This is a genomic window from Azotobacter salinestris (genome assembly GCF_009363155.1).
Taxonomy (GTDB): Bacteria; Pseudomonadota; Gammaproteobacteria; order Pseudomonadales; family Pseudomonadaceae; genus Azotobacter; species Azotobacter salinestris.
Map to the genome: position 1 here is coordinate 1 of NZ_CP045303.1, position 105784 is coordinate 105784.

General features: G+C 62.1%; 119 protein-coding genes and 21 pseudogenes (1 of these 140 cut by a window edge). 73 read left to right on the forward strand and 67 right to left on the reverse strand.

Going from position 1 to position 105784, the window contains the following annotated elements:
• Position 1: 1 nt before the first annotated feature.
• Together GCU53_RS26815 and GCU53_RS23535 are read left to right on the forward strand one after the other, a co-directional pair.
• Positions 2 to 390, forward strand: a pseudogene (locus tag GCU53_RS26815) (RNA-guided endonuclease InsQ/TnpB family protein); the annotation flags it as partial.
• Positions 391 to 415: 25 nt separating this feature from the next.
• Positions 416 to 1162, forward strand: a pseudogene (locus GCU53_RS23535) (ATP-binding protein); the annotation flags it as partial.
• Between the two features lie 8 nt (positions 1163 to 1170).
• Here the strand turns inward: GCU53_RS23535 and GCU53_RS23540 are convergent.
• Positions 1171 to 2589 carry an IS4 family transposase gene (locus GCU53_RS23540; RefSeq protein WP_152387531.1) on the reverse strand — a complete coding sequence of 473 codons (1419 nt, stop codon included), beginning with the start codon at positions 2587 to 2589 and terminating at the stop codon, positions 1171 to 1173.
• Between the two features lie 93 nt (positions 2590 to 2682).
• On the opposite strand from GCU53_RS23540, the pseudogene GCU53_RS23545 reads away from it, so the two are divergent.
• Positions 2683 to 3498, forward strand: a pseudogene (locus GCU53_RS23545) (PD-(D/E)XK nuclease domain-containing protein); the annotation flags it as partial.
• A gap of 271 nt (positions 3499 to 3769) precedes the next feature.
• On the opposite strand, the gene GCU53_RS25605 reads toward GCU53_RS23545, so the two are convergent.
• Positions 3770 to 3931 (reverse strand): hypothetical protein, encoded by a 162-nt coding sequence (locus tag GCU53_RS25605; protein ID WP_167520120.1) that lies wholly within the window; start codon positions 3929 to 3931, stop codon positions 3770 to 3772.
• A gap of 422 nt (positions 3932 to 4353) precedes the next feature.
• Here GCU53_RS25605 and GCU53_RS23550 point away from each other — a divergent pair, with 422 nt between their 5' ends.
• From GCU53_RS23550 to GCU53_RS26865, 10 genes and pseudogenes are all read left to right on the forward strand, one after another.
• The gene (locus GCU53_RS23550; RefSeq protein ID WP_152390040.1) at positions 4354 to 4689 is read left to right on the forward strand and encodes a hypothetical protein; all 336 of its coding nucleotides are present in this window, start codon (positions 4354 to 4356) and stop codon (positions 4687 to 4689) included.
• A 315-nt stretch (positions 4690 to 5004) separates the two neighbouring features.
• Entirely contained in the window at positions 5005 to 5244 is a 240-nt protein-coding gene (locus GCU53_RS23555; protein WP_152390275.1) for a hypothetical protein, read from the forward strand.
• A 49-nt stretch (positions 5245 to 5293) separates the two neighbouring features.
• Entirely contained in the window at positions 5294 to 5590 is a 297-nt protein-coding gene (locus GCU53_RS23560; RefSeq protein WP_152390041.1) for an HU family DNA-binding protein, read from the forward strand.
• Positions 5591 to 5958: 368 nt separating this feature from the next.
• A pseudogene (locus GCU53_RS23565) lies at positions 5959 to 6994 on the forward strand (IS630 family transposase).
• A 63-nt stretch (positions 6995 to 7057) separates the two neighbouring features.
• Positions 7058 to 7396, forward strand: a pseudogene (locus tag GCU53_RS26695) (AAA family ATPase); the annotation flags it as partial.
• A gap of 163 nt (positions 7397 to 7559) precedes the next feature.
• Positions 7560 to 8276 carry an ATP-binding protein gene (locus GCU53_RS26700; RefSeq protein WP_341873607.1) on the forward strand — a complete coding sequence of 239 codons (717 nt, stop codon included), beginning with the start codon at positions 7560 to 7562 and terminating at the stop codon, positions 8274 to 8276.
• Between the two features lie 186 nt (positions 8277 to 8462).
• Positions 8463 to 8690 carry a type II toxin-antitoxin system RelB family antitoxin gene (gene relB / locus GCU53_RS23575; protein WP_152390042.1) on the forward strand — a complete coding sequence of 76 codons (228 nt, stop codon included), beginning with the start codon at positions 8463 to 8465 and terminating at the stop codon, positions 8688 to 8690.
• A complete protein-coding gene (locus GCU53_RS23580; RefSeq protein WP_152390043.1) occupies positions 8674 to 8940 on the forward strand; it encodes a type II toxin-antitoxin system RelE family toxin in 267 nt (88 codons plus the stop codon). Before relB ends, GCU53_RS23580 begins: the two co-directional genes overlap by 17 nt.
• Positions 8941 to 9756: 816 nt before the next feature.
• Complete coding sequence (locus tag GCU53_RS23585) at positions 9757 to 10047, forward strand: nucleotidyltransferase family protein (protein WP_152390044.1); 291 nt, start codon at positions 9757 to 9759, stop codon at positions 10045 to 10047.
• A pseudogene (locus GCU53_RS26865) lies at positions 10044 to 10130 on the forward strand (HepT-like ribonuclease domain-containing protein); the annotation flags it as partial. The gene GCU53_RS23585 and the pseudogene GCU53_RS26865, both read left to right, overlap by 4 nt.
• A 509-nt stretch (positions 10131 to 10639) precedes the next feature.
• Here GCU53_RS26865 and GCU53_RS23590 read toward each other — a convergent pair.
• The 6 genes and pseudogenes from GCU53_RS23590 to GCU53_RS23615 all read right to left on the reverse strand — a co-directional run.
• Positions 10640 to 11236, reverse strand: a complete 597-nt coding sequence (locus GCU53_RS23590; RefSeq protein WP_152390045.1) for a putative adenosine monophosphate-protein transferase Fic — start codon at positions 11234 to 11236, stop codon at positions 10640 to 10642.
• Positions 11237 to 11238: 2 nt separating this feature from the next.
• Complete coding sequence (locus tag GCU53_RS23595) at positions 11239 to 11406, reverse strand: YhfG family protein (protein ID WP_089170224.1); 168 nt, start codon at positions 11404 to 11406, stop codon at positions 11239 to 11241.
• 197 nt (positions 11407 to 11603) lie between these two features.
• Positions 11604 to 12560, reverse strand: a complete 957-nt coding sequence (locus GCU53_RS23600) for a quinone oxidoreductase family protein (RefSeq protein WP_152390046.1) — start codon at positions 12558 to 12560, stop codon at positions 11604 to 11606.
• Positions 12561 to 12659: 99 nt separating this feature from the next.
• Positions 12660 to 13375 (reverse strand): annotated as a pseudogene (locus tag GCU53_RS23605) (pirin family protein).
• A 48-nt stretch (positions 13376 to 13423) separates the two neighbouring features.
• Positions 13424 to 13846 (reverse strand): DoxX family protein, encoded by a 423-nt coding sequence (locus GCU53_RS23610; protein ID WP_152390047.1) that lies wholly within the window; start codon positions 13844 to 13846, stop codon positions 13424 to 13426.
• 267 nt (positions 13847 to 14113) lie between these two features.
• A pseudogene (locus GCU53_RS23615) lies at positions 14114 to 14365 on the reverse strand (tyrosine-type recombinase/integrase); the annotation flags it as partial.
• A gap of 139 nt (positions 14366 to 14504) precedes the next feature.
• Between GCU53_RS23615 and GCU53_RS23620 the strand changes: the two are divergent.
• Together GCU53_RS23620 and GCU53_RS23625 are read left to right on the forward strand one after the other, a co-directional pair.
• Positions 14505 to 14753: a DUF4160 domain-containing protein gene (locus GCU53_RS23620; protein WP_152390048.1), complete on the forward strand. Its 249-nt coding sequence runs from the start codon at positions 14505 to 14507 to the stop codon at positions 14751 to 14753.
• On the forward strand, positions 14740 to 15159 hold the full coding sequence (locus tag GCU53_RS23625; RefSeq protein WP_152390049.1) for a DUF2442 domain-containing protein: 420 nt from the start codon (positions 14740 to 14742) through the stop codon (positions 15157 to 15159). Before GCU53_RS23620 ends, GCU53_RS23625 begins: the two co-directional genes overlap by 14 nt.
• 8 nt (positions 15160 to 15167) lie before the next feature.
• Here the strand turns inward: GCU53_RS23625 and GCU53_RS23630 are convergent.
• Positions 15168 to 15438 (reverse strand): annotated as a pseudogene (locus tag GCU53_RS23630) (tyrosine-type recombinase/integrase); the annotation flags it as partial.
• A gap of 147 nt (positions 15439 to 15585) precedes the next feature.
• Here GCU53_RS23630 and GCU53_RS23640 point away from each other — a divergent pair.
• Positions 15586 to 16131 carry a hypothetical protein gene (locus GCU53_RS23640; RefSeq protein WP_152390050.1) on the forward strand — a complete coding sequence of 182 codons (546 nt, stop codon included), beginning with the start codon at positions 15586 to 15588 and terminating at the stop codon, positions 16129 to 16131.
• A complete protein-coding gene (locus GCU53_RS23645) occupies positions 16124 to 18493 on the forward strand; it encodes a TOTE conflict system archaeo-eukaryotic primase domain-containing protein (RefSeq protein WP_152390051.1) in 2370 nt (789 codons plus the stop codon). Before GCU53_RS23640 ends, GCU53_RS23645 begins: the two co-directional genes overlap by 8 nt.
• 290 nt (positions 18494 to 18783) lie before the next feature.
• Here the strand turns inward: GCU53_RS23645 and GCU53_RS23655 are convergent, their stop codons facing one another.
• From GCU53_RS23655 to GCU53_RS26640, 4 genes are all read right to left on the reverse strand, one after another.
• On the reverse strand, positions 18784 to 19761 hold the full coding sequence (locus GCU53_RS23655) for a tyrosine-type recombinase/integrase (RefSeq protein ID WP_152390052.1): 978 nt from the start codon (positions 19759 to 19761) through the stop codon (positions 18784 to 18786).
• Positions 19754 to 20011 carry a hypothetical protein gene (locus tag GCU53_RS23660; RefSeq protein WP_152390053.1) on the reverse strand — a complete coding sequence of 86 codons (258 nt, stop codon included), beginning with the start codon at positions 20009 to 20011 and terminating at the stop codon, positions 19754 to 19756. The genes GCU53_RS23655 and GCU53_RS23660 overlap by 8 nt, the downstream gene beginning before the upstream one ends.
• A 132-nt stretch (positions 20012 to 20143) precedes the next feature.
• A complete protein-coding gene (locus GCU53_RS23665; RefSeq protein ID WP_425278158.1) occupies positions 20144 to 21172 on the reverse strand; it encodes an IS5 family transposase in 1029 nt (342 codons plus the stop codon).
• A 36-nt stretch (positions 21173 to 21208) separates the two neighbouring features.
• Positions 21209 to 21334 (reverse strand): hypothetical protein, encoded by a 126-nt coding sequence (locus tag GCU53_RS26640; RefSeq protein ID WP_280115889.1) that lies wholly within the window; start codon positions 21332 to 21334, stop codon positions 21209 to 21211.
• 2 nt (positions 21335 to 21336) lie between these two features.
• Between GCU53_RS26640 and GCU53_RS23670 the strand changes: the two are divergent.
• The 3 genes and pseudogenes from GCU53_RS23670 to GCU53_RS23680 form a co-directional block, all read left to right on the forward strand.
• Positions 21337 to 21453, forward strand: a pseudogene (locus GCU53_RS23670) (IS5/IS1182 family transposase); the annotation flags it as partial.
• A gap of 171 nt (positions 21454 to 21624) precedes the next feature.
• Positions 21625 to 22038, forward strand: a complete 414-nt coding sequence (locus GCU53_RS23675; protein ID WP_152390054.1) for a hypothetical protein — start codon at positions 21625 to 21627, stop codon at positions 22036 to 22038.
• Positions 22039 to 22045: 7 nt separating this feature from the next.
• A pseudogene (locus GCU53_RS23680) lies at positions 22046 to 22912 on the forward strand (IS4 family transposase); the annotation flags it as partial.
• A gap of 38 nt (positions 22913 to 22950) precedes the next feature.
• Here GCU53_RS23680 and GCU53_RS23685 read toward each other — a convergent pair.
• The gene (locus GCU53_RS23685; RefSeq protein WP_152390055.1) at positions 22951 to 23259 is read right to left on the reverse strand and encodes a hypothetical protein; all 309 of its coding nucleotides are present in this window, start codon (positions 23257 to 23259) and stop codon (positions 22951 to 22953) included.
• Between the two features lie 218 nt (positions 23260 to 23477).
• Here GCU53_RS23685 and GCU53_RS23690 point away from each other — a divergent pair, with 218 nt between their 5' ends.
• The 4 genes from GCU53_RS23690 to GCU53_RS23705 all read left to right on the forward strand — a co-directional run bounded on the left by GCU53_RS23690 (position 23478) and on the right by GCU53_RS23705 (position 26668).
• Positions 23478 to 24236 carry an IS5 family transposase gene (locus GCU53_RS23690; RefSeq protein WP_152390056.1) on the forward strand — a complete coding sequence of 253 codons (759 nt, stop codon included), beginning with the start codon at positions 23478 to 23480 and terminating at the stop codon, positions 24234 to 24236.
• A 70-nt stretch (positions 24237 to 24306) separates the two neighbouring features.
• Complete coding sequence (locus GCU53_RS23695) at positions 24307 to 24729, forward strand: DoxX family protein (protein ID WP_152390057.1); 423 nt, start codon at positions 24307 to 24309, stop codon at positions 24727 to 24729.
• Positions 24730 to 24777: 48 nt separating this feature from the next.
• Positions 24778 to 25506: a pirin family protein gene (locus tag GCU53_RS23700; RefSeq protein ID WP_152390058.1), complete on the forward strand. Its 729-nt coding sequence runs from the start codon at positions 24778 to 24780 to the stop codon at positions 25504 to 25506.
• 326 nt (positions 25507 to 25832) lie between these two features.
• Positions 25833 to 26668 (forward strand): IS5 family transposase gene (locus GCU53_RS23705; RefSeq protein ID WP_152390059.1). Its coding sequence is split into 2 segments (ribosomal slippage): positions 25833 to 26205 and positions 26205 to 26668, totalling 837 coding nucleotides; the frame shifts between segments, so codons are not numbered across the junction.
• Between the two features lie 44 nt (positions 26669 to 26712).
• Here GCU53_RS23705 and GCU53_RS23710 read toward each other — a convergent pair.
• Positions 26713 to 28017: an ATP-binding protein gene (locus tag GCU53_RS23710; protein ID WP_152390060.1), complete on the reverse strand. Its 1305-nt coding sequence runs from the start codon at positions 28015 to 28017 to the stop codon at positions 26713 to 26715.
• Positions 28014 to 28748: an osmolarity response regulator transcription factor OmpR gene (gene ompR / locus GCU53_RS23715; RefSeq protein WP_152390061.1), complete on the reverse strand. Its 735-nt coding sequence runs from the start codon at positions 28746 to 28748 to the stop codon at positions 28014 to 28016. The genes GCU53_RS23710 and ompR overlap by 4 nt, the downstream gene beginning before the upstream one ends.
• Positions 28749 to 28953: 205 nt before the next feature.
• Between ompR and GCU53_RS25610 the strand changes: the two genes are divergently transcribed.
• From GCU53_RS25610 to GCU53_RS23725, 3 genes are read left to right on the forward strand one after another with little or no spacing between them, the layout of a single operon-like run.
• Entirely contained in the window at positions 28954 to 29100 is a 147-nt protein-coding gene (locus tag GCU53_RS25610; RefSeq protein WP_167520121.1) for a hypothetical protein, read from the forward strand.
• A 33-nt stretch (positions 29101 to 29133) separates the two neighbouring features.
• Positions 29134 to 29427: an EF-hand domain-containing protein gene (locus tag GCU53_RS23720; RefSeq protein ID WP_244307275.1), complete on the forward strand. Its 294-nt coding sequence runs from the start codon at positions 29134 to 29136 to the stop codon at positions 29425 to 29427.
• 12 nt (positions 29428 to 29439) lie between these two features.
• Entirely contained in the window at positions 29440 to 30288 is an 849-nt protein-coding gene (locus tag GCU53_RS23725) for a sterol desaturase family protein (protein WP_152390062.1), read from the forward strand.
• A gap of 349 nt (positions 30289 to 30637) precedes the next feature.
• Here the strand turns inward: GCU53_RS23725 and GCU53_RS23730 are convergent.
• The 7 genes and pseudogenes from GCU53_RS23730 to GCU53_RS23760 all read right to left on the reverse strand — a co-directional run.
• A pseudogene (locus tag GCU53_RS23730) lies at positions 30638 to 31456 on the reverse strand (RNA-guided endonuclease InsQ/TnpB family protein); the annotation flags it as partial.
• Entirely contained in the window at positions 31456 to 31725 is a 270-nt protein-coding gene (locus GCU53_RS23735; protein ID WP_152390063.1) for a type II toxin-antitoxin system YafQ family toxin, read from the reverse strand. The pseudogene GCU53_RS23730 and the gene GCU53_RS23735, both read right to left, overlap by 1 nt.
• Positions 31712 to 31972, reverse strand: coding sequence for a type II toxin-antitoxin system RelB/DinJ family antitoxin (locus GCU53_RS23740; protein WP_152390064.1), 261 nt, complete (start codon positions 31970 to 31972; stop codon positions 31712 to 31714). Before GCU53_RS23740 ends, GCU53_RS23735 begins: the two co-directional genes overlap by 14 nt.
• Positions 31973 to 31986: 14 nt before the next feature.
• Entirely contained in the window at positions 31987 to 32259 is a 273-nt protein-coding gene (locus tag GCU53_RS23745) for a hypothetical protein (RefSeq protein ID WP_152390065.1), read from the reverse strand.
• A gap of 14 nt (positions 32260 to 32273) precedes the next feature.
• On the reverse strand, positions 32274 to 32621 hold the full coding sequence (locus GCU53_RS23750) for a type II toxin-antitoxin system ChpB family toxin (RefSeq protein ID WP_131300956.1): 348 nt from the start codon (positions 32619 to 32621) through the stop codon (positions 32274 to 32276).
• Complete coding sequence (locus tag GCU53_RS23755; protein ID WP_131300954.1) at positions 32618 to 32872, reverse strand: AbrB/MazE/SpoVT family DNA-binding domain-containing protein; 255 nt, start codon at positions 32870 to 32872, stop codon at positions 32618 to 32620. The genes GCU53_RS23750 and GCU53_RS23755 overlap by 4 nt, the downstream gene beginning before the upstream one ends.
• Before the next feature lie 73 nt (positions 32873 to 32945).
• Positions 32946 to 33416: a site-specific integrase gene (locus tag GCU53_RS23760; RefSeq protein WP_244307276.1), complete on the reverse strand. Its 471-nt coding sequence runs from the start codon at positions 33414 to 33416 to the stop codon at positions 32946 to 32948.
• Positions 33417 to 33488: 72 nt separating this feature from the next.
• Between GCU53_RS23760 and GCU53_RS23765 the strand changes: the two genes are divergently transcribed.
• Entirely contained in the window at positions 33489 to 34550 is a 1062-nt protein-coding gene (locus GCU53_RS23765) for an RNA-guided endonuclease InsQ/TnpB family protein (RefSeq protein WP_152390066.1), read from the forward strand.
• Here GCU53_RS23765 and GCU53_RS26320 read toward each other — a convergent pair.
• The 3 genes from GCU53_RS26320 to GCU53_RS23780 form a co-directional block, all read right to left on the reverse strand.
• Entirely contained in the window at positions 34547 to 34789 is a 243-nt protein-coding gene (locus GCU53_RS26320) for a site-specific integrase (protein ID WP_244307277.1), read from the reverse strand. The genes GCU53_RS23765 and GCU53_RS26320 overlap by 4 nt on opposite strands.
• A 175-nt stretch (positions 34790 to 34964) precedes the next feature.
• Entirely contained in the window at positions 34965 to 35402 is a 438-nt protein-coding gene (locus tag GCU53_RS23775) for an RES family NAD+ phosphorylase (protein WP_152390067.1), read from the reverse strand.
• Positions 35399 to 35848, reverse strand: coding sequence for an antitoxin Xre/MbcA/ParS toxin-binding domain-containing protein (locus tag GCU53_RS23780; RefSeq protein WP_152390068.1), 450 nt, complete (start codon positions 35846 to 35848; stop codon positions 35399 to 35401). The genes GCU53_RS23775 and GCU53_RS23780 overlap by 4 nt, the downstream gene beginning before the upstream one ends.
• A 216-nt stretch (positions 35849 to 36064) precedes the next feature.
• Here GCU53_RS23780 and GCU53_RS23785 point away from each other — a divergent pair, with 216 nt between their 5' ends.
• Positions 36065 to 36553, forward strand: a complete 489-nt coding sequence (locus GCU53_RS23785) for a hypothetical protein (protein ID WP_152390069.1) — start codon at positions 36065 to 36067, stop codon at positions 36551 to 36553.
• Between the two features lie 205 nt (positions 36554 to 36758).
• On the opposite strand, the gene GCU53_RS23790 is transcribed toward GCU53_RS23785, so the two are convergent.
• The 6 genes and pseudogenes from GCU53_RS23790 to GCU53_RS23815 form a co-directional block, all read right to left on the reverse strand.
• Positions 36759 to 38372 carry an ABC-F family ATP-binding cassette domain-containing protein gene (locus GCU53_RS23790; protein WP_152390070.1) on the reverse strand — a complete coding sequence of 538 codons (1614 nt, stop codon included), beginning with the start codon at positions 38370 to 38372 and terminating at the stop codon, positions 36759 to 36761.
• Between the two features lie 628 nt (positions 38373 to 39000).
• Positions 39001 to 39360 carry a helix-turn-helix domain-containing protein gene (locus GCU53_RS23795; RefSeq protein ID WP_136888326.1) on the reverse strand — a complete coding sequence of 120 codons (360 nt, stop codon included), beginning with the start codon at positions 39358 to 39360 and terminating at the stop codon, positions 39001 to 39003.
• A complete protein-coding gene (locus GCU53_RS23800; protein WP_136888327.1) occupies positions 39360 to 39662 on the reverse strand; it encodes a type II toxin-antitoxin system HigB family toxin in 303 nt (100 codons plus the stop codon). The genes GCU53_RS23795 and GCU53_RS23800 overlap by 1 nt, the downstream gene beginning before the upstream one ends.
• Positions 39663 to 40317: 655 nt before the next feature.
• Positions 40318 to 41336: pseudogene (locus tag GCU53_RS23805) on the reverse strand (RNA-guided endonuclease InsQ/TnpB family protein); the annotation flags it as partial.
• 26 nt (positions 41337 to 41362) lie between these two features.
• Positions 41363 to 42400 (reverse strand): IS630 family transposase, encoded by a 1038-nt coding sequence (locus GCU53_RS23810; protein WP_152386499.1) that lies wholly within the window; start codon positions 42398 to 42400, stop codon positions 41363 to 41365.
• Positions 42401 to 42440: 40 nt separating this feature from the next.
• A pseudogene (locus GCU53_RS23815) lies at positions 42441 to 42569 on the reverse strand (helix-turn-helix domain-containing protein); the annotation flags it as partial.
• A 132-nt stretch (positions 42570 to 42701) separates the two neighbouring features.
• On the opposite strand from GCU53_RS23815, the gene GCU53_RS25615 reads away from it, so the two are divergent.
• The 3 genes from GCU53_RS25615 (at position 42702) to GCU53_RS23825 (ending at position 44288) form a co-directional block, all read left to right on the forward strand.
• On the forward strand, positions 42702 to 42974 hold the full coding sequence (locus GCU53_RS25615; protein WP_167520118.1) for a hypothetical protein: 273 nt from the start codon (positions 42702 to 42704) through the stop codon (positions 42972 to 42974).
• Positions 42975 to 43170: 196 nt separating this feature from the next.
• A complete protein-coding gene (locus GCU53_RS23820; protein WP_152390278.1) occupies positions 43171 to 43887 on the forward strand; it encodes an AraC family transcriptional regulator in 717 nt (238 codons plus the stop codon).
• A 137-nt stretch (positions 43888 to 44024) separates the two neighbouring features.
• Positions 44025 to 44288 (forward strand): EamA family transporter, encoded by a 264-nt coding sequence (locus tag GCU53_RS23825; RefSeq protein ID WP_244307278.1) that lies wholly within the window; start codon positions 44025 to 44027, stop codon positions 44286 to 44288.
• A 149-nt stretch (positions 44289 to 44437) separates the two neighbouring features.
• Here the strand turns inward: GCU53_RS23825 and GCU53_RS23830 are convergent, their stop codons facing one another.
• Entirely contained in the window at positions 44438 to 45808 is a 1371-nt protein-coding gene (locus tag GCU53_RS23830) for a transposase (RefSeq protein WP_152388410.1), read from the reverse strand.
• Between GCU53_RS23830 and GCU53_RS23835 the strand changes: the two genes are divergently transcribed.
• Complete coding sequence (locus GCU53_RS23835; protein ID WP_244307279.1) at positions 45807 to 46574, forward strand: DMT family transporter; 768 nt, start codon at positions 45807 to 45809, stop codon at positions 46572 to 46574. The genes GCU53_RS23830 and GCU53_RS23835 overlap by 2 nt on opposite strands.
• 51 nt (positions 46575 to 46625) lie before the next feature.
• On the opposite strand, the pseudogene GCU53_RS23840 reads toward GCU53_RS23835, so the two are convergent.
• A pseudogene (locus GCU53_RS23840) lies at positions 46626 to 47654 on the reverse strand (IS630 family transposase).
• Positions 47655 to 47833: 179 nt separating this feature from the next.
• Here GCU53_RS23840 and GCU53_RS23845 point away from each other — a divergent pair.
• Positions 47834 to 48034, forward strand: a pseudogene (locus tag GCU53_RS23845) (zinc ribbon domain-containing protein); the annotation flags it as partial.
• Between the two features lie 19 nt (positions 48035 to 48053).
• Here the strand turns inward: GCU53_RS23845 and GCU53_RS23850 are convergent.
• Positions 48054 to 49994, reverse strand: a complete 1941-nt coding sequence (locus GCU53_RS23850; protein ID WP_136888407.1) for an aconitate hydratase — start codon at positions 49992 to 49994, stop codon at positions 48054 to 48056.
• A gap of 244 nt (positions 49995 to 50238) precedes the next feature.
• Between GCU53_RS23850 and GCU53_RS23855 the strand changes: the two genes are divergently transcribed.
• The gene (locus GCU53_RS23855; protein ID WP_152390071.1) at positions 50239 to 51330 is read left to right on the forward strand and encodes an MBL fold metallo-hydrolase; all 1092 of its coding nucleotides are present in this window, start codon (positions 50239 to 50241) and stop codon (positions 51328 to 51330) included.
• 112 nt (positions 51331 to 51442) lie between these two features.
• Positions 51443 to 52486 carry a UvrD-helicase domain-containing protein gene (locus GCU53_RS23860; RefSeq protein ID WP_152390072.1) on the forward strand — a complete coding sequence of 348 codons (1044 nt, stop codon included), beginning with the start codon at positions 51443 to 51445 and terminating at the stop codon, positions 52484 to 52486.
• Here GCU53_RS23860 and tnpC read toward each other — a convergent pair.
• The 4 genes from tnpC to GCU53_RS23880 all read right to left on the reverse strand — a co-directional run bounded on the left by tnpC (position 52440) and on the right by GCU53_RS23880 (position 55693).
• Positions 52440 to 53972 carry an IS66 family transposase gene (tnpC, locus tag GCU53_RS23865; protein WP_152390073.1) on the reverse strand — a complete coding sequence of 511 codons (1533 nt, stop codon included), beginning with the start codon at positions 53970 to 53972 and terminating at the stop codon, positions 52440 to 52442. The two genes, GCU53_RS23860 and tnpC, sit on opposite strands and share 47 nt — an antisense overlap.
• Before the next feature lie 81 nt (positions 53973 to 54053).
• Positions 54054 to 54389 carry an IS66 family insertion sequence element accessory protein TnpB gene (tnpB, locus tag GCU53_RS23870; RefSeq protein ID WP_152386917.1) on the reverse strand — a complete coding sequence of 112 codons (336 nt, stop codon included), beginning with the start codon at positions 54387 to 54389 and terminating at the stop codon, positions 54054 to 54056.
• Positions 54386 to 54709 (reverse strand): IS66-like element accessory protein TnpA, encoded by a 324-nt coding sequence (gene tnpA, locus GCU53_RS23875; RefSeq protein ID WP_152390074.1) that lies wholly within the window; start codon positions 54707 to 54709, stop codon positions 54386 to 54388. The genes tnpB (GCU53_RS23870) and tnpA (GCU53_RS23875) overlap by 4 nt, the downstream gene beginning before the upstream one ends.
• Before the next feature lie 72 nt (positions 54710 to 54781).
• Complete coding sequence (locus tag GCU53_RS23880; RefSeq protein ID WP_152390075.1) at positions 54782 to 55693, reverse strand: LysR substrate-binding domain-containing protein; 912 nt, start codon at positions 55691 to 55693, stop codon at positions 54782 to 54784.
• 108 nt (positions 55694 to 55801) lie between these two features.
• Here GCU53_RS23880 and GCU53_RS23885 point away from each other — a divergent pair, with 108 nt between their 5' ends.
• A complete protein-coding gene (locus tag GCU53_RS23885; RefSeq protein WP_152390076.1) occupies positions 55802 to 56548 on the forward strand; it encodes an SDR family oxidoreductase in 747 nt (248 codons plus the stop codon).
• Between the two features lie 90 nt (positions 56549 to 56638).
• Here the strand turns inward: GCU53_RS23885 and GCU53_RS23890 are convergent, their stop codons facing one another.
• Positions 56639 to 56860, reverse strand: a complete 222-nt coding sequence (locus GCU53_RS23890) for a hypothetical protein (RefSeq protein ID WP_152390077.1) — start codon at positions 56858 to 56860, stop codon at positions 56639 to 56641.
• A gap of 89 nt (positions 56861 to 56949) precedes the next feature.
• Positions 56950 to 57990 carry an IS630 family transposase gene (locus GCU53_RS23895; protein ID WP_152385914.1) on the reverse strand — a complete coding sequence of 347 codons (1041 nt, stop codon included), beginning with the start codon at positions 57988 to 57990 and terminating at the stop codon, positions 56950 to 56952.
• A gap of 306 nt (positions 57991 to 58296) precedes the next feature.
• Here GCU53_RS23895 and GCU53_RS23900 point away from each other — a divergent pair, with 306 nt between their 5' ends.
• From GCU53_RS23900 to GCU53_RS23915, 4 genes are all read left to right on the forward strand, one after another.
• Positions 58297 to 58770 (forward strand): hypothetical protein, encoded by a 474-nt coding sequence (locus GCU53_RS23900; RefSeq protein ID WP_152390078.1) that lies wholly within the window; start codon positions 58297 to 58299, stop codon positions 58768 to 58770.
• Positions 58771 to 59114: 344 nt separating this feature from the next.
• On the forward strand, positions 59115 to 61304 hold the full coding sequence (locus GCU53_RS23905) for a hypothetical protein (protein WP_244307280.1): 2190 nt from the start codon (positions 59115 to 59117) through the stop codon (positions 61302 to 61304).
• A 16-nt stretch (positions 61305 to 61320) separates the two neighbouring features.
• Positions 61321 to 62421, forward strand: a complete 1101-nt coding sequence (gene tssA / locus GCU53_RS23910) for a type VI secretion system protein TssA (protein ID WP_152390079.1) — start codon at positions 61321 to 61323, stop codon at positions 62419 to 62421.
• Between the two features lie 60 nt (positions 62422 to 62481).
• Positions 62482 to 62763 carry a sunset domain-containing protein gene (locus tag GCU53_RS23915; protein ID WP_152390080.1) on the forward strand — a complete coding sequence of 94 codons (282 nt, stop codon included), beginning with the start codon at positions 62482 to 62484 and terminating at the stop codon, positions 62761 to 62763.
• Positions 62764 to 62779: 16 nt separating this feature from the next.
• On the opposite strand, the gene GCU53_RS23920 is transcribed toward GCU53_RS23915, so the two are convergent.
• The 3 genes from GCU53_RS23920 to GCU53_RS23930 form a co-directional block, all read right to left on the reverse strand.
• Positions 62780 to 63298 carry a GNAT family N-acetyltransferase gene (locus GCU53_RS23920; protein ID WP_152390081.1) on the reverse strand — a complete coding sequence of 173 codons (519 nt, stop codon included), beginning with the start codon at positions 63296 to 63298 and terminating at the stop codon, positions 62780 to 62782.
• Entirely contained in the window at positions 63298 to 63573 is a 276-nt protein-coding gene (locus GCU53_RS23925; RefSeq protein WP_152390082.1) for a type II toxin-antitoxin system TacA family antitoxin, read from the reverse strand. The genes GCU53_RS23920 and GCU53_RS23925 overlap by 1 nt, the downstream gene beginning before the upstream one ends.
• A gap of 282 nt (positions 63574 to 63855) precedes the next feature.
• Entirely contained in the window at positions 63856 to 64749 is an 894-nt protein-coding gene (locus GCU53_RS23930; protein WP_152390083.1) for a LysR family transcriptional regulator, read from the reverse strand.
• A 112-nt stretch (positions 64750 to 64861) separates the two neighbouring features.
• Between GCU53_RS23930 and GCU53_RS23935 the strand changes: the two genes are divergently transcribed.
• The 4 genes and pseudogenes from GCU53_RS23935 to GCU53_RS26325 form a co-directional block, all read left to right on the forward strand.
• A complete protein-coding gene (locus tag GCU53_RS23935) occupies positions 64862 to 66043 on the forward strand; it encodes a serine hydrolase domain-containing protein (protein WP_152390084.1) in 1182 nt (393 codons plus the stop codon).
• 83 nt (positions 66044 to 66126) lie between these two features.
• Entirely contained in the window at positions 66127 to 67311 is a 1185-nt protein-coding gene (locus GCU53_RS23940) for an MFS transporter (protein WP_152390085.1), read from the forward strand.
• A 341-nt stretch (positions 67312 to 67652) separates the two neighbouring features.
• Positions 67653 to 68627 (forward strand): helix-turn-helix domain-containing protein, encoded by a 975-nt coding sequence (locus GCU53_RS23945; protein ID WP_152390086.1) that lies wholly within the window; start codon positions 67653 to 67655, stop codon positions 68625 to 68627.
• A gap of 353 nt (positions 68628 to 68980) precedes the next feature.
• Positions 68981 to 69187: pseudogene (locus GCU53_RS26325) on the forward strand (helix-turn-helix domain-containing protein); the annotation flags it as partial.
• 65 nt (positions 69188 to 69252) lie between these two features.
• Here GCU53_RS26325 and GCU53_RS23960 read toward each other — a convergent pair.
• The 3 genes and pseudogenes from GCU53_RS23960 to GCU53_RS23970 form a co-directional block, all read right to left on the reverse strand.
• Positions 69253 to 69855 (reverse strand): annotated as a pseudogene (locus tag GCU53_RS23960) (SDR family NAD(P)-dependent oxidoreductase); the annotation flags it as partial.
• Positions 69856 to 69875: 20 nt separating this feature from the next.
• Positions 69876 to 70880, reverse strand: a complete 1005-nt coding sequence (locus tag GCU53_RS23965; protein ID WP_152390279.1) for a zinc-binding dehydrogenase — start codon at positions 70878 to 70880, stop codon at positions 69876 to 69878.
• Positions 70881 to 70899: 19 nt separating this feature from the next.
• Complete coding sequence (locus GCU53_RS23970) at positions 70900 to 71787, reverse strand: cyclase family protein (RefSeq protein ID WP_244307283.1); 888 nt, start codon at positions 71785 to 71787, stop codon at positions 70900 to 70902.
• Positions 71788 to 72084: 297 nt separating this feature from the next.
• Between GCU53_RS23970 and GCU53_RS26645 the strand changes: the two genes are divergently transcribed.
• From GCU53_RS26645 to GCU53_RS23995, 6 genes are all read left to right on the forward strand, one after another.
• Positions 72085 to 72213, forward strand: a complete 129-nt coding sequence (locus tag GCU53_RS26645) for a hypothetical protein (RefSeq protein ID WP_280115888.1) — start codon at positions 72085 to 72087, stop codon at positions 72211 to 72213.
• A 141-nt stretch (positions 72214 to 72354) separates the two neighbouring features.
• Positions 72355 to 72804 (forward strand): antitoxin Xre/MbcA/ParS toxin-binding domain-containing protein, encoded by a 450-nt coding sequence (locus GCU53_RS23975; RefSeq protein ID WP_152390068.1) that lies wholly within the window; start codon positions 72355 to 72357, stop codon positions 72802 to 72804.
• Positions 72801 to 73238, forward strand: a complete 438-nt coding sequence (locus GCU53_RS23980; protein WP_152390067.1) for an RES family NAD+ phosphorylase — start codon at positions 72801 to 72803, stop codon at positions 73236 to 73238. The genes GCU53_RS23975 and GCU53_RS23980 overlap by 4 nt, the downstream gene beginning before the upstream one ends.
• Positions 73239 to 73426: 188 nt before the next feature.
• Positions 73427 to 73657, forward strand: coding sequence for a type II toxin-antitoxin system VapB family antitoxin (gene vapB, locus GCU53_RS23985; protein WP_152390089.1), 231 nt, complete (start codon positions 73427 to 73429; stop codon positions 73655 to 73657).
• Entirely contained in the window at positions 73654 to 74064 is a 411-nt protein-coding gene (locus tag GCU53_RS23990) for a type II toxin-antitoxin system VapC family toxin (protein WP_152390090.1), read from the forward strand. Before vapB ends, GCU53_RS23990 begins: the two co-directional genes overlap by 4 nt.
• A 30-nt stretch (positions 74065 to 74094) precedes the next feature.
• Positions 74095 to 74956, forward strand: a protein-coding gene (locus tag GCU53_RS23995; RefSeq protein ID WP_425278178.1) for an IS5 family transposase whose coding sequence is annotated in 2 segments (ribosomal slippage) — positions 74095 to 74502 and positions 74504 to 74956 — 861 coding nt in all. Because the reading frame shifts where the segments join, the coding sequence is not laid out codon by codon here.
• Here GCU53_RS23995 and GCU53_RS24000 read toward each other — a convergent pair.
• The 7 genes from GCU53_RS24000 to GCU53_RS24025 form a co-directional block, all read right to left on the reverse strand.
• Entirely contained in the window at positions 74943 to 76199 is a 1257-nt protein-coding gene (locus GCU53_RS24000) for an IS701 family transposase (protein ID WP_152390092.1), read from the reverse strand. The two genes, GCU53_RS23995 and GCU53_RS24000, sit on opposite strands and share 14 nt — an antisense overlap.
• Positions 76200 to 76285: 86 nt before the next feature.
• Positions 76286 to 76717, reverse strand: a complete 432-nt coding sequence (tnpA, locus tag GCU53_RS24005) for an IS200/IS605 family transposase (protein ID WP_152390093.1) — start codon at positions 76715 to 76717, stop codon at positions 76286 to 76288.
• Between the two features lie 106 nt (positions 76718 to 76823).
• Entirely contained in the window at positions 76824 to 77156 is a 333-nt protein-coding gene (locus tag GCU53_RS24010) for a DUF2790 domain-containing protein (RefSeq protein WP_152390094.1), read from the reverse strand.
• A gap of 498 nt (positions 77157 to 77654) precedes the next feature.
• Complete coding sequence (locus tag GCU53_RS25810; protein WP_208845542.1) at positions 77655 to 77993, reverse strand: hypothetical protein; 339 nt, start codon at positions 77991 to 77993, stop codon at positions 77655 to 77657.
• Positions 77993 to 78316 carry a hypothetical protein gene (locus GCU53_RS25815; protein WP_208845543.1) on the reverse strand — a complete coding sequence of 108 codons (324 nt, stop codon included), beginning with the start codon at positions 78314 to 78316 and terminating at the stop codon, positions 77993 to 77995. Before GCU53_RS25815 ends, GCU53_RS25810 begins: the two co-directional genes overlap by 1 nt.
• Complete coding sequence (locus tag GCU53_RS24020) at positions 78313 to 78735, reverse strand: type II toxin-antitoxin system VapC family toxin (protein WP_152390095.1); 423 nt, start codon at positions 78733 to 78735, stop codon at positions 78313 to 78315. Before GCU53_RS24020 ends, GCU53_RS25815 begins: the two co-directional genes overlap by 4 nt.
• Positions 78735 to 78986 (reverse strand): type II toxin-antitoxin system Phd/YefM family antitoxin, encoded by a 252-nt coding sequence (locus GCU53_RS24025; protein WP_152390096.1) that lies wholly within the window; start codon positions 78984 to 78986, stop codon positions 78735 to 78737. Before GCU53_RS24025 ends, GCU53_RS24020 begins: the two co-directional genes overlap by 1 nt.
• 684 nt (positions 78987 to 79670) lie before the next feature.
• Here GCU53_RS24025 and GCU53_RS24035 point away from each other — a divergent pair.
• Positions 79671 to 79970, forward strand: a complete 300-nt coding sequence (locus tag GCU53_RS24035; RefSeq protein WP_152390097.1) for a hypothetical protein — start codon at positions 79671 to 79673, stop codon at positions 79968 to 79970.
• Here GCU53_RS24035 and GCU53_RS24040 read toward each other — a convergent pair.
• Positions 79918 to 80199: an integrase core domain-containing protein gene (locus tag GCU53_RS24040; protein WP_425278179.1), complete on the reverse strand. Its 282-nt coding sequence runs from the start codon at positions 80197 to 80199 to the stop codon at positions 79918 to 79920. The genes GCU53_RS24035 and GCU53_RS24040 overlap by 53 nt on opposite strands.
• On the opposite strand from GCU53_RS24040, the gene GCU53_RS26820 reads away from it, so the two are divergent.
• The 3 genes from GCU53_RS26820 to GCU53_RS24050 all read left to right on the forward strand — a co-directional run bounded on the left by GCU53_RS26820 (position 80113) and on the right by GCU53_RS24050 (position 81676).
• On the forward strand, positions 80113 to 80313 hold the full coding sequence (locus GCU53_RS26820; RefSeq protein WP_425278181.1) for a hypothetical protein: 201 nt from the start codon (positions 80113 to 80115) through the stop codon (positions 80311 to 80313). The genes GCU53_RS24040 and GCU53_RS26820 overlap by 87 nt on opposite strands.
• 415 nt (positions 80314 to 80728) lie before the next feature.
• Positions 80729 to 80992: a hypothetical protein gene (locus GCU53_RS24045; RefSeq protein WP_152390099.1), complete on the forward strand. Its 264-nt coding sequence runs from the start codon at positions 80729 to 80731 to the stop codon at positions 80990 to 80992.
• Positions 80993 to 81070: 78 nt separating this feature from the next.
• Entirely contained in the window at positions 81071 to 81676 is a 606-nt protein-coding gene (locus GCU53_RS24050) for a 3'-5' exonuclease (RefSeq protein WP_152390100.1), read from the forward strand.
• Between the two features lie 548 nt (positions 81677 to 82224).
• Here the strand turns inward: GCU53_RS24050 and GCU53_RS26330 are convergent.
• Positions 82225 to 82413: pseudogene (locus GCU53_RS26330) on the reverse strand (HU family DNA-binding protein); the annotation flags it as partial.
• On the opposite strand from GCU53_RS26330, the pseudogene GCU53_RS24060 reads away from it, so the two are divergent.
• Positions 82406 to 82969 (forward strand): annotated as a pseudogene (locus tag GCU53_RS24060) (RNA-guided endonuclease TnpB family protein); the annotation flags it as partial. The pseudogenes GCU53_RS26330 and GCU53_RS24060 sit on opposite strands and share 8 nt — an antisense overlap.
• A 36-nt stretch (positions 82970 to 83005) precedes the next feature.
• Here the strand turns inward: GCU53_RS24060 and GCU53_RS24065 are convergent.
• Both GCU53_RS24065 and GCU53_RS24070 read right to left on the reverse strand, forming a co-directional pair.
• Positions 83006 to 83407: a helix-turn-helix domain-containing protein gene (locus GCU53_RS24065; RefSeq protein WP_152390102.1), complete on the reverse strand. Its 402-nt coding sequence runs from the start codon at positions 83405 to 83407 to the stop codon at positions 83006 to 83008.
• Positions 83408 to 83409: 2 nt separating this feature from the next.
• Positions 83410 to 83700 (reverse strand): type II toxin-antitoxin system HigB family toxin, encoded by a 291-nt coding sequence (locus GCU53_RS24070; RefSeq protein ID WP_152390103.1) that lies wholly within the window; start codon positions 83698 to 83700, stop codon positions 83410 to 83412.
• A gap of 385 nt (positions 83701 to 84085) precedes the next feature.
• On the opposite strand from GCU53_RS24070, the gene GCU53_RS24075 reads away from it, so the two are divergent.
• Both GCU53_RS24075 and GCU53_RS24080 read left to right on the forward strand, forming a co-directional pair.
• Positions 84086 to 85036, forward strand: coding sequence for a DNA replication terminus site-binding protein (locus GCU53_RS24075; RefSeq protein WP_152390104.1), 951 nt, complete (start codon positions 84086 to 84088; stop codon positions 85034 to 85036).
• 127 nt (positions 85037 to 85163) lie between these two features.
• A pseudogene (locus GCU53_RS24080) lies at positions 85164 to 86029 on the forward strand (RNA-guided endonuclease InsQ/TnpB family protein).
• 33 nt (positions 86030 to 86062) lie between these two features.
• Here GCU53_RS24080 and GCU53_RS24085 read toward each other — a convergent pair.
• Complete coding sequence (locus GCU53_RS24085; RefSeq protein ID WP_208845544.1) at positions 86063 to 87037, reverse strand: ParB/RepB/Spo0J family partition protein; 975 nt, start codon at positions 87035 to 87037, stop codon at positions 86063 to 86065.
• 134 nt (positions 87038 to 87171) lie between these two features.
• Positions 87172 to 88296, reverse strand: a complete 1125-nt coding sequence (locus GCU53_RS24090; protein ID WP_152390105.1) for an AAA family ATPase — start codon at positions 88294 to 88296, stop codon at positions 87172 to 87174.
• Positions 88297 to 89366: 1070 nt separating this feature from the next.
• Here GCU53_RS24090 and GCU53_RS24095 point away from each other — a divergent pair.
• The gene (locus GCU53_RS24095; protein WP_152390106.1) at positions 89367 to 90260 is read left to right on the forward strand and encodes a RepB family plasmid replication initiator protein; all 894 of its coding nucleotides are present in this window, start codon (positions 89367 to 89369) and stop codon (positions 90258 to 90260) included.
• A gap of 23 nt (positions 90261 to 90283) precedes the next feature.
• Here the strand turns inward: GCU53_RS24095 and GCU53_RS26825 are convergent, their stop codons facing one another.
• The 4 genes from GCU53_RS26825 to GCU53_RS24115 all read right to left on the reverse strand — a co-directional run bounded on the left by GCU53_RS26825 (position 90284) and on the right by GCU53_RS24115 (position 92910).
• Complete coding sequence (locus tag GCU53_RS26825) at positions 90284 to 90460, reverse strand: DUF4113 domain-containing protein (protein ID WP_152390107.1); 177 nt, start codon at positions 90458 to 90460, stop codon at positions 90284 to 90286.
• Positions 90427 to 91280 (reverse strand): IS5 family transposase gene (locus tag GCU53_RS26335; RefSeq protein WP_152386036.1). Its coding sequence is split into 2 segments (ribosomal slippage): positions 90427 to 90926 and positions 90926 to 91280, totalling 855 coding nucleotides; the frame shifts between segments, so codons are not numbered across the junction. Before GCU53_RS26335 ends, GCU53_RS26825 begins: the two co-directional genes overlap by 34 nt.
• A 47-nt stretch (positions 91281 to 91327) precedes the next feature.
• A complete protein-coding gene (locus GCU53_RS24110) occupies positions 91328 to 92464 on the reverse strand; it encodes a Y-family DNA polymerase (RefSeq protein WP_152390108.1) in 1137 nt (378 codons plus the stop codon).
• A gap of 5 nt (positions 92465 to 92469) precedes the next feature.
• The gene (locus GCU53_RS24115) at positions 92470 to 92910 is read right to left on the reverse strand and encodes a LexA family protein (protein WP_152390109.1); all 441 of its coding nucleotides are present in this window, start codon (positions 92908 to 92910) and stop codon (positions 92470 to 92472) included.
• 140 nt (positions 92911 to 93050) lie between these two features.
• Here GCU53_RS24115 and GCU53_RS24120 point away from each other — a divergent pair, with 140 nt between their 5' ends.
• From GCU53_RS24120 to GCU53_RS24130, 3 genes are all read left to right on the forward strand, one after another.
• The gene (locus GCU53_RS24120) at positions 93051 to 93305 is read left to right on the forward strand and encodes a hypothetical protein (RefSeq protein WP_208845545.1); all 255 of its coding nucleotides are present in this window, start codon (positions 93051 to 93053) and stop codon (positions 93303 to 93305) included.
• Positions 93306 to 93422: 117 nt separating this feature from the next.
• Entirely contained in the window at positions 93423 to 93629 is a 207-nt protein-coding gene (locus GCU53_RS24125) for a hypothetical protein (protein WP_152390110.1), read from the forward strand.
• Between the two features lie 220 nt (positions 93630 to 93849).
• On the forward strand, positions 93850 to 94710 hold the full coding sequence (locus GCU53_RS24130; protein WP_152390111.1) for a hypothetical protein: 861 nt from the start codon (positions 93850 to 93852) through the stop codon (positions 94708 to 94710).
• A 244-nt stretch (positions 94711 to 94954) separates the two neighbouring features.
• Here the strand turns inward: GCU53_RS24130 and GCU53_RS24135 are convergent, their stop codons facing one another.
• Entirely contained in the window at positions 94955 to 95209 is a 255-nt protein-coding gene (locus GCU53_RS24135; protein ID WP_152390112.1) for a hypothetical protein, read from the reverse strand.
• A gap of 36 nt (positions 95210 to 95245) precedes the next feature.
• Here GCU53_RS24135 and GCU53_RS24140 point away from each other — a divergent pair, with 36 nt between their 5' ends.
• The 5 genes from GCU53_RS24140 to GCU53_RS24160 all read left to right on the forward strand — a co-directional run bounded on the left by GCU53_RS24140 (position 95246) and on the right by GCU53_RS24160 (position 97105).
• Positions 95246 to 95725, forward strand: a complete 480-nt coding sequence (locus GCU53_RS24140; RefSeq protein WP_152390113.1) for a hypothetical protein — start codon at positions 95246 to 95248, stop codon at positions 95723 to 95725.
• A 173-nt stretch (positions 95726 to 95898) separates the two neighbouring features.
• Positions 95899 to 96168: a hypothetical protein gene (locus GCU53_RS24145; protein WP_152390114.1), complete on the forward strand. Its 270-nt coding sequence runs from the start codon at positions 95899 to 95901 to the stop codon at positions 96166 to 96168.
• Between the two features lie 16 nt (positions 96169 to 96184).
• Positions 96185 to 96487, forward strand: coding sequence for a hypothetical protein (locus tag GCU53_RS24150; protein WP_152390115.1), 303 nt, complete (start codon positions 96185 to 96187; stop codon positions 96485 to 96487).
• On the forward strand, positions 96451 to 96915 hold the full coding sequence (locus tag GCU53_RS24155; RefSeq protein WP_167520124.1) for an IS5 family transposase: 465 nt from the start codon (positions 96451 to 96453) through the stop codon (positions 96913 to 96915). Before GCU53_RS24150 ends, GCU53_RS24155 begins: the two co-directional genes overlap by 37 nt.
• Positions 96851 to 97105, forward strand: coding sequence for a transposase (locus tag GCU53_RS24160; RefSeq protein WP_167520125.1), 255 nt, complete (start codon positions 96851 to 96853; stop codon positions 97103 to 97105). Before GCU53_RS24155 ends, GCU53_RS24160 begins: the two co-directional genes overlap by 65 nt.
• A 648-nt stretch (positions 97106 to 97753) precedes the next feature.
• Here the strand turns inward: GCU53_RS24160 and GCU53_RS24170 are convergent.
• A complete protein-coding gene (locus GCU53_RS24170; protein WP_152385832.1) occupies positions 97754 to 98734 on the reverse strand; it encodes an IS5 family transposase in 981 nt (326 codons plus the stop codon).
• Between the two features lie 234 nt (positions 98735 to 98968).
• Here GCU53_RS24170 and GCU53_RS24175 point away from each other — a divergent pair, with 234 nt between their 5' ends.
• The 6 genes from GCU53_RS24175 (at position 98969) to GCU53_RS24200 (ending at position 105731) form a co-directional block, all read left to right on the forward strand.
• On the forward strand, positions 98969 to 100144 hold the full coding sequence (locus GCU53_RS24175; protein ID WP_152390119.1) for an RNA-guided endonuclease InsQ/TnpB family protein: 1176 nt from the start codon (positions 98969 to 98971) through the stop codon (positions 100142 to 100144).
• Positions 100145 to 100194: 50 nt separating this feature from the next.
• On the forward strand, positions 100195 to 101085 hold the full coding sequence (locus GCU53_RS24180; protein ID WP_152390120.1) for a ParB/RepB/Spo0J family partition protein: 891 nt from the start codon (positions 100195 to 100197) through the stop codon (positions 101083 to 101085).
• Between the two features lie 303 nt (positions 101086 to 101388).
• The gene (locus tag GCU53_RS24185; RefSeq protein WP_152390121.1) at positions 101389 to 101790 is read left to right on the forward strand and encodes a histone-like nucleoid-structuring protein, MvaT/MvaU family; all 402 of its coding nucleotides are present in this window, start codon (positions 101389 to 101391) and stop codon (positions 101788 to 101790) included.
• Positions 101791 to 101809: 19 nt separating this feature from the next.
• Positions 101810 to 102541, forward strand: coding sequence for a hypothetical protein (locus GCU53_RS24190; RefSeq protein WP_152390122.1), 732 nt, complete (start codon positions 101810 to 101812; stop codon positions 102539 to 102541).
• An 87-nt stretch (positions 102542 to 102628) separates the two neighbouring features.
• A complete protein-coding gene (locus GCU53_RS24195; protein ID WP_152390123.1) occupies positions 102629 to 104125 on the forward strand; it encodes a DEAD/DEAH box helicase in 1497 nt (498 codons plus the stop codon).
• 121 nt (positions 104126 to 104246) lie between these two features.
• Entirely contained in the window at positions 104247 to 105731 is a 1485-nt protein-coding gene (locus GCU53_RS24200; RefSeq protein WP_152390124.1) for a 3'-5' exonuclease, read from the forward strand.
• On the opposite strand, the gene tnpB (GCU53_RS24205) is transcribed toward GCU53_RS24200, so the two are convergent.
• On the reverse strand, positions 105683 to 105784 hold the final stretch of the coding sequence (gene tnpB / locus GCU53_RS24205) for an IS66 family insertion sequence element accessory protein TnpB (protein WP_244307281.1). It continues 180 nt past the right edge of the window; the window shows 102 of its 282 coding nt (coding positions 181-282); its start codon lies beyond the right edge, outside the window — the gene reads right to left on this strand; it ends in the stop codon at positions 105683 to 105685. The two genes, GCU53_RS24200 and tnpB (GCU53_RS24205), sit on opposite strands and share 49 nt — an antisense overlap.

The following is a 105784-nucleotide window of genomic DNA, read 5'->3' on the forward strand; positions in this document are numbered from 1 at the left end:
GTGCATTGAGGACTTGCAGGTGGGGAATATGTCCTGGTCAGCCAAGGGCAGCGCCGAGCAGCCGGGAAAGCAGGTCAGGGCCAAACCTGGCCTGAACAAGGCCATTCTCGACCAAGGCTGGTTCGAGTTCCGCCGCCAGTTGGACTACAAGCTGACATGGAACGGCGGCTGACTCATCGTCGTGCCGCCGCAGAACACGAGCCGGACCTGTCCAGCCTGCAAGCATGTGTCGCGGACAGCCGGCAGACGCAAGCCAGGTCTGCGTGTGTGGAATGTGGTTTCGAGGAAAACGCCGATCTGGTCGGCGCGATCAATGTGCTAAGGGCGGGATACGCCCGGCTCGCCTGTGAAGCGAACGGAGTTTCGCCCGCTCCCATAGGCTACAATCGCCGCATTCTCCTCAAAGTTTCCCACCATGTCTCGCAAGAAGCTGCCCATCGGTATTCAGACCTTTCGCGAGATCCGCGAGGATGGCTGCTACTACGTCGACAAGACCGCATTTGCGCTGCAGTTGATCGAGGAAGGCAAGTACTACTTCCTGTCGCGGCCGCGACGTTTTGGCAAGAGCCTATTCATCGACACCCTGGCCGAGCTGTTCGCCGGCAATGAGACGCTGTTTCGCGGGTTGGCGGCGCATGGTCAGTGGGACTGGAGCCGGCGTTATCCGGTGATTCGCATCAGCTTTGCTGATGGAGTGCTGGATGACCGCCAGGCACTGGATGAGCGCATTGGTGAAATCCTGGCCGACAACGAGCGGGTACTGGATGTCCGTGGTGAGCACACGAGCATCGCCGGACGCTTTGGCGAATTGATTCGGCTGGCGGCAGAGAAGCATGGCGAGCGGGTGGTAGCACTGATCGACGAGTACGACAAGCCGATTCTCGACAGCCTAACCCGACCTGACGTGGCCCGCGAAGTACGCGACGGGCTGCGCAACCTCTACTCGGTGATCAAGGGACATGATGCTCACATCCGCTTCGCCATGCTCACTGGAGTGTCGAAGTTCAGCAAGGTCAGTTTGTTCTCCGGGCTCAACAACCTCAACGACATCACTCTGGACGGCCGCTACTCGGCGATCTGCGGCTATACCGACGAGGACGTCGCTACGGTGTTCGCACCAGAGCTGCCCGGGCTGGATCGTAATGAGATTCGCCAGTGGTACACTTTCAATTACCCATAGCGGGAAGCGACGAGTAGTGCTCCCAGCTTGATGTCCATGAGACGGCACCAGCCTCGCCAGAGAACGACATTGCCGGGTGGCGGATCCGAGGCACGGGCGAGATAGCCGCCAAGCCTCGCAATGTGAATCAGGTAGTCGGAAAGTGTCCTCGATGGAGGAGGTTGGCCGGTGGCGTCGATCATCCGGTCAAGCAGGCCAATTTCGTCCCGGGTCAAGGCAATGCGGGGAGAGGCCTCGGGCTCGGTGCGGTTGAGCATGGTCATCCAGAACAGACGCCAGGCAATGATGCAGAACAAGGCTATGAGATTGACCAGACGCTCGGCCGTCCTGAGCCTGGCTTCCTCCGCACGGCAGCCGGATTTCAGGATCTTGTGGAACGACTCGATCTTCCAGCGCAGGGCATACCAGTCAAGCTTCTCGATCGCCTCCTGCGGCGAGGTGACCGGCAAGTCGGTGATGAGTTGCCAGTCGATGGCCGGCCTGCCGCTCGGCTCCCCACGCTCCCGCGCCTGGATCACGGTCAGGTCGATGGCCGAATAACGTTTCTGCTTGCCGATCGGCGGTAGCACGTGGATACGACGATAACGAAGCTCGACGATGGCTCGGGTGGTTTTCCTGCCCTCTTCGACCAGGACGTCATGAAGTCCCTGGACGGCAACCTCGCTCATCTGGTCGGCAATCGTCTGTTTGCCGCTGCCGGCCAGGCGGTCGACACAGGTCCTGACAAGGAAATGGGTACCGGCAGAGCGTGCCGCACAGAAGAACTCATAGATATCGTTTTCCCGGTCCCCGACATGGACCAGCCGTGCCGGATCGCCGAGCAGCGCGGTAGCATCGCGCAGGTTTTCCAGCCAGCGGACGCTCTCCTTGTGCTCGATCGGCACGCGGGTCGGATTGATCCGGCGCTTGAGAGCCGTCACTCCCCTGAACTTCGAGCGTGTCCAGAAGCGGATTGCGGCCAGTCCCAGGGGGAGCCCCTCCGGCGTGACGACCAGGCTGGAATGCATCAGCAGGCCACAGAGCGTATGCATGGGCCTGCGGCCATCGGTTTTCCGGCCGGGGATGGTGGTAAGCGTGCCGATCTGCTCGGGGTGCGCCCGCTTGTACGAAAACTCGGTCGTATCCTGAAGGACCAGCAGGGGACCGTCGACGGCAGCAGCGCGAATACGCGTCGACTGGAAATGCCCGGCCAGAATCCGCGCCTCGTCTACTGCCGTGTTGGAAAGGAAGCGGTAGGCCGCCTTGGTATTCGCCCAGTCCTGGCAGGCCAGCGGGATGGGTTCTCCCACGGCATTCGCCATTTGCAGCAGCAGCTTGCGCAGCCGCCGGCCAAGGCGTTCGTCCCGGAACGTCGAGCCGGCGAGTTCCTGTTCAATCCAGGAGGCGTCAGCCAAAACAGAGCGGTCCATGGGACACCTCGGCTATGCGTTTCGGTGCCTCCAATGAATCATGTGGCGGCCTCTTGTCACAAGCTCATATGGACCGGTCGCAGATATGGGTAATTGAAAGAGTGGTACAACGGTTACAACTGGGCGGGCACGTCCGTGTACAACCCGTTCGATCTGCTATTGCTATTCCAGAAGCGCGAGTTTCGTCCGTACTGGTTCGAGACGGGCACGCCGCCCTTCCTAATCGATCTGCTTACCCGGCGCCAGGCTTGGTTGCCGGAGCTGGGGCAACTGGAAACCGATGCCGAGCTGTTGTCGACCTTCGAAGTGGACAACATCGCTACCGAGGCGCTGATGTTCCAGGCGGGGTATCTGACCATCGACGAAGAGATCAACCTCGATGGCAACTGGTTCTACCGCCTACGCTATCCGAATCGCGAGGTGTTCCAGAGTTTGCACGCCAGCCTGCTGAACGCCTGGACACCGCAGGGGCAGCCGGTCACTCGCCAACGCATGTCGCTCTACCGTCTGCTGCTGGCCAATGACTTCAGCGGATTGCAGGCGCTGTTCACCGCCTTCTTCGCTGGCATCCCTCACGACTGGTACCGCAATAATCCCATTGCCCAATACGAGGGCTACTACGCCAGCGTGTTCTACAGCCATTTCGCTGCGCTGGGGCTGGATGTGCGTTTGGAAGATGCAACCAGCCACGGGCGCATCGATATGGCCGTGCTGTTCAACGGTCAGGTCTACTTGTTCGAGTTCAAGGTGGTGGAGCTGGTGCCCGAAGGCAAGGCACTGCAGCAGATCCGCGAGCGCGGTTATGCCGAGAAGTATCGTGCGCGCGGCGAACCGATCCACCTGATCGGCGTGGAGTTCAGTCGTGAACGTCGGAGTGTGGTGGGGTTCGAGGTAGAGCGGGGCTACTGACCAGGATATTTCCTGGTCAGCGAGCGTTTTGATTGACCCCTTTCTGAAAATGAACAGAAGTCCCTGCGGAGAGACTTCTCCCCGTTGGACAGCCGGGGCTACTTCAAAACGCAGGGCAACTTCCCGTAAATAGCGTTTCCGGCATGACGGCTTCAATAAGGCCGTTCATGCCGGGACCGTCAAACGGAGAGAAATATATTTTCCGGATTATCAGTTCCCGGCCGGTGTTCGTTCGAAGCAGAGCGCGCGCTGCTGGCTAGCCGAGACCCGCTCAGTTCACAAACCAGCGCCCGAAGCGATACACGGCATAAACCGACAGGATATTTCCTGCGAGCAGGACCTCGGAACTTTCCAGCCAGACGGAAAGTTTGAGTACGATGCCGAACAGCAACGCGAACAGGATCAGCGTCAGCGGAATGCTCAGCAGTTTCATGAAGAGACTGCCGCGCAGCGGACTGGGCTCCTCCAGTTCGTCCCAGCATTCGGACAGACAGAACGGACAACAATTGGAGATGGGTTTTCCGCCGCCGATTCTCCATCCATTAACGCCTGGGAGACCACGGCTATAAATGACGCGTGGCACCATCCAGCGATTACAACGCCTGCACAATACAGAACTGCCTGCCATATCTTTTCTCCTGACGGGTCTTTCTGGGGAGTGGACGCCCCACTCCTCATTGAGGCTCTCATCCCTTGGGCAAAACCCAAGCCGGGGCCTTGGCGCTTTGCACAGGCTCGCACCGACGCCGGCTTCCGTTCTCGGGAGGCCACGGCGCAGAAACCTATGCCGGCGGACTTGGGTTTCCGGGCAGCGGTGTTACCCAGGAGGAGCATCTCAACCCAAGGAGGCTGTTCATGAATCCATTACCCCTGCGCGCCGAGGCGATCGGCCTGATCCTGTTCGCGTTTCTCCCTCTGGTCATGCTGCTGGTGGGCGGATACGCCGTCTGGGAGTGGTGGTACCTCGACCGCTTGCCGGCCGGAGAGGCCGCCGTCTATGGCATGGCCGAACGCCTGACGCCCGGTGTGCTGGCCGTCGTGGTGTTTGCCCTGTGGATGGGAGGGCTCCTGGCTTCCGTCGGCTGGGCCCTGGCCCTCCGGGTCATTGCCCGCTACCGCTGGCCGTTCGGCGCTTCCTGCGCCCTGCTGCTCGGTATTCTGTGGGTGACCCGCCAGACGCTGGCCCTGTGAGGACAAGGGGGCCGCCCCGATGCGGTGGCTCCCTTCGACAGCCCCTCGCCCCTGGCTGGCCACCGACGGCTTTCTCCCGGGCGACTGTTCCGCCGCGGGGGCTTGCGGTCGCCCAGAGTTACCGCGGGGGAGACCGGGCCGTCCGATCCCACGCTGGCGGCTCTGGAGGAGAAACGGCCTGGCGAAAGCGAATCGACCCAGGCTGTCTAGACTGCCTCTTGGCGCCCGGAGGTGGACTCCGGGATAATGCGTGGCTTCAAGACACGCTGTAACGGATACGCCCGCTTGGATACGAAACAGCTTCTCGAAGCCGAAATACGCGAAGCCCTGGGATTGGCACCGGCAAAACCCGCGCCCACCAAACCTAAACAGCGCCCCTCCTACATCCAGGTGGAACTGAGTGTTCGCAAGCCCAGCGGCGGCCCCGCCTTTCGCTTCGAGCACCAGTCCCGCTCGCTCAGCACGCTGGAGGCCCAGCTCGAGGCCGAAAAGATCGTGCGCCAGAAGGGCTGGGAAGTCTGGGCCGTGCTGGACGTACGTCAGGTCTCCGAATAATCCCACGGCCTGGGCTTCAGGCCTTCACCTCCCCGCCATGGAACATGCCATGAACAAAGCCGAGCTCATCGACGCCATCTCGACCGCCACCGACCTGCCCAAAGCCACGGCTGCCCGCGCGCTGGACGCTTTCACCGCCAGCGTTACCACGGCCCTGCAACAGGGGGACGACGTGTCCCTGGTGGGCTTCGGCACCTTCACCGTGAAGGCGCGTGCCGCTCGCGAAGGGCGCAATCCGCAGACCGGGGCCGCGCTCCAGATTGCGGCTGCCAAGCTGCCAGGCTTCAAGCCGGGCAAGGGCCTGAAAGATGCCGTGAATCAGGAAGGGTCCGGGACGGCCGTCTGAGACCTGCGGCACGCTGCCGGAGGAACAAGGTGTGGTGCCGGAAAACGCAAGGCCGAGCAAAACCGGGGTCCGGACGGTAGGCAGACCCCGATCCAGTGCAGGAAGGCATATTGCCCAGCGAGCAGCGGCTCGAGGAGAAGATCGTCAGCGCGCCGCGTTGACGGTCGGATGAAGGGCTGCCGAGTGGTCGCCAGGAAAACACCGGCACTTGCTCGAGCGCTAACTGCGAAGCTTTTTGAGATCGTCTGCTCTGCCACGGGCGGATCCGCAATGGCATTGATCTCGCTGCCTAGCGTCAAACCGGGCTGGCGATAGCAGCCATTACTAAGTTTCTCGAAAGTATTGTCATATTGAGAGACAATACGCCCATGAAATGCAAACGAAACTCCGACGGTCGGGCAATCGACCACCATTCCCTCCAGGTCATGCGTCAGCAGGCGATCAAGGCGGTCCGCGAGGGGCAGACCGTCCAAAGCGTGGCGGCCGCCTTCGGCGTCAATATCCGCAGCGTCTTCCGCTGGCTGGCCGACTTCGCCAATGGCGGACAGAACGCCCTGCTCGCCAAGCCGGTTCCCGGACGTCCCCCCAGGATCAGTGCCGAGGAAATGCGCTGGCTGGCACAGGCCGTTCGGGACCACTCGCCGCTGCAATACCGCTTCGAATTCGGCCTGTGGACCCTGTCGCTGATCGCCGAACTGATCCGCCGCCAGTTCGGCAAGACGCTGTCGCTGTCCGCCGTGAGCCGAGTCATGAAGCTGCTCGGCTTCAACCGCGCAAAAGCCCTTGTATCGCGCCTGGCAGCAGGATGCGGCGCTGGTGCGCCAGTGGGAAAGCGAGACCTACCCGGCGATCCGCGCCGAGGCCCGCGCGGCGGGGGCAAGGATCTACTTCGCGGACGAGTCGGGCCTGCGCTCCGACTACCATGCCGGCACGACCTGGGCACCGCAGGGGGAAACGCCGGTGGTCGAGGTGACCGGCCGACGCTTCTCGGTGAACAGGCTGTCGGCAGTCGGGACGCGCGGCGAGTTCCGCTTCATGCTGCACGACGGGACGGTGACGGCCAGCGTGTTCCGCGAGTTTCTCAAGCGCCTGCTGATCGGTGCCGAGCAGCCGGTCTTCGTGATCGTCGATGGCCATCCGGTGCACAAGGCCCGGCTGGTCAGGGCGTTCGTCGAAGAACAGGCGGGGCGCCTGAAGCTCTTCTATCTGCCCCCGTACTCGCCACAGCTGAACCCGGACGAACAGGTCTGGGGGCACGTCAAGCGCAGTGTGTCCAGGCGTCTTGTGCAGAACCGGGAAGAAATGAAGAAGCTGGCCCTGGGCGCACTGCGCAGAGTCCAGAAGTTGCCGGAGCTGGTGAAATCGTTTTTCCGCCACCCAGACTGCCAATATACAGCGGCATGACATTACTTTTAAAAAGATTAGTAAATGGTGTAATTTCAACCATCAAGTGGATGAAATTACACCATGTATCTGCGCAGCATCCGCCCATTCCTTCTCGAAGCGCTCGAGGAGGCTCCCGTCGTGCTGGTCAATGGCGCCCGCCAGACCGGCAAGAGCACGCTGATCCAGGATCTTGGCCGGGAGGCCGCGTACTACACCTTTGACGATCCGGCGGTCCTGGCGGCCGTGCAGGCCGACCCCTTCGGCTTCATCAATGCGTTGAAGGGGCCGGTCTGCCTCGATGAAGTGCAACGCGCCCCCGGGGTTTTCCTGGCGATCAAGGCGGCCGTGGACCGTGAGCGCACGCCTGGACGTTTCCTGCTGACGGGGTCGGCCAATGTGCTGCTGCTGCCGCAGATCGCCGATTCCCTGGCCGGGCGCATGGAGGTGCTGAACCTCTGGCCGCTGGCCCAGAGCGAGATCGCCGGCCAGCCGACCCGGCTGATCGAGGGCCTGTTCAGCGGAGAGCTGCCGTTTCGAGCGCAACGACTTCATCCAGCGCCTGAACCGCGGTGGCTATCCGGAGGTGCTGACACGCTCCAGCGAGCGGCGCCGGGAGGCCTGGTTCGAAAGCTATCTGCACACGATCTTGCTGCGCGATGTGCGCGACTTGGCCCAGATCGATGGGCTGACCGAGCTGCCGCGGCTGATGCAGGTCCTGGCCGCCCGCAGTGGTGGGCTGCTGAATGCCGCCGAGCTGTCACGCTCGACCGGCATTCCCCAGACCACCCTCAAGCGCTATCTCACCCTGCTGGAGACCCTGTTCCTGGTCCGCCTGGTGCCGGCGTGGTCCTCCCATCTTGGCAAGCGACTCCAGAAGTCGCCCAAGCTGTTTGTCACGGACTATGGCCTGATGGCCCACCTGCAGGGCCTGAGCCAGGCGGGCATGGAGGCGGCGCTGGGACTGCCGGGCGATCTGGTGGAGGCCTTCGTGCATGCCGAGCTGGTCAAGCACCAGGGCTGGTCGGACATGCGCACCCAGCTGATGCACTACCGCACCTCCACCGGCGTCGAGGTGGACTTCGTGCTGGAAAACCGGCGGGGTGAGCTGCTCGGTATCGAGGTGAAGGCGGCCGCCACTATCAGCGGCAAGGACTTCAACGGTCTGCGCCACTTGCGCGAAACCACCCCCCAGCAGTTCAGGCTCGGGATCGTGCTCTACACCGGCGAGCGGACGGTGCGCTTCGACGAGCAACTGGTGGCGGTTCCCCTGGCGGTGTTCTGGAGCCGTCTCTCACGCTGAAAGCGGTATGGCACTGAGTACCCAACAACGTGACAGTGCCTGTCCGTGAATCTCGACTTCTTCATCTGTAGAACGCCCTCAACGAGAAAATTCTACTTCTGATCCCTCCGGATTTTCGGGGGGATTACCTCGGTATTTCTGCTTGATATGATACATTGAATACATGCATTCAAAAGAGGCCGATCCATGCCAACTTCAATCCGATTGGCTCCCGAAATCGAGCAGCGCCTAGACTTCCTGGCCGCCAACACCGGGCGCACCAAAGCGTACTACCTGCGCGAAATCATCGAGCGTGGTCTGGACGAGATGGAGGACTACTACCTCGCAGCCGAAGTGCTGGAGCGTGTCCGCAAGGGACAGGAGCAGGTGCATTCGTCGGCGGACGTAAGGAAAGACCTTGGCCTGGACGATTGACTACACCCAGACGGCTCTCAACCAGCTACGCAAGCTCGACAAGCAATCCGCCCGGCTCATCCTCGACTTCATGGATGAGCAGGTCGCCCTGCGCGAAGATCCACGCAGTACCGGGAAGGCGCTCACCGGCCCATTGGGTGGGCTGTGGCGCTACCGGGTGGGCGACTTCCGGGTGATTTGCGAGATCCAGGATGGCGCGCTGCGTGTCCTCGTGCTGGAGCTTGGCAATCGGCGCGAGGTGTATCGCTAGGTCTGGCCCGGCTTCTCCCTGTAAGCCATCGCCTACAGCAGATCGGGCGTTCACCCAATAGGCGCACAACGGCCAGCGGCGTAGAGTGACTTCCACCAAGGCGTCGAAGGAACGACGCAGGCCGACCATGGATGGCGGCCAATGGGACCGTCGCAGGATGCGGCGACCTCCTCAGGATGAGGAACCCAGGGATGTGGTGTTTACATGAAACGGCGAGGCTAACCCCTCGCCGTTTTTGTTTGGCGCCGAAGAAAGTGGCTCATCCCCTCCCTCCAGATTCGTCATTCGAACCGCCCATCCTTCAGGCGCGACCGCTCGGCCGGTGTGCGGTAAACGAAGCGGCGAAAGGGTGTTAAGGTCCCCGCCGCTGTAACTGGCAGGACGCCAGTTGCTGCTGCCGTTGTGTGCCCCCGCTGCCGCTGCCTGTCGGCCGGGGGCTTTTTATCGCCTCCCGAGCGTTGCTGCTGTGAGGCGCATGTGATCCGGAAGGGACAGTTCAAGGCGGCTGGTGCGAGAGGTGAGGACATCGATGGGATCGGCCCCGCCTTCCTGCATGCAGGGGCGCTGGGCATTGAAGCGATCAGCGTTCCGTTCCTATGCAGCCTCTCTGTCTTCCTGGATGAACCGTTTCATCAGCTTCCCTCTCTGCCCTGACTGTTGCGGTGTGGCATGCTGGCTGCTCCCCTGTTTGGAGATAGTTCATGGATGGACTACAAATGCTCTCTTTTATCGGAATGGCTATCTCAGGCGTCGTCCTGGTGATCGCTCTCACTCGGCCTTAGCCTTTCAACGCGTTTCGCTAACGGAAAGATGTCCATGCGCCCCTCGCTCGTGTTCGAGCTCAAGCGAAGTGCCGTCCGCGAAGCGGCGAGCCGCTTCCGGGTGACCAATCCGCGCGTCTTCGGTTCGGTGCTGCATGGTACCGACCGGGACGGCAGCGACCTCGACCTGCTGGTCGATGCCTTGCCCGGCGCGACGCTGTTCGACCTGGGCGGCCTGCAGGACGAGCTGGAATCGCTGCTCAGCGTTCACGTCGATCTGCTCACTCCCGCCGACCTGCCACCGAAGTTCCGGGCCAGGGTACTGGCGGAAGCTCGGCCGGTATGAGTCAGAACCGTTTGCCCGACTACCTTGACCACATGCAGCAGGCCGCAACTGATGCCTGCTGTTTCGTGGAGGGGTTGGCCAAGAGCCTGGGCGTATCCGTTCCTACGCTGTACCGCTGGATACCGGCTTCTGCACACGCTTAGCGTGCTTTGAATTCCGTTTTCCAGGATACTGGTCGCGGTGGTTCCTGCCCCGTGGGCCACACGGTGTGCTCAATAGCGGACCTTGAAGGTGGGCGAATCCTCTGCCCGCAGGTGTCTGCGGTCGTAGAGGGGGACGTCTCAGAAAACGGATCGCAAAGTACGCTAAGCCGGTTGCAGCGGCCATAGCGGCCTGAGCTTAACCAACGCCGATCTTGGCGCGGCGATGGATCGATTCAGAAAGCGGAAAAATCGCACGTTAAGCCGTTGGCAGGCGGCCTTGCTCGTAAACGACGGTTTGCGGCAAGCCCGCCAGGGCCTTCCCTCCGGCGCGGCATGGAAAATCAAGACATTGCCATTCGCCGCACCAAACCCATTCGTCCCGGCTCCACCCGGAAGCCTGCGAGGCCGGATAAGTGCTTAAACCTATGTCCACAAGCGCTGTGGCAAGATCATTCACCGATGGGCTGGCCGATACACCTGTCGAAGACCCGCTCCAGTTTGGTGTAGTCACAGAAGACGGCAGCGATGTTGGCCTTGATCCACTCCGACTCCTCCACGGCCCACCAACTGATCTCGAAGCCCGCGTTGACGATCAGGTGCTCGAACAGGATGCGTTGGGCGCGACCATTGCCTTCTCGAAAGGGATGGAGCATGTTGATGTCGCCAAAGCACTCGGCAACCGCAGGAATCAGCCGCGAGCGTTCCCAGCCCTCGAACCAGTTGGCCTCTGCCATTTTCCGGAAGATCTTGCCTGCTTCAGGTTCGATGCGCTTGACGTTGCAGAAGTGCGTGTCGCCCTTGGCGATATCCACGCTACGAAGCTCCCCCGCCCAGTCGTAAATATCGCCAAACAGGGCTCGGTGGATATGCTTCAGGTAGTCCAGCCCGTAGGGAGGAGGCTCAAAATCGAGCTGGCTGGCAGCCAGCTCGGAAAGCTCGCGCACGGCACGCGATAGCTGCCCTTCATCCTGGAGGTCGAGACGATTGCGCAGGATATCTGTACCGGGATAGCAGTAAGGGTCCTGCCCTGTACCGTACTTGTCCAGGGTCAGGACTGCTTGCGGTAAGCGTTCAGGATGGCTTCGCGGGTAGGCAGTTCGCGCTGGGATTCCGCCAAGGTGACCTCATAGCCTTCCAGACGCAGGCTGGCGACATAATTGGCACGACGGGTCTTGGCGCAGTAGGCCTTCTTGGCTTGCAGACTGAGGGCGCTCACGGTTCCAACCTCATCTCGTTGCAGAGTGTTCATTGTAACGAAGTCTCTTTCAGTCAACGAGCCAAAACGTGCCTCGCCCAAGCGGGATCCCGGGCCCGCCCCATTCACTTGGGCCTGCCATGCTCATGATCCTGCCGCCTGCGCCGAGTCCGCGAAGCGCCTCGCAGGCCCGGCGGCGAGCGCCAAGCGGTCCTGGTTCAGGGAATCAGGATCACCTTCTCGCTGCGCCCTTCGTCGACGTCGGCATAACGCGTAGGGCCCTCGGCGAGGGGGGACTCGAGCAATCCCTCCGGAGCGGGCAGGGTGCCGTCGTCGAAATGCCGGCCAAAGCGCTCCAGCATCCGTGCGCATTCGGCGCAGCCGTAGAGCAGCGAGTTGATGCCCACCACCGAGCCGCCACGGCGATACAGGTCCAGCGCGGGCAACTGCACCTGGCCGTCGACCGGCGCCGCGATAATGGCGATGCGGCCAAAGGTCGCCAGCGCCGGGACTGCGGCGGCGAGCCAAAAGCCGGTGGTATCGAAGATCACCTGCGCGCCGCCCTCGAACACCTGTTCGACCTGGCTGGGCAGGGCTTCCGGAGTAGTCAGCGGCAGCGCTTCAAACCCCTGGGCCTGCAGAGCCAGCCGCTGTTCCTCACGGCGCGCCGCACCCAGCACGTGCGCACCACGCACCCTGGCCAGTGCCAGGGCCGCACGGCCCACCGCGCCGGCGCCGATCACCAGTAGCCGCGTGCCACGGCCCACGCCGCTACGCTCCAGGGCATCCCAGGCGGTGGTATAGGGCACGCCGAGGCTGGCGGCCTGGCTGAAACTCAGGGACGCAGGCTTCAGCGCCACGCCGTCGGCGGGCAGCTTCACGTAGGCGGCGTGGGCGCCGTCGTTATAGAAGCCCAGCTCCTTGCCCGTCCCCCACACCGCTTTGCCCAGCAGATTCTGCGGACCTTGCACCACGATGCCGGCAAAGTCCCGTCCGGGAATCCGCGGCAGGGTGGTGTAGGGGAAACGTCCGAGCACGTTCTTCACGTCGCTCGGATTCAGTCCGCTGGCTCTGACCTCCACCAGCACCTCGCCGGCAGCAGGGATCGGCGTCGGCAGGTCGAGATAACGCAGCGCAGACAGGTCGCCGGTTTGGGAAAATTGCAGTGCTTTCATGAGAACTCCTTCAAGAGCGCCAGTGAGCGATGGGTTGCGGTTCTGGTTTTCGCCGGGCGTATACCCAGCGCTGCCCGCAGGGGCCACCGTGGGTACCGTTCAGGGCATTCGCGGCCGTTCGTTGGGGCGCAGATCGAAGACCAGCACCTCGGCCTGCTCGCCGTCGGCGAACTCCAGGCGCTCGGCATGCCGTCGCCCGCCTCCAGGCGCTGGCCGTTGACGCTCAGCGCACCGCGCGCCAAGTGCACGTAGGCGTGGCGCTGCCCACCGAACTCCAGAGTGGCCCGTTCCGCGCCGTCGAACAGCCCGGCGTAGACCCGGGCGTCCTGGTGGAGGCGCAGCGAACCCCGCTCGCCGTCCGGCGAGAGGATCAGCTGCAGCCGGCCACGCTTGTCCTCGTCGGCGAAATGTTGCTGCTGGTAGCCCGGCGTCACACCCTTTTCGGCCGGGACGATCCAGATCTGCAGGAAGTGCACCGGCTCGCGGGGCGAGGCGTTGTACTCGCTGTGCGCGATGCCGGTGCCGGCGCTCATCAGCTGGATGTCGCCCGGGCGGATCACCGAGCCATTGCCCAGGCTGTCCTGGTGCTGCAGGGCGCCGTCGAGCACGTAGGAGAGGATCTCCATGTCCCGGTGCGGGTGGCGGCCGAAGCCCTGGCCGGGGGCGACGCGGTCGTCGTTGATCACCAGGAGGTCGGAGAAGCCCACCTGCTCGGGGTCGTGATAATCGGCGAAGGAAAAGCTGTGTCGGGATTGCAGCCAGCCGTGGTCGGCCTGGCCGCGCTCGCTGGAGCGGCGCAGTTCGTGGGTGTTCATCTCGGATTCCTCGATCGGGACGGCCCGGCCGAAGCCGGGCGGGAAGTCTCAGGCGTGGGCGCTGCGGCGGCTGCGGTAGGCATCCAGGCTGAGGGCGCCGGCGCCGAAGGCGGCCACCTGCAGCAGCCCCCCGGCGATCGCCAGGTTTTTCAAAAAGTGGATGAACTGGTTCTGGTCGCCCAGCTGGTTGTGGAACGCCAGGGCCGTCGCCACGGTGAAGCCGGCCATCACAGTGGCGACCAGGCGGGTGCGATAGCCGACCAGCAGCGCTGCGGCGAAGCCCAGCTCGATCAGCAGCGCGACCGCCAGGGCCAGCGTGGGGAAGGGCAGGCCGGTGCTGCCGATGTAGCCGAGGGTGGCGGCCGGGGCGGCGGCCTTGCCAAGGCCGCTGACGATGAACAGCGAACTCAGCAGGGCGCGGCCGGCGAAGGCGCTGGCGGTGTGGGTGGCGGTCGAGGTCGAAAGGGTCATGTCCGTGTCTCCGGGTAGGTAGGGGTGCCTTGTTCAGCACCATGAGCACAGACTAGTGTCTCCTTCCGATTCGATTAAGATGCCGAAAAGTGCAATATCGTCCACTCAGGAGTGACAATGAACCAGCTCGAGGACCTGCGCCGGTTCGTCGCCGGAGTGGACGGCAGGAGCTTCACCGCAGCGGCCGAGGCGCGGGTCCGTTGTCGTGCGGGTCTCACGCCTGACGACCGATCGTGGTGGATTCCGACCCGGGGCCACGCGGTGCTGTCAGTAGCGCACCTTGAAGGTGGGCGAAGCCTCCGCCCGCAGGTGCCGGCGGTCGTAGAGCTGGGTGGTGCTGATATTGGCATGGTCCAGCCACTGCTGGACCTTGGCGATGTCGGCCTCGTGCTCGAGGGCGTTGGTGGCGGCGGTGGCGCGCAGGCCGTGGACGCCGAGGCCCTCGACCCTAATGCCGGCCGCCTTGGCGTAGGCCCCGACCAGGGCATGGATGCCCTCGGCGGAGATCCCGGTGCCGGTCCTGTGCGCTTCGACGAGCAACTGGTGGCGGTTCCCCTGGCGGTGTTCTGGAGCAGTCTCTCAAGCTGAAAGCGGTACGCTGCCTCGATCGGCTTTCGGGAAAAACCCAAACGGTTAGGTTTTGTGCTATCTTGCGAACATGCCGACAGTCTTACGCTTCAACGGCCTGCGTGCCGTGATTTATCCGAACGATCACCGGCCGGCACACCTCCATGTCATCGGCAATGGTTGCGAGGCCGTATTCAACCTGCATTGCCCACAGGGTCCGCCTGAACTGCGTGAGAACTACGGTTTTTCGCAGAAGGATCTGGCGGGCATTCAAGCCAAGCTGGCGGAAGCGCTGCTTGTCGCCTGCAACGAGTGGGGGGCTATCCATGGTCAGCCATGACGAGTTTGAACAAGCCAATGCTCGGGCCGAAAAACGCAAGACGCAGGAGCCTTCTGCCGTCTTTGCGCGCTATGACAAGCGCATTCATCGCCTGGTTATCGGGCTGAGCAGCGGCATCGAGGTTGCCTTTCCGCCCCATTCGGCCGAAGGACTGGAAAGGGCGAAACCTGCCGATCTGGATCTTATCGAAATCAGCCCTTCAGGCCTTGGCCTGCACTTTCCGAAGCTGGATGCCGACCTCTATCTGCCAGCTCTTCTGGAGGGTTTCCTGGGAAGCCGGCAGTGGATGGCGGCGAAGCTCGGTAAGCACGGTGGGAGTGTAAAGAGTGCCGCCAAGACTGTGGCGGCCCAAAAGAATGGTCGTCTTGGCGGGCGACCGCGCAAGCCAGCGATTGCCGGCAACTGACCCCATCCTTTAATAGCGCACCTTGAATTCGGCCGGGTGTTGCGGCGGTCGTAGAGGCGGGTGGTGCTGATATTGGCACCACCCATGCCACTGCTGGAGCTTGGCGATGTCGGCCTCGTGCTCGAGGGCATTGGCGGCGTCGGTGGCGCGCAGGCCGTGAACGCCGAGGCCTTCGACGGTGATGCCGGCGGCCCTGGCGTAGGCGCCGGCAAAGATCCCGGCGCCGGTCCTTTTCCCGCGCAGCGGCAGGAACAGCGTCGCTTTGGGGTCCACGAGATGCGAGCAAGGTATCCGCCGAGATCATGCCGAGAGCGAGTTCGAAAAGTACCGCATCGTGCAGGAGCGCTTGTGCGAGAGCGACTTCGACCGGGCGATCAAACAGATTGAGGGTGGGAGCCCAGCCCGCGACGAGGGGGAATAACATCCATGGCCACCAAGAAAACCGCCCCGAGTTGGAGCGACGTTAAAGCCAAGCTGGCCGACTTCGACCGCGCCGGACTGATCGGGCTTATACAAGACCTGTACGCCGCCAACAAGGACAACCAGGCGTTCTTGCACGCGCGCTTCGCACTCGGCGGCGATGTGCTCAAGCCCTACAAAACGACTATAGCCCGCTGGCTGTGGCCTGATGTATTCAAGAACCAGGACACCTCGGTGGCCAAGGCCAAGAAAGCCATTTCGGACTACAAGAAGGCCATCGGCCCATCAGAGGGCTTGGCGGAGCTGATGGTGTTCTATTGCGAGCAAGCGGTCGGTTTCAGTAGCGACGTGGGCCTGCAGGACGAGGGCTATTTCAATGCGCTGGTGCTGATGTTTGAGCAAGCGCTGACGACCATCGCGACTTTGCCCGATGGGCAGCGACCAGCCCTTTGGGGGCGGCTGGATGAGGTGAGGCACACCAGTCACGATTTTGGTTATGGCGTCGGCGATGACATGGACGAATTGCTGACCGAGCACGGAGTCGATGGCTGAACAGGAGACGCTCGCAGCGGTGCAGGCCGAGAACGCTCGCCTGATCGCGCTGCTTGAATCACACGGCATCGAGTGGCGCCTTTCGCCGTCCCAGCCGGCTCCAGGGGTAGCAGCGCCGGAGCCGTCCAGGCTGTCCACTACTGAAAAGGTGACCCTGTTCCGGCGGCTGTTTCGCGGGCGCACGGATGTGTATCCGGTTCGCTGGGAAGGCAAAACCTCGGGCAAGTCAGGCTATGCGCCAGCCTGCGCCAACGAGTGGCGTGCCGGTGTGTGCGAGAAGCCCCGTATCAAGTGTGGTGACTGCGACAAGCGACTGCTGATCCCGCTGTCCGACGCGGTGATCTATGACCATCTGGCCGGTGCGCACACGGTCGGCGTCTATCCGCTGCTGGAGGACGACACCTGCTACTTTCTGGCGGTCGATTTCGATGAGGCCGACTGGAGAGATGACGCGCGTGCTTTCATGCAGTCCTGCGAGGAGCTGGGCGTGCCGGCTGCGCTGGAAATTTCCCGCTCCGGGCAAGGCGCGCACGCATGGGTATTCTTCGCCAGCCGCGTTTCTGCCCGCGATTCCCGGCGACTGGGTACGGCCATTATCAGTCACACCTGCACGCGCACCCGGCAACTGAAGCTGGAGTCCTACGACCGACTGTTCCCCAACCAGGACACGATGCCCAAAGGCGGCTTCGGCAACCTGATCGCACTGCCGCTGCAAAAGTGGCCCAGGGAGAGCGGCTTCAGTGTGTTCGTTGATGCCGATCTGCGCCCGCATCCTGACCAGTGGGCTTTCCTGGCGGCGATCCGGCCGATGCCTGCTCACGACATCGAGCCGACCATCCTGCGTGCCACCGGTGGCGTCCATCCCTTGGATGTCACCTTCATCGACGATGAGGACCTGGCTACGCCGTGGAAGCGCGAGAGCGCATCGCCCAAGAAACTATCCGGTGCGATGCCGCCATCGCTCACCGTGACGTTGGCGAACCTGATCTATTTCGAGAAGGCGCAACTCCCCCAAGCGCTGGCCAATCGCCTGATCCGGCTGGCCGCCTTCCAAAACCCCGAGTTCTACAAGGCCCAGGCCATGCGCATGTCGGTGTGGGACAAGCCGCGTGTCATTGGCAATGCTGAAAACTTCCCCCAACACATCGCTCTGCCTCGCGGCTGTCTTGATGCGGCAATGGACTTGCTGCGCGACAACAGCATCGCCTGCGATCTGCATGACGAGCGATTTGGCGGCGAGATCATCGATGTGGCCTTCGCTGGCACCTTGCGCCTTGACCAGGAAACTGCCGTTTCGGCCATGCTGCATCACGACACCGGGGTCCTGTGCGCGCCAACAGCATTCGGCAAGACCGTTACCGCCGCCGCGCTGATCGCTCGCCGGGGCGTGAACACCCTGGTGCTGGTGCACCGCACCGAGTTGTTGAAACAATGGCAAGAGCGCCTGCAAGTCTTTCTCGGCGTAGGCAAGGGCGTAGTCGGCACCATTGGTGGTGGCAAGGCCAAACCCACCGGGAAGATCGATATCGCTGTGATGCAGTCGGTATCCCGGCAGGGCGAGGTCAATCCGCTGGTTGAGCACTACGGGCAGGTGATCGTGGACGAGTGCCATCACGTTGGCGCCGTGTCATTCGATGCCATCCTGAAGCGAACCAAGGCGAGGTTCGTGCTCGGCCTTACGGCAACCCCGATTCGCCGCGATGGTCAACAACCGATCATCTTCATGCAGTGCGGGCCGATCCGGTACACAGCGGCTAAGCCGGCAGGTGCACCCCATGACTTGGAGGTGCTGCCGCGAACACGTTTCTCACGGATCGACTTGCCGCACGAGGCGGGCATCCAGGATGTGTTCCGGCATCTGGCCGATGACCAGGCCAGGACCGAAGCTATTGCCGCCGAAGTCCGTGACGCGTTTCAGCAGGGTCGCAAAGTGCTGGTGCTGACCGAGCGTACCGAACACCTCGACGCTATTCGGATTGCACTGGAAGAACAAATACCGGAGCTGTTTATGCTGCACGGCCGGATGTCCAAGAAACAGCGTGCAGCGCTGATCACGGCACTGGACGCCTTAGCGCCCGACGCGCCGCGCGTACTGCTGGCCACAGGCAAACTGGTCGGCGAAGGCTTTGACCATCCGCCCCTCGACACACTGGTGCTGGCGATGCCCGTCTCCTGGAAAGGCACGCTGCAGCAATACGCCGGTCGTCTGCATCGAGAGCACGCCTGCAAGACCGATGTGCGCATCATCGATTTCGTCGATACTGGGCATCCGGCACTGCTGCGGATGTGGGAGAAACGTCAGAGCGGGTACCGGGCGATGGGGTACCGCATGGGGATGGGAACCGACCAGTTGGACAGTTGACGAGTGCTTTCACCACATTGGTCGGCATGCTGTTGACACACTTGCCAACAGTCTGGAACAGACGCCCGGGCCGATCCTTGCGCCTGACCGTGCTGCATGTGCAAGCCCCTACGCCAGAACAAGTCGCTCGCATCGCTCAGTCAATCTACGGACGCATGCGTGCCGAGATACGGCACTGAACTGTCCGTGTGCCTGGGGGCAGTATTTCCAGTCCCCGATCTGTCGCAAGGCAAGGCCACGTGCATGCTGCGCTCCGGCGTCGGGCGCGAGCCTTTCCGTTGCCGGGTGGCTCAGTAGCGGACCTTGAACGTGGGCGAATCCTCCGCCCGCATGTGCCGGCGGTCGTAGAGCCGGGTGGTGCTGATGTTGGCGTGGCCCAGCCACTGCTGGACCTTGGCGATGTCTGCCTCGTGCTCGAGGGCGTTGGTGGCGGCAGTAGCGCGCAGGCCGTGGACGCCGAGACCCTCGACCGTGATGCCGGCGGCCCTGGCGTAGGCGCCGACCAGGGCATAGATGCCCTCGGCGGAGATCCCGGCGCCGGTCCTTTTCCCGCGCAGCGGCAGGAACAGCGGCGCTTTGGGGTCCACAAGGTGATGCCCCGAGGCCTCCAGGTAGCCATGGATCCGCTCGGCGGCGACCGGGTGCAGCGGCAGGTAACGCAGCTTGCCGCCCTTGCCGTGGACGCGCAGATGCTTGAGGCCGCGGCGGTCCTGGAGGTCGTGGACCGCCAGGCGGGCGGCCTCCTCGCGGCGCAGGCCGTGATAGAGCAGCACGGCGAGCAGCGCCCGGTCGCGGCGGCCCTTCAGGGTGGCGGGATCGGGGGCTTCGAGCAGGGCCCGCGCCTGGTGGTCGCCGAGAGCCGGGGTTTTGCCTTCGTTGCTTTCAATCCTGGGCCGTTTGACGCCATGCACCGGATTGCCGCCGGCGACGGCGTTGCACTCGAGCAGGTGGTCGAACAGGCTGGTGAGGGCGGCGAGCTTGCGGCGGAGGGTGGCGGCGGAGAGACCACGCTGCTCCAGGTGCTTGCGCCAGGCCAGCACGTGGGCGCGGGTGACGGCGCGAAACTGCTCCGGCGCCTGCAGGCCGATGAAGGCGCAGAAGTCGGCGAGGTCGCCCTGGTAGGCGCGGCGGGTGCGCGGGTTGTCGAGGTTGGCGAACCACTCGGCGGCGGCCGGCACCCGGGCCAGGTCCTGGAACTCGGCGGCGGTGAGGCGGCGTTCGGCCGGCGTGACGGGCGACAGGCCGGTTTCGGGGAGCGGCTTATACATGGCGGGGCGCCTGCGGCGCGGGCGGTTCCCCGAGGGGCAGCGCCTCGACCAGCGCCATGGCGGCATCGAAGGGCTCGCGGTCCAGTTCGCCGTCCGCGGGCCGGCCCTGGAGCCGGGCTTCCCGTTCCCGGTAGACGCCATCGCCGGGTAGCGGGCGGAGCCTCCGCGGCTCGAGCCGGGTAAAGACAGTGCCGGGCAGCCGATCCTGCAGGGTTTCGACATCGCGGCGGAGGCGTGCGGCGTTGTCCATCGGGGCACCTCTAAAAACACCCACCTGAGCTAGGTCGAGCAGTGACGAACCCAGCGCTTGGCATCCGTTGACCGGGTTGATGTCTCGCAGAAGATCCTGCTGCCGGTCGCGGTATGCAACCGGCGACCTGACTCAGGCCATTTCCAGCAGTCTCGACATCCGCTTGAGGTTGTAGACCGCCGATTTGACCACCAAACCGAACTCCGCCCGGACCAAGCCAATGCTCCGGACCCTCTTGCCGCCCATCTGGGCGAGGCTGGCAAATACATGCTCGACCCTGGCCCGGGGGCTGGCAATGCGTTTGTTCCGGGCCTTGCCCGGCTCTCCGATAGGCTTGCCGGCCTGGCCCTTGCGCTGGATATGCGGTCGCCAGCCGATCAGCTTGAGCCAGCGCTCTCTGGGCTTGTCGTGATAACCGCGATCCGCCCAGAAGTCACGGCTGCTGTTGTTTCGGTCGAGCACATCCACCAGGTGCAGGGTATCGGCCTCGCTGGCATCGCTCACCCGCACGCCGCGGATCAGCTTGTGCCGACGATCCACGCTGACCGACAGCTTGTAGCCGAAGTACGATTTGCCGTGCTTCTTCGTCCAGCGCGCCTCGACATCCTTTTGTCGGCGCTGGGCGGGTGACCACTCCACCGGCACAGCCTGCTCCTTCACCACGGCCTGCTCATCGGCTGTGTTGTGCTGGATGGGCGCGCGAACGATGCTGGCATCGATGATCTGCCCTTTGCGAGCCCGGAATCCGTGTGCCTGCAACTGACGCTGCACCTCGGCAAAGATCTGGTGCTCGACATTGGCCTTGACCAGGCGCTCGCGAAAGAGCCAGATCGTGTTGCGATCCGGCACTCGGCCGGCGTGCTTGAGACCGGCAAAACGCTGGAAGCTCATGCGGTCGAGCAACTGGAACTCCATCTGCTCGTCGGACAGGTTGAACAGTTGCTGGAGTACCAGCAGTCGCGTCATCTGCTCCGTTGGATAAGGCGGCCGGCCGCCCTTGGCCCTACTGGGCCTGGGAGCCCAGCGGTCGATTTCGGCGGCCAAGGATGCAAAGTCCACATGCTTGTTCAGTAGGGCCAGTGGGTCGCCCAAGCTGTCCAGCTTGGCTTCACGCTCCTGGTCGGCAAAAAGACTGAACATCAGCAGGCTCCGGGTGATCAACAGGCGGATGATCTTACCCGGCGGCCGGGCTGGTTTTTAGAGGTGCCCCTCGGTGACCATCGTCACCAGAGAGGCTTTTTCGAGGCTGCCGTTGCAGTAGTCGGCAGGCTGATCTTCGAGCCAGCGCAGCCGCTCGCGCAGGAGTTGCTGATGGGAGTTCATGACTACGCTTCCGTGGCCTGGCGAAGAAAGCAGCGCAAATGGTCACCTTGTTCGACCTGTCGAACCTGTGGATGGCGCGCCGGCATTTACTGGGCAGTGCAGGAGAGGTGCGCCTGTAATGCGGGAAATAGCTGCTGCGGGGAACTCGCGGCGGCTGAAAACGTAAGGAAAAGCGGATGATCTGAGCGTTTTGGGCTGATTTTCCGCCTTCAAAAATTGGCAAAGATTGAAGTCAGCCAGAATATGTGGCTATTTCAGAGCCCCCTAACTTATTCGGAGTTTCCATAATTATGAGCAGAATGTTTGCGGTTTTAATGATGATATTGTTTTCAGGTTGTGTATTTGCCTTTGATAATGAGAAGGACAAATCTATACGATTCGAGGAAACGCCGCTTAAAAATGCAGATATTCATTGCGATAATGATGATGACTTGCTTCCCGAGCGGAATGATTTCGAGTTAATTGATTATTCGGTTATGAGTAACGAGCAAGGCGAGCGTTTTGCGTTGGTAACGATTAAGAATAAATCGTCCGGTCAGCGTTTTTTTGTCAATAATGACCTGGTGGCCTTGCTTGGTAATTGTTCGAGGGTTCTGGCGCATGAGTTCGAGCCATATAGACTGAATGGTGGCGAGCAGATTACCAAACAGATTTATTTTGGTTTTCAAAGATATCCAATAGTTAAGCTTTTAATGGATAGGTAACTCGTAGCTGCGCGCCGCGATGCCGCTGGCCGGGCGCTCGTTGCCGGTCTGCGAAGTCGTCCACCCGCGCGAAGGCTGCCCGCGTTGCCAGCGGCGCCTGCTCGAGGCCCTGGCGGCGATGCTGCCGGCCGACTGCACGCCTATCCTGGTCACCGATGCGGGCTTCCGGCGGCCCTGGTTCCAGGCCGTCGAGGCGCAGGGCTGGCATTACGTCGGCCGCGTGCGCAACCGCGACCTGTGCCGGCTCGGCGAGCAGTCGTGGCAGCCGGTGAAAAGCCTGTATGCCCTGGCCTCGGCGTCGCCGAAACGGCTCGGTCGTCTCGAGATGACGCGCTCGGCGCCCTGGTCCACCCAGCTCTGCGCGGTGAAGCATCCATCGCGGGGGCGCAAGCACCGGCGCGTCACCGGACGCCTGGCCCGGGACAAACGCAGCCGGCAGAACGCCCGGCGCGAAAGCGAGCCCTGGCTGCTGGCCAGCAACCTGCCCGAGGCGCAGTGGAGTGCTGCGCAGATCGTGGCGATCTACAGGCGGCGCATGCAGGTCGAGGAAGGCTTCCGCGACCTGAAGAGCCATCGGCTGGGGATCGGTCTGGGGCTGCATCGCAGCCGCTGCCCGCGGCGCATCGAGATCCTGCTGCTGATCGCCGTGCTGGCCAACTACGCGCTGTGCCTACTGGGCCTGCAGGCGCGGGAGGCGGGGCACGAACGGTATTTCCAGAGCAACAGCCTCAAGGACCGGCACGTGTTGTCGCTGTGGCGGCTGGGGCTGGAGTATGCACGCCGTTACGCGGGAGACCTTTCCCGGGAGAAGCTACGGAATCTGGAGCAGGCCCTGCGGCGGGAGGTCCACCGGCAAGCGCTGGAGCTGGGGTGATTTTGTGGGGATCACTCAGTGTCCGAGCGCAGTGAAGGTCATTTGTTGGAAGCCACTGCCAACCAATCGGAGCGCTCGTAAGCAACACTGTTGGCCAAGTCGATAACCTTGATTGTCGATCTATCTACGCCGGTATAAATAACGAAGTAAAACGTATCGGAGAAAGCCATCGCGATTTCCCGGACCTCTTCGACGACGAGAAAATCTCCCCGGAGCAGCGGGTCGACGAGCTGAACCTGCTCTATGTGGCGGCCACCCGGGCCAAGCAGCACCTGGTCGTCAATGGCATCGTTCAGGCTATTGTCCGGCTGGTGTATTCCAAAGCAAAGAAGGCAGGGATGCCACAAGGTGGCGTCATGAGTGAAGCGCCTGCGTGAAGCAAGGCTGAGCGATGGCCGGCAGCCTGCCGGGGGAGATGCAGGAGACGCCCGAGGCCACTGGTCATCGAGCGGGCTAATTGTCTCTTCTGAGTGGACGATATTGCGCTTTTCAGCCTCTTAATCAAATCGTGAGGAGACACTAGGTTCTGTTGACGCAAGCCCAGTGCTAAAACTGGGCTTTTGCCATGACTGACAGAAGCCGTCTGAGCGATACCGACTGGTCCCGTATCCAAAGTCTGCTGAGCGCCACGAAGGGGATCCGGCTGACCCGTACTCTCGGCTGTCGCCGCTTTGTCGAGGCGGTGCTCTGGATACTACGCAGCGGCGCTCAATGGCGGATGCTGCCTCGTTGCCTCGGCTCATGGAACAGCGTTTTCAAACGCTTCACCCGCTGGTGCCGGCTCGGCGTCTGGGACCGGCTTCACTCGGTACTGGCTCGGGACGCTGACCTTCAGCACGTCTGCATCGACAGCTCCGTCGTGCGTGCCCATGCCTGTGCAGCCGGGGCGGCCAGCAGTACTGCGGCCCAGGAGGCACTGGGGCGTTCGCGAGGAGGCTTCAGCAGCAAGATCCATGTGTTGACCGATGCGCTGGGGTTACCGATTCGCTTCATCCTGACGGAAGGCCAAGCGGCCGATATCAGCCAGGCGATCCCACTCATGGCGGGGATCGTCACGTCGGCACTGCTGGCCGACAAGGGCTATGACGCCAACCAGCTTCTGGCCTGGCTGAAGGAGCGCCAGATCCAGGCCGTCATTCCCGCCAGACGGAACCGCATCGAGCAACGCTCCTGCGACTGGCATCTCTACAAGGAGCGGCACGTGATCGAGTGCCTGTTCGGCAAGCTGAAGCACTACCGGCGGATCACCACTCGCTATGAGAAGAGGGCCAGCCATTTCAAGGGAATGCTGGCTTTTGCGGCTGTTTTGCTATGGCTGCGCTGATACGTCAACAGAACCTAGTCTGTGCTCATGGTGCTGAACAAGGCACCCCCACCGACCCGGAGACACGGACATGACCCTTTCGACCCACACCGCCACCCACACCGCCACCGCCTTCGCCGGCCGCGCCCTGCTGAGCTCGCTGTTCATCGTCAGCGGCCTGGGCAAGGCCGCCGCCCCGGCCGCCACCCTCGGCTACATCGGCAGCACCGGTATGCCCTTCCCCACCCTGGCTCTGGCGGCCGCGCTGCTGATCGAGCTGGGCTTCGCCGCGGCGCTGCTGGTCGGCTACCGCACCCGCCTGGTCGCCACCGTAATGGCCGGCTTCACCGTGGCGACGGCCCTGGCCTTCCACAACCAGTTCGGCGACCAAAACCAGTTCATCCACTTCCTGAAGAACCTGGCGATCGCCGGGGGCCTGCTGCAGGTGGCCGCCTTCGGTGCCGGCGCCCTGAGCCTGGATGCCTACCGCAGCCGTCGCCTCGCCCACGCCTGAAGCTTCCCGCCCGGCTCCGGCCGGGCCGTCCCTACCGAGGAATCCGCCATGCACACCCACGAACTGCGCCGCTCCAGCGAGCGCGGCCAGGCCGACCACGGCTGGCTGCAATCCCGCCACAGCTTTTCCTTCGCCGCCTACCACGATCCCGAGCAGATCGGCTTCTCCGACCTGCTGGTGATCAACGACGACCGCGTTGCTGCCGGGCAGGGCTTCGGCCGGCATCCACACCGGGACATGGAAATCCTCTCCTACGTGCTCGACGGCGCCCTGGAACACCAGGACAGCCTGGGCAACGGCTCGCTGATCCGCCCGGGCGACATCCAGCTGATGAGCGCCGGCACCGGCATCGCCCACAGCGAGTACAACGCCTCGCCCCGCGAGCCGGTGCACTTCCTGCAGATCTGGATCGTCCCGGCCGTCCGGGGCGTGACGCCGGGCTATCAACAACAGCGCTTCGCCGCCGAGGACAAGCGCGGCCGGCTGCAGCTGATCCTCTCGCCGGACGGCGAGCGGGGCTCGCTGCGCCTCCACCAGGACGCCAGGGTCTACGCCGGGCTGTTCGACGGCGCGGAGCGGGCCAGCCTGGAACTCGGCGGGCAGCGCCACGCCTACGTGCATCTGGCACGCGGCGTGCTGAGCGTCAACGGCCAGCGCCTGGAGGCCGGCGACGGCCTGCGCGTCCGCCACGCCGAGCGGCTGGAGTTCGCCGATGGCGAACGGGCCGAGGTGCTGGTCTTCGACCTGCGCCCCAACGAACGGCCGCGAATGGCGTGAACGGTGAGCTTGAGCTCTTTACTTCGTCTTTCAGGCCACCTTCCTTTCAGTTCAATTCACCAGGGATATTCCAGGCTATTGCCGGCCGGCCACTTGTCGCGGCAGCGGGGCCGCTGGTAGCGGTGAGACTTCTGGAATCTCGCCGCCGCGTCCACGACGCCCAACTCGGCCGGCAGGCCGCAGGCAGGCTGCCCATCCGCGCGCACGATATGTGCGCGTGGGCCGTTTTAGAAAGTGCTGCTGCCGCACCACTTAGAGCCTATCCCGATAGGGGCTAACCTGGTTGTATAGCGATCAGGCATTGCAATTGAAAAGGAGGGGCAATCATGGGCCTGGTTACCAAAGACGACGGTTGGCGAATACCGGATGAGCTATGGGCACAGATACAACCCATGCTTCCTGTTCACAAAACCAACCACCCGCTGGGCTGCCATCGCCGACGCACCGATGACCGGGTGGCAATGAACGCCATTTTGTTCGTCCTGCGTACCGGCTGCCAATGGAATGCCCTCAACGCGACCGGCATCTGTTCAAGCAGCGCCACCCATCGTCGTTTTCTGGAGTGGGTGGAGGCCGGTGTATTCGAGCAGTTCTGGAAAGGCGCCTTGCGTGACTATGACGCCACCCGTCAAATCGACTGGTCATGGCTGTCGATGGATGGCGCCATGACCAAGGCACCGCTGGCTGGCTCAAAAAAACGGGTGCCAACCCGACGGATCGCGGCAAACAAGGTGTCAAGCGCAGCCTTTTGACCGATGCCCGGGGCATTCCCCTGGCCGTAACCATCGACGGGGCCAACCGTCATGACATGAAGCTGGTACGTCCGACGCTCGAATCCCTTGCGGCCAGACGGCCCCCGCCCACGAAAAGCGCCCCTCAGGGAATGTGCCTGGACAAAGGCTATGACTACGACGAGGTTCTAGCATTGGTCGAGGCGTTTGGCTTTACGGCGCACATCCGCGGTCGTGGCGAAGAAGCCAGAGCGATCAGGCAGGAGGCTGGTTTCAAGGCTCGACGCTGGGTAGTGGAGCGTACCCATAGCTGGCTGAACCGATTTCGTCGGATTCTGGTTCGCTGGGAAAAGCGTGACGACACCTATTGGGCGATGCTGCATTTCGCCTTGGGGATCATCACGTGGCGTGCTACCCACCTATCGGGATAGGCTCTTAGTCATGGTTTCCATGCTTTTTCAGGCCCCAGCCCGGATCAGCCGTTTCGCAGGGGCAGACTGATCCTTGCCCGTAGCCCCGGACCAGGCTGGTCGGAGAGTTCCAGGCTACCGCCGTGCTCGCGGGCGATGCGTTCAACGATGGCCAGACCCAGGCCGGCGCCCGCCGTCCCGCCGCGGGCGCTCTCGCCACGGCGGAAGGCCTGCTTCAGCTCGTCGCCGGACACGCCGCCAAGGCCTGCACCGCTGTCGATCACCTCGAGCCAGGCGCTGTCGCCGTCCGTGCCGCTGCGCAGGCGTACCGGTGGGCGGCCGTGGCGCCAGGCGTTCTCCAGCAGGTTGGTCAGCGCCCGGCGCAGCGCCGCCGGGCGCTGCCGGAGCGGCAGCGGCGCGCCCAGCTCCAGGTGCAGCGGCTGGCCGTGGTCGGCGTAGGCGTCCGCCGCCTCTCGGGCCAGTGCGTCGAGTTCGCCCACGACCGACGGCTCGTCGCGGCTGTCGCGGGCGAAATCCAGGAATTGTCCGATGATGGTGTCCATCTCCGCGATGCTGCGCCGCAGGCTGGCGGTCACTTCGGGCTCGTCGCGACCACCGAGGATCTCCACGCCCAGGCTCAGCTTGGCCAGCGGCGTGCGCAGGTCGTGGGAGAGGCCCGCCAGCATCAGGGTGCGCTCGCGCTCGTTGCGCGCCAGGCTGTCGCGCAGGCGGTTGAAGCTGCGGCTGAGGCTGGCGGTTTCCTCCGGCCCATCCTCCGTCAGAGGTTCCGGTTCGCCGCCCCGGCCAAGGCATTCGGCGGCCTGCACCACGCGCGCCAGGGGGCGGTTCAGCCGGCGCTGGATCACCAGGGCACCGGCCAGCGCCAGCAGCCCGGCACACAGCGAGGCCAGCAGCCAGGTACCGGTGAACAGGCGCTCCGGCAGGATGCCGGGCAGCGCCAGCCAGAGCGCCTCGCCTTCCCGGCGCAGGCCCAGTACGGGGCCGCCGCCCTCGCGCAGCCAGCGCAGCTCAAGGCCATCGCCGGCCAGGCGCGCGGCCAGGCGGCGGGCGAAGTCGCGCTCCAGTGGCAGCAGCGGAGCAGGCAGCGCGATGTCGTCGGCGACGTCCCGTCCGCCCAGCACCTGGCGGTTGAACTGCGCGACGAAGGCCTCGCGCTGCGCCGGCGGCAGGCTCGACAGGCTGGCGCGAAGAGCCGTGGCATTGCGCACCGCACCGGTGGCGATCAGTTCCAGGCGCGGCTCGACGATCAGCCGGCGGACCAGCAGGGCGCTGCCCAGTTGGCCGAGCAGGATCAGCAGGGCAATCAGCAGCAGGCTGCGGCCGAACAGGCTGTGCGGCAGCAGCCTCATGGCTGGCGCTCCGCTCGGCCGTCGGGCACGAACACGTAGCCCAGTCCCCAGACCGTCTGGATATAGCGCGGCTGTGCCGGGTCCTCCTCGATCGCCCGGCGCAGGCGCATGACCTGCACGTCGATGCTGCGGTCGCTGGCCTCGTGGTCGCGGCCATGGCTCAGCTCGATCAGCCGGTCGCGGCCGAGGGGGCGTTTGGGGTGCCGGGCCAGGCCCTGCAGCAGAGCGAACTCGCCGCTGGTCAGGGGGATGTCCTGGCCGTCGCGCTCCAGGCGGCGTTCGCCAAGGTGCAGGCTGAAGGGGCCGAAGTCGATCCGCCCGTCGCCCGGCAGCGGGCCCGTGTGGGCGCCGAGCATGCGCTGGCGGCGGATCAGCGCCTCGATGCGCGCCTGCAGCTCGCGCGGGTTGAAGGGCTTGGGCAGGTAGTCGTCGGCGCCCATCTCCAGGCCGATGATGCGATCCAGCGGATCGCCGCGGGCGGTGAGCATGACGATCGGAATGGTCTCGCCCTGCGCGCGCAGGCGCCGGCAGAGGGACAGGCCGTCCTCGCCGGGCATCATCACATCGAGTACCAGCACGTCGAAGCGCTCGCGGCCGAGCAGGCGCTCCAACTGCTGCCCACCGTCCAGGGCACGGACTGCATAGCCCTGGTCGCTGAGATAGCGCTGCAGCAAAGCGCGCAGGTCGTGTTCGTCGTCGACCACCAGAATTCTCGCCAGGGGCTCGCCCATTTCCTCTCTCCCGTCGGTTCCGCCATGAGGGTGACGCAGGAGCCGCCCACGGCGTGGCGGGAATCCATGACAAAGGGTTACAGAAGCGCCTGCCGCTCACCGATTGTCATGCATTGCCCGGCGCCGGCAATGGTTCGCTCATGGCTCCCGCCGATAGTGACTTCCGCCGCCAGACGACGGCATCCAGCCAAGAGGAGTCCATCCCATGAAATCCCTGTCACCCATCTTCGCCGCCCTGCTTGCCCTGTCCGCCGACCTGGCGTTCGCCGACGCCCAGGCCGGGGAGCGCCACGTGGTCCGCACGAACGGCCAGGACGCCAGCGGCACCAGCATCGCCTGCCCCTCGCGCTGACTTCCTTCCAGAGCCTTTCACAGGAGAAACGCCATGCGCACCCCTTTCACCCCCTTCATTCTCGTCTGCACCCTGCTCGCCACGGCCGGCACCGCTCTCGCCGAGCCGGCCCGCGGCGAACGCCTACAGGCTGAACTGCAGCAACGCTTCGCCCGCGCCGACAGCAATGGCGACGGCCGGCTGACTGCCGAAGAGGCCAAGGCCGGCATGCCCTTCGTCGCCCGCCACTTCGCGGCGATCGACGCCGAAGGGCAGGGCTCGGTCGGCCTGGAGCAGGTCAGGGCCTTTGCCCAGGCGCAGATAGCCGGGCGCCAGGGCGCCCAGTAGGGAGGAACCGCCATGTCCACCGAAACGATACGTGACGCCTTCGGGCTCCATGCCCTGCCCTGGCTCGGGGTGGTGCTCCTGGCCTTGGTCGGCATCGCCTGCGTCGAAGGCCTGGTCCGTTCCCTGTGGCGGCCGGGCTCCTACGACTGGCGGGCCAGCGCCGCCTCTATGGCCGACGCGCTGATCCGCCGCGGCGTGGATGCCCTGGGCCTGTCGCTGGCGGCGCCGGCGTACCTCTGGGCCTACCAGCACCGCCTGCAGACTCTGGAGCTGTCCACCCCGGCGGCCTTCGTCCTGCTGTTCCTCGGCCAGGAGTTCCTCTACTACTGGTACCACCGCGCGGCGCACCGGGTGCGCTGGTTCTGGGCCAGCCATTCGGTGCACCACTCGCCCAACCAGCTGAACCTGGCCGCCGCCCTGCGCCTGGGCTGGACCGGCAAGCTGACCGGCAGCGGACTGTTCTTCGTCCCCCTGGTCTGGCTGGGCTTTCCACCCCTGGCGGTGACGGCCGCGGTGGCGCTCAACCTGATCTACCAGTTCTGGGTGCATGCGCCTTGGATGCCCCGGCTCGGCCCGCTGGAATGGGTGCTCAACACGCCCACCCACCACAAGGTGCACCACGCCAGCAACCGGGAATATCTGGACTGCAACTACGGCGGCGTGCTGATCGTCTTCGATCGGCTGTTCGGCACCTTCGTCGAACACCGTCCGGAGATCCCCATCCGCTACGGCCTCACCAGGCCGCTGCACAGCTACAACCCGCTGCGCATCGCCCTGCACGGCTGGCTGGAGCTGGGCCGCGACCTGCTGCGGGCGCGGGGTCCGCGCGCTCGCCTGAAGGTGCTGGTGGGGCGGCCCTGAGGCGGACTGCCAGGCACTGGGCCGGCAATGCCACAGGCCTCACCCGGCAGGGCGAGGCCTGGTTCGACCGAGGGCGCCGTTATGGGCGCTGCCCGGATACCACCTCTTGCCGCGCTTCCCCGGCCGTCCGCTCATCGAAGCGGTCGTCATCCAACAATCCCCTTCCCCCGCCAATGACGCAGTGCTCCGAGTCGATCACGGGTCAGCGCCCGCGCTCTTTGCGCGCCTGGAAGAAATTGATCACGTTCTCTGGGAGCGGCTTGGCAGCGCGCGGTTTGCGTGGCTTGCTGGGTGTCCGCGACTTCGCTTCCGTCTCCGGATAGGGGGCCAGCTTACCGTTCTGTCAGACCTATCCAAAGCTACCCATAGGTAGCTTTTTGCTAACTTCCTGCTTCGACGGGGCCGGTTTCACCCTGGCGTTGCCGCCAGGGCCAGCGCCTTCCCCTCCACAGGCTGACACCGTGGAACTCACGGCGTAATGCTTCAGATTGATTGCCGCGTTGCCGTCCCGGTCGTGCCGGGTCTGGCAGTCTGGGCACACCCAGGTACGCACCGCCAACGGCAGGCTCTCCCGCACCTGCCCGCAGCACGAGCAGGTCTTGCTGCTGGCGAACCAGCGATCCGCCACCACCACCTCGCCGCCGCGCATCTCGCTCTTGTAGTCGAGCTGGCGGCGGAACTCGAAGAACCCCATGTCCGCGATGGAGCGTGCCAGACGGCGGTTCTTCATCATCCCGGCCACGTTCAAGTCCTCGATCCCGATCACCGGGAATCGACGGGTCAGGCCCGTGGTGAGCTGGTGCAAAGCATCCTGGCGGATGTTGGCGATCCGGGCGTGCAGCCTTGCCAGTCGGGCGCGGGCCTTCTTGCTGTTGGCCGAGCCTTTCTGCTTGCGGCTCAGGCTGCGGGACAGCCGGCGCAGGCGCTTGAGCAGGGCGGCATGCGCCTTCGGCCCGGTGATCACCTCGCCCGTCGAGAGCGTGGCCAGGGCGGACACCCCCAGATCCACACCAACCGCGCCTTGGTTTTCGGCGTTGGGCAGGTGGGTCAGGTCTTGGGTATCCACGGTGATGCTGGCGAACCAGCGGTCGGCCACGCGGGAAATCGTGGCCGAGAGGATCTTGCCGGAGAAGCGCAACGCCTCCCGCATCCGCACCCAGCCGAGGCTCAGAGCCCCAGCTCGCTGTGCGAGCCGAGGCGAACCAGTTGCAGGGTTTCGTCGCCCGGCTTCCGGTACAGCAGCACCAGGTCCGGCTTGATGTGGCAATCGCGATGGTCCGCCCAGTTGCCGGACAGGGCATGGTCGCGGTGCTTCGGCTCCAGCGGTCGGTCCTTCGCCAGGACCTCGATGACCGGCAGCAGATCCTGCTCCAGCGGGCCTTTCACTTCGCGCTTCAGGTCGCGCTTGAACTGCCCAGTTTGCTTAATCGTCCGCACGAATCGCCGCCCGCAGCTCGTCCAGGGTCACGGTTTCGAGATTCCCCTCGCGTGCTTCGCGAGCGGCCGCAATGGTTTCAAGCGACGGCTCCAGCGGCGCGAACGGCAAACGCCCTTCTTCGGCGACACGCACCAGCATCAACTTGATGGCGTCCGACATGGTTAGGCCCATGGATTCGAGCACAATGGTAGCTTCATGTTTGATGCGCTCATCGACGCGAGCGCGGACAGTCGTTTCGGTGGCCATAGCGATTTCCTTGATCAATCCAGATAACGGCGAGCAATCATTGCAACTACCACATAGACAGGCATCCACGAGAATGCGCCTGCTACACGGCTTACGGCTTCCTGTGTAGCCACAGGAAGCACAACCGAGCTGTCACCTCTTAAACCGATCAACCCCAGAGCATCAAGTGGGGAGACGTTAATGATGCCTGCAAGGTAGAGAAACGGCGGCAGTGCCAATATGCACAACATCACCGTAAGGAAGCGCGGCTTACTTTTTGGTGCGATGTCTTCTAAGTTTTGATCCATGATTGTTTTCCTCGTTACTCAAATAGCGCCTGGACTCGGGCCAGCGCATCCTCAATAACCACTTCGGGCACCGACTCCACCCGCTTGGCCCCGCGAGCCTCAAGATCAACAGAACGAATCTGGTTGGTCAGGATCACACCCTGCGTCTCTGTCCCTGCTCCGCTCAGCGTGACCGCGAACCCTGCATATCGCGCATGGTCGCCGCCTTGTGTGATCGGCGCGATCACGGCCAAGCCGGTTGCGTTGTACGCCGCTGGCGTGAGGATCAAGGCCGGACGAAAATCGCCCTGCTGCTCACGACCCGCCGTTGGGTTCAGGTTCAGGCGGACAATATCGCCTCGACCGTACTTGGCTCGCCTCACGCTTCACGCCCCACTGGCTGCATCGAGTTCCAGGCTGCCAGTTCTGCCGGTTCCGGCGCGTTCAGGTCGCATTGCGCCATCAGGTCAGCCAGCTTGTAGCGCGGCTTGGCCCTCGCCGGCTTCAAGGTGATCGCCTCGCCAGTCACATCGAGGCTGAGCACGTCGCCACTGGCGAGGCTCATTTGCTTGAGGACCGTCGCCGGCAAGCGAATCGCCGCACTATTACCCCATTGCTGAATCTTGACTTCCATAAGCCACCTCCAAACGTTGATACATTGTATATACTTACACAGAGAACGCAAACAAAATGTAGAAACTACGTATCTACAATGCCAGCTCAAAGGCCTGGCGTACAGTCTCAGGATCAACGGTCAGATATGGCTTGCTGTGATCAAGGCATTGGCGCCCCAAGATGGTCTGCACAGTCTCTACGTCGCCGGTCGCAGCAAGCACCCTGGCAGCCAGCGAGCGCCGGCCGCTGTGCGAGCTGCCCTGCTTGATACCGGCCTGCCGGTAGAGCCTGCTGATCGTCTGCTGGAGGGCGTCGCAAGCCCGGTAGACCTCGGGGCCGCTCTCCAGCTCGCGGTGCTTGAATGCCAGCTCGAACGACTGGCCCTTGTGGGTCAGCACCAGCTTGGAGTCGGGGCGCAGACCTCGATACTCCGCCCCGCCGCAGACACCCCAGCTCCTCTCCAGGCGAACGGCAATCCACGCCTCGATGGCCACGAGGCACTTCGCATGGGTTAGGTACACGTTGCGCGGCCGGCAGCCCTTCGTGATCAAGAAGCGCGGCATACCCCGTACTTTTAGTGCGGGGAAGGATAGCGCGGACGGCGTAGCCGTCCCTTCTTGGGGTAAAATGCCGGCATGAAGCAGACCAAGACCCTGCAAGTTCGCGTTCGAGACAAGCATGCTCCGCTGCTGCGCCAGATGGCCCGCAGCGTCAACTTCGTCTGGAATTACCTGAACGAACTGAGCCAGCGCTCGATTCGCGAGCGCGGGGTCTTTCTGTCCGCCTATGACATGCACCCCTACACCAAGGGTGCCGGCAAGGATCTCGGTCTGCACAGCCACACTTTGCAATGCGTGGCTGCCGAGTACGTCACCCGGCGCAGGCAGTTCAAGAAGGTCCGGCTGAATTGGCGAAAGTCTGGCGGTGCCCGTCGCTCCCTCGGCTGGATTCCGGTCAACACCGGAGCGGCAAGCTGGAAGAACGGGCAGGTCTACCACAACGGGCACTACTTCAAGGTCTGGGACAGCTACGGCTTGGGCCGGTACAGGTTCCGCTCGGGCAGCTTCAGCGAGGATGCGCGGGGCCGCTGGTACTTCAACGTCGCCGTGGAGATAGAGGCTGAGCTTTCGCCAGGGCAAGGGGCGGTCGGCATCGACCTGGGCCTCAAGGACGTGGCGACCTGCAGCGATGGCATGAAGTTGGAGAACGGCCGCTTCTACCGCGACCTGGAGGCGAAGCTGGCAATTGCCCAACGCGCCGGCAAGAAGGTCCGCACCAGGGCGATCCATGCCAAGATCGCCAACCGCCGCAAGGACGCCTTGCATAAATTCAGCCGGCAACTGGTGAACCGGTACGGCGAAATCCACGTGGGGGATGTGTCGTCCACGAAACTCGTGAAGACCCGGATGGCCAAGTCGGTGCTCGACGCCGGCTGGGGCCAGTTGAAGACGATGCTGGAATACAAGTGCGCACACGCAGGCATCGTCTTCAAGGTGGTCGACGAGCGCTACACCACCCAAACCTGTTCGAGTTGCGGCGCTCTGCCCGATTCGCGGCCGAAAGGTATCGCAGGACTTGGAATGAGGGAATGGACCTGCAGTGAGTGCGGTGTCGCTCACGACCGCGACGTGAACGCGGCCAGGAATATTCTCGCGGCCGGGCATGGCCGTCCAGCAGTGGGAATCCCCGCCCTTTAGGGCGGGGAGGATGTCAACTCTGCCCGCAGGTAGACCTCTGGCCGGATCATCCCGCTCGGGTAGAGCACATCGGCCACTTCGAGCAATGCCAGCTCGGTCACTCGGATGCCAGTTGTGTGGGTGATCCAGAGCAGCATCACGTCGCGCTCGGGCATGCGCCCGGTGACGGAGGCGACACGGACGAGATGGCGAAACTGACCAGGGCGAAGGGATGCAGCGCGGCGGGTGGCGGTGGCCATGTAGGACTCTCTGTCAGAATTGGACGGGGATCGAGGTCGATCCTGAGAGAGTCGGCGGCGGGCCTCCTGAACATCATACAGCTAGGCCCGGCGCGATGTTCACGGAAACTCCCGCCGGCGCCTCGCCTTCGCCAAGGCCCTGCCAGGAGGGCGTGTACGCGAGGCTCAGCAGCGCCTAGATGAGGCGGGAATCGAGGGGGAATTTCTCTACCTGAATGCTCGCCCCGCTGGCCTCGGGATGCACCGGGTTGAACAGGTAGTTGGTCGTGCAGGGGATAATGGCGCTCGGCACCGGAAGCAGCAGAGCGCTTCGCCCATCCAGGAAGCGATCCCCCATGGCGCGCGTGACTTCTGGGGCAGACTTCCAGTGCTCCGGAAGCGGCGGAAGCTCGGCCCGCGAAACCGGGTCCGGAAGCTCGATGCGGATCAATTGGAGCGTTGTGGGGAAGTCCTCGGGGTCGATTTCCAGGTGGACAAGCACCTCCAGCATTGCCCCGGCCGGGCTGTCCGCCGCATAGACGACCGGCCTGCCAAGGTGGTGCCACCGGCCACTGGCGCGCAGGCCGCCGACTCCGCTGAGATCGGCGTAGGCGCTGATCCGCCACAGAATCACAGGGCCAGACCTTCGGCGATTTGCAGCAGCATTTCCTCCACCTGGCTGGTGCCCTGCTGGGTGGTGAGCATCTGCATGGGCGTCAGGCCGGAAAACCGCTCCTTGGGCTTGGAGAGCCAGCGTTTGGCCTTCTCGCGGTCACCGAAAACAGCCTCGGCCATTGCCGTGATATGGGCAGCGCGAAAAAACCGGTCGCTTTCCTCCACGGTCAGCGGCTGGTCTCGCTCGATGCGGCTCTTGAGGGTGCGCAGGGGGATGATCTGGTCGCGCTCCAGCGGCGTGACCACCCCGGCCTCGGTCAGCTGCACCAGGCGGGTCGCAGGAAAGCCCTTGGTGATCCGGGTGTGGATCTCGAAGTCGGTTGCCGACTCCGGGATGTCCAGCAGGCTTTGAAGGCGCGCCCGGTAGGCGGTGTAGCCATGGTCACGCAGGACTTCAGCAAGCATGGGGGGAGCCTCCTATTCGGTGTTTACCGGATTGTATCCGGCATTTACCGAAAGAAACAACAGCCCCATCTGCCATACCATCCCGAGGCGATTTTGCCTGCTGGGAATGAGCGCCAGCAGAGCTCTTGCCGACGGCACAACCGACATGCTCTCGAGCACTGAGCGGCTTGGGTTGCTGCGCCTGGGGCGTAATCTGGGCACAAACACGGAGGCCCTATGCCCATTACCCTCGACCAACTCACCCAAGCCGTAGCCAGCGAAAGCCTTGAAGCTGCCTGTTGGCGCCAGCCGCGCGTCATCGCCCATATCCTGCGCTCTTGCGCCGAGGGCCATCCTTTCCGCGACTTCGCCCACGGCACGCTCGATGCCGTGCTCGAACTTCCCGAGGGAAAATTCTCGCTGCGGATTCGCTGGGAGGCCGAAGGACAATCGCAGGCCGAGCACGGCTGGATATGCCGCGAGGCCCTGCACATGAACGGCGGCGGCATCTTCTCCGACGTACCCATTCTCGACGAGGGCGGAGCCCCGCTGGCCGCCGATGCGGACGAGCTGGCGGGCCTCGCCTACGAGTTCTTCTCCTACCAGGACATCGAGTCAGCCATTACGCCGGTACTGCCGGTGCGCCCGGAGCCAAAGTCTGCACCGGGCCCGGATGCCGATCTATTCAGGCCTTGGCATGGCCGGCGCAAAAGGTACGGGCGATGAGCAGACCACCCACGCCCTACCTGCTGCGACGGCACAGGGCCGCCTGAACCCAGCCAGGGTGGCAAGGGTCTCCAGCAGGTCTTTACTGCTCGGGTGGGTGGGGCAAAGAAAGGAGGTCGGGAAGCATGCCGTCTAGCGACTCCTGGGCCGGCACTTGCTGCAGAGGGTCACCTCCGCAGCGACACGCCGGATATTGCTCGGTAATTCACCACAACTCCAGCCGCCAGCCCTCCAAAGTCGCCACCAGTCGATCTGTCAGAGAAAGATTGTTCAGAAAGGTGTCATCGTGCGAAACCACTAATATCGCGCCTTGATAGCCGCGCAGCATGGATTCCAGGGCTTGAACCGAAGGCAGATCAAGATGATTACTGGGTTCGTCCAGCAACAAGAGTTGAGCTGGTGGATCGGCGTAGAGCACGCAGGCCAAGGCCGCTTTCAGGCGCTCACCGCCGCTGAGCGAGCCGCTCGGAGCGGTTATCTTTTGCGCATCCAGGCCCAATTGCGCCAGTCGTGTCCGCAACACGTCCTCTCCTGCGGTGCTGTTGGCTGCCAGTATCTGTTCAATGGTTGACCGCTGCGGCACCAAGTCGGCCAGTTGCTGGTCGAGATAGGCACTTTTGACATACACGTTGCAGCGGCCAGACACCGGTGGAAACTGACCGGCCAGCAGTTTGAGCAAGGTGGATTTGCCGCAGCCGTTCGGGCCGACGACGCCTATACGCTGCTGGCCGCTCAATGTCAGGCTGATCTTTCGCAGGGCGGGCGGTACGAAGGGGAGTTCTACTTCATCCAGTGCCGCCACTCGGCGTTGCGGTGCCTGGGTGACAGGAAGCGTATGCAGCGTGATCTGGGCATCATCTTCCACCTGCTGTGCGGCATCGCGCACGCGCTGGGACAGTTGCTCCCGCAAGGCCGTTTGCTGCTGTCGCAACTTGCCTGCCGAGCCTTCGCTGCGCTCCTTCTGGCGATCAAGCAGGATCTTCGCCTGGTTGGCCTCGCGTCCGTGCCGGTTGCCACGCGCCTGTCGGCGTTCCTGCCGTTCACACTGTTCGCGCAGAGACTGTTCTTCGCGCTTGCGTTCGAGCTTGCGCTGTTCGAGCTGCTGAATGGCGCTCTCACGCTCCAGGGCTTTGCATTGCGCATAGAACGAGTAGCCGCCACCGTAGTTGCGCAGCCCTAGCGGCGACAACTCCACGATGCGGGCCATCACCTCCAGCAGTTGCCGGTCATGGCTGACCACCAGCAGGCCATTCGGCCAGCGCTGCAATTGCTCGATCAGTGCCTGGCGGTTCGGACGGTCGAGATGGTTGCTGGGCTCGTCGAGAATCAGAAAATCGGCGTCCGAGAGAACGGCTCCAATCAAGGCGACACGCATGGCCTCGCCGCCGCTGAGGGTGCTCGCCGGAGTCTGGGGATTCAGATGCCCTAATCCATTTCGCACCAACTCATGCTGCAGGCGCTGACGAACATCCCAACAATCACCCACGGCATCAAAATCAACCTGCGCCGTGCTACCGGCCTCGATGCGCTCCAGCGCATTCAATGTGGCCTGTACACCCGCTAGGCTGGCGACGGAGACATGATTCAGGCGGGAAACCTGCTGGGACAGGTAATGCACTGTGCCAGAGCGCAAACAGCGTCCAGTGGAGGGTTCCAGCTCCCCGGCCAAGATGCGCGCCAGCACGGTTTTGCCGATGCCATTGCGCCCAACCAAGCCAGTGGGCTGTTGGTCGAATTGCTCGGTGAGATTGGAGAAAAGCGTTCTGCCATCGGACAGAACGTAGGAAAGGCTGTCCAGCGCCAGATAAGGATTCATCATGCGTCATTCCAAGGATGCCAAGATCTCCCCCTGCTTGTAGGGGTAGGTAGAGACAGGCCGTCATACAGACGGTGGCATCAAAGGCGCATTGGATGAATACCTCGTGAGTTTTGGCGATTGGCGTCGAGTATAGAAAATCGTTTGAGACAGATGCAAACAGAGCATGCGAGGCCGTGCCAACGTTGGAATGCTATCGACCGATGGCTCTATTCAGATGGCGGCAAAAGACCGCTCTTGGTCGACTCTGTTGAAAAACGGATTTGCGGTAGGCATGTTGCGGCGAACCGGTTGGGGACTCGGCACCACGCCTGTGCGCACGCCCTCCACATCGATTCAGGATGAAACTCAATTTTCATCCCACAACTGATCGCTGCGGATCTTCTTCCCTTCCAGGGCAGCGATGGCCATTGCCTCGAAGAAGGCAGGCGCCCCGGTGCGGTGGGTGCGGCCGGAAAGGCGAAGTCAGGCCACGCACTGCCCGCACGCAGCCTCAATGCCAGCGGAAAAATTCGCTCTCACCCGCTGCCGGCCGTTCAGATGCAGGGGGCACGAACTCGCGCGATTGCGATGGATGATCCTCCCCTGATGCATTCCATGCAGATTTTTCGGGTATTAGGGAAAAGTGCTGTCAGGCAGCACCAGCCAGCAGGCTTTCATAGGGAATGCGCAGCCCATCATGAAGGCGCTTTATCATTGCCAGGCTCAATTTGCGCTTTCGGTTCAATACTTCGGAAACCCTACCGCTAGAACCGATATACGGCTCTAGGTCGCTAGGGGTCAGCCCCTGCTGATCCATGCGGAATTTGATGGCCTCGATGGGGTCAGACGGCGGGATCGGATAATGCTCGTCCTCATATTTCTCGATCAGTACCGCCAGCACCTCCAGTTCATCGCCCTCCGGGGTACCGATTTCGGCACCCCACAGTTGCTCCATGCGTGCAAAGGCGGCGGCCAAGTCTTCCTCGGAACGAATCGGCTTGATATTCATCACACTGTCTCCGCGTTGATCTGGTCGTACTGGGCATGAGTGCCTACGAATCTCACGAACCCAAGCTGTCGTTCGTAGTCGATTGCCAAGATCACCCGATATTTGTTACCTGCAATATTAAAAACCACACGGCCGCCTTTCAGGATGCTTGCTGTACGTAGCTCTGCCTTGACCTCCTGCGGCGTGTGGTAAGTGGCTTTCTCCATGTGCCGATACCACTCCACCAGAGGTGTCATGGCGTCTGCATAAGCCGGGCTGCTTTCCCAGAAAGCGCGCAATGTACCTCGCGCAATAATTCTCACCGCCATGCACCTCCCAATTTGGGAGAAAGTCTAGCCAGCCAGCTTGGCAGTGGCAACAACAGGATTTCCCGAATACCCGATTTTTCCTGCTGGGGATATTACTGCGCGGCTGGATTGGGCAGGGAAGGGGGTCGGGAAACATACCGTCTAGTGATCCTTGAACTGAGGGCTTGCCGCGCTTCTCCTGCGGGCAGTAGGTGAGCTGGCTGGGGCATGGGGAAGCGGCGTCCAGCGGGGGAGCCTAGCTCATAGCGTGAGCTAGGGGTAGCTCAGCAGGTGAGCTTTCCAAATAAAAAAATCCTTCAAAATCAACGAACTGAATTTCGTCTCTTCTCATGATCTTGGCCCGTCTTCAGGTCTGCGATGGTGGGCACTCCGCCAAAGTCGCCTGCCGGCGGCGGCCAGCCGGAATCGATCGACAGACTGCGGCTGCGCCTCCGCTAGCCAATCGCTCCCGACCGGCTCCATCAACAGCATTCCATGGCCGCCTCAAGCCCAGCGGATCTTTTCTCCCCGGCTTGCATGGCTCATCTGGCCTTATGGCTTGGGATTCCCCGGATGCCCCGTAGCTTGAAGCTATAAGCCTCACCGAGAGGCCGGCAAAGCACGGAGCCCCTTTGACTGCTCCCCTCCCTGAAGGAAGGGGATTCCCAATTCACTGAGAACAGGACACGGATACTTGACCCATGCCGCTTACATTCTCTCCAAGGGCTAACACCGCCAGCCCGGCGGCTTTCACGTTGATCGCGGCGTTCACGTCGCGGTCATGCTCGGTTCCGCATTCCGGGCAACTCCAGCGGCGAACATCCAGCGGCAGGCGCTCAAGGATATGCCCGCAGCAGGCACAGCGTTTCGAGCTGGGGTACCAGCGGTCGATCTGGACGATCTGCCGACCGCCCATTCGCCCTTGTATTCCAGCTGGCGAACGAATTCACCCCAGCCTGCATCGACAATGGCTTTGCTCAGTTTCGGATGGCGGATCATGTTCTTCACAGCAAGGGTTTCGGCGCAGACCACTTGGTTCTCGTTAATCAGTCTGCGGGACAGCTTGTGCAAGCCGTCCGCTCGGCAATCGGAAATTTTCGCGTGAATACGGGCCACTTTCCGTCGAGCCTTGGCGCGGTTCTTCGAGCCGAGCTGCTTCTTGCTCAGCCGGCGTTGGGCCAGGGCCAGACGGGCGGCGTATTTCGCGGTGTGGCGGGGATTGCCGAATCGTTCACCCTCGCTGGTGACGAACAGGTCTTTCAGCCCCAGGTCGATGCCGAGCGTTTTCGGCACAACCGGAAGGGTTTCGGCCTCGAACTCGCACAGGCAGGACACGAAGTACCGGCCTGCGGAGTCTTTGGAAATCGTGACCGTGGAGGGCTCGCCCGGAAGCGGACGACTCCAACGGATGTCCAGCGGCGCATCGCACTTGGCCAGGAACAGCTTGCCGTCGCGGTAGCGGAAGGCCGAGCTGGTGAACTCGGCGGACTGCCGGTGCCGTTTCTTCTTGAAGACCGGGTACTTCGCTCGACCCTCGAAAAAGTTCTTGAACGCAGCCTGCTGGTGGCGAAGGCACTGCTGCAATGGCACCGAACTGACTTCATTGAGAAAAGCCAGCTCCGGTTGCTTCTTGAGCGCGGTCAGGCGACTGCTGGCCGCCGTATAGCCGATCTTCTTCTGCTCCTGGTATTAATCCGGCAATCCAATACCCCAAATCATGCCGCATAGGCTATTTTGGGGTGCCTGAAGTACGAGCGAATTCGCTCGGGCTTTGATTGCAGGCGGCGCATGACCGAACGAACACGTCCTTCCAGAGCCTCCCGGCTTCTCGCGCTCGGCCCGCTGCGCACCTGCTGCTTGAGGTCGCCATTGAGGTACTCGTCCGGGTTGAGCTCCGGGGCGTACGCAGGCAGAAAGAACACCTCGATCCGCTCTCGTCGCTCGCCCAGCCAGGCTTTCACTGTCTTGCAGTGATGCACGCGCAGGTTGTCCAGGATCAGGAACACCTTGCGCCCTTGGGTGTCCCGGATCAGCCGCCCCAGGAAGCGGATCAACACAGTCGCCGTCATGGTTTCCCGGTACAGCATGAAGCGCAGCTTGCCCCGGTTGGTCACCGTCGAAATCATGTTCGTGGCAAAGCGGCTTCCACTGACCTCGCGTACCGGCGTTCGCCCTGTCGGGGCGTAGCTGCGCCCCGCGTGGCTATCGCTGCGCAAGCCGGTTTCATCGCCCCAGTGAATCTCGCCGCTCTCGGCCTTGGCACGCTGTTCGATCTTCGGGTACTCGGTCTTCAACCAGCGCTGTATCGCCTCGGGCTGCTGCTGATAGGCGCGCTTCAACGGCCGCTGCGGGGTATAGCCCCAACGCTTGAGGTATTCGCCGACCGTCCGGATCGGCATCTGAAAACCACAGTGCAGGGCGATCAGGGCCTGTACCGCCTCCCGAGTCCAGAGCGCGAAAGCGAGCTTCAGCTGGTCTGGCATGGTATCGAGCAGCAACGTGCGAATCAGCGCCTCCTGCTCCGGGCTGAGGCTGCGGCGCTCTCCTGGCAGTGACCCGCGCTGGCCACCCTCGATGGCAGCCGCCTTGCCCTGGCGCTGCGCCACCTCAACCCAGTGCGCCACGGTGCGCAGATGAACGCCAACGGCTTCGCCGATGGCTCGGTAGGTATACCCCTGCTCGCGCATGCGAAGGGCGATGGCGCGTTTTTCGCGCTGTTCCAGGGGGCTGAGGCTTCGGGCGTCACGGGTCATCGGGAAAATGCTGATTATGCCCTATTTTATTGCCGGATTAATAGAAGGCATCGGTACGCCAGCGCAGGATGCGATTGTAGACGGAACGCACGCAACCGAACGTCCTGGCAAGCAGTTCTGCTTGTTCTGGAGTCGGGTAGAAGCGGTACTTGTAGGCGCGTTTCGTCATGCATCACAAAATAACCAAATTAATGTAAAGATAGCAACCACTTGAGAAGGAGGCAGCGAGAACAGGGGCGCCCTGCGGGCGCCGCGCTATCCCTCCCCGCACTAGAAGTACGGGGTTTCTCGCGAAAATCGGATGAAACACCACAAATCCGCCCAGCAAGCCCATCCGCACATCGAAACTGTTCGCCGCCTTCACGCGCTGCGCAACATGGTCCGCTGTACCGGCACGAAAGGTTTCAGGGCCCGCATCGAGTTTGTGCAGCTGGCCTACCGCTACGGCTTGGTCGAAGAAATAACCAGCTACGCCTGTGGGATCTCGGCCATGAGGACCTGGGCGAGCGTACTTTCGATACCTGTTTCGAGATGGGCGATTCCGTTCCCAGCTTCGAGCAGTGTTCGTCAGTGAACATCAATCGGGACAATTGCAAACCTGCAGGGTTGTCGGTATGGGAACCTCAATTCTGCGGGTTTACTCTTCTTCATCAACGCCTCTCGTTCGAAACGTCAACAGGCCCTTAAACGACCGCAATACGTGGATTTCCGTTTTGGCAAAAAGTGTAGATAGGCGCGACTACGAAAGTGCAGATCGCCCCATCGTGGTCATGGCGAAGGACTATCCAGCGGGACATGTCGTGCCGCGGCACACCCATGCTTGTGGGCAGCTCATCTACGCAGTTTCCGGGATCATGGAAGTTCGCACGGACAGCGGCCTGTGGCTGGTGCCGCCGCAACGCGCCTTGTGGATGCCCGCAGGGATCGCCCACGCCATGCGCACACGAAGCAGCCCGGTGGCATTGCGCACGGCATATGTTCGAGTGAATCGGTGTCCCGCCGATGCACCTGAACAACCCAGCGCGGTACAGGTTTCGAGCTTGCTGCGGGAACTCATCCTGCGAGCAGCCGCGATTGCCCTTGACTACCCCGAGGACAGCCGGGATAGCCGCATCCTGGGTCTGATCCTGGAGGAAATCACCTGGTCGCCGGAACAGAGGCTGCATTTGCCCACGGGCCGGGATAGGCGGTTGGTAGCGATCTGCGAAGCAATCCTGGCCCACCCGCAGGACAACCGCACCTTGGACGACTGGGCCAGTCAACATGGCGCAACGGCGCGCACCCTGTCGCGCCTGTTTACGGCTGAACTTGGCGTGCCGTTTCGGATATGGCGGCAGCAGGCGCGCGTCATGGCAGCGCTACCGCGCCTGGCCGCCGGCGAACCCGTGACGGTCGTGGCGCTGGAGATGGGCTACGACACGCCAGGCGCTTTTTCCTCCATGTTCAAGCGGCTGCTGGGGGAGTCGCCCAGCCGCTACTTCCCATAGGCAGGCTGGTAACGCCTTTGTCCTGTTCGGCGTAATTATTGTCTTTCCGAGCGAAGCTCGATGAGCTGCAGGGAAACACACTATCTGGTGATTCGGCGGCATACCGCCTACCACCATTCCCGATAGGACCTGACTTCATGGATCCGCGTGTAGCGCAACGCCGCTATCTCCTGCTGATACTCTGCTCCACCTTTCTGCAAGGCTCGTCCTTTGTCGCCAGCAAGGTCGTCCTGACCGAGCTACCGCCCGTGTGGTTGGCCACGCTGCGGTTTTTCGTAGCCGCCCTATCGCTGCTGCCTTGGCTGTGGTTGCGTCACCGCAACCGTGTAGCTGGCGGCATGGCGGTTCCGATCACCGCCATGCCCTGGCTGCGGCTGGCCGTCATCGGCCGATTCTGTTGAAAAAGTAGGTTCAGCGGCAGCCAGCCGTTCAGGTGTGCCTGCTGTCGAAGTGGCTGCAAGTCACTTCAAGTTGCCTTTCGGTATTTCACTGAGCGTCCTTGCTCTGGTTTGAGGGTTAATCCGAGGGTTTCTGCTCGCAGCAGACGTACCTATCCCCTAAGCGGTGGCCCTTGAGGCAAAAGCTTGGCCATGCGGCGCAAGTTCTGCACCATCGCCGCCAAGGTGAATTCGTCAGTGGCACCTGTCAGTCCACGCAGTCGTAAGCGATCGAGTTTCATGATCCGTTTGAGGTGGGCGAAAAGCATCTCCACCTTCTTTCGCTCGCAGCGAGAGACGAGGTATTCCGGTGTTTTGGCGATGCGTCGGGCCACGTCGCGGGCAGCCTCATGGATGCTGCGGACGATCTTCCGATTCGGCGTGTTGGGGCAGCACTTCGCTTTTAACGGACAGGTAGCGCAATCGGTTTGGCTGGAGCGGTAGATGATGGTGTTGGCCTTGGTCACCCGCGATCTTTTCCGGGTGAAGGCGCGCCATTCACTGCGTAGCGGTTTGCCGGCTGGGCAGCGGTATTCATTGGCCTCCTGATTCCAGTAGAAGTCGTTACTGGAGAGGCTGTCGTCCTTGCGCTCGGTCTTGTCCCACACTGGCACGTGCGGCTCGATGTCCTTCTCTTCGACCATCCAGGCCAGCATCGGGGCAGTGCCATAAGCGGTATCGCCAATGAGGCGTTCTGGCGTGAGGTCGAACTGCGCTTCGACGCGCTCCACCATCGTTTGGGTCGAATCGACTTCGGCGGTGCGATGCGCTGGGGTAGCTTCCACATCCAGGATCACGCCGTGCTGAGTGTCGATCAGGTAGTTGGTGGAATAGGCAAAGTACGCCGGGCCACCTGGCGCTGCGGTCCAGCGAGCCAGCGGATCGGTGAGCGAAATCTTCTTGGGGAGGGCTTCGGCCAGCGCTTCTTCATCGAGAGCCTCAAGGTACTCGCGCACGGCGCGGCTGCTGAGCGCTGGATCGCGCCAATCGACCTCATCTCCCGCTACCCCACGTTGCCGGCTGGCATCCGCCTTGATGATGCTGGCGTCGACAGCGAAACCTTCACCCTTGACCAGGCCGGCCGCCATGCAGCGCCGCAGCACCTCATTGAACAACCAGCGGAACAGATCACTGTCACGGAAACGGCCGTGGCGATTCTTCGAGAAGGTTGAGTGATTGGGTACTGTGTCTTCCAGACCCAGCCGGCAGAACCAGCGATAGGCCAGGTTTAGATGTACCTCTTCGCACAATCGCCGCTCGGAACGGATGCCATAGCAGTAGCCGACGACCAGCATGCGAACCATCAATTCCGGGTCAATCGAGGGACGCCCGATGGGGCTATAGAAATCCGCCAGGTAGGCGCGCAGGTCACTGAGATCCAGGCACTGGTCGATGCTGCGCAGGAGGTGTTGGGCCGGGACGTGATCTTCCAGATTAAACGAGTAGAACAGGCGCTGCTGTCCTCCCGGTAACTGTCCCATCATGCTGTTCGCCCCCATGCTCGCTGACAGAGCAATTCTGCCGACGGCATGGGGAAGCAGCTACTTTTTCAACAGAATCGGCCTCTTGCAGACGGCAGGCGTCATGGCGTTCTTGACGATGGGCCTGACGCAGACCACTGCCTCCAAAGCGGCGATCCTGATGGCCAGTAATCCACTGCTGGTGGCGTTGCTGGCCGGCATTCTGCTCAAGGAGCGGGTACGCCCCCAAACCTGGCTGGGCCTGCTGCTGGCCTTTGCGGGCGTGGTGGTCTGCATCGGCGTGCAATCGGTGATGAGCGGCGCCATCGGCCACGGGGAAGCGCTGGTCATGGCGGGTTCGGCCTGCTGGGCGTTCGCCACGTTGGCCAGCAAGCGCTTTCGCTTGGCCATCGACACCTGGACGCTGACGTTCTGGCAAATGCTCATCGGTGCGGCCGCGCTTACTCTACTGGCAGCTTGGCGTGGCGAGCCGTTCGTCTTGCCAACTGATACGGCGGCCGCCTTCCTGTGGCTGGCCATTCCCGCCTCGACGGGCGCCATGGGGTTGTGGTTCGCTGCGTTGCATGCGGGTGGTGCTGTCCGCACCAGTGGCTTCCTGTTCCTGTGTCCCTTCTTTGCTGCACTCATCGCCTTTGCCACCGGGGGCGAAATGCTCTCCACCCACGAATTGCTGGGTGGTGTGATGATCGCCGTGGGCATTGTCCTACTGTCCCGGGCACCAGCCGCGAAGCCGGCTCATCAAGCGGCTTCCCTGGAGAACATGCCATGACGGGTTCTGTCGCAATAGCGCGGCCAGGTACTAATCTTTTAAAAAGTAATGTCATGCTGCTGTATATCGGCAGTCCGGGTGAAACAATCTCACCAACTCCGGCAACTTCTGGATTCTGCGCAGCGCGCCCAGGGCCAACTTCTTCATTTCCTCCCGGCTCTGCACAAGACGCCTGGAGACACTGCGCTTGACGTGCCCCAAGACCTGCTCGTCCGGGTTCAACTGCGGCGAGTACGGCGGCAGATAGAAGAGTTTCAGGCGCCCCGCCTATTCTTCGACGAACGCCCTGACCAGCCGGGCCTTGTGCACCGGATGGCCATCGACGATCACGAAGACCGGCTGCTCGGCACCGATCAGCAGGCGCTTGAGAAACTCGCGGAACACGCTGGCCGTCACCGTCCCGTCGTGCAGCATGAAGCGGAACTCGCCGCGCGTCCCGACCGCCGACAGCAGGTTCACCGAGAAGCGTCGGCCGGTCACCTCGACCACCGGCGTTTCCCCCTGCGGTGCCCAGGTCGTGCCGGCATGGTAGTCGGAGCGCAGGCCCGACTCGTCCGCGAAGTAGATCCTTGCCCCCGCTGCACGGGCCTCGGCCCGAATCGCCGGCCAGGTCTCGTTTTCCCACTGGCGCACCAGCGCCGCATCCTGCTGCCAGGCGCGATGCAAGGGTTTCTGCGCGGTGAAGCCGAGCAGCTTCATGATCCGGCTCACGGCGGACAGCGACAGCGTCTTGCCGAACTGGCGGCGGATCAATTCGGCGATCAGCGACAAGGTCCACAGGCCGAACTCGAAACGGTATTGCAGCGGCGAGTGGTCCCGAACGGCCTGTGCCAGCCAGCGCATTTCCTCGGCACTGATCCTGGGGGGACGTCCGGGAACCGGCTTGGCGAGCAGGGCGTTCTGTCCGCCATTGGCGAAGTCGGACAGCCAGCGAAAGACGCTGCGGATATTGACGCCGAAGGCGGCCGCCACGCTTTGGACTGTCTGCCCTTCGCGAACGGCCTTGATCGCCTGTTGGCGCATGACCTGGAGGGAGTGGTGGTCGATTGCCCGACCATCGGAGTTTCGTTTGCATTTCATGGGGGTATTGTCTCTCAATATGACAATACTTTCGATAGGTTTAGTAAGCTGAACGCTCGAAACGAAACCGACCGAGGCGCCGATGACCCTGCTCAGCCCAGCGACGGCTCGCGCCCATGTCTCCACCGACCGCCTCATCAAGGCCTCGAAAGGCAAAAGACCTTGAAAGGGGGGCCTCCCAAGCCTGTTCGAATTGTGGCTGTCTGCCCGATTCGAGGCCGAAAGGTATCGCAGGACTTGGAGTAAGGGAGTGGACTTGCAGTGAGTGTGGTGTCACTCACGACCGCGATGTGAACGCGGCCAGGAACATTCTCGCGGCCGGGCATGGCCGTCCAGTAGTGGGCATCCCCTTCCTTTCCGCCTATGGCGGCGAGCGTTAGCGAGAGGGAGGGAAGGATGTCAACTTTGACGGCAGCTGCGACACATCTTGATGATGCTGCCCTCAAGGACCATCTGCACCTGCCGCGGTGTCATGGCATGGCGCATCGTGAAGGTGGCCTCCTGCGTCGTGTTGATGACGGTAACGCGATCACCGCGCCGTATTTCTTCGTTGAGGTCGGGCAGTCTGAGTCGGTCACCGGAGCGGATCGCATCGTAGTCGGCTTCCTTTTCGAAGCTCAGCGGCACGATGCCGAAATTGCACAGGTTTTGCCAATGGATCCGCGCGAAGCTCTTGGCCAGCACCGCACGTACACCGAGGTAGCGCGGGGCCAGGGCAGCGTGTTCGCGACTCGAACCCTGGCCGTAGTTCTCACCGCCGACGATGAACGACGTACCTCCTTGCTGCTGCATTGCCCGGTCGTAGTATCCCTCGTCGATCTGGTAGAAGGTGAACTTCGCGATCTCGGGGATGTTGCTGCGCAGGGGCAGCACCTTCGCGCCTGCGGGCATGATCTCGTCGGTGGAGACGTTGTCGCCGGTCTTGATCAGTACCGGTCCCGAGAGTGCGTCCGGAAGCGGGTCGAACTCGGGCAAGGAGGCGATGTTGGGCCCCTTGATCAGGGCGACCAGTCTGCCGTCTTCAGCCGGCGGGGCGAGAGCCTCGGTATTGAGGATGTAGTGCTCGGGCTCCTTGAAGTGGGGGTAAGCGAAATCGAGGGTGCGGGGGTCGGTGATGACCCCGGTGATTGCCGAAGCGGCGGCCGTCTCGGGGCTGCAGAGATAGACCTTGTCCTCCTTGGTGCCCGAGCGGCCGGGGAAGTTGCGCGGCATGGTGCGCAGGCTGATGCTTTCCGTCGCCGGGGCCTCACCCATGCCGATGCAGCCGCCGCAACCCGCCTGGTGGATGCGTGCGCCACGGTGGATGAGGGTGCCGAGGTAGCCCAGCGCGGAGAGGTTTTCCAGAATCTGCCGCGAGGTGGGGTTGATGTCGAGTGAGACGTCCTCGTGGACACCATGCTGTTCGAGCATCATCGCCACGATTGCGAAATCCCGCAGGCCTGGGTTGGCCGAGGAGCCGACGACGCACTGGCGTACCGGCCTTCCGGCCACTTCGCTGACGGGGACAACGTTGCCGGGGCTGCTGGGGCAGGCGATCATCGGCACAAGAGAGGCGAGGTCGATCTCGATCTCCTCGTCGTAGGTGGCACCCTCGTCGGCGACCAGCTCGACCCACGCCTCTTCGCGGCCACGAGAGGCAAGAAACTCCCTCAAGACGACGTCGGAAGGGAAGACGCTTGTCGTCGCTCCCAGTTCCGCTCCCATGTTGGCGATGACGTGGCGGTCCATGGCGCTCAGGCCCTGCAGCCCATCCCCGTAATACTCGAAGACCTTGTCCACACCCCCGCTGACGTCGTAGCGGCGCAGCATCTCCAGGATGATGTCCTTGGCGCTGACCCAGTCGGGCAGGCTGCCGGTCAGCCTGACGCCGACGATGCGCGGCATCTTTACGTAGAAGGGCTCTCCGGCAATCGCCATCGCCACCTCCAGCCCCCCGGCACCAATGGCGAGCATTCCCATCGACCCGGCAGCGCAGCTGTGGCTGTCCGAACCGAGCAGGGTGCGTCCCGGCCGGCCAAAGTGTTCCATGTGCACCGGGTGGCTCACCCCGTTGCCCGGACGGCTGTACCAGATGCCGAAGCGTCGGCAGGCACTCTGCAAGAAGAGATGGTCGTCGGCGTTTTTGAAATCCGTCTGCAGCAGGTTGTGGTCGACATATTGCACCGAGACCTCCGTCTTGGCGCGCTCGAGCCCCATTGCCTCGAGTTCGAGCATCACCATCGTGCCTGTGGCGTCCTGAGTGAGGGTCTGGTCGATCTTGATCGCGATTTCTTCAGCCTCGCACATTGCTCCTTTGAGCAGGTGAGACGCGATCAATTTCTGGGTGACGTTTTTCGGCATGGGACCCTCCTGGAGGAGAAGGTACATGTTTTTAATTATACAGCGTCCCAGTAAACAGCTTGGCCCGATACCCCAGGCCATCAGCTTCCCGCCAATAAAATGGGCGCTGGCACAAGCCCAGCTCAGAGCGAAGGAGATTTTCCTCACTCCACCTGGCTGCGGGATGCCGGGACACACGCAAACCTTTCCCTTCGAGCGGAAAACCCGGCTCAAGCACCGAACACCCCTTCACAGGAGATCCAGGATGGTTTTTTCGGCCCGACGTGCCAACGGATTCAGGTTGGAACGCATACAGGCCTCCCGGCAGTATGCCGGCGGCGGCTTCATGAACACCTACCCGGCCAGCGTACAGCGCGTGCCCGAGGGGCGGCCGACGCTGGCCGACTTCCTGTTCCGCGGCGAGGGCCGCACGCCGGCGAACCCCCACCCCATCATCGACCCACGCGCCAGCTGGGCCCGGCCCGTCGAAACCGGGCTGCGGGCCACCTGGCTTGGCCATTCGACCGTGCTGCTGGAAATCGACGGCCACCGGGTGCTGACCGACCCGGTGTGGGGCGCGCGCGTCTCACCGTTGCCCTTTCTCGGCCCCAAGCGCTTCCATCCGGTGCCGGTCGACATCGCGGCCCTGCCGCCGCTCGATGCGGTGCTGGTCTCCCACGATCACTACGACCATCTGGACTATCCGAGCATTCGGGCGCTGGCCAAGCGGCGGGTGCCCTTCGTCACCTCGCTCGGCGTCGGCCTGCACCTGGAGGCGTGGGGCGTGCCGGCCGAGCGTATCGTCGAGCTCGACTGGTGGGAGCGCACCGTGCTGCCGGGTGGCCTGACGATCACTGCCGCGCCAGCGCACCACTATTCCGGGCGTGGGCTGCGCGATCGCAACGTGACGCTGTGGTCGTCGTTCGCCCTGCGTGGCGAGCGCCATGCGGTGTTCTTCAGCGGCGACACCGGGCTCTCGCCGGCCTTCGCCGACATCGGCCGGCGGCTAGGGCCGTTCGATCTGGTGATGCTCGAGGTCGGCGCCTTCCATCCGGCCTGGGGGAATATTCACCTGGGGCCGGACAACGCCCTGCGGGCCTTGGAGCAGTTGGGCAGCGGGCGTTTCCTGCCGGTGCACTGGGGGACCTTCAACCTGGCCATGCACCCCTGGTCCCAGCCGGCGGATGTGCTGCTGGCGCACGCCTCGGAGGGGCTGGTGATGCCGCGCCTCGGCGAGCCGGTCGAGCCGGCCCGGGTCGAGGCGGTGGAGCCGTGGTGGCGTGGGGGGAGCGAGGCCGACTGGCAGGGTGCTGAGCAGCAGGACGCCGGATTGCCGGCGCTCCCCGTCCGGGAATAGCCGCACCGCAACACGCGCCCAAGGCGCCGCCCGGCCAGCGCCTTGGGATTTTCCGGCTGGCAGGTAGCATGGCCTGCAACCACCATTGCAGCGCATGCGCGAGGCCAGACACATGCAATTCACCCACGAACAAGAGCCGGCGATCAGATCGCAGGCCAAAATCCTCAAGCTCATCGCTTTTGCCGGCACCGGCAAGACCACGACCCTGGTGGGCTACTCCCAGGCCCGTCCGCAGGCCCGGATTCTCTACCTCTGCTACAACAAGAGCGTCGAGGTGGCTGCCAAACAGAAATTCCCCCTCAACGTGACCTGCAAGACCGCCCACGGCCTGGCCTTCGGCGTCGTCGGCAAGAAGTACAAGCACAAGCTCGGAAACCTGCGCCTCACCGACATCGCCTGGGCCATCAACTCCCAGAACTGGGAACTGGTCCGCAGCGTTCAGGACACGCTGAACAACTACCTCGCCAGCGCGGACGAGAAAATCGGACTGTTCCACTTCCCCGCAGAAAAACTGCAGAACGAGCGCATGCGACGGGCCGCCGACAGTATCGTCGAGGCCACCCGCCGGCTCTGGGCGCAGATGTGCGACGTGAACAACCACGCCACGCCCATCCCCCACGACGGCTACCTGAAGCTCTGGGCGCTGTCGAAGCCGGACCTGAGCACCCGCTTCGACATCGTGCTGGGCGACGAGGCCCAGGACATTAACCCGGTGATCGCCGGCCTCCTGGCGCAGCAGGCAGCCTACGGCATGGGCGTCGTCGTCTGCGGCGATGGCCACCAGATGCTGTACCGCTTCCGGGGAGCCGTCGACGCCCTCGATGCCCCCTGGCTGGCCGACGCCGAGGTGCACTATCTCACCCAGTCCTTCCGCTTCGGGCCGGCAGCGGCCCACGTCGCCAATATGATCCTGCACTTCAAGGGCGAGCGCCGGCAACTGGCAGGCCTTGGGCAGCAGACGCGCATTGCCAAGGCCCTGCCCGCCGATCTGGAGCACCGGGCGATCCTTTGCCGCACCGTGGTCGGTGTGATCGAGGAGGCACTGGCCTGGGTCGAAACCGGGGCGAAGATTTTCTGGGTGGGGGGAATCGAAGGTAAGCGGCCGGGCATCACGCCTTGCAGGAGGGTTTCCAGTTGTGTGGCAGCAGCTGGGTGATCTCGCTGGCCTTCTGCGTCGGCAGCCGGGTCAGCACATCTTTCAGATAGGCATACGGATCATGCCCGTTCAGGCGTGTCGATTGAATCAGTGTCATCAGGGCGGCCGCACGCTTGCCGCTGCGCAGTGAGCCGGCGAACAGCCAATTTGCGCGGCCGATGGCCCACGGGCGGATCTGGTTTTCGCACCAGTTGTTATCTATCGCCACCATCCCGTCATCGAGATAGCGCACGAGGGCCGTCCAGCGCTTGAGGCAGTAGTCGAGTGCCTTGGCGATGGCCGTGCCTTCATGCACCAACCGGCGCTGGGTGAGCATCCAGCCGTGCAGGGCATCGGCGATGGGCTTGGCTTTTTCCTGGCGTATTCGCTGTCGCTCGTCGGGCGGCAGGTCGCGCACCTCACGCTCGATGTCGTACAGCTGACCGATGTAGCGCAGAGCCTGTTCGGCCAGTTGACTCTGGTTGGCGATATGCAGGTCGTAGAGCTTGCGCCGGGCATGGGCCATGCAGCCAATCTCGGTCACGCCCTGCTCGAAGCAGGCCTTGTAGCCGGCGAAGTCGTCGCAGACCAGTTGGCCGCGCCAGTCGCCGAGGAAGGTGCGGGCATGCTCGCCGGCACGGCTGGGGCTGAAGTCGTAGACCGCCGCACGCAGCTCGGCGAACGGGCTGGGAACGTAGGCCCAGACATAGGCGCGCCGGGTCTTCTTCATGCCCGGCGCGAGCATTTGTACCGGGGTCTCGTCGGCATGGATGACGTTCTGCTCCAGGACTATGTTCCGCAGTGCATCGACCAGTGGTTGCAGTTGCACGCCGCAACGGCCGACCCACTGCGCCAGGGTCGAGCGCGGGAGGGCGAAACCGGCCCGGCCGAAGATCTTTTCCTGCCGGTACAGGGGCAGATGGTCGGCGAACTTGGCCACCATGACCTGGGCCAGCAGCCCGGCAGTCGGGATGCCCTTGTCGATCACCTGGGCCGGAACCGGCGCCTGGATCAGCGTTTCGCATCGTTCGCAGACCCATTTGCCGCGGATATGCCGCTCCACCGTGAAGACGCCCGGGGTGTAGTCGAGCTTTTCGCTGACATCTTCACCGATGCGTTTGAGCTGGCAGCCGCAGGCGCACTGCGTGTTGTCCGGCTCGTGATGGATCAGCGTGCGGGGGAACTGCGGCGGCAAGGCTGTGCGCCTGGGCTGCTGGCGTGGCTCGGCAGCGGCGGGAGCTGGAGCCAGCTCCTCGAGCTCGGCTTCGATGGCCGCGATATCGGTATCGAGCAGATCGTCCAGCAGGCTGAGCTGGGCAGCACCGAGCTGCTCGCTGCGCCGGGCAAACCGATGCCGCTTGAGGACGGCAATTTCGTGAGCCAGCTGATCGCTGCGGGTCTTGTGATAGTGGACTTGCTGGTCGAGGCTGGCGACACGCTGCGTCAACTGCGCCGCCAGTTCGCGTAGTTGTTCGGGCGTCAGATGGTCGAAGCAAGCAGAAGTCATGGCGCCGAGTGTGCCTGCCTTGACCGCTATCGACGATAGGTCGTTCGGTCAATTGCGCGGCAGGCACCACCTGACGGCCAACTATAAAAGGCTGATTTCGGCCCCCGATCCGACCCGATGCCAGGACAGCCCGACCACCAGGGCCTGAAGCTGCTCGGCATTCAGCTCCAACTGCGTGCCCTGCCAACTGCCCGGCCAGACAAAACGGCCCCGGTTCAGTCGGCGCGAGGCCAGCCAGACACCGAAACCATCGTGAACCAGCACTTTCATGCGGTTGGCTCGTTTGTTGGCGAACAGGTAGGCGTTGTGCGGCTTCGCCGCACCGAAGACCTCCACCACCCTGGCCAGCGCCGTTTCCGTTCCGGCCCGCATATCCAGCGGTTCGGTGGCGAGCCAGATGGCATCGATACGGATCATTGCAGGATCTCGCGCACGAACCGGGCACACCCCTCTGCATCGCCCGCAGGCCAGGGAACGGTCAAGGTTGTGCGCCGATGGGGGATATCGATGCGAATGTCCGCGCGGGAGGCATATCCGGCCCGCACGGGCGCATCCAGTGCAAGCGGGATGAACGCCGGCAGGGTCTCAACCTGGCTGCGTGCCGTGCGTATCCATTGATGGACAACGTTGCTGTTGATGCCATGGCTCAGCGCCACGCTGGCGACGGAGGCGCCGGGCTGGCCACACTCCTGCACGATTTGAGCCTTGAAGGCTGTGGAATAGGAACGACGCTGCATGATTTCCCGCTTAAAAGCCTGGAGATGGTGTCCACGATAAATAGGTGGACACCATCTCTTAGCCTGGCGGGCTCAAACCAGATGACTTGGCCGGACGCTTACAAATGTGTTGCTTGCCCATTCGATAAATGCACGCAACCGAGGGGACGGCAGCCGGGTACGCGTATACACAATATTGACCGGGCTGGGCAATGGCGGAAAGAGTTCCAGCAATAGGATGAGCTTGCCAGCAGCAAAGTAGTCATCCAGCCGGTAGCGCGGAGCCTGGATGATGCCGAAGCCGGCAAACGCAGCACCGACATAGGAATCCGCACCGCTGACCCGCACGCGCGTGGGCAAGGTGACGTGGCGGACGCGCCCTTCGTGCTGGAACTCCAGCGGCAGCAACGCGCCGATGGCGGTGGATTTGAAGCCGACCATCACGTGGCCGTCCCCCTGGAGGGCGTCGATGTCCGTCGGCGTGCCGTAACGTTTGCAGTAGTCCGGCGAGGCCGCCGTGGCCTCGGCCAGCAGCGTCAGGCGGCGTGCGATTAGGTCGCTGTCGCGCAACTTGCCTACGCGGACGGCGCAGTCCACGCCTTCACGCACCAGGTCGACATAGCGATCGCCTTCGCTGACGTCCAGCTCGATGTCCGGATAGGCGTCCAGGAACGCGGGAAGCCGGGGAAACAGCAGGTGGCGCGCCAGCGTGCCGTGCACCTCGATACGCAACGGCCCGCGTGGGCGCGTATCGCGGAAGGCGCCTTCGGCATCCTCCATATCGGCAATCAGACGCAGGCAGCGGCCGTAGAAGACCTCGCCTTCCAGCGTGGGCGTGACCTGGCGCGTGGTCCGCTGCAGCAGCCGCACGCCCAGGCGCGACTCCAGCGCCTTGATGGCATCAGTGACCGTCGCCCGTGGCAGCGCCAAGTCGTCCGCAGCCCGGGTAAAGCTACGGCGCTCCACGATCCTGGCGAAGACCCGCATGGCATCGAAGCGGTCCATTGTCCGGATTTCCGAATGGTGTTCGCGGATTCTGCCAGATTATCCGAGTGTCACAAATGGATAAGGTCTCTCCGCCGCCAATCCGGCGGTCCACTCGAGACCTCCCTCATGAACACGCAAACGCATTCCCGTCCGGTCGCCATCGTCACTGGCGGCTCGCGCGGCATCGGCGCCGCCATCTCCGAACGCCTGACCGTCGATGGCTACGCAGTGGTCATCAACTACGCCGGCCGGCGCGACGACGCCGTGGCCTTGGCGAGCCGCCTCGTTGCCCAAGGCGGCGAGGCCGTCGCCCTGCAGGCCGACGTCAGCGATCCGGTCGCGGTGCAGCGGCTGTTCGACGCCACCGAGGCCCGCTACGGCGGTGTCGACGTGCTAGTCAACAATGCCGGTGTCATGGACTTGGCGCCGGTCGCCCAGGTCGACGATGCCGCCTTCGACCGACTGGTCGCCATCAACTTCAAGGGCAGCTTCAACTGCATGCGTGAGGCAGCGCATCGCCTGCGTAGCGGCGGCCGCATCATCAACTTCTCCTCCAGCGTGATCGGCTTGCGCCTGGAAACCTACGGCGCGTACTCGGCCACCAAGGCGGCGGTGGAAGCGCTCACCACTGTGCTGTCCCGCGAGTTGCGTGGGCGCTCGATCACTGTCAACGCCGTAGCGCCGGGCCCCACCGCCACCGACCTGTTTCTAGAGGGCAAGTCGCCCGAACTCATCGAACGGATGGCCAAAATGAACCCGCTCGAACGTCTGGGCACGCCGGCCGACATCGCCGCGGTCGTGTCCTTCCTTGCCGGCCCGCAGGGCGGCTGGATCAATGGCCAAGTCATCCGCGCCAACGGCGGCATGGTCTGAAACTCGCCGCACGGTCGAAGGCATCAGCCAGGGAGCCATGCGAAAATCAATCAATACTTCAATACATCAATGCGCAAGCACTTAAGTGCTTCACTCTGAAACAGGTATCCCTTCGCGACCGAGGATGGCGACAATCTCGTTCAACTGGTCCGCACCCCACTCTGGCGACTGGCCCAGCACCGCGGCGATATCTTCGAGTGCAGCTTTGTAGTGTTCGCGCCTTGTGGCCACCTGAGCGGCAGGCTGGGCGGGCGCTGCCTGCTCGCCTAAGTCGTCGACCAGATTCTCAAGCTCGATCAGTGCGTCATCCACCAGGCTCTGCACTGGTGCGGTAGTTCCGTGGGGCATTGGTTCCTCTCCTTCGGCTTGCTCGCCGGTTGTTATTAATCAGGCCCTTAAATTCACGCCATGGCATAGCGTGCTGCAGGATGCTGGAAATAGGCCATGACCTTGTCGGGCAAGCTGCCGAGTGTGTTCATGAAAGCCATCGCCTTGTCCAGCAGGCTGGCCTTGTCATGGCTGACCGGGCCGCTGCGCAGCGCCGTCTTGAAATCCCGATTCAGGTACTCGTCGGGATTGGACTCGGGCGCATAGGGTGGTAGGAACACCAGTTCGATCCTGTCCTGCTTGTCACTGAGCCACTCGCTGACCACCTTGGCATGGTGGACGCGCAGGTTATCGACCACCAGGAAGATCTTCTGCGGTGTCCCTTCAACGAGGCGGCTCAGGAAGTCGATGAAACGCAGCGCGTTGATACTGCCTTCGACGATCTGGAAGGCCACCTCGCCACGGGGCGAAATTGCGGAGATCATCGACAGCTTGTGCCAGCGAGTGGGCGTCGCCAGCACTGGCGTCTGGCCCCTGGGGGCGTAGCCGCGTATCCAGTTCGCATCCTCCTTGACTGCGGTTTCGTCCCCCCAGTGAATCACCGCTCCTTCGGCAGCGGCGCGCGCCTTGACCTGGGGGTAGGTCTGCTTCAGCCAGCGCTCGATGTCCTCCGGCCGCTGCTCCTGCGCCCGCTTCACGGGACGCTGAGGCGTAAACCCCCAGCGCTTGAGATACTTGCCGATCAACCGGTCCTGCAGCTCGATCCCGAGGCGTTCCCTGGCCAGCGCCTTGATGGCCGGGCGCGTCCACAGGGCAAACGGCAACTGCAGCTGCTGCGGGGGTTGCTCGACGATTTGCTCGCGCAGCCACTGCTCGTCGGCCGGCGTCAGCTTGCGGCAGGCGCCCGCCGGGCGCCCCCGACGCTTTTCCTCCAGGGCTTGCGCGCCCTCGCGGTTGGCACGGGTCAGCCAAGTCTTGATGGTGGTCGGATGCACACCGGTGACCGAGGCCAACTCCTCGACTTTCATGTTGGACTGCTGGCGCAGGCGAATCACTATCTGGCGAAGCAGCTTGCGACTCTCTGCGGTCAGTTTGCGGGCGTCGATCTTTTCCATGCCTGAAGTCTAACTAGACGTCTATTTAAGGGCCACCTTAATAAACATGGCGATTGGTGCTGCCCAGCATTCGGTTTGGCCGTGCGTGCAGCAGGTACAAGCCAAGCTATCGCGTGTTGAAGGAATCCCAAGCTGTGACGAGTGCCGGCGATGGTGCGGCTAGCCGATGATGTCGTGAGCGTTGACGTATTGAAGCGCTGAAGCAAGGAAGTACTCGCGCGTTGATTCGTTGAAGCATTGACGTGTTGAATTTGGATTCTCCGGGCCGCTGGCATCCTGGGTGCACACTGCACAGGAGGTCATTCCATGAAACCTGATCAACTCCACACGTTCCTTAAACTCTGCTCGATAGCCGGCCCGGTGCTGGAATCGCTCATGGCCCCAACGGTCGAGGCGCTTGTCTACAGGCACCAGCGCAAAGCAGCGGCCATGCTGGTCGACCTCGGCACGGGAATCGGCGTCGCCGACGGTGCGTTGTCGCTTGCGGGCTATGTCTGCAGGCTGCTCGCCCCCTACCGAATCGAGGCGGAAAATATCTGCTGGACCTATCGGAATGCCGAGGGGCAGTGGGGGAGCTTCGAATTGCGCGACCGTGCCGTTGTCTTCGGCCAGGTTCCCCGTCAGAGCGAATATGGAGCCATCGATTTCGCCATGGATTTCCTTGGGCACAAAGGCGCTGCCCCGATTGATCTGGTTGGGCTCGCCATGAAAGGACAGGAGCAGCGGCTTGCCGAGGTGAACCAGCATTGGCTCTTCGCCGTAGTCCTGCACCTGCGTTGACCTCTGTGCCATCCTGGAGGCATCCCCATCCTGGATGGGAATGGCGGCTTGAAACAGAAAGGGCCAGGCGAACAGGAGCGGCCGGTTACCAGCCTGGCCGCGGCGCTTACGCTACTGAAGCGCTTATGCGTTCAAGCAATGAAGCGCTCACGTAATGAAGCAATGAAGTACGCACGTATTGAAGTATTGGCCGGCCGATATTTCCGGCTCGAATCGGCAGACTACGCGCAGCGCTCGTTGGCTATCGGCTTGCAGATCAGCTGCTTCAATCAGTTCAGGGCGTCTTTCAAGCCCTTGCCGCCTTGGGGCGGGACGCGCTGGGCCTGCAGCCGGGCGCCGGGCCGATGCGCCACGAGGCCTTCTACAACGAAGTCCTGCGCACGGCTCCCGGGCCGGCGATGCAGCCGTTGAACCTGCACGGGAACCGGAAGATTGCCGAGCGCTTCCAGCACCTGATGCAGCTGTGGCTGACCCAGTATTTCCTGGCCGAGAACTTCGTCCGTCCGGCCGGCTACCTGAAGATCCACCTCCAGAAGCTGAAGGCCGGCTATGGCAACTCCCTGCGCGAGCTCGAGGAGGTCGGTGGCCTGATCGAAAATCTGCAGGATCTCATCGCGCTGACTAACGTGGCCTGGGGACGCGGCAACGGGCGGGATCTGGTGCCGGGCTACGAGGCGCTGCTGGACAACGCGCGTCAGAGCACGCTGCTCGGGCCCGCGGTGGTGCAGGCCGTCGATCTGGAGACCTCCCGCTTGCAGAAGAGCTTCCGCGACCAGTGGATCGCCCAGGCAGGTTCGCGCGACAACCTGCTGGTGCTGCTGGGCGGCGGCAGCCTGGAGCTGCAGGAGTACGTCGCCGGGCTGGACAAGTCCATCGAGAGCCTGCTGCGGCGCGATTTTGCCGCCATCGCCCTGCACCGCGAGGACGCGGCCGAGTCCCGCGCCCAGCCCCTGGCCATCGACGCCCGCGCGCTCGACGCCGCGCTGGGTTACTACGCCAGTTACAAGGGCTATATCGGGCAGGAGCTGGCGCAGATACCGCCGGCGTACCGCACGGCCCTGCTTGGAGCGGCCGCCCGGGCGGCCTCGCTGGCCATGTGGAACAGCCTGGAGTCGAAGGGCGGCGTTCCGCGCCTGGGCGGCGAGCGCTCCTTCGACGTGCCGGCGGACAAGGCCCTGCAGCTGCAGGAGGCGTTCGCCGAGCTGGATCGCGGCGATCTGGCCCAGGCCCTGCTGGACAACCTCAACCGCCGGGCCCTCGGCGACGTGCAGGAGGCGCTGGCGGAGATCAAGGCGCTGCCCATGTTTCACCAAGCCTACGACTTCGCCCGCTGGGACGGCGGCAAGAGCTTGGGCCTGCAGATGTTCCGCGCCCAGGACCTGCAGGACCTTAAGCAGGGGCTAGCCCAGCAGTTCGCAGTCATGCTGGAAGCAACCCAGGGGAGCGCCCGGGCGCTGGAGTGGCTGCAGATGCAGCGCTCGCACCTGTCGCTGGGCGATTACGAGAAGGTCCTGCGGCTGACCGCACTGGGCGAGGAGATGCTCAAGCACAAGGCGCAGAACCCGGCCAGTGCGCCGGCACTGTTCCAGCAACTGGTCGCCCGCGACTTCATCGAGATGGACAGCGGCAACTGCTCGGGCATCCTCCAGGCCGCCTACCTGGCGCCGGGGCGCGACGACCTGTCGCGGCGCGGGCAGCTCCTCTGGGAGGAGGCCCGGCAGCGCTGTGACTTCCTCCAGCAGCAGCGCGCGGCTGCCGCCTGGAACCGCCTGGCCGACTATTTCAACCAGTACCTGGCCGAGCGCTTCCCGTTCTCCTACAGCATCCGCGCCGTCGACGTCGATCCCGACCGAGTCCGCCACCTGCTGCGGCTGATTGACGAGCATCTGCCCCAGGCCGAGGAGGGCCTGCAGCTCGCCCGCTCTTCCGACCGGCAGGCCGCGCAGGACTTTTTGCTGCGCCTGAAGCAGGCCGCCGGCTGGCTGGGATCCCTGCTGCTGCGCGACAAGAATGGCCTGCAGGGGCTCGACGTGGAGGTGCGCTGGCGCACCGACCGCGAGGATGAGCGCGGCGCCGACCAAGTGATCGCCTGGTCGATGCTGGCGGGTCGCCAGGAGATCGCCTATCCGGGCGACGACCTGCAGCGCCTGCGCTGGACCCAAGGCGAGCCAGTCCGGCTGGTGCTGCGCTGGGCGAAGAACGGTTCGCTGCGGCCGGTCAACGATCCGCTGCAGCCGAGCATGGCGGTCGCCGACCTTGAGGCCGGCTGGGAATACACCGGCCCTTGGGCGCTGCTGCGGTTGATGCGCACCCACGTCGCCGTGCAGCGGCAGCCGGACGTGGATTACACCGATTTCCCGCTGACCTTCCAGTTGCCGGTCTATGGGACCTACAACAGCGACAGCCGGGCGACCATGTTCATGCGCGTGTCACTCATGACCCAGGGCGGCAAGGCGCCGCTCTCCATCCAGCCGCTGCCGGTACGCGCGCCCCGTTCTCCCTTTGCCGCGCCGTCCGTGCAGCAGCGCTGGTGAGCCCCTGGAGGTTTTCTTGAATTCCGCCTTACTTTCGTTTCCTCTTGCACCGGACAGCCTGCTCGAGCCGCTGTCGGCGAACTCGCCCTGCGGCCCAAGCCTGCGCTACGACCCGGACTTCGACCGTCTGCGCGAAGCCCGCCGGGAGGACGACGCGAGCCTGCCGAGCGGCGTCTGGCAGGCACAGATCAAGCGCAGCGACTGGGCTGAGGTAGAGAAGCTGGCCGGCGAGCTGCTGCTCGCCCGCAGCAAGGACCTGATGGTGGCCACCTGGCTGGGCGAGGCCTGGCTGCACCGTCGGAGCTGGGAGGGACTGCCCCAGGCGCTGGCGCTGGTGACCGGGCTGTGCGAGCGCTATCCGGACGAATTGCATCCCCGGGCCGAGGAAGGCGACCGCTCCTGGCGGATGACACCGCTTGACTGGCTGATCCGCCGCTACGCTGAGCTACTGCTGGTGCGCCTGCCGCTGTTCGAGCCCGATATCGACGAGCTCGGCCCCTTCGCCCTGCACGACTGGCGACAGCTGCAGCTGCAGCAGGTTGCCGGCAACGACAGCAAGGCGGCCAAGGCCGCTGCCGAGGCGGCCCGGCACAAGCAGCAGAAACTGAACGAGCGGGTCAGGAGCACGCCGCTGCCCGTCTGGCTGCAGCGCCGCGACTGCCTCGAACAGAGCGCACGCTCGCTGGAGCGTCTGGAGCGTCTGGAGCGCTGGAGCGACGACTACCTGGGCGACCTCTCGCCTGGTTTCGGTCCGCTGCGCGATGTCATCTACCAACTGATCGCCCTGATGCAGGAGTTTATCGGCATGCATCCGCACGCGTCCGATGCCGCCCTTGCCGTCTCGCCCGTATCCGAAGAGGCCAGCCGGGGGGCGGACACTGCCATGCCGAATGCCGCTCCGCCGTCCAGTGTGCTATGCAGTCGCGAGCAGGCCTATCATCAGTTGGCCCTGATCGCCGACTACCTGGCACGTACCGAGCCGCACAGCCCGGTCCCCTATTTGATCCGCAGAGCAGTGGAATGGGGCAACAAGCCCCTCGGCGACCTGCTGTCCGAACTGCTGTCGGCAGACCCGGAAGCCCGGCGCGTCTGGACCCTGCTGGGCATCCTGAAATGAAGGGCTAGGAGTGCGACTGGCGGATTGCATAGGTCATGGGCCGCCACGATCCCTTCATGCATGACCGGCGAGCGCACCTGGATGCTGGGGCACAAGCCGGGCCGCGAAGGCCTGGCCGGGCAGGACACATCTACGCCCGCCCGCCGGCCGGTAGAGCCGCCAGTGCAGGTTGCTGAACAGGACGGCAGCGCCCCGGTGATCGGCAACAGCGCCAGCAAGGTCTACCACCTACCGGTCGGCTGCCCGAGCTACGAGCAAGTGCAGGAGAAAAATCGTGTCTCGTTTGAGTCGGCGGCGGATGCCGAGGCCGCCGGGTTCCGCCGGGCCGGGAACTGTCGATAGGTCCTGGAGTGCAGGCCTATCCCCTGGGGGACGCCGGCGGAACAAGCAGCCGACGCGCGTCCTTGAGCAGCAACAGCAATTGCTGCTCGCGGGCAGGCGATGCTTCGAAGCCGAAGCGCAGGTAGAAGCGTAATGCCTCCTCGTCGATCGGATGCGTCAACAGCGCCCGAACGCCGGCCTGCTCGGCGATGGTGAGGGTACGCCGGATCGCATCCTGCAGCATGCCTACGCCGATGCCGCGCCCTTGATCCTGTCGCGTCACGGCCATCCGCGCCAGGATGACAACAGGTATGGGATAAGCCCCCATGCCCTGGCGGACACGAGCGGGAGCTTCCAGGGTATCGATCTGTCCCACGGTGAGGCTGTAGTAGCCCGCGACGCGCACGCCGTCAGCGACTACGTAGGTCTTGGCCGAACCGCTGGCCTGCGCCTGCCGGGCATGGCGCATCAGCCAATCATCCAGGCTCGGTTTGCCGCAATCGAAACCCTCCAGTGAGTGGCTGGCGTCCAGTGCTTGGGGCGCGGTCAGCGACATCATTTGTCCCAAGGTGCCGATCGCGAGAACAAATCCTTCAGGCCAGAATTGTCTTGGGCAGGCCGATCCAGCATCTCCAGCAAGGCTTGGGACTGGCTGCCGGATACCAGAAACAGGCGTTGATCGAGCAAGGTCTGCTCGGCGGCCTGACAGGCACTGTCGAGGATAAAATCGGTCATCGATTTGTTTGCCACCTCGGCCGCGCGGCGCAGCACCGCTTCCTGCTGCGGCGTGGCGCGCAACCCAAGACGGGCAGAACGGATGGTACTTGCCATGGTCGCGAATCTCCTAGCCAAATTTGTACGCCATGTTATCACAAATGACGTACAAAACCGGAGTTCGGGGAGGCACGCTTCGTCTACAGAAAGGCCAGCAGCGTGTCCGGTTTCCTGCCATCACGGCGATCGACAAATTCCTGCATGACCTCCTGCACGGTCGAGTTGACGGCCAGCACCTACATGGCCCGGGTGCAGGCGATGTAGAGCAGGCTCATTGAGCTTACACAGAGAGCGCCAGCCCTCTTCGCCCTGAGAATGCTCGTCAGCCAGCCTGGAAGGTTATGACGAACCCGGAAACATCCTGACCCCCATGAAGTCGATGAAAGCCCTCAGCCTGGGTGACACCTGTCGCCCTGAAGGCCAGAGCAGATAGAAGTTCCCTGTACCCTCCATGTAGTCGTCCAGCACGCTGCACAAGCGGCTCTCGGCTAAGGCATCGCGGATAGCGAAATCGGGTAAACAGGCGAGGCCACGGCCACGCAGCGCGAAGCACACCCGTGTCTCGATGTTGTTGCAGACCATGGAGACGGGTAACTGTGGCTCGGGCTCACCCGGCAGTCGGCGCAGAGGCCAGGGCTCGAGCTTGCCGGTATTGGAAAAGCGATAGTGCAGGCAGGCATGGTCGGCCAGATCGGCCGGGCGCCGGGGCACGCCGTGGCGTTCGAGATATGCGGGCGAGCCGACCACCAGCAGGCGGAAAGCGCCGAGCCGCCGAGCCGACAACCGCGAATCGGACAACTGTCCAGTGCGCACCACCACGTCAAACCCCTCTTCGATGACGTCCACTAAGCGATCGGTGAAGTCCAGATCCAGCTCGATCTCCGGGTATTCGGCCATGAAATCGGCCAGCACCGGCAGCACCAGTGAACTGACCAGGGGCAGGCTCACGCGCAGGCGTCCACGTGGTGCCCCGGCGGTTCGTGAGAGCTCCAGCTCCGTCGCCTCTATCTCGGCCAGGATGCGCCGGCTGCGCTCGAGAAACAGCGTCCCCTCCGCCGTCAGGGCGATGCTACGCGTACTGCGGTGGAACAGACGCACCCCCAGTTTCTCCTCCAGCCGCGCCACCCGCTTGCCGACGGCCGAGGCTGAAATGCCCAGCGCCCGTCCGGCCGCGACGAAGCTGCGCGTCTCGGCGACCTGCACGAAAACGGTAAAGCCGCTCAGGCTGTCCATGACTGCTCCCATTGCGGACATTAGGTTCCGGATAGACCGGAACTCTACCCGTCTTTTTCCGTAATGAACGCACTTCTATGGTTTCGCGACATCCCGAAACCAAGGAAATCCCATGTCTAGCTGTTCCACCCCCTTGTCCCGAGCGGGTCTTGCAGAGTGCGTCGATGCTGTCATCGAGGCGGCGCTGGCCGAGCGGCGTCTGGTCGGCACCCTGGTACTGATCGCCGAGAACGGCGAACTGGTCTACCGCCGCGCTGCGGGTCTGGCCGACCGGGAAGCCGGACGAGTCATGCGCGAGGATGCCCTGTTCCGGCTCGCCTCGGTATCCAAGCCGATCGTCTCCACCGCCGCCCTGGTGCTGGTGGCGCAGGGATGCCTGGCACTGGACGAGCCGATCGGCCGCTGGCTGCCGACATTCCAGCCCTGCCTGCCCGATGGCGGTCCGGCACGCATCAGCGCGCGGCAACTGCTCAGCCATACCGCAGGCCTCGGCTACCGCTTTCTCGAAGCGGACGATCAGGGGCGCTATGCCTGCGCCGGTGTCTCCGATGGCCTAGACCGGCCCGGCATCGGCCTGGAAGAGAACCTGCGGCGAATCGCCAGCGTTCCGCTGCTGTATGCACCGGGCAGCGCCTGGGGCTATTCGCTGGCCACCGATGTGCTCGGCGCCCTCATCGAGCGCGTGTGTGACGCGCCTCTGGAACAGGCGGTACGAATGCTGGTGACCGACCCCTTGGAGATGGGGGACACCGACTTCGTAGCCGTGGATGCCAGCCGGCTGACGGCGGTCTATGTGAACGACACACCGGAGCCCCATCGCATGGGCGAACAGGAAACCCAGGCCCCCTTCGAGGACACGGCAGGCATCCGTTTCGAACCGGCACGCGCACTCGATGCCACGGCCTTCCCCTCGGGCGGTGCCGGCATGGTGGGTAGCGCCCGGGACCTGCTCCGGCTCCTGGAGGTCCTGCGCCAGGGCGGTGCCCCCCTGCTTCCTGCCGGGCTGGTGGACGAGATGGGCCGTGACCAGACCGCCGGGTTCGACTTGCCTGATGCACCTGGCTTTGGTTTCGGGCTCGGCTTTTCGGTGCTGCGCGATCCGGCCGCAGCCGGATCGCCAGAGTCGCCGGGAACCTGGCGCTGGGGCGGCGCCTATGGGCATTCCTGGTTCGTCGACCGGGTCCGGAAGCTCAGCGTGGTAGCCCTGACCAATACCCTCTACGAAGGCATGTCCGGTCGTTTCGTCAGCGAGTTGCGCGATGCGGTCTACGGACCGAGCGGGGTAACGGCATGAGCCAATTGCCGCATACGGCTGCCAACGCGCCTTCTCACCGGAACATCGATGCCAGCGCATCGCATCGCCTGCACCCCGCCAGCATGACTGATGAAGCACGGCTCCCGGTGTCCGCCCTGCTGGCCCTGGCCATGACCGGCTTCATCGCCATCCTCACCGAAACCCTCCCAGCCGGACTGCTGCCGCAGATCGGCCAGGGGCTCGGTATCTCGGAAGCGCTGGCCGGCCAGTTGGTCAGCGCCTATGCGTTCGGCTCGCTGGTGGCAGCGATTCCGCTGATAGCCCTGACCCGCGGCTGGCGGCGTCGACCGCTGCTCCTGCTCGCCCTCGGCGGCTTCCTGCTGTTCAACAGCGTTACTTCGCTGTCATCCAGCTACCCGCTCACGCTGATCGCCCGCTTTCTGGCTGGCGTTGCTGCCGGCTTGGCTTGGGGACTGCTGGCCGGCTATGCGCGCCGCATGGTGGCCGTGCCGTTGCAAGGGCGCGCCATGGCCATCGCGATGGTGGGTACGCCGGTTGCCCTCTCGCTGGGCGTACCGGCGGGAACCTGGCTCGGCGCCCTGGCCGGCTGGCGGATGGCCTTCGGTCTCATGTCCGGACTGACCCTGGTCCTGATGGTCTGGGTGTTGTGCAAGGTGCCGGACCTCCCCGGGCAGACGGCCGAACGGCGCCTGGGCATACGCCAGGTCTTTGCGACGCCTGGGGTGCGTCCAATCCTGACGGTGATCCTGCTCTGGGTGCTGGCCCACAACCTTCTCTACACCTACATTGCCCCCTTCCTGGCGCCAGCCGGCATGAGTAGCCGCGTGGATCAGATACTGCTGGTGTTCGGGGTTGCCGCCCTGCTGGGCATCTGGGGCGTCGGCCTGCTGATCGACCGCTGGCTACGTGCACTGGTCCTGGTCAGTCTGGGCGGATTTGCCTTGGCCTCGTTGGCGCTGGGGCTTGCCGGTACGCTTCCAGCCGTGGTCTATAGCGGCGTGGCGGTATGGGGGCTCACTTTCGGAGGGGCGGCAACGTTGCTGCAGACGGCTTCGGCAGATGCCGCGGGCGAGGGTGCCGACGTGGCTCAGTCGATGATCGTCACGGCCTGGAACCTCGCTATTGCTGGCGGCGGTGTATTCGGCGGCCTTCTGCTGGAAACCGCCGGTGTGGCTTCTTTCCCCTGGGTACTGCTGGCGCTGCTTGCGCCTGCACTGCTCTGTGCCAAGGTGGCCAAGGCCTATGGCTTCAGGCCGGGTTCTCGAGCGAGCTTCGAGAAGCGATAGTTAAGGGGGAATGCAGACAGGACGTCAGCTGAGATTAGTCTTTCACGGGAAATACCAGAAGCCCGGCGTCCTGCTGCGCAGCGTCCCGCCAGTCGCCCTCGTCCTACCTCGCCACCACGGCTCGACCGGCTCGCCCAGCCGCGGCATGACCAGCCCCTCCGAGGCTTGCGCCAGCAGCTGTACCTGTCGCACTTGAGTAGATATTTGCGGACAGGGCGGAACACTGCCTGATCTTTTGTTTGTCCTTGAGCACCGTTTCTTCACATGATCTTCTATGTCTGAGACGGGCTTTCGAACTTCGGCCAAAGAAAGATGAGCGCTTTTTCTTCAGGGGAATGCCAATGAGCCGGCTTGTCTGTGCGGACTTCGACGAGTTCGAAGAAGCGCTGTATGGCGTGCAGGGACGTTATGTATTGCGTTCACGGCAGCAGCGCGACTGGCGGCTGCGGGTCGTAGAACTGAACGGGGTTGCCCTGATGTTCGGCCGGGAGGGTGCCGGGACCGTCTACAGCGGCGTCGGTCTTCCCGGCTTCTTCAATATCTTTCTGCCGCTGAATCGACACGAATGCACCGTAGTGAACGGGCATCGCTTCGATCGCCGCCTGCTGGCCTGGATGGTTCCCGATGCGATGTTCCACATCGATGCCAGCCAACCGGCGACCTGGATGACGGTGGCCATGTCATGCGAACTGGTGCTGCGCTGGGCAAAGGTGCACGAAGACGAGTTCGACCCTTCAATACTGTCGCGCAACCTGGTCAATGTCATCCAGAGGGATATCGCGCCACTCATCTGGCTCGCACGCCGCCTGTTTCGCATCGATCAGCAGGCGCCGGAGGACTTGCACAACCCTGCCGCCGAGCACGCCGCCCGGACAGAGTTGATGGACCGGGTGTTCCGCACGCTGCTCCCGCTTGCAACGCCAGGCCGGACACCGCGCGCTCGCCTGGATCACCAGCAGATTCTGCGCAAGGCTCTGGAGTTGCTGGCGTCGATCAAGGAGGCCCCGGTCCATATGGAAGACTTGTGCGTCGCGGCCGGCGCATCGGAACGTACGCTGCGCAATGTCTTCAACCGTTATCTCGGGATGAGTCCGCATCGCTACCTGATGATGCACAGACTGCACGCGATACGCGGCGTAATCCTTCAGGCGAGGCCCGGGGACACAATCACCGACATCTGTGCGCAATACGGGGTATGGGATTTCGGCCGCTTCGCCGGCCATTACAGGACCTACTTCGGAGAATTCCCCTCGCAATCGCTGCATGGCCGGCTGCGGACGGCTGGCGCCCTTTCCCTCCATTCCATTATCCGTTGACACCGCGAAGAAGCGTTGCACTGGGGTACTCGCCGAAGAGGGCATAGTACTCCGAGGCCATGCGACCACAATCCGAATAGCCAAAGCGCATGGTTATCGCCATCACAGTGTCGTGCCGGTGATCGGCAACGGCGAGCGCGGCTCGTAGCAGGTGCAAGCGACGCAGCCTCAAGTAGCGGCTAGTGTGGTGAATCACAACTACTCAGGATAAGTCTTGTCTACCGCGGAGCTGGCAGAGTTTTTTCGGAGGGCATGCGATGAAAACAGGCCGCCCAGCCGTTCGGATCGAACTGACCGAACAAGAGCATGCCGAACTCACCCGCCGCCGAGCCAGGCACAAGGGGCCTGCCGATATGCAGCTGCGCGCCGAGATCATTCTGTCCTGCGCTCGAGGCGAGTCCGGCTCTTCCATTGCTCGACGGCTCGGCATTACGGCGCAAACCGTTTCGAGGTGGCGCCTTCGCTTCGCCCGTTTGGGCCTGCAAGGCCTCAATGACGAGCCGCGCTCAGGCCGCCCACGCAGCATCAGTGATGAAAAGGTCCAGGAAGTGGTCGACCGGGTGCGGCAGACCCGGCCCGACGATGCCAGTCATTGGAGCTCGCGCCGGATGAGCAAGGCCCGGGCGGCGGCATTCAGGGTCTGGCGCAAGCGCTCGGTATCGAAGGCCCCGGGCAGCAGGTTGTTGATCGTCACGTTGCGCCCGGCCAGGTGCGGCTGGCGGGCCAGGCCGGCGACGAAGCCGGTCAGGCCGCTGCGCGCGCCATTGGAGAGGCCGAGAATGTCGATCGGCGCCTTTACCGCCGCCGAAGTTATGCTCACTACCCGGCCGAAGCCGCGTGCAGCCATGCCGTCCACCGTGGCCCGGATCAGCTCGATCGGCGTGAGCATGTTGGCCTCCACGGCCCGCAGCCAGTCTTCGCGGCTCCACTCGCGGAAGTCGCCCGGCGGCGGCCCGCCAGCGTTGTTGACCAGGATGTCGACCTGCGGGCAGGCATCCAGCGCAGCCCGACGCACCTCGTCGCGGCCGATGTCGCCGACCACGCTGCGCACCTCGATCGCCGGATGCAGGGCGCGCAGTTCTGCCGCCGTCGCCTCCAGCGCCTCGTCGCCGCGGGCATTGACAACCAGGTTCACCCCTTCCCGGGCCAGGGCCACCGCGCAGCCCTTGCCGAGTCCTTTGCTGGCGGCGCAGACCAGCGCCCAGCGTCCGGCGATACCCAGATCCATAGCGATTTTCCTCCTGTAGCTCAGATGGTGACGGCCGGCGCGGCTTGCAACTGCGCAACCCATTTTCCACCGCTCCCGTCCTTGAGCGCCCGCAAGGCATCGGGCAGGGCGTCGAAGGCGAAGACACGGCGATCCGGCGCCAGCAGGCTGCCGTCGGCCAACCCCTGCAACAGCCGCTCCCCGGCCTGGCGCAACGCCTGTCGGTCGAGGCGGCTGCCGTGTTCATGAACGCTGTTCAGGGCGACCTCGTGCAGCGACAGGGCGGTGCCGAAGGCCGGCAGGGGCGCCATCTCCTGGCGATCCTGGATGCATACCAGATGACCGTTATACCCAAGCAGCGGGGCGAGCGTCGCGGCATGCCGGCCGCTGACCGTGTCGAACAGCGCATATAGCGGACGCTCGCCCAGTTGCGCCTGCAGGCCGGACGACCAGCCGCCCTGCCGATAGTCGAAGACTCCCACGACGCCCAGCTCGAGCAACCGCTGGTGGTGACGCGGCGCGGCTGTGGCCCAGACACGCCAGCCGCGTTGCAGGGCGAGCTGGGTCAGGAACAGGCCGACCGCACCTCCGGCCCCTACCACCAGCACATCGCGCCCGGGCACGGTCGGGACCTTGTCCAGCGCCTGCTGGGCGGTCAGGCCGGGACAGGGCAGGCAGGCGGCCGCGGCATCGTCGAGAGCGACCGGCACCCGCAGGATGGCACCGGTCTCGACGCGGCAGTACTCGGCGAAGCTGCCGTCCCGTCCGAGGGACTGATGATAGGCGACGCGGGTTCCCGGAACGATAGCGACGCCGTTGCCGGCGGCCGTCACCACACCCACGCCATCGACGCCGGGCACCTGGCCCTCGCGCCAAGCCGGATGGCCCCACTCGATCATTTTCCAGTCGACCGGGTTCAGCGCCAGCGCCCGGTTGGCGATCAGGACCTCGCCCGCAGCCGGGCGCTCCAGGGGCCGACGGACCAGCCGCAGGCCGTCGATCCCCTGGCCCGGCGTCCAGCTCCAGGCGGCGTAATCGGTGTGCAGCATGCTCGGATTTCCTTCGTCAGTGGATGGCGACCGGGTTGACCGTTACCTGGGTGGTTCCGGTGTAGCGCGGTTGACCGAGTACGAAGAGGAACTCCCAGACCCTGTCCCGGACAAGGGCCCGGCTGTCGATCAGCTCCAGGTTGTAGACGCCACTTTTCGCCAGCATCAACTGGTTGACCGGAAACACCGCGTCGTCGCTGCCCGGCACCGCCTCCAGGGCCCAGGTATCACCGCCTATCGCGACCACACCCCGGTCGATCAGGTACTGGGCGGCCTCCAGGCCGATGCCGGGCTCGCCGGCGAGGAAGCGCGCATTGTCCTTACCGATCAGTTCGAGCCACCCGGTGTTGAACAGCACCACGTCGCCCTTGCCGATCCCTATGCCCTGTTTCTGCAAGACTGCCTCGATGTCGGCCACCGTGAATACGGTGCCTTCGGGAACGATGGCCTGACCGTAGTGGGCAGTCATGTCCAGCACGACGCCGCGGGTCACCAGCGGCGGCACCTTTTCCAGGCCGAGCCTTTTCACGCCCTCCATGGTGACGATGTCTTCGGCACGGTTGCCGTTGTAGTAGACGTTGTCGATACCGATATGACCGATGCCGTTGAGCTGGGTACCGACGCCGGTCCAGGCGATAACCAGTTCGTCGTTGAAGGTGAACTTGTTGGGTCCCAGGGTCAGCCCGGCCTGCTCGCCCGGCTGGACGTTGTAGAGCTTGAAGCTGCGGTGCCGAAAGGCCGGCAGGTCCTTGTTGATTTCGACGCCCAGCGCATAGGTCTTACCTGTCTTCACGAGTTTCGCCGCGTTCAGCACCACCTCGGGCGTCAGCAGGTTGGCTGCACCTATTTCGTCGATCGGACCATACTTGGAGGGATACCAGTCGGCGGCCGGGGGCGACTCCATGGCTTGGCCGGATACTACGCCGGTGCCGATCGTCAGAGCGAGGGAAAAGGAGAGTTTCTTGAGCATTTGCTGATCGACCGAGTGAGGGAGACAACCGACAGGCAGCCCTGCCATGTCGTGTGGAGAGGGCGACAGTATCCCTGCGCTGGCCGATCGGAAAAATGCGTGGCTCGGAACAATAAATTTGAATTCGAATCATCAATCGTCCCCGTCCAACATCGCTTTCGGGCATTTCCCCCATCGACGGCCTACTGGATGGTCACCGGGTTGGGCCGGGGTATGCCGTACGAATGGCACATGCCGATCAGCTTGTTCGCCATGATCGGCGATGGCCAGGATTGGGACGAGGAGAACTGTGGCTGGCAGGTAGTGTCGGCGCGGGGTCAAGCTGAACCGATAGGCGAGCGCTGGGCCGATCAGCCCTGAGGAACGCAGTTGCCGGCAAATGCCTGCTGGCGCTTATCCCCAGCAGGAAAAATCGCCTCGTGATGGTATGGAAGATGGGTTGTTGTCTCCATCGGTAAATGCCGGATACAATCCGGTAAATGCCGAACAGGAGGCTATCCCATGCTTGCTGAAGTCCTGCGTGACCATGGCTACACCGCCTACCGGGCGCGCCTTCAAAGCCTGCTGGACATCCCGGAGTCGGCAACCGACTTCGAGATCCACACCCGGATCACCAAGGGCTTTCCTGCGACCCGCCTGGTGCAGCTGACCGAGGCCGGGGTGGTCACGCCGCTGGAGCGCGACCAGATCATCCCCCTGCGCACCCTCAAGAGCCGCATCGAGCGAGACCAGCCGCTGACCGTGGAGGAAAGCGACCGGTTTTTTCGCGCTGCCCATATCACGGCAATGGCCGAGGCTGTTTTCGGTGACCGCGAGAAGGCCAAACGCTGGCTCTCCAAGCCCAAGGAGCGGTTTTCCGGCCTGACGCCCATGCAGATGCTCACCACCCAGCAGGGCACCAGCCAGGTGGAGGAAATGCTGCTGCAAATCGCCGAAGGTCTGGCCCTGTGATTCTGTGGCGGATCAGCGCCTACGCCGATCTCAGCGGAGTCGGCGGCCTGCGCGCCAGTGGCCGGTGGCACCACCTTGGCAGGCCGGTCGTCTATGCGGCGGACAGCCCGGCCGGGGCAATGCTGGAGGTGCTTGTCCACCTGGAAATCGACCCCGAGGACTTCCCCACAACGCTCCAATTGATCCGCATCGAGCTTCCGGACCCGGTTTCGCGGGCCGAGCTTCCGCCGCTTCCGGAGCACTGGAAGTCTGCCCCAGAAGTCACGCGCGCCATGGGGGATCGCTTCCTGGATGGGCGAAGCGCTCTGCTGCTTCCGGTGCCGAGCGCCATTATCCCCTGCACGACCAACTACCTGTTCAACCCGGTGCATCCCGAGGCCAGCGGGGCGAGCATTCAGGTAGAGAAATTCCCCCTCGATTCTCGACTCATCTAGCCGCTGCTGAGCCTCGCGTACACGCCTTCCTAGCAGGGCCTTGGCGAAGGCGAGGCGCCGGCGGGACTGTCGATCAAGAAACTATTAGACGAGCGTTTGAGGTTGCGCTTTGATGTTGAGCATATGCCTTGCATATGCAATGATTCGTTGCTATATTGCATATGTTAGACATATGTTGGAGGATTGAAATGCGTACTGTCTCTATTTTCAAGAACGGCAAGAATCAGGCGATTCGACTACCGAATGACATGGCCTATGAAGGCATCGGTGAGCTGGAAATCATGCGCGAAGGTGACGTAATCACACTTCGCCCGGTACGGCCAACATGGCAGTCCTTGGCCGAGGTGCCAAAAGCCGATGCTGACTTTCTTCAAGAGCGCCCACCAGTTGTTGGTGATGAAGGCAGGTTCAATCTGTGACGACCTACATGCTTGATACCTGCATTTGCTCGTTCATCATGCGCGAACTCCCAGAGTCGGTTTTACAGCGGCTGGCGGCAGAGGTTGGCCAGAACAATCGAATCGTTATTTCTGCCGTCACCTACGCCGAAATGCGTTTCGGCCAGATCGGTAAGAAAGCCTCAGCCAAGCATAAAACGCTGGTTGATGAATTCGTGAAGCGGCTAGATGCCGTGTTGCCGTGGGATCAACGTGCCGTAGATGCGACCGTTGAAGTAATGCGAGCGCTGACCGAGGTAGGCACGCCAATCGGCCCCAATGACACTGCTATCGCAGGTCATGCGATAGCCTCCGGCTGTACGCTTGTGACAAACAATGTTCGTGAATTTGGCCGTGTACCTGGCCTGGTTTACGAAGACTGGGTTTAGTCTTACTGTGTCATAAAGCTAAACGTTCATCTGCTCGCTATTTTTCCGTCCGCAGCACGGACAGCGATCAAGACGGCTCGCCAGCCGCTGGTACCGCCGCCTCGCCCGAGATTGGCGGACAAGGTCTACCAGCGCAAGGCCGGCGCCGGACGCAAGCCCAAGCCGGCTCGGCTGGTGTTCGAAGCCATCGTGTATGCCCTGCGCACAGGCTGTCAGTGGAAAGCCCTGCCAGCCGAGCGCTTCGGCAGTGCGAGCGCGATTCACCGGCGTTTCCTGGAGTGGGAAACGGCTGGTTTCTTCGAGGCCCTCTGGCAGGCTGGCCTGGCCGAGTACGATGAGATGGAAGGCATTGCCTGGCGTTGGCAGAGCATCGACGGGGCAATGATCAAAGCCCCTCTGGCACAGGAAGCGGTCGGACCCAACCCGACCGATCGGGGAAAAAAACGGGAGCAAGCGCCATCTGTTGGTCGACGGGCGTGGCGTCCCGTTGTCGCTCGTCGTGACCGGGGCGAACCGGCACGACGTGACGCAGCTTGAGGCGGTACTCGACGCCATCCAGGTAAAGAGGCCGAATCCACCGTTTCGCCGCTCCAAGCACCTGTGTACCGACGCCGCCTATCGGGGGGTTACCGCCTTGGAGACGATCCTGGCCCATGGCTACATTCCCCATGTACAGGGGCGGCATGATGAGGCCCGACAGCTCAAGCGCCATCCTCACAAGCGGGCCCGGCGCTGGGTGGTTGAAGTCGCCCACAGCTGGTTCAACCGGTTTCGCAAGCTCCTGGTTCGCTACGAAAAGCTCGAGCGCAGCTTCCTCGCCCTCAATCATTTGGCAGCGGCCATTATCGCCTTTCGGAAGGTGCCGCTTACCGTAAATATTATTTATGGATAGGCTCTAAGGCAGATGGCGGGCGGAGTGTGGCGTTTTTTTGGGTGGCCGGATGATGCAGGCGCTCGGCCACGAGAAAGCCATAGGCGGCAATGCACAGGGAGGCGTGATGGTGAAAGCCACGCCAGCCTCGCCCTTCATAATGGGCAAGACCGAACTCCTGCTTCAGTTCCTGGTAATCGCGCTCGATACGCCAGCGCATCCTGGTCACGGCAACGAGCCGTTCGAAAGACGTGTCCGCGGGCAGGGTCGACAGGACGTATTTTTCCGGTTCCTGCTGCCCCTCGGGCCACTCGATGAGCAACCATTCCTCGTCGCGTGCGGCAGTCCGCTGGTGGTCACGATGCGCCGCCCGCACCCGAACCGCGGCAAAGCGACCGGACAGTGCCGTGTTGCTGCCCTGTCGCCAGGTGACGGTACGATAAGCGCTGGCCGGCAGACCGAGCGCCAGCGCCTTCACGCTGACCGGCCGATGTTCGGCATCCCGCCGCAGCAGACGGGGTTTGCGTCCCACGCCTTTCCACGGTTCCGGGGGCAGAGGCGCCTTGCCTTCCGGCCAGACGGTCGTCGCTCCCTGCACGCCGACGGCGTAGGCCAGCCCCAGCTCGGTCAATCCATCGCGAAATCCCGTATCGTTGCCGTAGCCGGCATCGGCCAACACAGCACCCCGCGCAATCCCCGCAGCCAGAGCGGCCTTGACCTGTTCCAGTGCAATCGTGGGCTTGGTCTGGAACCCAACCCCTTCCGGCACGCCGGCGCGGGTGCGCCGCGCCGTATCTGCCGCCCAGTCCTCGGGCAGATACAGCCGCCAGGCCACGGGAAGACTCGCCCTCTCGGTAGCCAGCGTCAGACTCACGGCAATCTGGCAATTGTCCTGCTTGCCCAATTGGCCACAGTACTGGCGCACCACACCGACCGAGTGCTTGCCCTTCTTCGGAAAGCCCGTGTCGTCGATGATCCAGTAGCACTCGGTGCCTTTCTCGCGCAGCAGAGCCGGTTCCACCCAAGCCCGCACACGCTCGAGCAATCCCTCGTCCGACCAGTCGGACTTGGCTACGAAATGATGCAGTGACTGGTGGCGTGCCCGCACTGCATGGGGATCGATTCCGGCAGCCAGCGGTTCGACGCTCTTTCGTGCCAGCGGCAGCATCAGCCCCTGGCGATACCCACGCAGGCCTTCATGCCGGTCCACGTGGCCCAGGGAGTCGCACAGATGATCGAGATAGGCTTCGAAGCGCTGTTCCATCCGTTTTCTCGTGAATCCAGTCGGCTGTCAGGCTGAACGTATTCAACCCGATTTCTTGTGACACAGTAAGATTAAGGCGGCCGTCGCTACAGGCCAAACTTGAGCTGGTCGTAGTGCTCGTCTTCCTTTTCCTGGTTCCGGATGTATGCACGTACCATCTCCTCATCCAGCCCCACGGTTGAAACGAAATATCCCCGGGCCCAGAAATTCTCACCCGTGAAGTTCCTCGTCTTCCCCATGAAACGCCGAGCTACCGAAATCGCACTCTTGCCCTTGATGTAGCCCACCACATACGACACCGAGTGCTTGGGCGGGATGCTGATGCACATGTGGACATGGTCAGGCATCAAATGGCCCTCCACTATCCGGCACTCCCTCTGCCTCGCCAACTCATGCAACAGTTCGCCAAGGTGCTTGCGAATTGCCCCGAAGATTGCCTTTTTGCGCCTCTTCGGGATGAAAACAACGTGGTACTTACAGTCCCACTTCGTGTGCGTGAGACTCTGATAGTCTCTCATCGGGTACCTCCTATCTCTTGGTCGAGACAGAAGGCTCCCGATGACCGTATCACACGGTCAAACCTCCAGGAGTCCCCCGGCTTAGCCGGGGGATTACCTTATTTATTTAATCAGAGCATCCACTAGAGTCTGGGTAAAGATAGCGGATAGCATTGATTTCACCATCAGAGTCTTCGTAAACCATTTGCGCGGGGATAGTTCCACAAAAGAAGGGCTCAGGTCGAAAATATTCGACATCAATTACATCGGCAATGTCTAGCTCCATCCCATATTTGTAGTCTTCAACCTCTATAGGTGGCATGTCCTCCCTGTAAATAACAGACCCCTCTAGTATTGCCGGATCCATACTGGTAGTGCTTTCAGCTATGGACAACGGCGCTTGTATAAATAAGGCCGCGGCAAAAAGCGATTGTGCAGATTTCACGATGGTTGAGCTCATGCGATCCTCCAATCAATACGAAAAATAAACACAAGGCCACCTTTATGGCTTGCTAAGCTTTCCTAGGATTTAAGGCAGTAAAAACAGGAGCACCCAAAGAGCAGGGTGACTGATTTTTGTTGTGTTTATTTGTAATTCTGATCGGGGGGGCCATTTAGCACGCTTTGAGTGAGAAAATTACTTCAGAAAAAATGAAATTTCCTCAAAGCTTATCGAGGCAAGTTTTATCGTTGTAAAAATTTACAGTTATGAGCGTTTCCAGCCTGGACGTATAATGCCGACTAAAGTAATGGCGATTATGCTGTTGATTGCATGCTTAGAAAGCTATCTATTTACGTATAAGAGAAGCCTTTAATTGAGAAAAAATCAAATAATAGCTTATTGCATTAAGTTATTTCTGGACGATCTGTAATAAATAATAGTTTATGCTTTCTTATGCAAAGCTGAGTCGCGAAAACGCCCCTCATAGCAGGGACGTTTTCTATTGCAAAGCATGTTTCACGCGGCGGATTCGGCCGCCTCCGCTACCTCGGCCACGTCCTCGCCCACCGCGGCCGGCTCCACGAAACCGGCGGCTTCGCGCTCCTGCTTGTCGGCAGCCACCTGGGCTTCCACCTTTTCGATGTCCTTCTGCACCTCCACCTCGTTGTTGGCATAGGCCATGGCGCGCGCCGCTGCCCCATGCTTGATGAGCGCCTTGACCATCTTGCTCATGTCGTTGGTCTTGCGCTCGCGGAAATCCGAGGCCTCGTCGCTGTCGAGCTTCTGCGCCAGCCAGGCGGTATCGATGAGCGAGATCAGCGTGTCGAACGCCTGGAGCAGATGGGTGAGGCGCATCACCTCGGGCTGGAGATGTTGAATTTGCGCTCGAGCGGGTTGCTGTAGTTCGGACGCTGGCTGATGCCTTCCTTCTTGAGGAAGGTCTCCATGCGTTGGATCTCGTTGCTGACCTCGGTCTGCATTTTTTCGATGGTCTTGGATATGGCATCGGCCACGACCTGGTGGTTGAAGTTCTTTCGGCGCCGCGCCAGCTTGCGCGCCATCACGTCGATGACGAACAGGGCCGAGGTCGCGTTATCGAACTCGGCGCCGCCAAAGCGCTTGGCCTGCTCTGAATTCAGGCGCAGGTGTCCGGGAAAGGAGGGTTTCGAATAGGTCATCTCATGTTCCAGGGGTTGAGAATTGCAACACCCGTCAGTTCGAAATCCGCTACGTTCCTGGTCACGACCGTCATGCCGTGCACAAGCGCCGTCGCTGCAATGAGCGCATCGCGTTCGCTCTTGTGATCCGGCACATGCAGCCTTGCGCACCGCAGAGCAACGGCGGTGTCCACTGCCAGGATGCGTCCGGCAAAGCCAGGAAGAACGTGCTGATCGAGCCACGCTCGCAGAAGCGCCCCTTGAGCAGCATCCTTTCGCTCACGCAGCAATACGCCGGTTTCCAGCTCCATCACGGAGATGGCCGACAGGTACAACTCCCCGACTTGGACGCTCTGTGCCCAAGCAACAACACCGGTATCGGCCTTGCCCTGCTTGGCCTTGCGGAACTCGGAGACAACATTGGTATCGAGCAAAAACATCAAGAAAGATCCACCGGCCTCGTCTTGATAGTGGCGCGAGGGGCTTCAAACTCCACCTCCTCTTCCACCGGCATTGCCAGGATGTCGATGATGCTCGGTTGGCTACCAGTCAGTCGCTGATATTCTTCGATACACAGCAGAACGTGAGCCGGTTTCCCGCGATCAGTGATGAACACAGGCCCGCTCAGCGCGGCCTTCTTTGCCCGGCTGGTGTCATGGTTGAATTCCCGGCTAGAAATGGTCGTCGGCATAGTCTGATCCTCCAATACGCCAATGTAGGCATGTTACTACATTATTGGCGACCGGCAAGCCCGCACCGACAGTGCGACCTTGAGGGCGAGACGGATTTTCTCGGGATTAAACGTCAGGTACGGCTTGCTTGCGCTCGGCACTGGGAGCAACAGCGCGCTCCTCCCATCCAGGAAGTGGTCCCCTATGGCACGCGTGACTTCTAATTGACATCCTTCCCGCCCTAAAGGACGGAGAGGATGTCAAACGGCCAAACTGCATATGCAACAACAGGTTGGTTATGGTTCCAATAGCCTGAAACCGAGGGTTGCACGCGCCAGCCGCCGCCGTTACTCTGCGCCCGTCACGGTAAATCCCGTGACCGACCTTGGCCGGTCGACCAATTCCAGGCGCACAAGCGCCCTCCATCCCGTTGCAGGCGTTTTTTTGTGCCCGCAATGTTGTGTTATGGCGGCTGTGCGCGGGACACCTTCGGGTGTGCCGGGTTCCTGGAATCCCGGTCGGCCAACCCGTGTACAGCCGTCACCAATCCTTGCTTGGCCGCAAACGGTGACGGCTCCCCAATTCCAGGAGCTGTACCTCATGAAGCAGGATCACGCCTTCAATCCGCCCGCACTTCGGCGGCGCGCCAGCACCCACCGAGCTATGGTCATCGCCCGCAGCTTGGAAGCTATAGGAGGTCCGCAATGAGCAAGGAAAGCACCAGCACTACCGCCACCATCGCCTATTCCGCACTGGATCAGATCCGAGCTTCCCGCGAGAGCGTCATCTGGCTGACGGCCCTCATGAAGGCCATCCATACCGATATGGAGTATGAAAAGGGCTCTAACGTAGTGGCACCGGCCAGCCTTGGTCAGTACATCGGCCTCGACTGCATGAGCCTCCTGGATAACCGCACCATTGAACTGCAAAAGCAGCTCGACGCGTTGGAAGTCATAAGGGGTTCCTGTTTGTTCCCGGGAAGTAGGGACCAGGATCATCTTTGAAATACCGAGGGGGCTTATGCCACTGCCTCACGATAAAACCAGTCGGGGTACAGCCTTTCAGCGCACGTAACGGACGAGCGCTGTTATACGCCCAGAGGTAGTAGTCCCTAAGATGCGACCGGAGCTCCTCGAGCGAGGTGTAGTGAAACGCCTTGGTCGTGGCCTCCTTGATCGTCCGGTTTATCCGCTCGACCTGGCCGTTGGTCCAGGGCTGGAAGGATTTGGTCAGGCGATGTTCGATACCGTGCCGCTGGCAGAGCGCATCGAACGGATGTGCCCGGTAAGCCTCGGTTCCGGCCTTTTCGGCGAACTGGAAACGCTCGGGAGGCGGCCTGAACGATAAAAAGCCCCCGGCCGACAGGCAGCGGCAGCGGGGGCACACAACGGCAGCAGCAACTGGCGTCCTGCCAGTTACAGCGGCGGGGACCCTAACACCCTTTCGCCGCTTCGTTTATCGCACACCGACCGAGCGGTCGCGCCAGGGGGATGGGCGGTTCGAATGACGAACCTGGATGGAGGGGACGAGCCACTTTCTTCGGCGCCAAACAAAAACGGCGAGGGGGTTAGCCTCGCCGTTTCATGTCGTTTAACCGCATCCCTGGGTTCATCATCCTGATGAAATCGCCGCATCCTGCGGCGGTCCCTTTGGCCGCCATCCTTGGTCAGCCTGCGCCGTTCCTTCGGCGTCTTGGTGGGATTCAATCTACGCCGGCAGCCGTTCCGCGCCTATTGGGCGAACGCCCGATCTGCTGTAGGCCATGGCTTACAGCACGGGAGCCGGGGCCAACGCCAACGGTCAGCTGCTCGCCGCGATGCAGCAGCACGAGGAAGATACCAAGCTCAACGCCGAACTGCGCCGCGACCTGGAAAAGGCGCGCAAGGAAGCCGAGGACGGCCTCGTCCACCTGCAGGCCGCCCGGGCCCGCCTCGACGGCGCCGCCCGCGAGATCGAGGAGACGCGCAAGCAGGCCCGCGACGAAGTGAAACAGGCCGCCGCCAGCGCCGCCGAGCTTGCGTGGTGAGCTGAAAGCCCTGCAGCGGGAGATCGCCCGTATCAAGGACGGCAAGACGTCATCCCAGCCACACAAAGGTCGCCACTGATGAGCCTCGATCGCCAGGAAGCCTCCGCGGTCGTGTGCCGCTGGCTCGCCGAGGACGCCCTGTTCCTCGACACCGAAACCACCGGCCTGCACGCCAGCGCGGAGATCGTCGAACTCTCCCTGATCGACAGCCGCGGCCAGCCGCTGCTCGACACCCTGATCCGCCCCGAGCGACCGATCCCGCCGGCGTTGACCCGCATCCACGGCATCGATAACGCCCTGGTCGCCGACGCTCCGCGCTGGCCGGAAATTCACGAGCCCCTGCTCGAGTTGCTCAAGGGCCGCCAGGTGGTGATCTACAACGCCGAGTTTGACCTGCGCATGCTCGCCCAGGCTGCCAGCCAGCACCGGCTGCCCTGGCCTGAGGTGGTCCGCCGCGCCGGCGCCCTGAGCCGCCTGGAGAACGACACCATCGCCCACTGCGCGATGCTCGAGTACGCCCGCTTCCACGGTGAGTGGGATCCCCGCCGCCGCCAGTGGAAATGGCAGGGCCTGAGCAAGGCCTGCCAGCAGCAGGGCATCGCGGTCGTCGGCGCGCACCGAGCCCTGGCTGACTGCCGGATGACCCTCGGCGTAGTGCGCGTCATGGCAGAATCCGTCGAGTGATTTTCCACGCCAGTGACCGGCCATGAGCCTTCGATGAATAGTGAAGGGATTGGCCTGCGCAGCCGCCGGGGCGTAAACGTGAGTATGCAGCCTCCCGGCCAGGATCCTGGATCAGCGTGCTCTTGCCGGTCTGGCGGGCGCCATTGACCCGCACGACGGGAGGCGCTCCTCGAGCGCCTCAAGGAGAACTGGGCGGATGCTTCGCGGGTATGGTGGTGTAATTTCATCCACTTGTTGGTTGAAATTACACCCTGTAGTGGCTGCTATCGCCAGTCAAGCTTGGCTCTAGGCAGCGAGATCCACGCCATTGTGGACCCGCCCGTGGCGGAGCAGGCGATCTCAAAACGCTCCGCGGTTAGCGCTCAAGCGAGTACCGGTGTTTTCCTGGCGGCCACTTCCGACACTCAACGTGGTGCGCTGACGATCCTCTCCTCGAGCCGCTGCTCGCCGGGCAATATGCCTTCCTGCAACGGGATCGGGGTCTGCCTACCGTCCAGATCTCGGTTTTCCTGCACCACACCTTATTCCGGCATCGTGCCGCAGATCTCTCAGACTGCCGTCTCGGATACGTCCTGATTCACGGCATCTTTCAGCCCCTTGCCCGGCTTGAAGCCAGGCAGCTTGGCGGCCGCAATCTGGAGCGCGGTCCCGGTCTGCGGGTTACGGCCTTCGCGGGCGGCACGCGCCTTCACGGTGAAGGTGCCGAAGCCCACCAGGGATACCTCGTTCCCGCGCTTTCTCAAGCGTGCCGAGGCGAACCTTCGGCGCAAGCAGAAGGCGCTGTCGCGCTGCCGGAAGGGCAGCTCCAATCGGGCGAAAGCCAGCCTCAAGCTGGCCAGGGCTCACGAGCGCGTGGCCAACGCCAGAGATGACTTCCAGCACAAGCTGTCTCGACGACTCATTGACGATAACCAAGCGGTGATCGTCGAGACCCTGCAAGTCAAGAACATGCTGAAAAACGGCAAGCTGGCCAAGCACATTGCCGATGCTGCATGGCACTCCCTGCTGACCAGGCTGGAATACAAAGCCAAGGCACAGGGCAGACACCTGGCCAGGATCGACCAGTGGTTCGCCAGCTCGAAGACCTGCCACGCATGCGGTTACAATGCAGAGTCGATGCCGCTGAATGTCCGCGCATGGCAGTGTGCCGATTGTGGCACCTACCATGACCGTGACGTCAATGCTGCCCTGAACATCAAGCGGCAAGGCATTTTAAAATTGAAGGCGGAAGGACTGTTCGTCTCTGCCCATCGAGGCTTGCGTAAATCCGGTGTGTCGCCGGTTGCAGCCTGAGAAGTGGGAAGCCTTGCCCGATAGGGCGGGGAGCAGTCACAAGAAAACATCCGCCGGTACGCCAAAGCGCTCGGATAGAGCACGGATATGGCGCACGTTGAGCTGGCGCTTGCCGCTGAGCAATTCGGAAACGACGGACTGCGCGCCGACCTCCGGCAGGTCGGCCTGGGTCAGGCCGTGTTCCTGCATCAGGTAGCGCAGCATCTCCACGCCACTCACCTTCGGCATGGGGTGGTGCGCTTCGTCGTAGGCCTCGATCAGATCGCCCATGTGTGAGGCCAAGGTGGCAAGGGGGTGGTCTTCGTCGTCACCGACGATAACCAGCAACTCGTCCAGTGCCTCGACCAGGGCGTCGTAGTCGTCTTCGTTGGCCGGCCTGGTGAGCAAGGGGGCCACATAGCGCCAGTGTTCGCTGGCTTGTTTGATCAGCGCGGACATGGTTATTCCCTCCACTTACTTCTGTTGTCGTATTCGACATGATCCAGCACATGCTGGATATAGACCTTCTGCGCCCGGTACTGCACAACGGCGATCAGGCGAAGCTTGTTGCCGCCAATGTCGAACACATGCTGCGGCCCCACCTTGTCTGTTGCTGGAAACAGACGCTTCATCTCCGCGAAGTCCTGCGGAGCACTGGCTTTGATCAAGCGATACCAAGCCTCCAAGGCAGTGGCAGCATGTGGCCACTTGGCCTTGGCTTCCCAGATGCGCTTCTGCGTAATGACGTGCATGCCGAATTATTTATCGCATTTTGCTATGGGCTGCAGGGTAACGCAGCCGCGTAAATATAGCAAATTGCGATAGCGCTGAATTTAGCCTTATGCACTTCTACGCCGAGGAATTTGCAGTTAGCCGCTCACAGCCATCTGAGAGGAAGCGATTTCATCATTTTATAATACCATCCCTATATGCCTATGACTGGTAATCCACCAGCCTCCCCCTCCTCCACAGCAAGGCCCTACCTCAAGGAAAAAGAAGAAGAAAGAAAGGAAAAGAAGCAAAAAAGAAGAGAAAACAAGGAAAAGCGTACGGATGGCGCCGAAGGGGAAGGTAGCAGGGGTTGGATACATTCAGATAATGTGTAGGGATGGTATTATTAATGCCAAGGAGGCCCTCATGTACGCAGAAATCCAGGACACATTTACCCGCTTACAAAGCACATTGCACGCCTTTAACCTCCTTTGGCCCGAGCACGTCATCGCCGGGATGGTCTGGCATCTCCCTTTGCTCACCGAGCAGCGGACCCCCGATATCCTCCAGGTCGAACGCCTGATCGGGCAAGAGGCCATAGATGCAACCCGAATGGCACTAGCCGAGTTCGAGCGCGACCTCGGCCAGGCCCCAGGCACTGTCATGCGCCTGCCGGGCTACTTCGTGGTCAGCGAATCAGTGCTGAAGCAGATCCGTCAGATCAATGCGCTCAAGGATGAATTGGCCGCTGCCATCGAGAAGCTGCGTCTTGAGCTGAACCTTGTGCCAGCCGCGCGGCCACGTCTCATGCGCCGGGCGCTGGGCGCCAAATTCAGCACCAAGCAGCTGCTGCGCCATATCCAGTGCTTTGACGGAACTCCACGACTGATCGTGTTCACTTGGGCAGGCCACACCACTGCCACCGGCCGGGTCTCCGTCGACAAGGTGCGCGAAAAGCTTCAGGCCGGCGCCGAGGCTCGAGCCAGTCGCGAAAGCATCCACATCGAAGATACTCCTGAATACCAGGAGCTTCGCGCCCTGGTGAACATGGCCGATACAGAGCTGCTTACAGAGCGAAAGTCAGTGGCGCCCCATCCCCGGGCCATGCTGTGGTTCACCGACAGCTCACGCTATGACGCCATGATTCACGCCAACCTGCCGATGTTCGTCTTGGCTGGAGAAAATACTTTCGAGGTGAGGGAATTGAAAAACTTCGATCGTAATGCACGTCAAGCCAAGCGACCCGACGAGAAACATCGGACTGAGGTTTTACCCAACAGGGATCTTTTTCTACCGAGTCGCAAGAGTAAGGAGGCGGCTGCCTCGCCCAATAAGGTCGAAGAGGCTAATGTAGCCTCTACCTATCGGAAAGCTTGAATCCCTCTAGCAACGTGCCGTGCCATTACCGAAATGCGTGTAAAGCCCGCACTTTTAGTGCGTGAATGAATAACGCGGGGCGCGAGGCGGCCCTTGGATTTCCCAAAATCCATGGCACCCTGGCCTCATGAAGCACACCAAGACCCTGCGCGTTCGCGTTCGAGACAAGCACGCGCCGCTGCTCCGGCAGATGGCCCGCAGCGTCAATCTCGTCTGGAACTACCTGAACGAACTCAGCTATCGCCCGATCCGCGAGCGTGGAGTCCTCCTGTCCGCCTACGACATGGATCGCTACACCAAAGGTGCCAACAAGGAACTCGGACTCCATTCGCAAACGCTGCAAGAGGTATCGCGGGAATACGCCACCCGCCGCAAGCAATTCGGGAAAGTCCGGCTTAACTGGCGCAGGTCGAGCTGCAGCCGTCGCTCGGACAGGGGGCGGTCGGTATCGACCTTGGCCTCAAGGACGTGGCCACCTGCAGTGATGGCCCCCGGCTGGAGAACGGCCGCTTCTACCGCGATCTGGAGCCGGCCCTGGCCGTTGCCCAACGGGCCGGCAACAAGGCCCGCGTCCGGGCGATCCACGCCAGGATCGCCAACCGGCGAAAGGACGCCCTGCACAAATTCAGCCGGCAGTTGGTGAGCCGGTACGGCGAAATCCTGGTGGGCGACGTGTCGCCCACGAAACTCGCGAAGACCCGGATGGCCAAGTCGGTGCTCGATGCCGGCTGGGGCCAACTGAAGACGATGCTGGAATACAAGTGCGCTCACGCAGGCATCGTATTCAAGGTGGTCGACGAGCGCTACACCACCCAAACCTGTTCGAATTGCGGCGCATTGCCCGATTCGCGGCCGAAAGGTATCACGGGATTTGGAATGAGGGAGTGGACCTGCAGTGTGTGCGGTGTCACGCACGACCGCGACGTGAACGCGGCCAGGAACATTCTCGCGGCCGGGCATGGCCGTCCAGCTGTGGGAATCCCCGCCCTTTAGGGCGGGGAGGATGTCAAATCTTCAGGATGTCCCTTAATTCACTTTAAGACCATCTAGATTGATGGTTTCCAAAAATGCTGCAAGTTGCTCACTGAGCGAATGCATGTCCACGTTCTTTTCGCATCGCAACTCCATTTTTCTGCCATCGATCTTCATTGTGCCGAGCCCTTTGATGGCTTTCGACGCAGCTCTTGAAGGCCCTGGATTTCCTTTCTGCTCAGCGATTTTTTGGGCGATCCACCGCAGGGCCTGTACTTGGCTGATGCCCTCATCACGCATTGAGGTAATCGCCTGCACCAGGAGATCAGGATGGGTTTTCCCAAACTCAATGAAGTCTTTGGCTTTCAAGCCTCCGATCAAACCAGGGTTTTTATCCAAGATCTGACGAGCAGCTTCTGGCAGCTCCATCAGAAGTAGGCAGCGGCTGATGATGGAGACATTCACGCCCAGTCGCCTGGCCAGTGCGCGCTGACTGGGTTCATCACCGGATTCGAGAATATGTGCGTAGCTGCGACCACGCTCATATTCAGTAAGTGGTTCCTGTCCCTCGTTGTCGGTGAGTGCCAAGATTTTTGCCATGGCATCGCTCATCGGTCGAACGTAAGCCATAACCGTTTTAATACCAACGAGCTTGTGAGCTCGCCAGCGCCTTTCCCCACCGATCAGCTCGTACTCACCCTGTCCGACCGGACGAACAATCAAAGGCTTGACCAAGCCTATCGATTGGATTGAGTTCGCCAGCTCTTCAATTGCTGCTTCGTTGATCGTCAAACGAGGTTGGTACGGCGATGGCTTGATAGCCTCGACCAGGATCTCAGCCAAGGTCGTTTGTGAATTAGCAGTGGTTTCATTCTCTACAGCCAAATCGGCAGGGCTGTCCTCTTCTTTACTCATAGCGAGCATTTGCGCCCTGGATACTTGCTCCGTAAATTGCGGCACAGCAGCTGGCGCCCGTAGTCCCATCATTCCTGCAGTTTTCTTACGGCCAGGATAATCGTCAGATTTCACTCAAAATCCTCCATGCTCAGCTGTTGCTTGAAGCAACAGATCACTTAGGGCAGTGCTGTTGCTTCAAGCAACACCCGACTTGGGGCCTGCTCTGTTGCTTTAAGCAACACCTTCACTCTCTCTAGATCTAGGGGTTAGGCCATTGCCCGCATACGCTCGAGGACTTCACCGAAAACAGTCCGGGCTGATTCAAACGTCTTAGCTGTGGTTCCCTTCCACAAAAGCAATGGGATTCCCTGATCCAGCGCCTTGCCGTAGTCCTCGGAAAAGTAGAGCTTCTCATCAGTGACTCGATCTGGAAAAAGCTCGTTGAGGATCATCAAGTTTCCGAGAAGGCGCTTGCGGTTTTTGATGAACATTGTTGGCAAAGCCGCGATCGCTGGTGAGCGCTTATAGTCTTGAGCAAAACGAACTACCCAATCGTGTAATCGCATCAAAGCGCGGAAAGAAAACTTGTCCATACGAACTGGACACAGAAGAAGATCGCTAGCAGCGACTGAGTTCTTGGTCAACCGAGAAGCGGCTGGCGCGTTATCAAAGATGATTACGTCATAGACGGAAAGATCACAGTCGGGCAGTCCTCCCGTGTTGCCAGCCTCAATCCATTGCGCATACCAGAAGTCGCTATTGTTCGCGGCATCCAGGGCAACGCCAAGATCGTCCAAGTAACCATCGGATGGAATGAGGTGAACGCCGTTCTCACCAAAGGGCTTTTTAATTACTTTATTGAGAGTCTTGCCTGGGAATGGGCGCATTCGAAGCAGGGGGCTAACAAGGTTACCGAGATGGCCATCGACAAGGCGGTCAGCAGGAATCCCCATGGCTTTCAAGTCTGCATCACTTAAATCTGGGTCGTAGCCAAGCATGCACGACGAGTCGCCTTGAGGATCATTGTCGATAATGAGAGTTTTTAGACCTGCAAGCTGAAGGTAAACGGCAAAGTTTACTGCCGTGGTGGTTTTGCCTGTTCCCCCTTTCTGAACAAAGGTGGAAATCACAATCTGCCTCTGCAAGCCTTTGGTGTAGCCTTTTGCACGGCGCAGGGCGGCGATAGTGAAAATGTCGTCCAGGGTATAAGCCCTAGCAGTGGCTGTACCGCGAGGTACACGGCGAATCTCGATTCCGTTTTCTTCTTCAATGTCCTTTAGTCTTCGGGTCGTCAGGCCAAAGCAGTCGGCAGCGAACTGGGGAGGATAGAGAAGAGAATTGAAGTCTACAAAATTGGCACTTTCTTCCGGCAATTCACTCTGAACGTTCATGTCAATCTCGGCCATGGTGGGTATGGCAAAGATGATAATATGGTTATCCATTTTTTAAAGTGAAAATTCAGGTTGCGACACGTTTTTCTTAAAAATTCCTGAATTCTACAGATCTGTCCGGGTGAGGCTTGAGCTGTTGCCGCGGATCCAGATCGTCAACTCCACCAAGCACTTCTCGCTGTCGAGTAGCACGCTTGGATTGGCAGCAGCGCTTCCAACGCTATAGCGTCTACAGTTTTTGGCTTGGCAAGGTAGAGATCGAGCTGGTACTCGGAAAAAGGAAAGGGCGAAAGCGCCTAAAGAAAGGATAGAGATTTCCGGTCACCAGAAGGCGGCATCCCGCCTCTCAAAGGATAGAAATTTCCGGTTCCTGAGAGGACAGCGCTCATCCTCGAAAAGGATAGAGATTTCCGGTCACCGGGAGGCGGCATCCCGCCTCTCAAAGGATAGAAATTTCCGGTTCCTGAGAGGACAGCGCTCATCCTCGAAAAGGATAGAGATTTCCGGTCACCAGGAAGCGGCATCCCGCTTCTCAAAGGATAGAAATTTCCGGTTCCTGAGAGGACAGCGCTCATCCTCGAAAAGGATAGAGATTTCCGGTCACCAGGAAGCGGCATCCCGCTTCTCAAAGGATAGAAATTTCCGGTTCCTGAGAGGACAGCGCTCATCCTCGAAAGGATAGAGATTTCCGGTCTGCACTCCTTCTCTCTCCAACGGCTAGGCAAGTCAAAAACGAGGGAATCTTTGAGGCTGTTAAGCCCTTGTGCAGCTAAAGGTTGTGATTTTTAAAGCTTTTAAAGCTTTTAAAGCTTTTAAAGCTTTTCGGAGGGCTGAAAGCCACGGCTGATGCGGTCTCCAGAGGCCCAAAGGATAGAGTTTTCCGGTTAAAAGATAGAATTTTCCGGTCTAAAGGATAGGAAATTCCGGTATAACGGATAGAGATTTCCGGTGAAGGATAGAAATTTCCGGTCGGCTATTTGAGAAATAGGAGAGCGTTATGGATATAGAAAATTGACGTCTATCCATTGTGGATCTAGCATTCGCGCCAGACGCTAAGGAGTGCCGTCTGGATGAACACCAGTACAACTGACCTTGTGGTGAAATCGAATCGACTTATCGAGGCGGGATACCGGCTCGATCTGATTGAGCAGCGCATGGTTCTGGCAGCAATTGTCGAGGCTCGGGAAACGCAAACAGGCCTCTCTGACGGTTATGTGACCTTGGAAGCCAAGCGTTTCTGCAAACTCTTTGGTATGCGGCCCGACTCGGTGTACGGACAGCTAAAGAAGGCTCTGAACACCCTGTATGAGCGGGAAATCACGTTCTACGACATTCATCCAGAAACTGGTGCCAGGCGGCACAACTCCATCCGCTGGATTAGCAGCAAAACCTATATCGACGGCGCCGGGGCTGTTCAAATGCGCTTTGCCCCCGAAATCGTTCCCTATCTGACTCGCCTTGAGGCCGAGTTTACCTCCTACCGCCTGGATCGCATCGGGCGCATGTCAAGTCCACACGCAATCCGGCTGTATGAGCTGCTGCTCCAATACGAGAAGCTGGGACAACGCACCTTTACGATGCAAGAGTTCCGACGGACGCTCCAGATCGAGGATATGTACGAGAAGCTATCGGCCTTGAAGCGGTACTTGCTTGAACCCGCCGTAAAGCAGATCAATGAATTCTCTGACCTCGAAGTTTCTTGGAGCGAGCGCAAGCAGGGGCGTGCAGTCACGCACCTTGTTTTCGATATCAGTCTGAAAGATATGCGCTTGTTGCCCAAGCCGAACAAGTCTGCTGAAAAGCCTAGGAAAGCCAAGTCGAAGTCAACGACGCTGCTTACTACTCGCCCGAATGCTCCTGAGTGGTTCACCCTTGATTTCATCCGCACTCACCAGCAGCGTGACGAATCCCTAGAGGCAGCAGAGGCCCGCTTGCGCGAGCAGTTCAAGCTGCCTGCCAGCTGATTGCCGCTGAACGAACAACGAAATCAAAAGCACCTTGCCTTCGGCAATCCCTGCCAAGAGGTGGTGTACGCAGGGCTCAACAACTCTTGGCGCATGGCCCAGGAGCCGCTGGCACTCTCTCTCCCGAAACGCACCGTCCCTCGCCCATGCTTGGCGTTGATCGCATCTAGGGTTTGTCTGAAAAGTCGGCACGTAAGCATTTTTCGATGCAGGCCAGCGTGACCATGGCCTTGAAACTGCTGGCCAGCTTGTCATAACGGGTGCAAAGACGGCGCTTTTCCTTGAGCCAACTGAACAGTCGTTCAATGGCGTTGCGCTTTTGGTACTGCGGTCTGTCAAATAGGCGAGGCAAGCCCGGTCGAGGCTTACGGTGCATCTTGCGTAAGGGAATGATGGGCTTCATGCCATACCGGTCGCAGTATTGGCGCAGGCTTTCGCTGTCGTAGCCTTTGTCAGCCAGTACATACCGGCAGCGCTTGCGCGGACGACCCTGGCTGCCAGGCAGGCTGATCTGCTCAAGCAAGGGCATGAAATAGCGCGAGTCGGCGTCCTGCCCGGGTGAAAGCATCACTGCCAGCGGATACCCGTTGCTGTCACAGGCCAGATGAAGCTTGGTGGTCAGCCCACCACGGCTTCGGCCGAGACATTGGTGCTGCGGCTCTTGCAGGCCCCTTTTTTTCTCGCACCGCTGGCGGCTCTGGTGGCCCGAATCGACGTTGAGTCGACCATCCAGGTATCCAGGTCGATAAAGCCGTCCTCACGCAGACGCAGATGCAGATGCCGCAGCACCTGCTCGAAGGTGCCGTTGTCACGCCACAGCCTGAAGCGCTGATATACCGTCTTCCAGGGGCCATAACGCTCGGGAAGATCGCGCCACTTGGCCCCTGAGCACAGAATCCAGAAGATGCCGTTGAGCATCTGGCGGTCATCTCGCCGGGGGCGGCCCATGCGTTGAGGGGGAGAAACGATGGCTTCGATCATCGCCCAGCGCTGGGCAGAAATCTCGTAACGGCCTGACATGGCTGCGCTCGGAACAACGGAGGCGGCATTTTAGCCAAATCGACTTTTCAGACAAACCCTAGGACCCGCATCAGCTGTTCGCTGTTGGATCTGGGCTTGGGGGCGAAAAGATCGCCTGTGATTGTTCCGTGCTCGACGAACTGGGAGAGAACGACACCAGCTTTGGCATAGGTTGGGCCAGGCCGATAGAGCGTCCGCAGGCCTCCGATCGCTGCCTGAGCCAGATCGCGCGTATCGTCGGTGGGATAGGGCAGGGCGATAATCCGCGAGCCACTGTAGGAATCGCCCGGGCTGAACAGGCTGGTTCTGGCAAACACCTGCAGGCAGTTGGCGAGGCTCGCCTGCTGGCGCAGCTTGACCGCGGCGCGGGCGGCGAACGTGACCACCGCTCTCTCCAGCTGCTCGAGGGAAAAAACTTTCGCTCCGAAAGAGCGCGAGCAGACGATCATCTGTTTTCGCTCTGGGCTGCCGTCGACAAAGGGAAAGCACTGTATGCCCTGCAGCTCTCGGGCCGTGCGCTCTACGGTCGCGCTGAAGTGCCGGCGCAGCAGCTTGGGCTCAGCATTGGCCAGCTGCCAGGCAGTCGTGATACCCAACTCATTGGCCAGCCGCTTGCTCAGGCGCGGCCCTATGCCCCAGACCTCGCCTACCGGGGCGTAGCGAAGCAGCTTCTCCTGGCGTGTGCGATCGCGCAGATACGCCACGCAACCGGTTCGGGCTTTCCAGCGCTTGGCTGCCCAGTTGGCAAGCTTGGCCAGGGTCTTGGTCGAGCCGATGCCCACCCCGACCGGCAGGCCGAGGCGGCGCTGGATTTCATCTCGCACATATCGCCCCCAGACCTCCGGATTCGCAATGCCGCTCACATCGGCAAAAGCCTCGTCGATGCTATTGATGGTTAGACGAGGCGCCAGCTCCTCCAGGATGGACATGAGCCTGTTGCTAAGCGACTGGTAGAACTCGTAATTGGAGGAAAAAACGCTCACCTCGTTTCGCGCCAGCAGGCCGCGCAGCTCGAACACCGGTTGCCCCATCTTGATGCCCAGGGCCTTGGCCAGGTCGTTGCGGCTCACCACGCAGCCATCGTTGTTCGAGGCTACCACCACCGGCTTGTCGCGCAGCCAGGGTTGGAACAGCAGCTCGGCCGAGCAGTAGAAGCTGTTGGCGTCGATCAGCGCAAAGGCCATGGCGCCTACCGGCCAGCCAGGCGATGCAGCACCCAGAGGCACACCCCCCAGATTTCCAGAGGCTCATCTTCGCCCAGGCGGATCGGGTCATAACCCGCATTCTCGGCCAGCAACAACGGCTGTCCTTCTTCATCGAGAGCCAGGCGCTTCACAACGAATTCGGGACCGATCACCGCGACCACCACATCGCCTGGCTGGGCTCGCCGGCCTTTGTCGACCACGAGAAGGTCTCCGTCGTGGATGCCGGCATCCTGCATGGACTCGCCCCAGGCACGCAGCAGGAAGATCGAGGACGAAGGGCGAATACCCACCAGCGTATCCAGAGACAGATCGGGGACCTGGTAGTCCGCCGCCGGCGAGGGGAAGCCGCAGCTGGCTTGGCCTCCCAGCGGCAGAGGCTGGGGTTGCAGGCTGGGGGAGAGGCTGGCGATTAAGGAGGCGTTCATCTTCCACGGATTTCTGTATTTTTATACAGTAAAAATCTAACCCAAGATTCACAGCCAGTGAAGCCCACCGGCAGGCTCGCTTGGGTTTTCTGTAACCCGTGAGAAAACAAGTTCGTCTTTCACACATCACGAGCAACCTGATGCAGTCTTCACTTTCCGTTCCACTCACCTCCGCGCGCCGTTTTCGGGTCCGCGACCTGTCGTCGCATTACGGTGCTCCGACCTTCGATCTCGTCTTTTACGATGCGGAGAACGGCGTAGAGCGCCATTCGGAAGCCGTCTGGAATAGCCAGGAACAGGCCATTCTCGAAGCCGAACACCTGGACGCAGCCCAGCTACGCCCGGTGCATTGGGAGGTGTGCGGGCAAAATAGTGGCGATCTTGTTAATTTCTAACCACTTCTTGTACAGAATTACACAAAAAATATGTGGTCTTGCACGAGCAGTTATAAAGCCGCATCATGGATGAGATTGATTCCTCGCCGCCTTTCCGGCACTCAAGGAGTGAGCACTATGGTCTTCGACTGGACAGTCGTATCGGCGCACGTCAGCGCTGGTTTCATTGCCGATGCCCTTATCCGCCCTGCCGACGATCAGAAAGCAGCTTGGGTGCTCGAATTTGCGCGCCTAGGTGGCGTCAAGGTACGCGCGCAGGGCCTGTATCAAAACGTACAAGAGCTGCGCTCTCGGCCTTGGCTGATACCACCGCCGTGGGCATGAAGAAGGTAACAGTGCTGATGAGTTAAATAGACGCAAAAAAGTAGAAGGCCCGGTTTGCCGACCGGGCCTTCTGCCAGAACCATGGGTAGGTCAACTGTTTCTCGACCGTTCCTACCCCCAATGACAACCAGCCATTTGGTGAGTTGAGTATGACTACGCCCGTAAATTTGTGCAAGATCGAACGGTCGTCCGTCCTCGCCGCCAATCCGGCGAGGACACGATGGTCCGACGAACGCACAACCCCCGACACCCTGCTTCTCCTACCGCCGGACTCTCCGCACCGGCCCGCCCAGACCTGGGATACAGCAGCCAGCCTCGACGACTTTCCGAAGCCCAGCTGAAGCTGCCTTTCTTCAGGAAAGCGCTCGCACGCCTGGAATCGATTGCCCAGACGCGCGCTCAGCTGCTGCCCAGGCTGATTCGCACCAACGGCAACGAGCGCATTACCCGCATCGAGGTCTACCACAACCTGTCGGCCGTGGCCGACCCCCTGCTGGCCCGCCTGGATCTGGCCACCGGCGTGCTCGGCTGGCTGGATGAAGGCGGCAATTTCCGCCTCAACAACCAGAAAAACCTGGCCCACGATGCAGGCCTCTTGCCTGCCTGCCTGAACCGGCTGTTCAAGCTGCTTGAAGGCGCCAACTACCTCACCCGACGAGTCGAGCGCATCGCGGTTCGCGAGCATGGCATCCAGCTTGTGCGCACCCGGGTGATGATCAGGTTCACCGACCTGTTCTGGCGACACCTTCAGATGTCGTTCGTCCATACCATGGCTCGCAAGGCGGCGCGCAAGAGGCGCCTGCGCAAGCTGCATGCCCTCGAACTCGCCAAGGCTCAAACCGCCAACACGCCGGCCAGGAGAAGCAATCCTCGAGGGCAGGGCCGGGCAGGGCAGGGCAGAGCGGCGGCGGCTGCGCTCAACGGCAGACTCCGGGTCCGAACCGCCCCCCTCGACGACAGCGGGATGCCCGAACAGCTGCTGCGCCATGAAATCCTGCTCCGGCTCAAGATCGAGAATCCCTCGCTCCCGGCCGCCGAGCTGAACGCCAGGGCAGACGCCATCCTTTCCGGCGCCGGATAGCGCTCGCCAGTAAAACCGAAAAGGCTCTACCTCACTCACCTTTATCGTCGCGCCTGGCGAGGCGTTGTCGTGCCTGGCGGAAACCCGGCGACCGAACAGCCCGCCTATCCAGCCCTCCCCAAGGCCAAAGAGCCGCTAGCAAGGCCTCCAACCGGCCCCCGAACAGCCCCATTCCAACCCATTGAGCAGGTCGCTCGGCGCACAAACCGGCGATACGAAAAACGGCACGTCGATAAGTCGAATTTTAAATAGCCTCCAGCACCAACCTTTTAGGTTGAAAAGCCTTTGCCTTGGATCGGACAGCATTCCCAAACAGCCACTGCGCTCGTTCGTCACCGGCGCGTAACGGTTCGGCCTCCTCTCCCAACCAGGAGAAGCTGATCAGGGATCGACGATCGACTCTCAGCACCGAGCCGCCAAAAAACGAAGCGTTCAAAACACCGAATTCAAGCCAGAAAATGGCCTGAAATGACCACACACGGCCGAAGGCGACGCGCACACTCAAGGCTCGTAATCGAGATCAAGGAGCCACCCCGTGACCCCACTGAGCCTGAGCTTCAGTGTTCTATCCAACCCGGCGGTAATCGGACTGGATATTGGCGCAACACTTTCGGACATCAGAAATACGTTCAAATCGCTGGACTCAATGATTGGGCATTCCTACACAGGCGGACCATTATTCAGGATCGCTGCCTATGAACTAAGTGAGTTAGGCATTCTCGGTGCGGAACTGGCCTTCAATCGCGACCATTGTCTGGATGCCCTCTACTTCCAGTTCGAAAAGGTCCAGTACCCGTACCTGTTGGAGTACTTGCGAAATGCATTCACATTGGTCAGTCAGCGCGATAGTCTCCAGGGCCACTTCATAGCCATTTTCAGCAATGGTCCTATCGAGATCACCCTCGATCCTCAAAGGTCCGGTAATTCATGTTTTCTGAGTTACACCAGCCAGACGTTCAATCATGCCCGCGAAGCCTATACCGCTACCATAAATAACAGTGATTTATTGCCTTGAACTTCATGGCTAATTTAAAATACAGGGCCCGTAAGCCTGGTATTCGAATTGGACAGGCGGTTATCTAGCCGATCCGTCCGCCTGCTCAGACACTCTTTGAATATTAATAGAATTCTAGAAAAGGATCATTGCACCATATGCAATGCCCTGCATGGAAATTTAAGGATAAAACCATGGAAATGACAAATAACGTCGAACCCAGCAAAGTCTATGATTTGCGTATCATTGCGGTCTCCCACCAGACGATCATCATGAAGTCCGATCTGGAGAACCTGGATGTATTGGCCCGATATGTGATTGCCACCGAGCTGTGGAGCAAGTGTGCGGAGTGTGCGCGGCAAGCCTTGCTGTCAGCTCAGGTGCCTCTCATCAGCGAAGCTGCCCAGCAGAGCCAGGCAGCGGAAACAGCACAGAGCACGATCGCAAATTTGCGTTTGAACTGACGGGGAGGTTTTAAAAATGGATACCTCTGGTGCAAAAGTGCTGAAGGTGCGCTTCAAGCACCAGAGGCGCCATCTTGAAGCGACCGTGACATTCGCTGGAACCATCGCAACGGTGGTCCTCTCGACTCTGCCTCAGTACCAATTCACTGTCGACCTGGACGCTCCCGAGGACATCACCCTCACGCTGCCCTCGGATCGTGAAGGTGCGAAGCCCGTGATTTGTGGCAGCCTGGACAATGTACCGTTCCTCGCCGAGGCCCTGAACGCAGCCCAGACTGCGCTGTGGCTCGCTCCGAAAGCCCCTCCGGAAGCCGTCTGAGTGATACCGACCGGTCCCGTATCCAAAACCTGCTGAGCGCCACGAAGGGGATCCGGCTGACCCGTACTCTCGGCTGTCGCCGGTTCGTAGAAGCAGTGCTCTGGATACTGCGCAGCGGCGCTCAATGGCGGATGCTGCCTCGTTGCCTCGGCTCATGGAACAGCGTTTTCAAACGCTTCGCCCGCTGGTGCCGGCTCGGCGTCTGGGGGCGGCTTCACTCGGTACTGGCTCGGGACGCCGACCTTCAGCACGTCTGCATCGACAGCTCCGTCGTGCGTGTCTATGCCTGTGCAGCCGGGGCGGCCAGCAGTACTGCGGCCCAGGAGGCACTGGGGCGTTCGCGAGGAGGCTTCAGCAGCAAGGTTGACCGATGCGCTGGAATTACCGATTCGCTTCATCCTGACGGAAGGCCAAGCGGCCGATATTAGCCAGGCGATCCCCCTCATGGCGGGGATCGCCACGTCGGCACTGCTGGCAGACAAGGGCTATGACGCCAACCCGCTTCTGGCCTGGCTGAAGGAGCGCCAGATCCAGGCCGTCATTCCTCGCTATGAGAAGAGGGCCAGCCATTTCAAGGGAATGCTGGCTTTTGCGGCTGTTTTGCTATGGCTGCACTGATACGTCAACCTAGCCAGCAGGATTTTCCTTATCGCTTCATGGTCATGTTAAGCTGAGTTAATCTCTGGAGCTTGCCAGGGCAAGCATAAGGCTATTGAAACAGTAGCAATACCAAACTGCACAATGACGACGCTCACATAAAAACCGCTGAAAATGGTCCATCCTCCTCAGACACCGCTGAGAAAGGGAATTTGCATGAAGAACTCTAATCCATATGTCATACGCCGCTTCCCCTACTGGGTCGCTCCCCCCGAGCCCCATGAAACCTTCCGGGATATCGAATGGGGTGTAATGGAGGTCCTTTCCGATAACACTCTCCGCTTCGTTTACGAACAGCCCGATCAAGCCGAACTCGAGAAATTGATCAAGCACCTGGAAAGCCAGTACTAAGCGAAAGGCCACCCCCACGGTGGCCTTTCTGCTTTTTGCCGCCTGCCGAAGTTAATTTCCAGCCACTTTATCGCCGGAAAAGCCCACCCACCGCGAACGTTCTTGTTTAGGGATGGTCTGAAGTAGTCATGTATTTCTGGCTGACTTCAGCCCCCCGCCGACTTTGAAAGCGGAGAATCGATCAAAAACGATCAGATCACCCGCTCGTTTCTGCGTTTTTTAGCTGCCGCGAGCACGTCGCAGCAACCGTTTCCCGCATTACAGGCGCACCTCTCCTGCATTCGCCAGTAAATATCGGCGCGCCATCCACAGATTCGACAAGGCGAACAGCGTCACCAACTGTGACGTGTTTTTGGCCAATCCCCGGAAGCGCACCTTGGTGTAGCCAAACTGGCGCTTGATCACGCGGAACGGATGTTCGACCTTGGCTCGTACCTGGGCCTTGGCCTTCTCGATCTTGTGGATCGCTTTGTATAAGGCGCTACGCTTGCCATGCTTCTTGTAGGTACTGCGCCGGGCCGCGACCTGCCAGATGACCTGCCGACCTTCATGCTCGGGGCGCTTCTCTACGCCGGTATAGCCCGCATCGGCACTCACTACGTTTTCCTCGCCATGCAGCAGTTGGTCGACTTGGGTGACATCTGCCACGTTGGCTGCCGTGACCACCACGCTGTGCACCAGACCCGACTCAGCGTCGGCACCAATGTGAGCTTTTGCGCCGAAGTAGTACTGGTTGCCCTTCTTCGTCGAGTGCATTTCCGGGTCGCGCTTGCCGTCCTTGTTCTTCGTCGAGCTCGGCGCATGGATCAGGGTGGCGTCGACAATGGTGCCCTGGCGCAGCGACAGTCCGCGCTCGCCCAGATAGCCGTTGATCACCTCCAGTATTCCCCCGGCCAGTTCGTGCTTCTCCAGCAGGCGACGGAAGTTGAGGAGGGTCGTTTCGTCCGGGATGCGCTCCAGGCTCAGGCCGGCGAACTGGCGCAGGAGAGTGGTTTCGTACAGCGCTTCCTCCATCGCCGGATCGCTGTAGCCGAACCAGTTCTGCATCAGGTGCACGCGCAGCATGGCTGCCAGCGGGTAGGCGGGCCGACCGCCTTCGCCCTTGGGATAGTAGGGCTCGATCAGGGCGATCAGCCCCTGCCACGGCACCACCTGGTCCATCTCGAGCAGGAAGCGCTCGCGGCGGGTCTGCTTGCGCTTGCCGGCATACTCGGCATCGGCGAAGGACAGTTGCTTCATCGGGAAACTCGGACAAGGGAGCGGGTGTATTTCACCAGAATCGGGAAGTCTTTTTCAGGATTTCCTTAACGTCCTGTTGAAGCATCAACCTCAATTCAGCAAAAATCCGCGTGAACCCTCGCCCATTCGGGCGGGGAGGAAAGCGGGGCGCGCATGGCACGCCTGAGGGGCGCAAGGGTTGACGGAGCCGTTGGGCTGAATACTATATATTTACCCAGCTTTCTGGTGTGAATCATGCTGAAGGCCACCAAGGTACGCCTCTACCCGACCACCGAACAGGCGGAGTTTCTGCATCGCCAGTTCGGTGCCGTGCGGTTCGTGTACAACAGCGGTCTTCGCATCATGTCCCATCGCTACAAGCACCACGGCCAGTCCCTGAGTGCCAGGCACGACATCAAGAAGCTGCTGCCGGTCGCCAAGACTTCCCGGAAGTACGGCTGGCTGAAAGAGGCGGATTCGATGGCGCTCCAGCAGGCGTGCCTCAACCTCGACAAGGCCTTCCAGAACTTCTTCAACCCCAGGCTCAAGGCCCGGTATCCGCGCTTCAAGAGCAAACGCGGCAAGCAGTCCAGCTATCACTGCGTGGGGGTGAAGGTCGGTGACGACTGGATCAAGGTGCCCAAGCTGGGGCCGATCAAGGCGCGGATTCATCGGCCCCAGGGCGGCAAGCTGAAAAGCATCACGCTGAGCCGCACCGTTACCGGCCAGTACTACGCCTCCCTCCTGGTTGATACCGGTGAGGCAGCCCCGGCGCCGCTGACGACGCTCGACGCGGGCAAGGTGCTGGGTCTCGATGTGGGCCTGACCCACCTGCTGATCGACTCCAACGGAGCCAAGATCGACAACCCGCGCTTTCTCAAGCGTGCCAGGGCGAACCTTCGGCGCAAGCAGAAGGCGCTGTCGCGCTGCCGGAAGGGCAGTGCCAATCGGGCGAAAGCCCGCCGCAAGCTGGCCAGGGCTCACGAGCGCGTGGCCAACGCCAGAAATGACTTCCAGCACAAGCTGTCTCACACGATCGTTGGCGACAACCAAGCGGTGATCGTCGAGACCCTGCAAGTCAAGAACATGCTGAAAAACGGCAAGCTGGCCAAACACATTGCCGATGCCGCATGGCACTCTCTGCTGATCAAGCTGGAGTACAAGGCCAAGGCACAGGGCAGACACCTGGTCAGGATCGACCAGTGGTTCGCCAGCTCGAAGACGTGCCACGTATGCGGCTACAGGGCAGAGTCGATGCCGCTGGGTGTCCGTGCATGGCAGTGTGCCGATTGTGGCACCCATCATGACCGAGACGTCAATGCTGCCCTGAACATCAAGCGGCAAGGCATTTTGAAGTTGAAGGCGGAAGGACTGTCCGTCTCTGCCCATCGAGGCTTGCGTAAATCCGGTGTGTCGCCGGTGGCAGCCTGAGAAGTGGGAAGCCTCGCCCGATAGGGCGGGGAGCAGTCACGACATTCGACATGGACCTTCAAGCCCTCGAGTTCCATCCATTCTCCAATCTCTTTCCGCTCCTGCAGGGTGAGGACTTCGCCAACCTCGTCAAGGACATAGAGCACCATGGCCAGCGTGAGCCGATCGTCCTATTCGAAGGCCGGATCCTCGATGGCCGCAACCGCTATCGCGCCTGTCTGGAACTGGGACGAGAGCCTGCCACGCGCCCGTTCGAAGGCGCCGACGCCCTCGGACTCGTGCTGAGCCTCAACTTGCACCGCCGGCAACTGTCCATCGCCCAACGGGCGGTGATCGCTGCCGAGCTGTCCGCACTGCGCGAACGAGAGGCGAAGGCCTCGGCCCCGGGAGAGACCTCGCACGACAACGCCATGGGGATTGAGCAGGCTGCCAGGCTGCTGGGGATCAGCCCGCGCTCGGTCTCCTCCGCCAGCCGCGTGGTGCGCGAAGGTGCCCCGGAGCTGGTCGAGGCGGTGAGAACTGGCAAGGTGAGCGTTTCCGCCGCCGAACACGTCTCCAAGCTGGACCGGACGCGCCAGCAGGAGATCTGCGCGAAAGGCGCGCTGGCCCTGTCCAAGGCCGCCCGCGAGATCCGCCTCAAGGACAAGCCCCCGGCGCCAGCCAAAACGCCCTCTGCACCCGCCGCCACTCCGACGTTGCAGGACGTGCTCCTGGTCGAGCAAACCGCCCCGCAACCGGCGGCGCCGCACGCAGCGGCCAAGAAGCCGACCGCGCTGAAGCTGTTCGAGCTGGCCGACCAGGCGATGCAGGCGGGGCGCCAGCCCGAAGCCGTCGCCGAGCGGCTTCTGGCCGAGTTGGAGGAGGGCATCGACCTGCAGCGTCTGCTCTTCACGATCGAGGTGGCCATGCATCTTCGTGATCGAGTGACAGCCCGGGATTGATAGGCCGATGTGGATTTGGGTTTTGTCGAACCTGCATTGAAATGGAGTTCACCGGCTCGCTCTTGGCCAGGCGTTGCTCCCTGCCAGAGCGAGCGGCTTAAAAAGTATCGACCTCGAGGAGAAACACCATGTACGAGCGCCTGAAAACAATAGCCTGGTATTTGGGCTGGCCCAGTGCGGGTTATGTCGTGGGGCACTTGCTGTTGCAGTTCAGTGGAATAATCAAGTGAGCTTTTATTTGCTTGAAGCAACAGCAGTAGTAATATGTTGCCGTAGGCATAATTAATCGACGAGGGAATTTAGATGTCCAAGATCTTGGAGTTTCGGGCCACCGAAGAGGCGCTCAACGAGTTGCAGGCCAAACTTGAGGCCCTGAAGGGGAATCAGAACTTGCAGGAGGAATTGGAGTTCGAGCAAAAGCTTCGCCAGCTGATGCAGGAGCATGGAAAGACCCTGCGCGACATCAACCTGCTGCTTGATCCGCAGCAGGCTAAGCAGGCCGCCCCCTCTATCAAGCAGCCAAAGCAAGCGCGCCGGCAGCGCGAGGCGAAACGCTACCGCAACCCCTATACCCATGAGATCGTGGTCACCAAGGGCGGCAACCAGCGCACGCTCAAGGCCTGGAAGGAGCAGTTTGGGGCCGAAGTGGTGGACAGCTGGCTTGAAGGCGCGCAACAAGAAGAACCGCTGGCCAATGCCGGCTGACGCCGGCCTGTAGCTTGTCATGCCGCCGCATCCCAACGCCTTGTCCGTCCGACCCACCCTGGCCGCGATCAACGCGGCTCTGGCCGAGCTCGGGCTCCCGCGAATCCCGCAGGAAAAGATCGCCTCGGTTCTCCAGGTCGAGGACCGAGCGCGAATCGTCGCCGCCATCGACCGGGCACCCCAGGATGCGGAGGCCCGGCGCTTTCTGGCCGACGTGCTGAGCGCCGCGGGTATCGGCTCGGAAGCGGCCATCGACACAACGTCCAACCCGACGCCGGAACAGCCGGACCCTCGCATGGACAATGCCTCCGTGCATGTCTATGGCGGCCGGTTCGCCCTGTGCTTCGAGGCCGACACCACCCGCCAGGGCTTCCCTACGGTGGCGCTCGATGCGACCAACGCGGCCGGTCCCATGCAGTACGACTGGTCACAGAAGATCCGCCTGCAACTGACACGCGCCGAGATGCCGGTCGTGACCGCCGTGTTGCTGGGCGTATTGCCCGGATGCGAGTTCAAGAATCACGGCCAGGACAAGGACAAGGGGTTCTCGATGGAGCGGCAGGAAGGGGGCCGCGTGTACGTCAAGGTGTTCGCCAGGGAGCAAGGCGTAAAAGGCGTCCCGATCATTCCCGCCGATCTGTTCTTCGTGTCGGCCTTGTTCATCCGGCAACTTCAGAAAGCCTGCCCCTGGATGAATGCCACCTCGCTGGTCGAGTTGATCAAGCTGACCCAGGCCATTCCGGAAAGTTGAACCCAGTTGATTAGCCCGCCCGGATCTTCGCTTGGGATTTTGGGCGGCGGTGTTATCCCTGTTTGCACTACTTGCAGGGAGACACCGATGGAACTTCGTCCTTATCAGAACGACCAACTTCACCTGCTTCGGCAAGGCATTGCCGCGAAGCAGTATGTGCAAATGCTCATGAGTCCCACGGGCTCCGGCAAGACCGAAGTCGCCAAGGCCATCATCGCCGGCTCGCAGGCGAAAGGGCGGCGGGCCTGGTTCGTCGTCGACAGCGTGAACCTGCTCGACCAGGCCCTGAGCCGCTTCCACCAGAGCGGCCTGTATGCCGGCGCCATTCAGGCGGACCACCCGTGCACCGACTACGGCAAGCCCATCCAGATCTGCACGGTGCAGAGCCTGCGGCCAAGGCTGCAACACCTGCTCGCCGCGCAGCCGCCGGACCTGGTGCTGATCGACGAGGCGCACATCCTCCACAAGCCCCACCTCGAGCTGATCGACTGGTGCCGCGCCAACCGGGTGCCGGTGATCGGCCTGAGCGCCACGCCGTTTCGCCGCGGCCTGGGCAAGATCTTCGACCGGCTGGTCAGCTGCATCACCACCGAGGAGTTGACCGAGCAGGGCTATCTGGTGCCGACCCAGTGCTGGGCTCCGTTCGTGCCCTCGCTCAAGGGCGTGGGCACCAAGGCCAACGGCGACTGGATCGAGGACGAGCTGGCCGAGGTGATGGGCGACGCCCAACTGGTCGGCGATGTCGTCTCCCACTGGAAGGCGCTGGGCGAGAACCGCAAGACCCTGGTCTTCGCCTGCAATGTGGTGCACTCTAAACGTCTTGCGGAAGCCTTCTTCGCCGCCGGCGTCATGGCCGCGCATATCGACGGCTACATGCCGCAGCATGAAGTCGACGAGATCCTGCGGCTCTACAAGGCCGGCAAGATCAAGGTGCTGGTCTCGGTGGCCATGCTGATCAAGGGCTTCGACGATCCGGAGATCGCCTGCCTGGTGCTGGCCCGCCCCACCAAGTCGCTCATGCTGCATTACCAGATGCTCGGTCGCGGATTGCGTCCCTCTCCGGAAACGGGAAAAACCGACTGCATCATTATCGACCACGCCGGCAACCTGCTGCTCAACGGACGACCGACCGATACGCTGCCCGACCGCCTGGATATCGGCGACGGCGAGCCGGTGGATCGGCGCCAGCAGAGCAAGGAGGACCACGAGCACAAGACCAAGGCCTGCCCGCACTGCGGCTTCGTGTTCAGCGGTCTGCGCTGCCCGAAATGTGCCCACGAGATCCTGCTGCCCGATGGCGTGGCCGTGGCGCCAGGCAAACTCGCCAAGCTCGACGATCGGCGCAAGGTGCTCGGGCCGACCTGCAAGCAGGACATCTACCGGGAGCTGCTGGGCTATGCCCGCGCCAAGGGAAAGAAGGAGGGGTGGGCCTACTACGCCTACCAGGCCTTCCTGAAGGAGCCGCCGGATCGTGCCTGGCGCAGCAGCTCCCTGCAGTCCAAGCCTCTGACGCCGGAGATGAGTAGCTGGATCAAGGGCTACAACATCCGTCGCGCCAAGAACCACGCCAAATACGGCACCTGAGGCTGCCCGTGGCGCGGCCGGCCTTCCTTCTTTCAAGCCAGAAAACCGCCGGAAAAGGCCGCACAGCCTCTGCCGCGCCTGCAACCATCGTCGACTTCATGGTTCAACAGGATCACGCTCGATGAAGTCGACAGCAGAACAACTCCCCATCATCCAGTACGAGGGCAACCACCTGGTGGTGAAGGCCTACGCCGGCTGCGGCAAGACCACCACCCTGGTGGCCTATGCCGAGCAGCACCGCCACCTGCGCATGCTGTACCTGGCCTACAACCGCGCCATCCGCGACGAGGGCGCGGCCAAGTTCCCGCGCAACGTGGTCTGCAAGACCTCCCACCAGTTGGCCTGGCCCGGCTTCGGCCAGCGCTACCAACACAAGCTGGGCAACGTCCGCCTGACCGACGCCGCGGGCCTGCTCGAGACCCGCCACTGGGGCAGCGTGCGCGATGCCCTGGCCGTGCTCACCGCCTATCTCTCGAGCGCCGACCGGGAGATCGGCCTGGCCCATGCGCTTGCCGGGCTCGACGAGGAGACCTTGGCCACCTGCGGGGACGCTCATATCGGCCAAACCATCGGCTCGGCCCAGCGGCTGTGGGAGGCGATGATCGATCCCCAGCACAAGTTTCCCTGCCAGCACGACGCCTACCTGAAGCTGTTCCAGTTGAGCCGGCCGAAGCTGCCCTACGAGGTGATCCTGTTCGACGAGGCCCAGGACAGCAACCCGGTCACCGCCGCCCTGGTGGCCGGGCAATCGGCACGGAAGATTTTCGTCGGCGACAAGTGGCAGCAGATCTACCGCTGGCGCGGTGCCGAGAACGCTCTCGACGAGCAGATCGAGGAGGGCGCCGATGTCCTCTACCTGACCAACTCGTTTCGCTTCGGGCCGATGATCGCCGGCGTGGCCAATGCCATCCTCGCGCTGCAGGGCGAGACTCGCCCCCTGGTGGGGCTCGGCCCGCGCGATCGGGTGTCGACGCGCCTGCCGTTCGGGTGCGAGCGCTACACGGTGCTCAACCGGACGGTGATCGGCGTGATCATGAGCGCCATCGTCGCGGTGAGCCAGGGCAAGGCCGTGCACTGGAACGGCGGGATCGAGGCGTACCAGCTCTCCGACCTGGAGGATGTCCATCATCTCCGGGAGGAGCAGGCCGACCGGATTCGCAACCAGCGGCTGCTGGCGCAGTTCAAGACCTTCGCCGACTTCTCCGAGGCCGCCGAAGAATCCCGGGACCCGGAGATGAAGCGGATGGTCCGCCTCCTCGAGGAGCACCCCAATGTCCCGCGGCTGATTGCCGCGCTGCGCCGCCATTCCACGGATGACCCCGACGAGGCGGACATCACCGTCAGCACGGTGCACCGGGCCAAGGGCCTAGAGTGGGACATCGTGGTGCTGGAGGAGGATTTCCCGGATATCTTCGACGACGAGAAAGTTTCTCCAGAGCAAAAGGTCGATGAATTGAACCTGCTGTATGTGGCCGCTACCCGTGCCAGGCAGCACCTGGTGGTCAACGGCATCGTTCAGCTCGTGATTCAAAGGAGCCATGCTGCAGCCAGAAAGGCTCAGGCATCAATCGATACCAAGATGGGCAAGAGCAGTAGCGCCTCGTGATTTCCCAAGGCTCTTTTCAAGCCAGAAAATCGCCGGAAAAGACGACACACCAT

What these genes read in the sequence shown, in the direction of transcription:
- GCU53_RS23540 (WP_152387531.1), bottom strand. Translation starts at nt 2,589, where the DNA reads ATGGACCGCTCTGTTTTGGCTGACGCCTCCTGGATTGAACAGGAACTC.
- GCU53_RS25605 (WP_167520120.1), bottom strand. Translation starts at nt 3,931, where the DNA reads ATGAAACTGCTGAGCATTCCGCTGACGCTGATCCTGTTCGCGTTGCTG.
- GCU53_RS23550 (WP_152390040.1), top strand. Translation starts at nt 4,354, where the DNA reads ATGAATCCATTACCCCTGCGCGCCGAGGCGATCGGCCTGATCCTGTTC.
- GCU53_RS23560 (WP_152390041.1), top strand. Translation starts at nt 5,294, where the DNA reads ATGAACAAAGCCGAGCTCATCGACGCCATCTCGACCGCCACCGACCTG.
- relB (WP_152390042.1), top strand. Translation starts at nt 8,463, where the DNA reads ATGCCAACTTCAATCCGATTGGCTCCCGAAATCGAGCAGCGCCTAGAC.
- GCU53_RS23585 (WP_152390044.1), top strand. Translation starts at nt 9,757, where the DNA reads ATGCGCCCCTCGCTCGTGTTCGAGCTCAAGCGAAGTGCCGTCCGCGAA.
- GCU53_RS23600 (WP_152390046.1), bottom strand. Translation starts at nt 12,560, where the DNA reads ATGAAAGCACTGCAATTTTCCCAAACCGGCGACCTGTCTGCGCTGCGT.
- GCU53_RS23610 (WP_152390047.1), bottom strand. Translation starts at nt 13,846, where the DNA reads ATGACCCTTTCGACCTCGACCGCCACCCACACCGCCAGCGCCTTCGCC.
- GCU53_RS23620 (WP_152390048.1), top strand. Translation starts at nt 14,505, where the DNA reads ATGCCGACAGTCTTACGCTTCAACGGCCTGCGTGCCGTGATTTATCCG.
- GCU53_RS23625 (WP_152390049.1), top strand. Translation starts at nt 14,740, where the DNA reads ATGGTCAGCCATGACGAGTTTGAACAAGCCAATGCTCGGGCCGAAAAA.
- GCU53_RS23640 (WP_152390050.1), top strand. Translation starts at nt 15,586, where the DNA reads ATGGCCACCAAGAAAACCGCCCCGAGTTGGAGCGACGTTAAAGCCAAG.
- GCU53_RS23645 (WP_152390051.1), top strand. Translation starts at nt 16,124, where the DNA reads ATGGCTGAACAGGAGACGCTCGCAGCGGTGCAGGCCGAGAACGCTCGC.
- GCU53_RS23655 (WP_152390052.1), bottom strand. Translation starts at nt 19,761, where the DNA reads ATGTATAAGCCGCTCCCCGAAACCGGCCTGTCGCCCGTCACGCCGGCC.
- GCU53_RS23660 (WP_152390053.1), bottom strand. Translation starts at nt 20,011, where the DNA reads ATGGACAACGCCGCACGCCTCCGCCGCGATGTCGAAACCCTGCAGGAT.
- GCU53_RS26640 (WP_280115889.1), bottom strand. Translation starts at nt 21,334, where the DNA reads ATGAACTCCCATCAGCAACTCCTGCGCGAGCGGCTGCGCTGGCTCGAA.
- GCU53_RS23675 (WP_152390054.1), top strand. Translation starts at nt 21,625, where the DNA reads ATGAGCAGAATGTTTGCGGTTTTAATGATGATATTGTTTTCAGGTTGT.
- GCU53_RS23690 (WP_152390056.1), top strand. Translation starts at nt 23,478, where the DNA reads ATGACTGACAGAAGCCGTCTGAGCGATACCGACTGGTCCCGTATCCAA.
- GCU53_RS23695 (WP_152390057.1), top strand. Translation starts at nt 24,307, where the DNA reads ATGACCCTTTCGACCCACACCGCCACCCACACCGCCACCGCCTTCGCC.
- GCU53_RS23700 (WP_152390058.1), top strand. Translation starts at nt 24,778, where the DNA reads ATGCACACCCACGAACTGCGCCGCTCCAGCGAGCGCGGCCAGGCCGAC.
- GCU53_RS23710 (WP_152390060.1), bottom strand. Translation starts at nt 28,017, where the DNA reads ATGAGGCTGCTGCCGCACAGCCTGTTCGGCCGCAGCCTGCTGCTGATT.
- ompR (WP_152390061.1), bottom strand. Translation starts at nt 28,748, where the DNA reads ATGGGCGAGCCCCTGGCGAGAATTCTGGTGGTCGACGACGAACACGAC.
- GCU53_RS25610 (WP_167520121.1), top strand. Translation starts at nt 28,954, where the DNA reads ATGAAATCCCTGTCACCCATCTTCGCCGCCCTGCTTGCCCTGTCCGCC.
- GCU53_RS23720 (WP_244307275.1), top strand. Translation starts at nt 29,134, where the DNA reads ATGCGCACCCCTTTCACCCCCTTCATTCTCGTCTGCACCCTGCTCGCC.
- GCU53_RS23725 (WP_152390062.1), top strand. Translation starts at nt 29,440, where the DNA reads ATGTCCACCGAAACGATACGTGACGCCTTCGGGCTCCATGCCCTGCCC.
- GCU53_RS23740 (WP_152390064.1), bottom strand. Translation starts at nt 31,972, where the DNA reads ATGGCCACCGAAACGACTGTCCGCGCTCGCGTCGATGAGCGCATCAAA.
- GCU53_RS23745 (WP_152390065.1), bottom strand. Translation starts at nt 32,259, where the DNA reads ATGGATCAAAACTTAGAAGACATCGCACCAAAAAGTAAGCCGCGCTTC.
- GCU53_RS23755 (WP_131300954.1), bottom strand. Translation starts at nt 32,872, where the DNA reads ATGGAAGTCAAGATTCAGCAATGGGGTAATAGTGCGGCGATTCGCTTG.
- GCU53_RS23760 (WP_244307276.1), bottom strand. Translation starts at nt 33,416, where the DNA reads ATGCCGCGCTTCTTGATCACGAAGGGCTGCCGGCCGCGCAACGTGTAC.
- GCU53_RS23765 (WP_152390066.1), top strand. Translation starts at nt 33,489, where the DNA reads ATGAAGCAGACCAAGACCCTGCAAGTTCGCGTTCGAGACAAGCATGCT.
- GCU53_RS26320 (WP_244307277.1), bottom strand. Translation starts at nt 34,789, where the DNA reads ATGGCCACCGCCACCCGCCGCGCTGCATCCCTTCGCCCTGGTCAGTTT.
- GCU53_RS23780 (WP_152390068.1), bottom strand. Translation starts at nt 35,848, where the DNA reads ATGCTTGCTGAAGTCCTGCGTGACCATGGCTACACCGCCTACCGGGCG.
- GCU53_RS23785 (WP_152390069.1), top strand. Translation starts at nt 36,065, where the DNA reads ATGCCCATTACCCTCGACCAACTCACCCAAGCCGTAGCCAGCGAAAGC.
- GCU53_RS23790 (WP_152390070.1), bottom strand. Translation starts at nt 38,372, where the DNA reads ATGATGAATCCTTATCTGGCGCTGGACAGCCTTTCCTACGTTCTGTCC.
- GCU53_RS23795 (WP_136888326.1), bottom strand. Translation starts at nt 39,360, where the DNA reads ATGAATATCAAGCCGATTCGTTCCGAGGAAGACTTGGCCGCCGCCTTT.
- GCU53_RS23810 (WP_152386499.1), bottom strand. Translation starts at nt 42,400, where the DNA reads ATGACCCGTGACGCCCGAAGCCTCAGCCCCCTGGAACAGCGCGAAAAA.
- GCU53_RS25615 (WP_167520118.1), top strand. Translation starts at nt 42,702, where the DNA reads ATGAAACACCACAAATCCGCCCAGCAAGCCCATCCGCACATCGAAACT.
- GCU53_RS23820 (WP_152390278.1), top strand. Translation starts at nt 43,171, where the DNA reads ATGGCGAAGGACTATCCAGCGGGACATGTCGTGCCGCGGCACACCCAT.
- GCU53_RS23825 (WP_244307278.1), top strand. Translation starts at nt 44,025, where the DNA reads ATGGATCCGCGTGTAGCGCAACGCCGCTATCTCCTGCTGATACTCTGC.
- GCU53_RS23835 (WP_244307279.1), top strand. Translation starts at nt 45,807, where the DNA reads ATGCTGTTCGCCCCCATGCTCGCTGACAGAGCAATTCTGCCGACGGCA.
- GCU53_RS23830 (WP_152388410.1), bottom strand. Translation starts at nt 45,808, where the DNA reads ATGATGGGACAGTTACCGGGAGGACAGCAGCGCCTGTTCTACTCGTTT.
- GCU53_RS23850 (WP_136888407.1), bottom strand. Translation starts at nt 49,994, where the DNA reads ATGCCGAAAAACGTCACCCAGAAATTGATCGCGTCTCACCTGCTCAAA.
- GCU53_RS23855 (WP_152390071.1), top strand. Translation starts at nt 50,239, where the DNA reads ATGGTTTTTTCGGCCCGACGTGCCAACGGATTCAGGTTGGAACGCATA.
- GCU53_RS23860 (WP_152390072.1), top strand. Translation starts at nt 51,443, where the DNA reads ATGCAATTCACCCACGAACAAGAGCCGGCGATCAGATCGCAGGCCAAA.
- tnpC (WP_152390073.1), bottom strand. Translation starts at nt 53,972, where the DNA reads ATGACTTCTGCTTGCTTCGACCATCTGACGCCCGAACAACTACGCGAA.
- tnpB (WP_152386917.1), bottom strand. Translation starts at nt 54,389, where the DNA reads ATGATCCGTATCGATGCCATCTGGCTCGCCACCGAACCGCTGGATATG.
- tnpA (WP_152390074.1), bottom strand. Translation starts at nt 54,709, where the DNA reads ATGCAGCGTCGTTCCTATTCCACAGCCTTCAAGGCTCAAATCGTGCAG.
- GCU53_RS23880 (WP_152390075.1), bottom strand. Translation starts at nt 55,693, where the DNA reads ATGGACCGCTTCGATGCCATGCGGGTCTTCGCCAGGATCGTGGAGCGC.
- GCU53_RS23885 (WP_152390076.1), top strand. Translation starts at nt 55,802, where the DNA reads ATGAACACGCAAACGCATTCCCGTCCGGTCGCCATCGTCACTGGCGGC.
- GCU53_RS23895 (WP_152385914.1), bottom strand. Translation starts at nt 57,990, where the DNA reads ATGGAAAAGATCGACGCCCGCAAACTGACCGCAGAGAGTCGCAAGCTG.
- GCU53_RS23900 (WP_152390078.1), top strand. Translation starts at nt 58,297, where the DNA reads ATGAAACCTGATCAACTCCACACGTTCCTTAAACTCTGCTCGATAGCC.
- GCU53_RS23905 (WP_244307280.1), top strand. Translation starts at nt 59,115, where the DNA reads ATGCGCCACGAGGCCTTCTACAACGAAGTCCTGCGCACGGCTCCCGGG.
- GCU53_RS23915 (WP_152390080.1), top strand. Translation starts at nt 62,482, where the DNA reads ATGACCGGCGAGCGCACCTGGATGCTGGGGCACAAGCCGGGCCGCGAA.
- GCU53_RS23920 (WP_152390081.1), bottom strand. Translation starts at nt 63,298, where the DNA reads ATGTCGCTGACCGCGCCCCAAGCACTGGACGCCAGCCACTCACTGGAG.
- GCU53_RS23925 (WP_152390082.1), bottom strand. Translation starts at nt 63,573, where the DNA reads ATGGCAAGTACCATCCGTTCTGCCCGTCTTGGGTTGCGCGCCACGCCG.
- GCU53_RS23930 (WP_152390083.1), bottom strand. Translation starts at nt 64,749, where the DNA reads ATGGACAGCCTGAGCGGCTTTACCGTTTTCGTGCAGGTCGCCGAGACG.
- GCU53_RS23935 (WP_152390084.1), top strand. Translation starts at nt 64,862, where the DNA reads ATGTCTAGCTGTTCCACCCCCTTGTCCCGAGCGGGTCTTGCAGAGTGC.
- GCU53_RS23940 (WP_152390085.1), top strand. Translation starts at nt 66,127, where the DNA reads ATGACTGATGAAGCACGGCTCCCGGTGTCCGCCCTGCTGGCCCTGGCC.
- GCU53_RS23945 (WP_152390086.1), top strand. Translation starts at nt 67,653, where the DNA reads ATGAGCCGGCTTGTCTGTGCGGACTTCGACGAGTTCGAAGAAGCGCTG.
- GCU53_RS23970 (WP_244307283.1), bottom strand. Translation starts at nt 71,787, where the DNA reads ATGGAGTCGCCCCCGGCCGCCGACTGGTATCCCTCCAAGTATGGTCCG.
- GCU53_RS26645 (WP_280115888.1), top strand. Translation starts at nt 72,085, where the DNA reads ATGCCGATCAGCTTGTTCGCCATGATCGGCGATGGCCAGGATTGGGAC.
- GCU53_RS23975 (WP_152390068.1), top strand. Translation starts at nt 72,355, where the DNA reads ATGCTTGCTGAAGTCCTGCGTGACCATGGCTACACCGCCTACCGGGCG.
- vapB (WP_152390089.1), top strand. Translation starts at nt 73,427, where the DNA reads ATGCGTACTGTCTCTATTTTCAAGAACGGCAAGAATCAGGCGATTCGA.
- GCU53_RS24000 (WP_152390092.1), bottom strand. Translation starts at nt 76,199, where the DNA reads ATGGAACAGCGCTTCGAAGCCTATCTCGATCATCTGTGCGACTCCCTG.
- tnpA (WP_152390093.1), bottom strand. Translation starts at nt 76,717, where the DNA reads ATGAGAGACTATCAGAGTCTCACGCACACGAAGTGGGACTGTAAGTAC.
- GCU53_RS24010 (WP_152390094.1), bottom strand. Translation starts at nt 77,156, where the DNA reads ATGAGCTCAACCATCGTGAAATCTGCACAATCGCTTTTTGCCGCGGCC.
- GCU53_RS25810 (WP_208845542.1), bottom strand. Translation starts at nt 77,993, where the DNA reads ATGCGCCTCACCCATCTGCTCCAGGCGTTCGACACGCTGATCTCGCTC.
- GCU53_RS25815 (WP_208845543.1), bottom strand. Translation starts at nt 78,316, where the DNA reads ATGACCTATTCGAAACCCTCCTTTCCCGGACACCTGCGCCTGAATTCA.
- GCU53_RS24020 (WP_152390095.1), bottom strand. Translation starts at nt 78,735, where the DNA reads ATGTTTTTGCTCGATACCAATGTTGTCTCCGAGTTCCGCAAGGCCAAG.
- GCU53_RS24025 (WP_152390096.1), bottom strand. Translation starts at nt 78,986, where the DNA reads ATGCCGACGACCATTTCTAGCCGGGAATTCAACCATGACACCAGCCGG.
- GCU53_RS24035 (WP_152390097.1), top strand. Translation starts at nt 79,671, where the DNA reads ATGAGCAAGGAAAGCACCAGCACTACCGCCACCATCGCCTATTCCGCA.
- GCU53_RS24045 (WP_152390099.1), top strand. Translation starts at nt 80,729, where the DNA reads ATGGCTTACAGCACGGGAGCCGGGGCCAACGCCAACGGTCAGCTGCTC.
- GCU53_RS24050 (WP_152390100.1), top strand. Translation starts at nt 81,071, where the DNA reads ATGAGCCTCGATCGCCAGGAAGCCTCCGCGGTCGTGTGCCGCTGGCTC.
- GCU53_RS24065 (WP_152390102.1), bottom strand. Translation starts at nt 83,407, where the DNA reads ATGTCCGCGCTGATCAAACAAGCCAGCGAACACTGGCGCTATGTGGCC.
- GCU53_RS24070 (WP_152390103.1), bottom strand. Translation starts at nt 83,700, where the DNA reads ATGCACGTCATTACGCAGAAGCGCATCTGGGAAGCCAAGGCCAAGTGG.
- GCU53_RS24075 (WP_152390104.1), top strand. Translation starts at nt 84,086, where the DNA reads ATGTACGCAGAAATCCAGGACACATTTACCCGCTTACAAAGCACATTG.
- GCU53_RS24090 (WP_152390105.1), bottom strand. Translation starts at nt 88,296, where the DNA reads ATGAACGTTCAGAGTGAATTGCCGGAAGAAAGTGCCAATTTTGTAGAC.
- GCU53_RS24095 (WP_152390106.1), top strand. Translation starts at nt 89,367, where the DNA reads ATGAACACCAGTACAACTGACCTTGTGGTGAAATCGAATCGACTTATC.
- GCU53_RS26825 (WP_152390107.1), bottom strand. Translation starts at nt 90,460, where the DNA reads ATGCTTACGTGCCGACTTTTCAGACAAACCCTAGATGCGATCAACGCC.
- GCU53_RS24110 (WP_152390108.1), bottom strand. Translation starts at nt 92,464, where the DNA reads ATGGCCTTTGCGCTGATCGACGCCAACAGCTTCTACTGCTCGGCCGAG.
- GCU53_RS24115 (WP_152390109.1), bottom strand. Translation starts at nt 92,910, where the DNA reads ATGAACGCCTCCTTAATCGCCAGCCTCTCCCCCAGCCTGCAACCCCAG.
- GCU53_RS24120 (WP_208845545.1), top strand. Translation starts at nt 93,051, where the DNA reads ATGCAGTCTTCACTTTCCGTTCCACTCACCTCCGCGCGCCGTTTTCGG.
- GCU53_RS24125 (WP_152390110.1), top strand. Translation starts at nt 93,423, where the DNA reads ATGGTCTTCGACTGGACAGTCGTATCGGCGCACGTCAGCGCTGGTTTC.
- GCU53_RS24130 (WP_152390111.1), top strand. Translation starts at nt 93,850, where the DNA reads ATGGTCCGACGAACGCACAACCCCCGACACCCTGCTTCTCCTACCGCC.
- GCU53_RS24145 (WP_152390114.1), top strand. Translation starts at nt 95,899, where the DNA reads ATGGAAATGACAAATAACGTCGAACCCAGCAAAGTCTATGATTTGCGT.
- GCU53_RS24150 (WP_152390115.1), top strand. Translation starts at nt 96,185, where the DNA reads ATGGATACCTCTGGTGCAAAAGTGCTGAAGGTGCGCTTCAAGCACCAG.
- GCU53_RS24170 (WP_152385832.1), bottom strand. Translation starts at nt 98,734, where the DNA reads ATGAAGCAACTGTCCTTCGCCGATGCCGAGTATGCCGGCAAGCGCAAG.
- GCU53_RS24175 (WP_152390119.1), top strand. Translation starts at nt 98,969, where the DNA reads ATGCTGAAGGCCACCAAGGTACGCCTCTACCCGACCACCGAACAGGCG.
- GCU53_RS24180 (WP_152390120.1), top strand. Translation starts at nt 100,195, where the DNA reads ATGGACCTTCAAGCCCTCGAGTTCCATCCATTCTCCAATCTCTTTCCG.
- GCU53_RS24185 (WP_152390121.1), top strand. Translation starts at nt 101,389, where the DNA reads ATGTCCAAGATCTTGGAGTTTCGGGCCACCGAAGAGGCGCTCAACGAG.
- GCU53_RS24190 (WP_152390122.1), top strand. Translation starts at nt 101,810, where the DNA reads ATGCCGCCGCATCCCAACGCCTTGTCCGTCCGACCCACCCTGGCCGCG.
- GCU53_RS24195 (WP_152390123.1), top strand. Translation starts at nt 102,629, where the DNA reads ATGGAACTTCGTCCTTATCAGAACGACCAACTTCACCTGCTTCGGCAA.
- GCU53_RS24200 (WP_152390124.1), top strand. Translation starts at nt 104,247, where the DNA reads ATGAAGTCGACAGCAGAACAACTCCCCATCATCCAGTACGAGGGCAAC.